Raw genomic sequence first — 113945 nt, 5'->3', positions numbered from 1 at the left:
TATACCTCTAACCTGCCTACAATAAACATAAAGAAACTTTCTCTTGAAAGAAGATGACTTCACGATGAAAACGATCCTTATTAAAATTTTCCGCTTTTATCAGCGTTTCATTTCCCCGTTGTCGCCACCCAGCTGCCGCTTCTATCCGACCTGCTCGCATTACGGAATCGAAGCTGTCGAAAAGCATGGAGCGATAAAAGGCGGCTATCTGGCTGTACGCCGTATCTTGAGCTGCCACCCTTTCAATAAAGGCGGAATCGATTTTGTTCCAGAAGAATGGCCACCAAAAAAATAATTTTGGTGGTTTTTCTTGTGTTTTGAAATTGCATCGTGTAATATTCTCTAAGTAAATAAAACGTAACCGTTACATTTTGGAGGAAATTTATGAAGAAACTTATTCCGTTACTGATCCTTATTCTACTACTCGCTGCTTGCGGCGACTCGACAACCGGTACAACATCTGAACCGGAAGACGACGCGAAGCTCCATGTCTATACGACCGTCTATCCGCTCACTTACTTTACAGAACGGATTGGCGGCGAAGCCGTTACTGTTGAGTCCATCTATCCGGCAGGATCCAATGAACATAGTTTTGAACCGACCCAGCAAGACATGATTGCACTTGCTGAAGCGGATTTGATGTTTTACGTCGGGCTTGGCCTTGAAGGATTTATCGACAGTGCACAAAAAACGCTGAAGAATGAAAACGTCGAGTTTGTTGCAACCGCTGATGCGATCACTGATGAGGAATTGGTGGCAGCGACTAGCCATGAAGAACATCATGAAGGCGATGCTCATGATGACGAGTCTCACGATGAAGAAGCGCATGATGAAGAAGCCCACGATGAAGAGTCTCACGAGGGCCATGACCATGGCTCAACTGATCCCCATGTCTGGATCTCCCCTGTGCTTAGCCAGAAATTAGCGGAATCCATCAAAGATTCCTTAGCAGAGGCGGATCCGGAAAACTCGGAAATCTTTGAAAGCAATTATGCTGAATTGTTAATCGAGCTGGAAGAATTGGACCGCTCATTTGCCGAACTGGCACAGCAAGCGGACAATAAAACCTTCTTCGTTTCCCATGCAGCATTCGGCTATATGGCTGAGCCTTACGGGTTGGAGCAAGTCGCTATCGCCGGTTTGAACAGCCAAGACGAACCATCCCAGAAAGAACTCACGGAAATTGTGGATTTAGCAAAAGAGAAAAACATCAAACACATCATTTTCGAGCAGAACGTTTCATCGAATCTAACCGAAGTGATTCAGAAAGAAGTCGGTGCAGAAGCGCTTGAAATGAACAATCTCGGCGTCCTCACCCAAGAAAACATTGACGACGAAGAAACTTATTTCACCTTGATGGAGAAGAATCTCGAAACATTAAAGACAGCCTTGCAATAAAAAAGAAGGATTCCAAATGGAGTCCTTCTTTTCCTATGTTTTAATGAGTTTTTGTGTAATGCCGAATGCGAGTGTCGCCGTCAATACCATTCCAGCGAATGAAACTAGCGGCGGCAATCCAAAAACTGCCGGCTCATTCCCTGTTTGAGCGGCACCTGCAATATCCGGAACATATAGTGAAGTAAGTATCAATCCTGAACCGATTTGCGCCACAGTAAGCAACAAAATAAAGGTGACGATAAAGACCAAATACTTTTTCATTTTTTTGATTTCCTCCTATCGATAAAATAAGATAAGCCAGCATACATGAAACTGCCCACAACCGTGCCAATCAAGGCACATATTCCGAGGATGCCATAGCCCATCCCTTCCCAGCCGCCAATAAATAGACTGATAATGACTACTGCAATACTTGCCAACAACAAAGAGGCAAAACTCATAGCAATCGTTTGAACCGCTTTTTCAGGCGGCAGGATTTTTTTCAAACCTATACCTGACAGAGCTAACACTATTGCTATAGCAAGAACAAGAAATAGGAGAAATCCATACCCTTCCATCTACGCACCTCCTAGTCCTCCATTATCTCTTTTAAAAACCGCTCCCGGTGGTCCAAGAATGATTTGGTAATTCGGTAATGATCCGTTTCTTCGTATTGTACTTCTCGTATCGAACCATGGTCGAAACTGAGAATCTGAGCTCCAGGGAACCCGAGCAAGATCGGCGAATGGGTAGCGATGATGAATTGGCATTCTTCATCTTGCGTCAATTCATGCAGAATCCTTAAAAACATCAACTGCCGCTGCGGTGAAAGCGCCGCCTCCGGCTCATCCAGCAGATAAATCGCTTCACCGCTGAAACGGTTTAAGAATAAAGATAGAAACGATTCTCCGTGGGACTGTTCGTGCAAAGATTTCCCGCCATATGCCCGGTAAGGAATCATTTCTTCTTTAGCCATTTCATCGATATGCGTTGCAAAATGATAAAAAGATTCAGCGCGCATAAAAAAGCCATTCCCTATCTTCGGCAGCCAAGATAAGCGGATATAATCCCCCAGCACCGACTGGGAAGCGTGGACATCATATGTATTATTGCGGCCTCCCCCTGCCGTATTGAAATCGCATTTATCAGCAATGGCTTCCAGCAATGTAGATTTGCCGGAACCGTTCTCTCCAACAAAAAAAGTGATTGGACTTGTTAGTTCCAATTGCTCGAGTTCTTTGATCGATGGAATCGTAAAAGGATACTGCGACGTATCTTCCACTTCTTCTTTCAGCAGCGTGATTCTTTTTAGGAACATTTTTTCCACTTCCTTATCGGTCTATGATTTATTTAATTTCGGCTCCGTTCCCTTTCGGCAGCTTCATATCTGGTGCGCATGCGTCTTTTCGGGGTAAAGTCCAACAAATAGTAGGTTCCGATAAACAGCACACCGAATAGGCCCAACTCGATAATAAACTTCAATAATGAGACGAAGGAATATTCACCGACAAATAAATTCAAGTCATATTCAAAAAAAGCCAGCCTCAAATAAGTAAGGTCCGCAACTAATCGGGTGATTAACATTGCGAAAAACATCTTCCAAAAACTCATCTCTCTGGCCCCTTTCTGTTATATGTATATACGCATCAAAAAGGGATTAGTTCCATTCTAAAAAGAAAAAGCTTGGATTGACTCATCAACCCAAACTTTCTTTTACAATTGTATATCATAGCCAATGCCATGCTTTTTGCTCAGTTCAATGTTCCCATCCGCGACTTTTATTTCAGGAACGATGATGTCCCGTTCCCAGAAATGCCCCGAATCCGAAAAATCGCCCGGCAAAGTGATACCAGGAAGAGATGCCAAGGCTAAGTTGTGAGCTTTCGATACACCGAACTCGATCATGCCGCCGACCCACATTCCAATCGAATGCTTCTGGCATATCTCCACGATGCGCAATGTTTCGCTCCAGCCGCCAAGTCTGCCCATTTTCAAGACGATAATATCTCCAGCCTGTTCAAAAATCATCCGTTCCACATCTTCAAAACTCTTGATGCTTTCGTCCAAACAGATGGCTGTCTTCATTTCTAGTTTAGCTCGTGCATGCAGCTGCCACTCTTGTTCCCCAAAAGGCTGTTCAATCAACGCAAGTCCGATCGAGTCGAACTGTTTAAGCTGATTGAAATTTGTTTCATCGAACGCGCCATTCGCATCTGCAAAAAACAGGGTGTCGGGATAGCTTGAAACGATGTTTTTCAGCAATTCCTTATTTGTTGCAGGATTAATTTTTATTTTGATGCGGCTATACCCTTTAGCAACTGCCGCTTCTACACGGCCAGCAATTTCAGCTTCATCTGCAGCCACAACGACACCTGCCTCGACTGCTTCTCCGCTGCCGCCGACCATTTGCCAAAGCGGCGACTCTTTCTTCTTCGCAAAAAGGTCCCACACCGCCATTTCAATTGCCGCTTTTGCCATGCGATTGCCTTTCACCTGGCTAAATCGCCCCGTGACTTCTTCGGGACCATCGAGCGTTTCACCGTTTAAGAGAGGGATAAGTACATTTTCCATTACAAATCGGCAACCGGTTATTGTTTCTTCCGTATACCAAGGCGTCGAGAAGGCCACGCATTCCCCGTAGCCTTTTAATGCTTCATTTGAAATGACTGTCACTAAAATCGCTTCCCGCTCTTTTACATGCTGCAGGGAGGTTTTGAAAGGCAGCTTCAGAGGCTGTTTGATCGGCGTCAAAAGGATTTCGGAAATAGTCACGTCCATGCTTTCAGCTCTCTTCTCAAGAGTTTATTCGAAGCGTTTCGCGGCAAGGCATCCACAAAGGTCAATTGCTTCGGCACTTTATAGGAAGCGATTTGCTGTTTGCAATACGTAAGCAATTCTTCGGCTTCAACCGGTTTATTCAAGACCACAAAAGCGACCGGCACTTCTCCCCATTTCTCATGTACCGCACCGCAGACACCGGCTTCCCGTACAGCCGGATGCGCAAGCAGCACTTTCTCGATTTCCGCAGGATAGACATTCTCACCGCCAGATACGATCAAGTCCGAACGGCGGTCTACGACAAATAGAAAACCTTCGTCATCCAAGTAGCCGATATCTCCCGTATGCAGCCAGCCGTCTGGCTGAACTTGCCGATCCGAGAATCGGCCGATATATCCTGGCGTCACTTGGGGCCCATGAATGAGAATCTCTCCTTTTTCACCGGCTTTATCGGTTCCTTCTATTTTCACTTGGTACAAAAACAAAGGCTTGCCGGAAGAACCGATTTTGCGTTCCGCATCTGCCGGCTGCAGCGTCGTCGTTTGTGACGAAGTCTCCGTCATCCCATATGTCTGGAGAACCGGAATCTCCAACTTGTCAGCCCGTTTCATGTAAGCAACAGGAACTGGCCCGCCGCCTGCAAGAATCGCTTTAAACCGCGGAGATGCTTTCATTCCAGCTTCTTCTATGTGGCTGAGTACACGTTCCAGCATCACACCCACAAGCGACACATGCGTGACTGAACCTTCGCAAATTTCCCGTGCACAATGCTCAGCATCGAACTTCTCATACAGCCGGACGCCCATGCCGTAAATCAGCGAACGCATCAAAATTGAAAATCCACTGATATGGAACAAGGGCACTGAACAAAGCCAGACATCTTCTGGTGCAACCCCGATGTTCAGCGCTGAAGAAACAGCGCTTGAAAAATGATTTTCAGCCGTCTGCCGGACGCCTTTCGGATGGCCGGTTGTTCCGGAAGTATACATAATGGAAATCGTGCGGCTTTGCTCCCACTCTGTCGCCGGCGTGATTTTTGAAGTTCGCTCATCTTTAATCCGGCTGAACAGGACGGGATTCCGTTCTTCTACTTTATCTTTCAGGAGATCATCTGCCAATACAAAATCCGCTGCTGAATCATCAATTTGATAAGCGAGTTCTGCCGGAGCCAATCGTTCATTCAGCATGACCATTTCACAGCCAAGGTGCAGGCAGCCATACATGATAAAAATGAAATCCGGATTTGACTTGGCAAGGATGGCGACGCGGGAATCTGGCTGGATGCCTAGACTAGCTAATTTCCCAGCATATTCCAGCGCTAAACTATTGATTTCGGTGAATGTCCATTGTTGATCTTGGAAAGACAGCGCCATTCGGCTGCCGCTTAAATGGCTGCGTTGAGTCAGCCAGTTTGGATAAGTCATGATAAAACCCTTCCTTTTCAGAAAAGCGCAAATGCACGTCTAGCTATCGAATACGCAATTCCAGTTTTTACAGCATTTTATTTTCTAAAAAAAGCTGTCCCCCTAAGAGGACAGCTTTCGATTATTCATTGATCAAGGGAAACGTGGGAATTGGCCGAAATCCGGTTTGCGTTTTTCTTTAAACGCATCGCGTCCTTCTTTCGCTTCGTCTGTTGTGTAGTAAAGCAATGTAGCGTCTCCCGCCATTTGCTGAAGTCCAGCAAGGCCATCTGTGTCTGCGTTCATTGCCGCTTTTACAAAACGAAGGGCTGTCGGGCTCATTTCGAGCATTTCCTCGCACCATTTAACCGTTTCATCTTCAAGCTGCTCATATGGCACTACCGTGTTGACTAAGCCCATATCAAGTGCTTCTTGCGCGTCGTATTGACGGCATAGGTACCAAATTTCACGCGCTTTCTTATGGCCGATGATACGTGCCAAATAGCCTGAACCGTATCCAGCATCAAAAGAACCGACGCGTGGTCCTGTCTGGCCGAAACGTGCATTGTCAGCTGCAATCGTCAAATCGCAGACTACGTGCAAGACATGTCCGCCGCCGATTGCATATCCTGCAACCATCGCTACTACCGGTTTTGGAATTACACGGATTAGACGTTGAAGGTCCAATACGTTCAAACGTGGAATTTCATCTTCTCCTACATAGCCCCCGTGCCCGCGGACGCTTTGGTCTCCGCCTGAGCAGAATGCTTTTTCGCCTTCACCTGTTAAGACGATTACGCCTACTTTTGAATCATCGCGTGCACGTGAAAATGCATCGATCATTTCATGGACTGTTTTCGGACGGAATGCATTGCGCACTTCCGGACGGTTGATGGTAATTTTGGCAATGCCGTTATACGTCTCATATTTGATGTCTTCATATGTACGTTCTGTTACCCATTCGCGTGTCATGATTTTCCTCCTTGGATGTTCAATCTCAAATACTCATCTACTATTGTAGCAAACTCAGCCGGTTTTTCCACATGAATTGCATGTCCTGCTTCGACTATTTGGTGCTGCACCTGTAAAAAAGCCGTTTTCATCTCACCGGCAATAGCCTCGAATTTCAAATCCATGCTGCCTGTTATCAGCAATACCGGAACATGGATGTCTTTTAAATGGTTCCAATAAGAAGGCTGCGAGCCTGTTCCCATGCCGATTAAGCTGTTTGCGAGCCCTTGCGGCTGCTGGCTTAGGCGCTCTTGCTTTATTTCATCTCTAATTTCAAACGGCAATTTTTTCTGGCTGTCAAAAAGCGGGATGTTTTCCCACTTATCAACAAAAGACTGGATTCCATTTGCTAAAATCGTTAAGGCAAGTTCACTGTCGCGTTGCTGGCGTTCTACCTGCTCAGCTGCGGTTTTAAGCCCCGGCGATGCACTTTCCAGGATAAGTGCCTGCAAGCGTTCCGGATGGGCAATAGCATAAGCTAGAGCAGTTCGGCCGCCCATTGAATAGCCCGCAAGGACAAATTCCGTAAAGCCGAGCTCAGAAAATAAATCATGCAAGTCACGCACTTGAAGTTCCATGACGTAGCGGGAGGCATCTTGCGGCACAGCCGTTTTGCCGTGGCCGAGGAGATCGACCAAGACCACTTTGTAGTCGGACAGCGAACCGGCTATTCTTTGCCATGTTTTAGTACTGCCAGTAAATCCATGTAAAAAAACGATCGTCGGAGATTTGTCATCATTCCAAATTTCTACATGGTAATCCAAGCCGTTAACTTTCACAGTCATTGCTTTGCCAGCTCCTCGTTGAATCGATCCCATAGTTTCCGGTGGCTGCGGACATTTTGCTGTCTATCGGTAAAGACTTCAATGATTCTGACTTGTTTTTCTTTCGGTAGACGCAAAGCCTCGATCAATTGCTCTTTCGTTTCAACGGCAGCATATTCCGCATCGTACATGCGCGCCGCATCTTCAAATTTCAAGCCGGTCGGTGTACCGAACAGCGCTTCAAAATGCCGCTCTTCTTCCGATTGCGGCAAATAAGAAAAAATTCCGCCGCCGTCATTATTCATCACAACCACTGTTAAATCCGTTTCCTGCATTTTAGAAGCGATCAATCCATTCATATCATGCAAGAACGACAAATCACCGATTAATAAATAAGCAGGGCGTTTGGAAGCCGCCTGTACGCCGAATGCAGTAGAAACGACACCGTCGATTCCATTCGCTCCCCGATTTGCATACAACATGGCTTGCCGTCCGTTCGTATGGAAGAACGTGTCCACATCCCGAATTGGCATACTGCTGCCGACGATCAAATCGCAAGCGTCCAATTCTTCGAACAGCACTTTAGCAAGAACGCCTTCATCCATTTCATCTTGGCAATGCTGCTCGACAATTTCCCAGTACAACGCAGAAGCTGTCTGCCATTTCTCAGTAAATGCATTATGCTGCTTTGGCTCCATTTCAAGCTTCCATAATTCTTTTGGAGGCGCTTGGATATGATGCGTCACCACAGACTGTGCATCACGCATCATCGGACTTTCATCGAAAACAGCATAAGTTTCCGGCTTAACGCTGGCCAAGAACAAAGTCAACGGCTTCGAAACCGGCTGAGGTCCAATCCGAATCACTGCATCAGGCGCCATCGCTTCCTTAAACTCCCCATTTTTCAATAGCGCATCATACGAATCAATGATTAAATACTGAAGCTCTTCTTTCACCCCTGAACGGAGATTGGATAAAGGATCCGCTAGAATCGGCCAATTTAATTTCCGGGCAAACTCCCAGAATTCTATGGGCATCCGCTCCGTCATTTCACCGACTACCAATAATCCCCGTTCTTTAGTCAATAAATCCTGCAGAAAAGATTTTGTTTCATTAGTTAACACAAAATCTCCTGTAAAATGCATCATTTCTCCAGAACTTTCGTAGCTTTGTTCAAAATCGATCCGCAGCGGCTCACGGAAAGGCACATTCAAATGCACAGGGCCCTTCGGCGCAGTTTTGGCAGTCGCAATCGACCGGTGCAAATGCCGGGATAAGAAACTCAATTGATTTTCCGGCTCCGGCATCGGCAAATCTGCCGACCATTTAACATGGGAACCAAAAAGGTTGATTTGATTGATCGCTTGAGGCGCACCCACTTCACGCAATTCATGTGGCCGGTCAGCTGTCACTACGAGTAAAGGAACACGCGCATAATACGCTTCTACAATCGCTGGGAAATAATTGGCTGCTGCCGTTCCAGATGTACAGAGCAGCATGACTGGATTGCCGGATGCTTTCGCCAGCCCTAAAGCAAAATAAGCAGCGGAACGTTCATCGATTTGGCGATAAACCGTCAATCCCTCTTGCTTCATGCAGGCATAGGCAAGCGGTGTGGAACGCGAACCTGGACTGATGACCACATTTTCCACTCCTAAATGTACGAGAGAGTGGGTAAAAGCTGATACATATTCTGTTAACGATTTGCGATTAGTCACTCATTTGACCTCCAAGGACACGGAGCATCGGTCTAAATTTAACCCATGTTTCGTCATATTCTGCTTCAGGGTGAGAATTTTCAACAATTCCCCCTCCTGCATATAAATAAGCTTCTTTTCCATCAAGCAAAGCGGAACGTATAGCGACAGCAAATTCACCATCGCCATTTGCATCAATCCAGCCGACAGGGGCAGCATAATAGCCGCGGCTCATCGTTTCATACTGGCGAATCAAACTCATCGCTTCCTGTTTCGGTTCGCCGCCAAGAGCAGGTGTCGGATGTAAATCCTGCACAAGATCCAACAAATTGGACCCTTCTTTCAACTCTCCTTCAACCGGCGTATAAAGGTGTTGGATATCCCGTATTTTCATCAATTTCGGCATTTTTGGCACAAACATCTTCGAACTATGTGCATTAAATACTTGGCTGATCATCTTCACGACAAATTGATGCTCCGAACGGTTTTTCTTATCATTCAATAATTCATTTCCAAGTGCTGTATCGATTTCCACAGTCTTGCCGCGTGGAGTCGACCCAGCTAAACAAGTAGACAGTGCTTGCCGATCTTGCACTTTAACCAATCGTTCCGGGGTCGCCCCAAAGAAAAACTGATTTTCTGCTTCCATTCCAAATAGAAAGCTTTCCGGCTGTTCTTCTGAAACTTGGTAAAGAGCCGCCGCCGGTTCCAAGGGCTGATCAAAATTCAGCTTTAAGGCTCGAGCAATTACTACTTTTTCCGCCTGTTGCGCTTTAATAACAGCGGTCACTTTTTTAATCGAATCCAGGTATTCTTTTTTCTTAAGTTCTGTCCGCTTAACGACTAGCGGTTTACGGTATTTTTTGAGTTCTGATACTTGAGCTGCATGAATTAACCGATCCCGCTCTTTGCGCAAAGCATCAAATGCAGCAAACGTTTCTTTTTCCTTTGTAATTAAATGAATGCTTACAAATGCTCTTTCGCCTTTAATAATCAATTGAAAAGTTGGTACTGCAAAATAAGCTTCTGGAAATTTTGTCCATACACTCTGTTTCTCATTTAACGGATCAAAAGAGAAACCACCGAATAGAATCGGCTGAACTTCCCGTTCTTCATTGACAATTTGCTTGCACAAAGTCTGCCATTCTTTTTTAACATGCTCAAAACGTCCATGAAGGCTATGTGCTGTGATCACATGTGCGTGGCCAAGACCAACCCAGGTGAACGTCTTTTCACGATTTTGCCAAAACATCCGGTTTCCTTTAAACTGCTGCTCGCCTGCTTCAAAAAAAGCCAAAGCCGACATTCTGGATACTTCAATCGTTTCCGTATAAAATCGATAGGCTAAGTAGCGCGTATCCGTAAAATTTTCCGGCGATGAATACTGCTGTGAATTCATCAAATTACCTCCGTTTTTCATTTAAGTACACTATATACGTGAAAGTTCACTTTTTAAATCTCTACCCTCTATCATACTCTTTTCTTCTAATTTCAGCACACCATATGCTGTATTTAGCCTGAATTTGAAGTACAATAAAGGGTGGAAAGAATTAAAGGAGAGGTACACAACATGACACATTCCATTCAGGCAGACAGCGGCTGGCGCGTATGGTGGCAATTAACCCGTCCCCATACTTTAACCGCATCGTTTGCTCCCGTTTTTTTAGGCACCATGATTGCCATCAACTATACGGATATCCATTGGGGATTATTTCTGGCTATGCTCATTGCGAGTTTATTGATCCAGGCAGCAACCAATATGTTCAATGAGTATTATGATTTTGCTCGAGGATTGGATAATGAAAAATCGGTCGGTATCGGCGGTGCCATTGTCCGAAACGGTGTTAAACCAAAAACTGTTTTATCACTTGCCTTGTTTCTCTATTTAATCGCTGCTGTCATCGGCATTTGGATTTGCTCTCAAACCAGCTGGTGGCTGCTTGTGGTAGGCGGTGCTGCAATGGCTATTGGCTATTTGTATACAGGCGGACCTTACCCAATCGCTTACACGCCATTTGGTGAATTATTCTCTGGAGTCGTTATGGGCTATTTGATTGTAATCATTGCGTTCTATATCCAAACGATGTCTGTAACAGTAGAAGCTTCATTGCTAGCTGTACCAAGCACCTTACTAGTTGCAGCTATCATGATGACCAATAATATCCGTGATATGGTCGGAGACGCTGCAAGCGGCCGTAAAACTCTAGTGATCCTGGCAGGCAGACCAGCCGGAGTCGCGATATTAGCATCGTTCTTTGCCATTTCTTATCTATGGATCTTAGCATTAGTGATTTTCAATGATTTAACGCCATGGACCCTTTTAGTATTCCTTAGCGCTCCTAAAGCGTTGAATGTAGTAAAAACTTTTAGACGCTACACAAAACCATTAGAAGTCATGCCTGCAATGAAAGCGACAGGCATTACAAATACCTTATTCGCCTTCTTGCTGGGCATTGGGCTTCTCATTCATCATCTTCTTTAAAACAGCACCGGATCTATTCATCGCTGCAGAGACAAAATCAATAATTAAGTTTTATTAGAAGCCATGGGCCTTTCCAACAAGTTTTTACTCAACTTATTGGAAAGGCCCTTTTTGTTACTTGACCTTGTTGACCGAAATTTTCAAAAACGATATATTAGAATAAATTTATATATAGCTAAAGTGAGGTGAACCAATGAGACCAATAATAATCGGAGTAATCGCTGCCTTCTTTTTCGCTTTCACATTCGTTTTCAATGCCAGTATGGAAGCAACAGGTGGAAGCTGGCTCTGGAGCGCATCTTTACGCTACATCTTTATGATCCCGTTTCTTTTAGTGATAGTACTGGCACGCAGAAACTTAATTCCTCTCTTTAAGCAAATGAGAAAGGCCCCCATGAGCTGGCTGCTATGGAGTTTTATCGGGTTCGTACTTTTCTATGCGCCATTATGCTTTGCCGCAGCCTATTCACCCGGCTGGCTTATTGCTGGAACTTGGCAGATAACGATCATTTCGGGCTCATTGCTTGCCCCTCTTTTTTTCTATACAATACAAACAGCAAAAGGCCAAATCCAATTGAGAGAAAAAATTCCTTATAAAGGATTAGCTTTTTCTTTTCTTATTTTGCTAGGAGTTATTATCATGCAACTAGAACATGCACAAGAAATCCCTCTTCAAACGTTTTTAATGGGATTTTTGCCCGTTTTAGTCGCCTCCTTCGCCTTCCCATTGGGCAACCGGAAAATGATGGCGCTTTGCAATGACCAGCTAGACGCTTACCAGCGCGTTCTTGGAATGACTTTAGCAAGTCTTCCTTTTTGGTTGGTGTTATCTTTCTTTGCACTAGCAACTGAAGGACTCCCAAGTATAAACCAAAGCTTGCAATCGCTAATAGTAGCAGTGAGTTCTGGTGTCATAGCTACAGTTCTGTTTTTTAAAGCTACCGATTTGGTTCGAAAAGATATGAAAAAACTAGCGGCAGTAGAAGCGACACAGTCACTAGAAGTGCTTTTTGCGTTATTTGGCGAAATTCTTATCTTATCGATCGCTTTGCCTACACCACTTTCCTGGGTTGGCATTGCCATCGTCATGGCTGGCATGATTATCCATAGCCAGCTCTCTGCAATCAAACTAACCCGGAACACAAACATAGAGACCTTAACTAAAAAGCAGCCGCTTTAAAATAAACAGCTGCTTTTTTTACGCAAAAAAAAATGCCATGCAAATGAATGCATGACACTTTTATATGACCCCTACGGGATTCGAACCCGTGTTACCGCCGTGAAAGGGCGGTGTCTTAACCGCTTGACCAAGGGGCCAATTACTGGCGGAGAAGGAGGGATTTGAACCCTCGCGCCGGTTTCCCGACCTACACCCTTAGCAGGGGCGCCTCTTCAGCCACTTGAGTACTTCCCCAGTATGGCTCCGAAGGTAGGACTCGAACCTACGACCATCGCATTAACAGTGCGGTGCTCTACCACTGAGCTACTTCGGAATGGTGGGCCTAAATGGACTCGAACCATCGACCTCACGCTTATCAGGCGTGCGCTCTAACCAGCTGAGCTATAGGCCCATATGTATAATGGAGCGGGTGAAGGGAATCGAACCCTCATCATCAGCTTGGAAGGCTGAGGTTTTACCACTAAACTACACCCGCATAAATGGTGGGTCAGGACGGAATCGAACCGCCGACACTTAGAGCTTCAATCTAATGCTCTACCAACTGAGCTACTGACCCACATTTGAAAGATAAAAAATGGCGGTCCCGACCGGGATCGAACCGGCGATCTCCTGCGTGACAGGCAGGCATGTTAACCGCTACACCACGGGACCATTTGGTTGCGGGGGCAGGATTTGAACCTGCGACCTCCGGGTTATGAGCCCGACGAGCTACCGAACTGCTCTACCCCGCGATAATAATATTGATATTAGTTTCTTCTATTATATAGAAGTTTTAAAAAGGATAGTCCACACATTTTTTATAAAGATGGAGGAGGAAGAGGGATTCGAACCCCCGCGGGATTTGACTCCCCTGTCGGTTTTCAAGACCGATCCCTTCAGCCAAACTTGGGTATTCCTCCGTGATAATAGGTAAATGGTGGACCTTGCAGGACTCGAACCTGCGACCGGACGGTTATGAGCCGTCTGCTCTAACCAACTGAGCTAAAGGTCCTAAAAAAGTGGCGGCAGAGGGGATCGAACCCCCGACCTTACGGGTATGAACCGTACGCTCTAGCCAGCTGAGCTACGCCGCCAGGATCTTTATAATATATAGTTGGTGGAGCCTAGCGGGATCGAACCGCTGACCTCCTGCGTGCAAGGCAGGCGCTCTCCCAGCTGAGCTAAGGCCCCATTGAATGGTCGGGAAGACAGGATTCGAACCTGCGACCCCTTGGTCCCAAACCAAGTGCTCTACCAAGCTGAGCTACTTCCCGAACTTAAATGCTGAGTGTAAAAATATGGCGCGCCCGAGAGGACTCGAACCTCTAACCGCTTGATTCGTAGTCAAGTACTCTATCCAATTGAGCTACGGGCGCTTATTCATGATGAAAACCTGACGGTTTTTTCTGCAAACAAAGATGGTGCCGAGGACCGGAATCGAACCGGTACGGTAGTCACCTACCGCAGGATTTTAAGTCCTGTGCGTCTGCCAGTTCCGCCACCCCGGCATGGGTCGGCTTTGAATTGCTGCAAAAAATTGGAGCGGAAGACGGGGGTCGAACCCGCGACCTCCACCTTGGCAAGGTGGCGTTCTACCACTGAACTACTTCCGCAAAAATGGTGCGGGTGAAGGGAGTCGAACCCCCACGCCCGAAGGCGCTAGATCCTAAGTCTAGTGCGTCTGCCAGTTCCGCCACACCCGCGTGGCAATAATGAAATTAAAATGGTGAGCCATGAAGGATTCGAACCTTCGACCCTCTGATTAAAAGTCAGATGCTCTACCAACTGAGCTAATGGCTCTCATGAAAAGTGGTGCCGGAGAAAGGACTTGAACCCTCAACCTACTGATTACAAGTCAGTTGCTCTACCAGTTGAGCTACTCCGGCGAAAGAGAAAAAATGGTGGAGGATGACGGGATCGAACCGCCGACCCTCTGCTTGTAAGGCAGATGCTCTCCCAGCTGAGCTAATCCTCCAGTATGTATGCCCAGCGACGTCCTACTCTCACAGGGGGAGACCCCCAACTACCATCGGCGCAAAAGAGCTTAACTTCCGTGTTCGGGATGGGAACGGGTGTGGCCTCTTTGCCATCATCACTGGACTATTTGATTTTTGAAAGACAAGTTTTATTATACCAATTCTGACTGGTATTTCAAGCTTTTTTTAAAAAAACTTTTGCCTTATTCTTTCAAAACTGGATATTCGACATGAAACCAACGCAACGCGCTCTTCAGAAAGCCATTTTGGTTAAGTCCTCGATCGATTAGTATTCGTCAGCTGCACGTGTCGCCACGCTTCCACCTCGAACCTATCTACCTCATCGTCTTTGAGGGATCTTACTTGCTTGCGCAATGGGAAATCTCATCTTGAGGGGGGCTTCGTGCTTAGATGCTTTCAGCACTTATCCCGGCCACACATAGCTACCCAGCGATGCCCTTGGCAGAACAACTGGTACACCAGCGGTGTGTCCATCCCGGTCCTCTCGTACTAAGGACAGCTCCTCTCAAATTTCCTGCGCCCGCGACGGATAGGGACCGAACTGTCTCACGACGTTCTGAACCCAGCTCGCGTACCGCTTTAATGGGCGAACAGCCCAACCCTTGGGACCGACTACAGCCCCAGGATGCGATGAGCCGACATCGAGGTGCCAAACCTCCCCGTCGATGTGGACTCTTGGGGGAGATAAGCCTGTTATCCCCGGGGTAGCTTTTATCCGTTGAGCGATGGCCCTTCCATGCGGAACCACCGGATCACTAAGCCCGTCTTTCGACCCTGCTCGACCTGTACGTCTCGCAGTCAAGCTCCCTTGTGCCTTTACACTCTGCGAATGATTTCCAACCATTCTGAGGGAACCTTTGGGCGCCTCCGTTACTCTTTAGGAGGCGACCGCCCCAGTCAAACTGCCCGCCTGACACTGTCTCCCACCCCGATCAGGGGTGTGGGTTAGAATTTCAATACAACCAGGGTAGTATCCCACCGACGCCTCCTCCGAAGCTGGCGCTCCGGGCTCAAAGGCTCCTACCTATCCTGTACAAGTTGCACCAAAATTCAATATCAGGCTACAGTAAAGCTCCACGGGGTCTTTCCGTCCTGTCGCGGGTAACCTGCATCTTCACAGGTACTATAATTTCACCGAGTCTCTCGTTGAGACAGTGCCCAGATCGTTACGCCTTTCGTGCGGGTCGGAACTTACCCGACAAGGAATTTCGCTACCTTAGGACCGTTATAGTTACGGCCGCCGTTTACTGGGGCTTCAGTTCGCACCTTCGCTTGCGCTAAGCACTCCCCTTAACCTTCCAGCACCGGGCAGGCGTCAGCCCCTATACGTCACCTTACGGTTTTGCAGAGACCTGTGTTTTTGCTAAACAGTCGCCTGGGCCTATTCACTGCGGCTCTCTCGGGCTGTAACACCCTACCAGAGCACCCCTTCTCCCGAAGTTACGGGGTCATTTTGCCGAGTTCCTTAACGAGAGTTCACTCGCTCACCTTAGAATTCTCTTCTCGCCTACCTGTGTCGGTTTGCGGTACGGGCACCTCCCGCCTCGCTAGAGGCTTTTCTTGGCAGTGTGAAATCAGGGACTCGAGGATGAATCCTCTTGCCGTCACAGCTTAACGTATCAGGAATGGGATTTGCCTCATTCCACGCCTCACTGCTTGGACGCGCACAACCAACGGCGCGCTCACCTTATCCTTCTGCGTCCCCCCATTGCTCAAACGGCGGGGAGGTGGTACAGGAATATCAACCTGTTGTCCATCGTCTACGCCTATCGGCCTCGACTTAGGTCCCGACTGACCCTGAGCGGACGAGCCTTCCTCAGGAAACCTTAGGCATTCGGTGGACGGGATTCTCACCCGTCTTTCGTTACTCATACCGGCATTCTCACTTCTAAGCGCTCCACCAGTCCTTCCGGTCTGACTTCAACGCCCTTAGAACGCTCTCCTACCACGGACCTCAGATGAGGTCCATCCACAGCTTCGGTAATCCGTTTAGCCCCGGTACATTTTCGGCGCAGTGTCACTCGACCAGTGAGCTATTACGCACTCTTTAAATGATGGCTGCTTCTAAGCCAACATCCTGGTTGTCTAAGCAACGCCACATCCTTTTCCACTTAACGGATATTTGGGGACCTTAGCTGGTGGTCTGGGCTGTTTCCCTCTTGACTACGGATCTTATCACTCGCAGTCTGACTCCCAATCATAAATCACTGGCATTCGGAGTTTGTCTGAATTCGGTAACCCGGGATGGGCCCCTAGTCCAAACAGTGCTCTACCTCCAGGATTCTAAACGATTGAGGCTAGCCCTAAAGCTATTTCGGAGAGAACCAGCTATCTCCAGGTTCGATTGGAATTTCTCCGCTACCCACACCTCATCCCCGCACTTTTCAACGTGCGTGGGTTCGGGCCTCCAGTAAGTGTTACCTTACCTTCACCCTGGACATGGGTAGATCACCTGGTTTCGGGTCTACAACTGCATACTCATTCGCCCTATTCAGACTCGCTTTCGCTGCGGCTCCGCCTTCTCAGCTTAACCTTGCATGCAATCGTAACTCGCCGGTTCATTCTACAAAAGGCACGCCATCACCCATTAACGGGCTTTGACTACTTGTAGGCACACGGTTTCAGGATCTGTTTCACTCCCCTTCCGGGGTGCTTTTCACCTTTCCCTCACGGTACTGGTTCACTATCGGTCACTAGGGAGTATTTAGCCTTGGGAGATGGTCCTCCCGGATTCCGACGGAATTTCACGTGTTCCGCCGTACTCAGGATCCACTCGGGAGATCCGAACCTTTCAGCTACAGGGCTGTTACCTTGTCTCGCGGACCGTTCCAGGTCGCTTCGCTTAAATTCGGATTTTGTAACTCCGCAATGAGTGTCCTACAACCCCAAGAGGCAAGCCTCTTGGTTTGGGCTGTTCCCGTTTCGCTCGCCGCTACTCAGGGAATCGCATTTGCTTTCTCTTCCTCCAGGTACTTAGATGTTTCAGTTCCCTGGGTCTGCCTTCTCATGTGCTATGTATTCACACATGGATACCGCCCCATTAAAGGCGGTGGGTTCCCCCATTCGGAAATCTCCGGATCACAGCTCACTTACAGCTCCCCGAAGCATATCGGTGTTAGTGCCGTCCTTCTTCGGCTCCTAGTGCCAAGGCATTCACCGTGCGCCCTTTCTAACTTAACCAAGTGGTTTGTTAAAAAGTGGATCCCAATTGGGATCGTGCTTGCATGAATTGCTTGTTTTCATTTGTTTCAATGTCGTTTTATCCAGTTTTCAAAGAACAAGTTTGAAGTCACAAAACAGGCTCACGCCTGAAGGGTGAACCTTCAAAACTGAACGCAAAACGTCAACACAAGATCCGGAGATCTTGTTTCCGAATAAATCCTTAGAAAGGAGGTGATCCAGCCGCACCTTCCGATACGGCTACCTTGTTACGACTTCACCCCAATCATCTGTCCCACCTTCGGCGGCTGGCTCCACTAGGGTTACCCCACCGACTTCGGGTGTTACAAACTCTCGTGGTGTGACGGGCGGTGTGTACAAGGCCCGGGAACGTATTCACCGTGGCATGCTGATCCACGATTACTAGCGATTCCGGCTTCATGCAGGCGAGTTGCAGCCTGCAATCCGAACTGAGAACGGTTTTCTGGGATTGGCTCCCCCTCGCGGGTTGGCTGCCCTTTGTACCGTCCATTGTAGCACGTGTGTAGCCCAGGTCATAAGGGGCATGATGATTTGACGTCATCCCCACCTTCCTCCGGTTTGTCACCGGCAGTCACCTTAGAGTGCCCAACTGAATGCTGGCAACTAAGATCAAGGGTTGCGCTCGTTGCGGGACTTAACCCAACATCTCACGACACGAGCTGACGACAACCATGCACCACCTGTCACCGCTGTCCCCGAAGGGAAAGCCTTGTCTCCAAGGCGGGCAGCGGGATGTCAAGACCTGGTAAGGTTCTTCGCGTTGCTTCGAATTAAACCACATGCTCCACCGCTTGTGCGGGCCCCCGTCAATTCCTTTGAGTTTCAGCCTTGCGGCCGTACTCCCCAGGCGGAGTGCTTAATGCGTTAGCTGCAGCACTAAGGGGCGGAAACCCCCTAACACTTAGCACTCATCGTTTACGGCGTGGACTACCAGGGTATCTAATCCTGTTTGCTCCCCACGCTTTCGCGCCTCAGCGTCAGTTACAGACCAGAAAGTCGCCTTCGCCACTGGTGTTCCTCCACATCTCTACGCATTTCACCGCTACACGTGGAATTCCACTTTCCTCTTCTGCACTCAAGTTCCCCAGTTTCCAATGACCCTCCACGGTTGAGCCGTGGGCTTTCACATCAGACTTAAGGAACCGCCTGCGCGCGCTTTACGCCCAATAATTCCGGACAACGCTTGCCACCTACGTATTACCGCGGCTGCTGGCACGTAGTTAGCCGTGGCTTTCTGGTGAGGTACCGTCAAGGTACCAATAGTTAGTTGGTACGTGTTCTTCCCTCACAACAGAGTTTTACGATCCGAAAACCTTCGTCACTCACGCGGCGTTGCTCCGTCAGACTTGCGTCCATTGCGGAAGATTCCCTACTGCTGCCTCCCGTAGGAGTCTGGGCCGTGTCTCAGTCCCAGTGTGGCCGGTCACCCTCTCAGGTCGGCTACGCATCGTGGCCTTGGTGGGCCGTTACCCCACCAACTAGCTAATGCGCCGCGGGCCCATCCTGCAGTGACAGCCGAAACCGTCTTTCCGTGAAGCCTCAGGAGAGGCCTCAAACTATTCGGTATTAGCACCGGTTTCCCGGAGTTATCCCGATCTGCAGGGCAGGTTGCCCACGTGTTACTCACCCGTCCGCCGCTAAACGCTTGGAGCAAGCTCCAAGTGTTTCGCTCGACTTGCATGTATTAGGCACGCCGCCAGCGTTCGTCCTGAGCCAGGATCAAACTCTCCATTATAGAGTAGTATTGATTGCTCAATGCTGGCGCATCGCCGTCTCCGAAAAGACGCGCGATTCGCTTTGATCTGGCTGAGCCTGATCAGTAAGTTGTGGCGCGGGACCCGAAGGTCCGTTGCCGTTATTGTTGACGTTTTGCTGTTCAGTTTTCAAGGTTCATGTTGCCGCACTCATTGGCGACTTTATTAATATACCTTAGGCACGACTTGCTGTCAATACTATTTTAAAATATTTTTTCGGTCGTCTTAAGGACATATATAAATATAAACCGCCGAGCGCAGAAAATCAACCCCTTTTTCTAAAAAAGAATGATTTTATTTTCCCATAGTCTGCAACGAATAGGATTATGCCGCATAACACAACTGTTCCGCCTATAATTTGAGAGGAACTTAACAGCTCTCCAAGTATGAAATAAGCTAATATAGCAGCTCCAACAGGCTCAAAAAGAATTGCGATTGAAATGACATTCGTACTTACCCATTTTAAAGACCAATTGAATAGTGTATGTCCAAGTAAGTTAGGAATGATCGCTAAAAGTAAAAACCACATCCATTCTGAAGCAGGATAAGGACCAAAAGATTCACCTTTTGCAATTATATAGAAGAACAATGTTATTGTACTAAAGCTATAAACAACAAAAGTATAAGTAATCAATGACAATCTTTGGCGTACATCTTGACCAAACAGCAGATAGCCTGTAATTAATGCACAGGCAATTAAAGCTAAGATATCTCCATATAAAGCAGAACCGCTAATTTTAAAATCACCATAGCCGATTAAAACACTTCCGAGTACGGCAATTAGTCCTGAAACAAGTGTTTTAATAGAAAGTTTCTCTTTAAAAAAGAAATAGGTTCCTGCAAATGCGAATAATGGCTGCAATGTTACAAGCACTGTTGAACTCGCGACAGATGTATAATTCAACGATTCAAACCATAAAATGAAATGAAAGGCTAAAAAAATACCTGCTATCGAAGTGAATACCCAATCTCTTTTGCTTAGCTTCTTGATTTCTTGGGTATATTTCATAAAGAACACTGGACTCATTATAAGAATTGAGAAAAGCATTCGATAAAAAGCAGTAACTCCAGAATCGGCAGAAGTCATTTTCACAAAAATTGCTGATAACGCGACAGAGAATACACCAATGATAATCGGGATAAAAGGATGAACAACTGGTTTTTCCATATAGACGCCTCTTCTCTAAGTTGCTTATGTAAGGTTTTCACACTTTAAATAGTGTGACATGTCCCCCTTTCTTTATCAACCATCATTTGAAAGGAGTGCTGTTATGGATTTTTTCACCTTCCTGCCTATCGCTTCCCTTGAAACTTTCATTAAACTTCTGGTAGCCGCACTCCTTAGTTTAGTGATAGGACTTGAGCGAGAGTTAAAAAGAAAGCCTGTTGGCTTAAAGACGAGTATCGTCATTGCTACATTTAGTTGTTTGCTGACGATCATTTCAATCGAGTCTGCGTACCTAGCAGAAGGAAGCGAGTATGCTAATGTAAATATTACGATGGATCCGCTTCGTCTGGCTGCCCAAATTGTTTCAGGAATCGGTTTTCTTGGAGCTGGTGTTATTTTAAAACGCGGCAATGATTCCATTTCCGGTTTAACAACTGCTGCGATGATCTGGGGTGCTGGTGGTATTGGCATAGCTGTAGCTGCGGGTTTTTACGTAGAAGCAGCCTTTTCGGTACTGATTATTCTAATCGGAATCGAGATAGTTCCTCCCCTTCTCTTTAGATTCGGGCCAAAGCGACTGCGATTGATTGAAGCGAATATCAAAATTTTCATTTCAGATTCGTCTCATATCGATGAGGCGGTCAAAGAAATAACATCAGAAGGTGTTATTATAGAAGCAATGTCTCTCTTCCAACATAGGGAAGCAGATTTCCCTTGCCATGAAGTGGCGATACGCGCTTCTTTTCTCCAAGAGACTGAGACAATCGCTTTATATGAAAGAATCTTGAAAATTAAACACGTTGACAAAGTAGAAATTGAATTGATTAGCTGAGGAGGAATTTGAATGGGTGAATTTTTTAAGTTATTAAAAGGAGGCAATAGGCCTTCCTTACTTGCTGCGGTGATGAATACATTAATCGCCATCATGAAAGGTGTCGCGTTTTTCTTCACTGGGAATGTTGCGATGTTTGCTGAAACAATGCATTCGATTGGAGACGCCGCTAACCAATATTTCGTTTTCATCGGCTCCGCTTTATCTAAAAAAGCGCCGACTAAAAGATTTCCTAATGGATTTGGCAGACTTTTAAACCTGGTACTGCTTGGAGCGGTGTTGATTGTTGGAATCATGGCTTATGAAACGATTGTGGAAGGTTGGCATCAATTGACCCATCCTGTTGAAGCGGAAGGGTTTATCATAAGTGTTGTGGTCTTATCAATAGCTGTTATTCTTGAATTTGCAGTTTTATATAAAGCAGGCAAAGAAGTTTTGCATGAATCTGGAGTTAAAGGCGGCATTATGGCGCCGATCACTACAAGCTTTGCTCATTTAAACCGAGCAAAACCTGCCACTAAACTTGTATTTATGGAAGATTTGGTTGCAACAGGCGGCGGCGTTCTCGCATTAATCGCAGTACTGATTGCACATTTTACCGGTTTCCTTGCAATTGAGGGTGCTGCATCCATCGCAATCGGGCTTATGATGTTTTATGTCGTAATGACGGTATTCCTTGAAAATGCCCGCGGTGCGATTGGGGAAACAGATGAGCAGATGGTCAATCATATTGCTCATGTGTTATCTGATCATTCAGGCGTTCGCGATATCAAAGAACTCGAAGTTGTAAAAGAAGGCGAATTTTTGCATGTTGAAACGAAAATCGAAATTGACCCTGAATTATCTGTTAAAGAAGCCGACGAATTGCAGGATTTATTAGCACAGCTCATATTGAGCCAACCAAGCGTTGATGATGTGCTCATAACATTCGATGCAGACGATGGAGAAACGCATTGGAAACACTTGAGCACACGCCCTGAATCATTGCCGCCGCTCAGAGAACCAAAAGCATAGAAAAAGACCAGGCGCTCATTGCCTGGTCTTTTTCTATGCTTATAGTGAAGCTTGAAGAATTTGTTTGACGTCTTCGCCGTTTAGTTTAGCGAAGTTGCCGAATTCACCATAGATCATTGCTTTTTCGGCCATTAAGTCGATTTTCGAATCGTCTATGCCGTAATAATCCAGTTTTGTCGGAGCTCCTAATGAAGTCCAGAATTCCTGGAGACGGTCGATTCCTTCGAAAGCGATCGCTTCTTCCGTCTTCCCTTCAGGATCTACCTCAAATACACGGACTGCCAATTGCGCAAATTTGCTTGGATTTCCTTTTGCATTATGGCGCATCCATTGTGGGAATAGGATTGCAAGCCCACCTGCATGCGGAATGTCATAAACTGCAGATACCGCATGTTCGATATTATGCGATCCCCAGTCTCCCCGGTAACCCATTTCAAGGAATTTGTTCAATGCGATCGTACCTGCGAACATAATTGTTTCACGGTGTTCATAGCTTTGAAGGTCTTCCATCAGTTTCGGTGCCGTTTCAACAACCGCCTTCAATACCCCTTCACACATACGGTCCTGAACTGGTATATTCGAGGCATTATTGAAATACTGCTCGAAAATATGCGACATCATGTCAACAATTCCGTAGACTGTGTGGTTTTCTGGAACCGATAATGTATAAGTTGGATCCAGTATTGAAAATTTCGGGAATGAAAACGGGCTTCCCCAGCCGTACTTTTCTTGTGTTTCTTCATTGGTAATAACAGATCCTGCGTTCATTTCGGAACCTGTTGCAGCAATCGTCAATACCGTTCCGAAAGGCAAAGCGCCTTCTGGCTGGGCTTTACGGGAAACAAAGTCCCATGCATCCCCATCGTATGTAGCTCCGCACGCAATCAACTTCGTGCAGTCAATAACTGAACCGCCTCCGACTGCCAACAGGACATCGATGTTCTCTTTTTTGCAGATTTCAATGCCTTTACGAGCCGTTGTAATACGCGGGTTTGGCTCTACCCCGCTTAATTCGAAGATTTCAAGACCTGCTTGGTTTAAGGTATCAATCACTTCATCATAAAGACCGTTCTTTTTGATGCTGCCACCACCGTAAACTATTAAAACTTTTTTACCATAATTTGGTAACTCTGTTTTAAGTGCTTCGAGTTGGCCTTTGCCAAATATTAGTTTTACTGGGTTATAGAAAGAAAATGAATTCATTTTTTAACCTCCTTTTCCATTACTATTATGTCGATAGGAAAAGGAAAACGCAAAAATTATGCACCAAAAAGCCGCTCCTGGAAATTCCAGGAGCGGCTTTTTTTCTCTTAAACCCAACCACGGAAGCGTGCAGCTTCTGCAGTTCTGCGGGCACCTACCATATAAGCGGCAAGTCGCATATCGATATTTCGCGTAGTTGCAACGTTATAGACGTTTTCAAATGCATCAACCAGCTTTTTGTTGAGCTTTTCATCCACTTCTTCTTGAGTCCAGTAATAACCTTGATTATTCTGTACCCATTCGAAGTAAGAAACCGTAACTCCACCAGCACTTGCTAATACATCCGGAACTAAAAGAATACCTTTATCCGTTAAAATCTTCGTAGCTTCTGCAGTTGTCGGACCATTAGCCGCTTCAACTACAATGGAAGCTTTGATGTTCGGTGCGTTTTCAGCTGTAATCTGATTAGAGATTGCAGCCGGAACGATGATATCGCAATCCAACTCAAACAATTCTTTGTTTGTAATGGTGTTGTCAAATAACGTAGTTACGGTACCGAAACTATCGCGGCGATCCAGCAGATAGTCGATATCCAGACCGTCTGGATCATGCAATGCGCCGTAGGCATCCGAAATGCCGACTACTTTCGCTCCTGCATCGTGCAAGAATTTTGCAAGGAAGCTTCCTGCGTTGCCAAAACCTTGGATAACGACACGAGCGCCTTTCATATTCAAACCGCGTTTTTTAGCAGCTTCATTAATAACAATGGTTACACCTTGAGCAGTCGCTTTATCCCGGCCTTGAGAACCACCTAGGACAATCGGTTTACCGGTAATGAAACCAGGTGAATTGAATTCATCGATTTTGCTGTACTCATCAAACATCCATGCCATGATTTGAGAATTTGTAAATACATCCGGCGCTGGAATATCTTTGTTCGGTCCAACAATCTGACTGATCGCTCTTACATAGCCGCGGCTCAATTTTTCGATTTCGTACATTGACATTTCACGCGGGTCACAGATGATGCCGCCTTTACCGCCGCCGTAAGGTAAATCTACAATGCCGCATTTAAGCGTCATCCACATAGACAATGCCATAACTTCTTCACGGTTCACTTCCGGGTGGAAACGCACTCCGCCTTTTGTCGGCCCTACTGCGTCATTATGCTGCGCACGGAATCCAGTGAACACTTTTACATTTCCGTCATCCATTCGAACCGGAATACGCACTTCCATAATTCGCATCGGTTCCTTAAGAAGTTCGTACATCGATTCTTCGTATCCGAGTTTATCCAATGCAGTTTTAATAACGTTCTGCGTTGACGTCAACAAGTTCAGGTTTTCAGCCATTGTTTTAATTCGCCTCTTTATATTTATAGTAATTACTCCGCCACTAGTGTAACATAATTGACTTTGCATTTGCTAGGTAGTTGTTATTTTGCAAATACTTTTTGAATACGTTCAATCGCCCAATCCAAATCCTCTTTTGAGATAACCAAAGGTGGCGCAAAACGGATAACCGTATCATGCGTTTCTTTGCATAATAAACCTAGCTCTTTCAGCTGCTCACAATAAGGGCGAGCTTCTTCTGTCAATTCCATGCCGATGAACAATCCGCGGCCGCGCACTTCTTTAATAGAAGGATGTTCGATTTCGCGAAGTCTTTCCATGAAATATTCTCCAAGTTCAAGAGAACGCTGTGCCAAATTTTCTTCTTGCAGTACTTCCATTGACGCAATCGATACGGCACAAGCAAGCGGGTTGCCGCCGAATGTAGAGCCATGCGAGCCCGGGTTGAATACACCTAGAATATCGCTGTCAGCGACTACACACGAGATCGGGAAGACACCGCCGCCAAGTGCTTTTCCAAGTATGTACATGTCCGGGTTTACGTCTTCCCATTCACACGCGAACATTTTGCCTGTACGTGCAAGGCCGCATTGAATTTCATCGGCAATGAATAGGACGTTATTCTCGCGGCAAAGTTCTCTTGCTGCCTTCAAAAAGCCTTCTTCCGGCATAATGATTCCTGCTTCGCCTTGAATCGGTTCGATCAAGAATGCAGCTGTATTTGGCGTAATAGCAGCTTTTAAGGATTCAAGATCTCCGAAAGGAATCAAATTGATGCCTGGCAGCATTGGCCCGAACCCTCTGCGGTATTCAGGATCAGAAGATAATGATACCGCTGTCATTGTACGGCCATGGAAATTTCCGTTGCACGCAATGATCTCTGCTTGTCCCTCTTCTACCCCTTTAACATCATAAGCCCAGCGACGAGCAGCTTTAAATGCTGTTTCGACCGCTTCTGCTCCTGTGTTCATCGGCAATGCCATTTCTTTTCCAGAAATCTTGCAGATCATTTCATACCAAGGAGCCAGCATGTCATTGTGGAAAGCACGTGAAGTCAACGTTACACGATCCGCTTGGTCTTTCAGTGCTTGAATGATTTTCGGATGGCGATGGCCTTGGTTTACTGCCGAGTATGCAGAAAGCATATCCATGAATTTATTGCCTTCTGGATCTTTTACCCATACACCTTCTGCTTCTGTGATGACGATTGGCAGTGGATGATAGTTGTTGGCACCGTATTTTTCAGTAGTTTCAATGATTGTTTGCGTCTTAGTCATGTCAATTCCTCCTTATTTTTAAAAAAGGCAGACGATCAGTCTGCCTTTTCAATGAATAATTATAACATTAACGGAATGATTATAACATTTCAGATGTAGTTTTTGCTTGCAAATGAAGTGTTAAATAATCCGGTCCGCCTGCTTTAGAGTCAGTCCCTGACATATTGAATCCACCGAATGGTTGGTATCCAACGATCGCGCCTGTACAGCCGCGGTTGAAGTAAAGGTTTCCGACATGGAATTCTTCACGCGCTTGCTCCAAGTGTTCGCGGTTATTCGTGATGACCGCTCCAGTCAAGCCGTATTCCGTGTTGTTGGCAATTTCAAGCGCATGATCAAAACCTTTCGCTTTTGAAATTCCGATGACTGGCCCGAAGATTTCTTCTTGCATAATGCGTGAATTCGGGTCTAAATCTGCAAAGACCGTCGGGTTCACGAAGTAACCTGTTGAATCATCGCCAGTTCCGCCGACCACTAAACGTCCTTCTTCTTTTCCGATTTCGATGTAATCCGTAATTTTTTTGAATGCCGCTGCGTCGATAACCGGTCCCATGAAGTTCGATTGTTCAACTGGATTACCAATCGTCAATTCTTTCGTCAATTCGATAACGCGCTCAAGCACTGTATCGTAAACGTCCTCGACGATCACTGCACGTGAAGCTGCTGAACATTTTTGTCCACTGAATCCGAAGGCTGATTTTACAATCGTTTGAGCAGCCAATTCAAGATCTGCTTCTTTATCAACAACCATTGTATCTTTACCGCCCATTTCAGCGATTAATCGCTTAATCCAGATTTGCCCTTCATTCACTTTAGCTGAACGTTCAGCGATGCGAAGACCGACTGCACGTGATCCTGTGAATGAGATAAAGCGAGTTTTTGGATGATCAACCAAGTAATCTCCAACTTCTCCGCCTGGTCCTGGGATGTAGTTGACTACGCCTGCAGGCATGCCTGCTTCTTCAAGGACTTCGATGAATTTATACGCAACGATCGGAGTTGTTGAAGCAGGTTTTAATAGAACTGTATTTCCTGTAACCATAGCTGCAACCGTTGTCCCTGCCATGATCGCAAATGCAAAGTTCCATGGTGAAATGACAACGCCGACTCCTAGTGGAATGTAGTCATAGCGGTTGTATTCACCTGGACGGCTTTCTACTGGCATGCCGTCTTTTAGGCGAAGCATTTGACGGCCGTAGTATTCCAAGAAGTCGATGGCTTCAGCTGTATCGGCATCTGCTTCGTTCCAAGGCTTTCCGGCTTCTTTTGTCAAAAGTGCAGAGAATTCATGCTTGCGGCGGCGAATGATCGCTGCTGCTTTGAATAGTACATCTGCACGCACTTCAGGCTTCACTTTTTTCCATGATTTAAAAGCTTCAAGCGCACTTTGCATCGCTTTTTCAGCTAACTCTTTATTTGATTTAGAAACACGGCCAATGATTTCTTCTTTGTCCGCAGGATTGAATGAAACGATTTTATCTTCAGTCGTAACACGTTCGCCGCCGATGATTAATGGATAGTCTTGCCCAAGATAAGCTTCAACTGTCTTTAACCCTTCTAGGTACGCGTTGCGGTTTTCTTCTTGTGAAAAATCAGTAAATGGTTCGTGTTTATAGGGAATCATGTGAATCCTCCTTGAAATTTGTTTAAGCGCAAAAAAAATTTGCACTTACAAACAGTTTATACTTATAATAATGCAAAAGATAATTGCATTTTTCAAGTATTTTAACGAATAAAGTCAAAATAATTTTGGAGTGAAGAACTTGAGTGCGTCTGAAAAGGATCTTTCCTTGTTTTATCAATTCGCAGTTGAACGTGTGGCCGTGGGCATTCATGCCATTGACACCAAAGGAAAAACCATCTTGTACAACGATAAAATGAAAGAAATTGAAGGGTTTGATTTTGAAGAGTTAGCGGATCGTTCGTTGCTTGAAATGTTCCGGTTTGATCAGCATGAGAGTACGCTGCTCCAAGTTCTGCAAAGCGGCTTGCCGGTTTTCAATCGAAAACAGACCTACTGGAATCGCAAAGGACAGGAAATCACGACCATCAATGATACATATCCGGTATTTGATCAAGATCAATTGGTCGGTGCGATTGAGATTTCCCAAGACGTAACAACACTGGAAAAAGCGGTTTATCAGCCATTGAAAAAATACGAAGAGCCGATTACCTTCAATAGCATCTCAGCCATATCCGACAGCATGCAGCAAGTGATTGGCACGGCCGAAAAAGCGGCCATGATCAAATTGCCGGTACTGTTAATCGGTGAAGCAGGAACCGGGAAAGAGTTGATTGCTGAAGCTATCCATTTCGCTTCATCTTCTGAAGGGCAGCTGCACACTCTGTATTGCCACGGCACGGACCAGGAAATGATTGACCGCCTTGGATCCGATTTAGCGGAACATTCCAGCGGCACAATTTACTGTGAACGGATCGACCTTCTTTCCCTCTCTCTCCAAGAGCATTTATTGAAAATGGCCAAGTCCCACTCTGCTAAGGACACTTATTTCATTGCCAGCGTCGGTGAAGATCCGGTAGAACTTATCAGTTCGGAAAAATTGCTGAAAGAGTTGTATTATTTCTTTTCCGCCATGACGATTCAATTGGAGCCCCTGCGCAATCGGAAAGAAGATATCGTGCCCTTCGTCGAAGACTATCTATCACGCCACCGGATGCATTTTGGGTCGATCGTGTCCGGTCTTGACGATGAAGTGGAAGAATTGTTTTTATCGTACGACTGGCCAGGCAATTTAAAAGAGCTCGAACTGATTTTGGATGAAGCGACTTCCCTGTTGACCACTCAAGAAAAAATAACGTACCAGCTGCTGCCGCAGCATTTTAAAGTGAAAGCCCAGCGAAGCGGCTCTGCCACTCCTGAGGATTTCATCCTCCATTCTGGAAAAGAGTTGCTGCCGCTGGATGATTATTTGCTGGAAGCGGAGATCTACTACCTTCAAAAAGCGATGGACTTGCACCAGGGCAATGTCACGAAAGCGGCGGCTGCACTCGGCATGAGCCGGCAAAACCTACAATATCGGCTGCGGAAAATCAAAAAAAACGAAGCGCAAGGATAACCTTGTGCTTCGTTTTTTTGTGTCGGCTTTACAGCCGGCTTCATTTTAATTATTGTCCAGAACGTTTGATCCACTCTTGCATTTTGTCTTTCAATGAGTTGAATCCTTCTGAATCATTTTCATTCACGTGCGACTGAAGAGATTGTTTTGGCTTTTCGCTGCGTTGAGCTGCTGGTGGCTGCTCTTGCAATGCGCGGATTGACAAGCTGATTTTTTTAGATTTTTCATCAACTTCCAAAACTTTTACGTCTACTTCTTGGCCAACTGAAAGATATTCGCTGACTTCTTTTACGTAGCCGTGAGTGATTTCTGAAATGTGAACCAAGCCTTGTGTTTGCTCGTCAAGCGCTACAAATGCACCGTATGGCTGGATTCCTGTTACTTTTCCTGAGACTGTGTCTCCTGTTTGATATGTTTTTGTCATGTTCTACCCGCTCCTAGTCTTATCTAAATTATCCTATACACCTATTGGCATCTGTATATTATAGCACAACATAGGCGGTAGAGTAAAATCAGTACATATCCATGTTGCCGATACGCCATCCTTTGTCTGTTTTGAACAAGGCGTGGCCATTGCCCATCATGTATTCTGCACCTGTTTCTTTCAATTCATATTGAATTCTGCCGGAAGGCCGCAAATTGAGGTCGTAATGCAAAGTTTCGCTTGAGAACAGCAATCGGCTAATCTCCGATAATTTCGGGACGGCTCTCGTTTTTAACTGTTCCATGAAATAATCACTGTCCATCGCTACCACATCTTCTTCCGATAGCTGTTGCATCGCTGCATAGTCTTCCACTTCTCTTGCGTAGAAGAACATTCCGGAAATCTCCCCTGCTGTCAGCGTCTCGAGCATATCCTGGTCAAAACCACTTGCGAATTTTTCATACAAAGCTTTTACTCTCGCTCGATATTCCGGCTCTTCTTCAAGTACATAGGATTCAATCATCTGGTTTTCAACCAGCCACGTATGTTTTTCTTCCATGATTAATTTGGGCGTAGGCTCACTGATCATGCCTTGCATGCCATAACTCATACTCGGATACAAAAATAGCGTACGTCCTTCTCGTCCTACACCGTCTTTCGCCGTTTCCACCCATCTAACATTTTCAAAAATATCGGGCTGCTTTCTCCATTGGGACAAGAATTGTTCTTTTCCGGGCTTCAGTCCATTCTCAGCGGTCAAATGCCACATTGTTTCTTTGTCTTCAAGTTTATTCGCATAATAATAGAGGAATAAAATATCGAGCGGCTCTACATTTTCCAATAAGGCCGCATCATGGTTTTTTGAAAATGCCTTATACCGTTTTTCGGTCTCGGAAAAATCAAAATTCGCTAGATCCACCATCCGATGATCTACTTTTACATCCCCGTTCGGCATTTTCTCAGCCAGTTTCTGTTCTTTCTCCAAGTAAAGTGCCTGAACGATATCGGTATAAGCCAAAGCGTCGTAACTTTCAGATTTGGTCCACCCGCTCGCTTCCATCTCTTCGACAATCGGCAAAAGCGTATAAATCAGCGGATTTCCGGACTGAATCATCATTTCTTTCCAAGCCGTCTGGTATTTTTCATGGACGACGCCTTTGCTGTCGAATATCGGATCTGCATCCGACCCTTTCACCATCAGCCAAAAACTGTGCTGGAAAATGTATTCAAACTCCAAATACAAGCGCGAATAATTTTCCGATTCAATTAAAGCTAATTCCATTGTATTCAATACATAAGGCATAAATTCGGCCTCGACCAACAAACCTTGTTCATCAAAATACGGTTCATTTTGCAATAAACGCGAATACTCATTCGTGTAGAAATCCATATTCAGCACTTCATTCGAGAAAAGGGTCTCCATATTGCGCCGTGAAATAAACTGCGCTTCATACGGATGTGCGGAAATCATCAAGCCTTGTTCATGCATCCCGCCTAGCAAACGCTGAAGTTCCTCCGGCATTTTTTTCTGGTTGGCCATCAATTTTTCGGGGGAAAGCTCACCGTCGAATTTCATTTCCTCCAACTCTTCCTGATGGACAAGAAGGGCCATATCAATGACGCCCATGATTTCTTTCGTTTTCAGCGCATACTCATGCAGGAATTCCTGGGATTCTTCCGACGGCAAAGCAATCCCGCTTAAACTGTCAACCATTCCCCGAGGAGTCTCGATGCTTATTAAAGCCTTTTTCATTTCCTTCTCCAATATTTCGGGGTCATTCTCCATCTTCTTGATGTTCTTATCACTTAAAATGCGCTTCAATTTTGCATCGGCCTCTTTGACATAGCTGAATTGGTCGAAGACTTTCTGCTGGATGCCCATTCGCTCAGGCGCCGTTTTCCGCACTTCTTTATACTTGGCACGCCAGTCCTCAATCAATTCTCTTGTGATTTTCTCACCTTCTTCATCTGCTGAAGCGGTGACTTTTGGATTTTCATCATTCAACATAAATGAGGCACCGATTACTCCCGTTAGAAACAAGCCCGCTGCAACGAGCAGCGCAGCTACTTTCTTGTTTGGGGCTGTGTTCCGGACACTTGTCTTTTTTGAAAGCTCGGGTTTTTCTTCCGGCTCGCCACTCAGTAAATCCTCCTCTTCTACAATGGTCTGGATGCGGCTATACGATTTTCCCACGAACTCAATTCTTTTCTCTGTTTGGCCGTTGCTTTCCAACTGTAAAGCAGTTGTCAAACTTTCTACCGCTATAGCCAGTTCATCCTCGATTTCCTCCGAGTCGCGGCCCGTCAATAACGCCAGTTCTTCTTTATTCTTTTGATGAAAATAAAATAAAGTGAAAATCACTCTTCTGTTTTTCGGCAATTGTTGGATCGCATGATGCGTTTCCAAATCTTCTTCAAAACGCAGCAGCTTTTCTGTTTCACCTGCCGGCTGCTCCTCTGAATATTCGTTTAAAAGAGCCATAGCCTGTTCATAAATGGCCATTTCGGCTTGTTCAATATCGATTTTGGAAAGTTGTTTTCCAAATGCTCGATAGGCCGCTTCCTGGTAGAGAGCCAGTCTATCTGACGGCACACCGTTTTGATAGCCGAATTGCCCAATAACGGATCCCTGATTCCTGCACCATTCCCCAAAAGACGTCCTATCGCCCGCCTGCGCTTCTCGAAATAATTCTTCCTCTCTCAAGTAATTCCGCCCCTTGCATTAAAGGAATATTCAATCTTTTCCTTTTTCTGTTTATTATACACGATAAATAACCTGTGATTTGAAATAGTTCTATTTTTTTCAATGGACCTCGTGTAGAATGAAAAAATCTATACATTATAGGAGTGAAGAAATGGAAAAACGCGAACAATGGACTTCAAAGCTCGGCTTTATTTTAGCTGCTGCCGGCAGTGCGATCGGTTTAGGAGCTATCTGGAAATTCCCTTATGAAACCGGATCAAACGGCGGCAGTGTCTTTATTTTAATGTTTATCGTCAGTACAATTGCCATCGGCCTCCCCATCCTGCTTGCAGAATTTGTGATTGGCCGACGCGGACAAGCGGATGCCGTGACGGGGCTTAAAAAACAGGCTCCCGGCAAAAAGTGGTTTTTGATCGGCTGGTCCGGCTTTTTCTTCTCTTTCATGATCTTGTCGTTCTACAGTGTGGTTGGCGGATGGATTCTGTCTTATCTCGGCCGCGCGCTATTATTGCAATTATCCAATCTTGGAGACAATGCATTTGCCGACTTGTTTAATGGGATTATCGGCAATCCGCTTGAAGTTCTCCTCGCACAAGCCGCGTTTATGTTATTGACGATCTGGATTGTCCAAGGCGGCATCCAAGCGGGAATTGAACGTGCCAGCAAAGTGATGATGCCGGCTCTATTGATTTTCTTCGTTGTATTGATGGTCCGCTCCCTGACGTTGGACGGAGCTATGGCCGGCGTCGAATTCATGTTTGTCCCGGACTGGTCCTTCTTTACTTTTGATACCGCTTTGACGGCTTTAGGCCAAGCTTTTTTCTCGCTTAGCGTCGGTGTGGCTGGTATGATCACGTATGCATCTTATTTATCGAAATCGGAAAATTTAACGCGTTCAGCGATGAGCGTGGTTTCGTTGAACATCATTATTTCCATCATGGCGGGATTGATCATTTTCCCGGCAGTCTTCGCATTAGGCTATTCTCCTGACCAAGGTCCAGGACTTGTGTTCATCATCTTGCCAGCGATTTTCGATCAGCTGTTCATGGGTGAATTCTTAATCATCATCTTCTTTATCTTGATGCTATTTGCTACTTTGACTTCTTCCATCTCGATGCTTGAGATTGTCGTATCGATCGGTGTGAAAAATAAATACGAACGCCGCCGGAAAATTGCTTGGCTTTACGGATTGATGATTTTCCTAGTCGGGATTCCAAGTGCCTTATCATTCGGGGTCATGTCCGATCCGTTTCTATTCGGCTATACTTTCTTTGACTTTGTCGATGTGCTGACAAGTAAAATCGGCTTGCCGCTCGGAGCCCTGTTCATTTCGTTATTCGCCGGCTATGTTCTGAAGAAAAACGATGTCCAAGCAGAACTCGGCGGAGCGTCAACATGGGTGAGTGTCTGGACGGTACTTGTCAGATACGTAGCCCCAATTGCCATCGTAATTGTCTTTATCCAAGGGATTATCGACGCTTTCTAAACGAAATGTCTGTAAAATGCCATAATATTCGCCTAGCGAAATAAAAAGAATATGGTATTATTTTCATATAGGAAAGTATCACCATGCAAAGGAGTGTTTCACTATGAAAAAAGATTTAGCTGCTCAATTAACATTTTTGCGTGAAGAGCGTAATTTAACACTTGATGAACTGGCTTTAAAAGCAAGAGTCGGCGTTGCTCGCCTCCAAGCTTATGAATCCGGGGAAGAAGTGCCTTCGCTCCAAACAATTTTGAAACTCTCAAACGCGCTTGAAGTTCCGTCTTCCAATTTGACAGACGGTTTAACAACAGCAAAATAAAAAAAGCTTTCGGCAAATTGTGCCGAAAGCTTTTTTCTTTAGATGATGCATTTCGCTTCGTATTTCAACGCCAAGAGCTTGTATGAAATCTCCACGCATTTTTCCAAAGGAATCCATTTCTCATAAGAGACTTCATAGATGCTTTGGATTTGCTTGGCTAAATCGGAAGGATGGTCCAATACTTGCAATTGGTCCACAACATTACCGATCTCTACTCCGTACCGCTCTTCCCCGATTGCAAAAGGATCCCATTCTTCCAAAACTCTCACAGCTTTTCGGTTCATTTCACTCATACCCATCTTTTTCACCTGACATTTCTATAGTATTACAAGCTATAATAGCACAATGCCCAAAAAAGAAAAGGAAGCTGGCCAATCCAGCTCCCTTTCCACTCACTGCTCTAGAACTTCGATAGACTCGATAATGACATCAACAACCGGTTTGTCTGCTTCTGCGGTTTCAACTGCCGCTATCGCATCCACGGTTTCCAATCCTTCAATCACTTGGCCAAAGACAGTATGCTTTCCGTCAAGCCAAGGTGTGCCACCCAATTCTTCGTACGCTTCCCTGATTTGATCCGTATGGATTTCGTTGAAGGCATTCGGGTCAGCAGCAGAGGCTTGAACAATGAAGAACTGGCTGCCATTTGTGCCAGGTCCAGCGTTTGCCATAGACAAAGCTCCTCTGAAATTATAAAGGTTTTTACTGAATTCATCTTCAAAGCTCTCTCCGTAAATGCTTTCACCCCCGCCGCCAGTGCCAGTCGGGTCACCGCCTTGGATCATGAATTCATTCATGACACGGTGGAACGTGATGCCTTCGTAGTAGCCTTCTTCAGCATGCGTCAAAAAGTTCTCGACCGCTTTTGGTGCATGTTCCGGGAAAAGTTTGATTCTCATTGTTCCCATCGATGTTTTCATTTCCACCAATGCTTCGCCTTCAGCCACTTCATTGGAAAGCTGCGGCAATTCCACTTCTTCTTGCGATTCAGAAGCGGTGTCAGAAGACGTCTCAGCTTCTTTTGGTTCTTCCTTTTGATTGGCCGTTTCTTCTCCGCTCGAACAAGCCGTTAATACGGCGGCCAATAAAATCAATAATGCGATTTTCATTTTCATCTCGATTCACCCCGCTCTAGTTTATCACAAGATTTTTCCGAATTCATCCACAGTTCACCTTACTTTTTTCGTAAGGCGAAATAATATATAATAGGAGGTAGATGAGTGGTTCAGAAAGAAGGGGTTCACTGAATGGATACACAAAAAAAGAACTTTTTCATTATTATGTTTTCCAATTTCCTTGTAGCGGGAAGCACCACTATGATTATGCCTTTCCTTTCCCTCTATATTGAATCGATGGGCAATTTCACCGAAGAGTATGTGCAGAGATGGGCTGGGCTAGTCTTCGGTGTGACGTTTGTCGCCGCTTTGATCATGTCGCCCATTTGGGGCCGGATTGCTGATAAATACGGCTACAAACCTATATTGATCATCAACGGGTTCGGTATTGCAATCAGCATTTTCCTCATGGGTACGGCTGATTCAGTGCCGCAATTGTTTTTTATCCGTCTATTTATGGGATTGGTTACCGGATTTATTCCGACTTCCCTCGCCTTTGTGAGTTCGCAGACAGCGAAGGAAACTGCCGGCAAAACGCTCGGCACTCTTCAGATGGGCAGTGTTTCCGGAACACTTTTCGGTCCGGTTATCGGCGGGCTGATGGCTGATACATTCGGCTTCATCTACACTTTCGTTATCACTTCCGGCGTAATTGGGCTTGCTGCATTGATTGTTGCCGTCGGGTTGAAGGAAGTTAAAAAAGTGAAGAAAAAGAATGCCCATGTCTATGCCAGAAAAACCATTGTTCAGGGGATTTTAAATCACCGGCTGCTTTTGAACGTAATGATCATCACTTCCCTTATCCAAATCGGAAACTTTAGTATTCAGCCTCTATTGTCTTTATACGTTTCCCATTTGACGGACAGTACGAATGTCGCTTTGCTTGCCGGGATCACCTTTAGTGCGACCGGCGTCGGGAATTTGCTTTTTGCGCGGCGCTGGGGGCGTCTCGGAGATCAGATCGGCTACGAACGCGTTTTGACTTTCTTGCTGATTCTTGCTTTTGTCTTTATCGTCCCGCAAGCATTCGTCACTGAGCTTTGGCAATTGATGATCTTGCGTCTGTTGTTCGGTATTGCTGTCGGCGGCATGATTCCGACAACCACGGCCTTGATGCGGCGTGAAGCGCCCATTGAGATTCAAGGGGAAGTCATGGGCTATAACACGAGCTTCCGATTCCTCGGCAATATCGTCGGTCCGATGTTCGGCGGCATTGTCAGCGGGTTCATCGGCATTCCGGCTGTCTTTGTGGTCACCGGCGTTTTGTTCCTCGTGTCGTTCTTCTTCTTGAAATATACGACTTCCAAACCGGAACAGGATTTCGAAGACGTTTTGCTTGAGCAAGAACTAAAATCCACATAAACAAATTCAGCAGAATGAAGCAGTGATTTCTCTCAAGAAATCACTGCTTTTTTTGTTTTCTATACGTTTTCACAAATTTTTCTTAATTGAGTTTCTTCCTATTTCTAAAGCTTTGGAATTTCTGCTTCTTTTACAGGCGCACAAATGTGCAACGGTGCAAAATCTGGCTATGTACGTTATAATTTCTCTAGAAACTCATCATGAATGCGCTTGAAAGGAGGATTCATTTGTCACTTGTGTTTTTGATTTTTTTACCATTGATTGCAGCATTGTTCATTCCGCTGTTATTTAAAAAACTCGGACGCATCCATACGGGTTGGTTTGTCTTGATTGTTCCAGTGGTTCTGTTCATCTACTATTTAACGCTGCTGCCGACGACGCTTGAAGGCGGTACGCTTGTTTCAGAGTTGAGTTGGATCCCTTCTATTGATCTTGCCATTGTGGCCTATATAGATGGGTTAAGCCTTCTGTTCTCGCTTTTGATCAGCGGAATAGGAGCTCTTGTCGTTTTGTATTCCATTTTCTATTTGGATAAGAAACGCGAACAGTTACATAATTTTTACGTCTATTTGCTGATGTTCATGACAGCAATGCTTGGCGTTGTCCAATCGGATCATCTGATTTCCCTTTATCTTTTCTGGGAACTTACTTCGATTTCCTCGTTCTTACTGATCGGCTACTGGTATACCCGGGACCGTTCGCGTTTTGGGGCGTTGAAGTCGATGATGATCACTGTATTTGGCGGCTTGATGATGCTCGGAGGATTTGTGCTGCTGAGTATTATGGGCAATACTTATTCGATACGGGAGCTGATTTCCCAAGCTCCGGAACTTGCAAATCATGAGTTCTTTGTTTGGGCTTTGGTCTTGATTTTACTTGGAGCCTTTACGAAATCCGCTCAATTCCCATTCTATATCTGGCTGCCGGATGCGATGGAAGCGCCGACGCCTGTCAGTGCCTATCTCCACTCAGCAACCATGGTTAAAGCCGGCCTTTATCTGGTCGCCCGCTTCACTCCGATTTTCGCTGTTTCCGGAACTTGGATTTGGCTGGTTACCGGCGTCGGATTGTTCACGCTGTTCTGGGGATCGTTCTTTGCACTGAAACAAAAAGACTTAAAAGGAATCTTAGCGTTCTCCACTGTTTCACAGCTCGGGTTAATCATGAGCCTTCTCGGTGCTTCCGCTATGGGCTTCCATGTGGATAATGCAGCTGAGACTGTCTTTAAATATGCCGGCTTTGCTGCCATTTTCCATTTGGTCAACCATGCTGTCTTTAAAGGAAGCCTCTTTATGATTGCTGGAATTGTCGACCATGAAACAGGCACACGCGATATACGTAAGCTCGGCGGGTTGATGAGTTTGATGCCGATCAGCTTTACGATCGCGATGATTGGTTCATTTTCGATGGCCGGAATTCCACTATTCGGCGGATTCCTCAGTAAGGAAATGTTCTTAACAGCGATGCTCGCCATTACTGAATTTGATTTATTCTCGATGGATGTTTGGGGATTGTTATTCCCAGTAGTGGCATGGATTGCGAGTGTATTTACGTTCATCTATAGTTTCTATTTTGTGTTCCATACGTTCGCGGGCAAATATAAGCCGGATGAATTGCCGAGACAGGCGCATGAAGCCCCGATCGGCATGCTGATTTCTCCTGCTATTTTAGCAGTATTGGTTATCGCTATTTTCTTCGTTCCAAACTTTGTCGGTAAATGGATAGTGAATCCAGCTGTTGCAACGATGCTGCCCTTTATGTACGATTCGCCTTCAGACGTCCATGTCCATGTGTCTGCATGGCACGGAAGCATTACACCGGAACTGGCGATGACGATTGGAATCTTCATCATCGGCGGATTGATGTTCTGGACGCTCCGCAAGTGGCAGCGCTCTTACGATGCCTTTCCGGATAATATATCGCTCAACCGTCTATATGATAATTTAATGTACTTAAGCGACGGTGGAGCCAACCGTTTTTCTGCCGTCTATATGACGGGGTTCATCCGCTCTTACCTTGTGTATATGTTTGGGTTCTTCATCTTGATCGTTCTTAGTACGCTGTTCTTGAATGAAGCGTTTGCATTCAATCTATCGGATTTAGCGCCAATTGGATTCTATGAAATCGTCATCGTGCTCGCTCTAATCGGCGGAACGATCACAATTCTTGCAGCAAAATCAAGATTGACGGCTATTATCGCCCTAGGTGCTGTAGGTTACTCGGTCGCTTTATTCTTTGTTATTTTCCGGGCACCGGATTTGGCGTTGACGCAATTAGTCATCGAAACGATTTCCGTCGCTTTGTTCCTCTTAGCGTTCTACCATTTACCGAAATCAAGCAAAAAAGAAGAGCGCATGCGCTTCAAACTTGGAAATGGATTAATCGCTTTGGGTGTAGGCGCTACAATGACATTGGTAGCATTGTCAGCCCATTCCCAGAAAATCCTGCCCTCCATTTCTCAATACTATAAAGAAACCGTGTATTCAGAAGCTGGGGGCGGCAATATCGTCAACGTCATTCTCGTCGATTACCGGGGATTTGATACATTATTCGAAATCACTGTTCTCGGCATCGCTGGCATTGCCATTATCACCATGATCAAACTCCGCTTAACGAAAAAGGAGGGCCAACATGAGAACAAATGATGTGATGCTGAAGACCGTAACAAAAGTCGTGACATTCATCATCCTGATGTTTGCGGTCCATATCTTTTTCGCCGGCCATTATACCCCGGGCGGCGGATTTGTCGGCGGCTTGCTGACGGCGAGCGCGATCGTCTTATTAATGCTTGCTTTTGATATTGAAACCGTGAAGAAAATCATACCGTTTAATTATGTAATGATGACTGCCATCGGTCTTTTGCTGGCGCTTGCGACTGCGAGTGCTTCCATATTCTTTAATGTCCCATTCTTTACGCATGCCTATGATTATTTTGATTTGCCGCTATTCGGCAAAACGTCTTTGCATTCTGCAGCGTTATTCGATTTAGGTGTCTATCTGGTTGTTGTTGGCGTTACGATGACCATTATTCAAACGATTGGAGAGGATGAATAATGGAAATTATTATGTCTTTTGTCATCGGCTTTCTTTTCATGGCCGCTGTCTATTTAATGCTTTCTAAAAGTTTGATCCGTATTATTATCGGAACCGGCCTTCTAAGCCATGGCGCCCATCTCTTAATTTTAACGATGGGCGGGCTTGGTGGAACTGCGCCGCCAGTCGTTGCTGATGGCGTCAGCGTGAGCGACTATGCAGATCCGTTGCCTCAAGCCTTGATCTTGACAGCCATTGTTATTTCTTTTGCTGTAACTTCATTTTTCCTGGTCCTTGCTTACCGTGCATACCAGGAACTCGGCACCGATAATATGAATTTGATGAGAGGAACTGAAGACAATGATTAATTTACTTCTGTTTCCGATTTTAACTCCCCTATTATTTGCTGCCATCTTGTTATTCTTTCCGAAAAATATTAGCCTGCAGCGCATTATTTCGGCTGCCGCTGCTGTCGCTACTTTAATTTCGGTGCTGTTCCTTCTCTTGAAAGTGAAAGCCGATGGTGTCCAAGCGGTCACCTTGGGAAGTTGGGATGCGCCGTTCGGCATAACGATGGTATCAGATATGCTGTCCGTCCTACTTGTACTAAGTGCGACCATCATCACTTTGTTCGTCATTTTCTACAGTATGCCGACAATTGGAATCGATCGGGAAAAATCTTTTTACTATCCAGCTGTGCTGTTTTTATTGGTTGGGGTCAACGGAGCATTTACCACAGGAGACATCTTTAACTTATTTGTTTTCTTCGAAGTACTGCTCATGGCTTCCTATATGCTGATTGTACACGGCGGCGAAAAGCCGCAACTGCGGGAATCCATCAAATACTTGTTGGTGAATGTCATTTCTTCTGCCTTATTTGTAGCGGCCGTCGCCTTTCTCTATTCAGTGACAGGAACGTTAAATATGGCGGATTTGGCCGTGAAAATTCCACAGATTGAAGAGACTGGCATATTGACCGTCATTGCCGTCATGTTCTTGGTCGTGTTTGGCTTCAAAGCAGCTATTTTTCCGCTTTATTTCTGGCTGCCTGGCGCTTACCATGCGCCCCCAATTCCCGTTTTAGCTTTATTTGGAGCTTTGCTGACAAAAGTCGGTGTCTACGCAATTATCCGTACATACACTTTGTTCTTCACCATGAACATAGCTTTTACGCACGAATTGCTCGGCATCATTGCTATCTTGACCATTCTTGCCGGATGCATCGGTGCCCTCGCCTATTTTGATGTCAAGAAAATCATTATTTATAACATCATTATTGCTGTCGGGGTCATCTTATTCGGGATTGCCCAGATGAACGAAGCAGGAATCGAGGGAGCACTCTTTTATCTGGTCCATGACATGTTGATCAAAGCCGCCTTATTCTTCCTCGTAGGGATTGTGGCAGTCATTTTCGGCACTTCCAATCTTCGGGAGATGGGCGGATTGATGAAGACTTATCCTGTGCTTGGCTGGGTTTATCTCATCGCCGCTTTCGGCTTAGCCGGCATTCCGCCGCTTAGTGGTTTCCCTGGTAAGCTATTAATTGTCCAAGGCGGATTTGAAGGCCCTCAGTTCTGGGGCAGCATTGTCGTGCTTGCGACAAGTTTGCTCGTACTGTTGAGTGCAATCCGCATTTTCATCTATGCGTTCTGGGGCGAGCCTGTGAAAACCGTTCCGCTCAAAAAACGCAGTTATTACCAAATGTTCGTCCCTGCTGTCATCCTGGTCGGAATCACCGTTATCCTCGGTGTGGGCGCAGAATTATTCATGCCCCTCATTAATGGAGCAGGAGAAGTTCTACTAAATCCATCCATCTATATAGATGCGGTATTAAAGGAGTAGATGACGATGGCTTTGCAAATTTTACTTAATTTCTTCTTGGCAGGCGTTTGGATGTTCATGACGAACTCCTTCTCGCCTACCGGATTCGCAATCGGCTTTTTGGTCGGGCTTCTTCTCGTGATTTTAATGCGAAGATTCTTCAGCCATCGCTTGTATCTTGTAAGAATCTGGGCAGTGATTTCCCTCTTCTTCCTCTTCTTGAAAGAGTTGGTGATGTCCAGCATTTCCGTATTCAGGTTAGTGATTCAGCCGCGATTGAATATCCGCCCTGCTGTTTTTGAACTTGAAACGGAGTTAAAGCAAGACTGGGAAGTCACGCTGCTATCAGCATTAATCACCCTTACGCCTGGCACTTTAGTTATCGGAATTTCCGATGATCAGAAAAAATTATATATCCATGCCATTGATTTTGCTGACATCGATGAGGCCGTTTATTCAATCAAAAATACATTTGAACGTGCCATTATGGAGGTGAGCCGTCCATGATGATGTTTTATTGGATAGCCTTAGTCGTTATCAGCTGTGCGTTCGTAGGACTCTTATATCGGCTCGTAAAAGGGCCTACAGTGGCTGACCGGGTAGTGGCACTCGATGCCTTAGGCGTCGCCTTAGTTTCCATCGTCGCCCTCTTGTCACTCATCATCGGCACAGAATTCTTTTTGGAAATTATTCTGCTGTTGAGCATCCTGTCGTTTATCGGCACGACAGCTTTCGCAAAATTCATTGAGAGAGGAGAGATTTTCGATCGAAACGACAATCGCTAATATCCTCATTATTATCTTAATCAGCACTGGGGTTCTTTTCAGCGCTGTTACGGCACTTGGCCTTGTGCGCCTGCCAGATGTGTATACACGCACTCACGCCGCTTCTAAAAGCTCTACACTCGGCGTCATGTGTATACTGGGAGGGACATTCATCTACTTTTGGCTGATTGAAGATCATTTCAACTCCCAATTGATCATCTCCATCATTTTTCTGTTTATTACGTCGCCGGTAGCCGGCCATTTAATTGGCCGTGCCTCTTATATGTCCGGCATTAAACTAGCGGAAGAAACGGTGCGGGACGATATGAAAGAAGCCGTAGCCAAGAAAAAACGCCAACAATAAAACAAGCGGGTATGCGATTGTCGCATAACCCGCTTGTTTTTTTATTCTTTTACGCTTCTTCCGCCATTTTCTCGACCATCATGGCAAGCGTCCGGACCATGGCACCTGTTCCGCCCTGCGGCCCAAGGTCATGGGCAGACGCTGCATGGGACGTACCTGCAATATCCAAATGGATCCAAGGCGTATTGTCTACAAATTCACCGACAAATCCGCCGCCGAAAATCATATGGCCATCGCGTCCCGGTGAGTTGTTCAAATCCGCTACATCGCTTTTACGGATCCGTTTTTTATCATTCTCCGTCAAAGGAAGTCTCCAAACGAATTCCCCGGTTTCCTCCGAAGCTTCAAGGAAAGTTTCAAAAAATGCTTCATCGTTCGTCAAAGCACCCGTTTTATCATTTCCTAATGCTACGATGACCCCGCCGGTTAACGTCGCCACATCTATGATATGTGTAGCGCCCATCTGCTTCGCATAAGTCACAGAATCTGCCAGCACCAAACGCCCTTCAGCATCAGTGTTCAGGATTTCGATTGTTTTGCCGCTTAAAGAGGTAATCACATCATCCGGCTTGAAAGCATTGCCTGACACCATATTATCTGTCGATGCGATGACCGCGATAACGTTTTTCTCCGGCTTCAACTCACCGATGACTTTCATCGTACCGAGAACTGCTGCCGCTCCGCCCATATCGCCTTTCATGCCGACGATGCCATCTTTCGGCTTCAAGGAGTAGCCGCCCGTATCAAACGTAATCCCTTTGCCGACCAGCGCAAGCGGCTCTTCAAAGTTCTCAGTTGCTTTGTACTTCAATACGATCAGGCGAGGTTCTTCGACAGATCCTTGGTTAACTGCTAAAATCGCACCCATTCCGAGCTCTTCCATTTCAGCTTTGCCGAGAATCTCTGTTTCAAATCCGTATGTTTCGCCTAATTCCTTTGCATAGTCTGCCATAGCTGTCGCCGTCAATAAATTCGCTGGCATATTGACCAGCGTACGGGCTTCATTGACTGATTGGCCAAATACATGTCCGATAAAAGCGGAAGCCTGCAATTCTTCTGCATCGTCTTCCGATAAAATCGCCAATGTTTCCAAGGCCACATCCGCTTCATTTGAAGAAGTTTTATAATCATCGAATTTATAAGTGCCCATTGTAATGCCCTCAACGGCTAAATAAGCTGCGTCTTCTGAAGAGATCTCATCATTGAGGAATGAATCCAAATAGACGGCTGCCTTTTTAATTTTTTTCTTAGCCAGCTCTTTTCCGACATGGCCGAAAGCTGTACGAATAGTGTCTTCGGTCAATTTTTTACGGTCATTCAGACCGATAAAAAGAACGCGCGGAATAGAACCGGATAGCGCCGGATATGTAATGATTGAATTCAAATCAAACGGCAAGTCGCCTTTGACCCATTCTTCCAGCATACCGTTAAAGCGCTCAGAAAACGCTTCCCACCCTTTGCTGTTTTCTGGGTGGCGGCTTAAACCTACGATTAAAATATCCGCTTCCGCTTGAGCTGCATCCGCTTGTACGACTAATTCCATATTATTTCCCCCTTAAATTGAATTCCACTTCTAGTTTAGCATTTATTCAGTATACGGGGTAGTTCGGAGTCCGAAATGATTTTTGATAAATCAATAAATCCCATATGTTATACTAAAGCAATATCTTCTATGGAAAGGTTGTTTACGGGATGGAACTATTTTCTAATTTGCCGCTGATGATTGCACTTTTTGCTATTCTCTTTGCCCAATTTGTTAAAATTCCTATTCAATATGCCGTTACCCGTGAACTGGATTGGAAATTATTTTCTTCAACCGGAGGAATGCCCAGTTCACATTCGGCTGCTGTGACTTCCTTAACTACGGCCGTAGCGTTTGAACACGGGGTCGATTCCACCATTTTTGCAGTGGCCGCGATGTTCGCTGTCATCACGATGTATGATGCCACTGGCGTCAGATTCCAAGCTGGGCAGCAAGCTTTGACCATCAACAAGATGCGCAACGATTTCTATCTTTTCATGGACGAAACCAGAAAATGGCCGCAGAAAAAAGAGGAAGAGAAAATAGCAGAACTCAAAACGCTTCTCGGCCATAAACCGAGCGAAGTGTTTATAGGCGCCCTTACCGGTATCGCCCTTGCTTTTGTTTTCTATGGGATCCTGCGTTAAAAATGGACTTTTCTTCTCAAAACCGAAAAATCCGCCAAGCCTTCGAATCGGCCTGGCGGATTTTCTATGTTGAAATTTAGAACATTTGATAACCGCTTTTACGCAAGATTTTCATGACGAATCCGGAAGTAATTGCTCCAGCCCAGCCTGCAAGCAATACGGCAATATCGCTTCCTGTAAGCGAAGTGATGGTATCGCCAAGCATCGAGAAGGACTCGCCTGGATCTGTGAAATAGCTGAAAAAGCCGACATCATCAATGACCAGCAAGATGACGATCGGATAGACGATTGCCATCAGCCATGTCATCCGAAGCAGCATATTCAATAAAAAACCGATGCCGAAAAACATTACGTAAAACAGTAAAACCGAAATGATCAATTGGACAATGCTAAATGAAGTATTCATGAATTCTAACCTCCGTTATTCCTTTCATCAGTTTACCCGAAAGTCCTGCCCCTTTCAATCACACAATCCCGAGTTCATTGCTTTGTCACATTAAAACCAATTCTATGCAATGAATTTGTATAAAGCGTTAAAATCGGGATGTTTCATTTCACCCAAGTGTTATATGGGCATTGAAAAAAGCGTTCATGGGAGTCTTCTCCCATGAACGCTTGCATTGGTGATGCCTTTACTTTTTGCCGGATCCAGAACAGCAGGAGCACGTTTCCGAACCGCCCAAACGCAATTGGAAATAGCCTTTTCCTCCACAATATGGGCATTGATTCGCAGACTTTGCTTTTTTGAAGATAGTCATTCGAAACACCTCCTCCTGTTATCGTTTTAATATTCTGATAATATAACATGGCCGCTATTTACTTGCAAGAAAATTCGATTAATTGTAAACGGATACATTAACCTTTATCTCGTTCATACGCTATTCTGCTCTTTTATCCTCTATTTTTTAAAGAATAGTTTATAGGAAGAATACCCGAATACATCCCCCGGATCTACGTCTTCAATGGCTTCAAACCCTTCATCAAGCAGAAAATCCGCCATTTCATGAAGCATGACCGAAGCATCCGGATCTGCCAATAGCTCTTCAGGAGATCGCCACGCCGCTTCGTACAGTTCATCCAGTTGCGCTTTGATTCTTTGTTGCTCATCTACAGGTTTCAAAAGGAAAATCCCCATATTATCGCTCACTTCTTTTCGTATGACTCCCGAACGAAAGCCAACCAGCCCAAACAGCGTGCAGTCGATTCCGGTTTCTTCTTTCACTTCTCGCATAGCGGCTTGATCGATTGTTTCATCAGCATTCACAAATCCTGCAGGCAATGACCACTTGCCATGCAGACCGCCGTACCTCTTCTTGACAACGAGCCATTCATTTTTCGAATTCACCACTAAACCGGCTGCGCCTAACCAGACATTGCCCCGTTTGCTCTTTTTCATCCCGTCAGCTCCTTTAACCAAAAAAACTCCCAGTTGAACTGCACTTCCGTTGTTAGATCGCTCTAACAATTTCGGTGCAGTTCAAGATGGGAGCTTTTGCTTCTCTTATAGAACGTTGAATTTACCTTTTTTCATAACTAATCCTGGTCCGCCAACCATTAGAAGTGCACGATTATCGATCATTTTTTTCATGAATGAAGCGCGTTTACCAGTAATTTTCTTGCCGAACACCACACCGATTGCGTCATTTTCACCTAATGAGCAAACTGTTCCTTTTAAGTCAGGAACGAATGGGTGAGTTTCTTCGCCTTTGATCAAAGCGTTGATATTGTTTGCCACTGCTTGCCCTTGCTGCATTGCAATTTGGGCTGTCGGTGGGTATGGACGGTTCGTTTCTTCGTTGATCATCAATGCACAGTCACCGATCACGAATACATCTGAATGTCCAGGAGCACGAAGGTCTGCATCCACTTTTACGCGAGCGCGCATGTTTTCGATGCCTGATTCTTCGATTAGTTTGCTTCCGCGAACTCCAGCAGCCCAAACAACTGTACCTGCTTTGATGAATTCAAACTCATCATCGCCTTTTTTGATGTTAACGCCTTCTGGAGTAGCTTCAACGACTGGAGTGCCAATTGAGAACTCGATGCCTTTAGATTCTAAATGGCCAACTGCATAGCTGACAAGTTCAGGATCAAATCCAGGCAATACCATTGGGGCCGCCTCTACACAAACTACGCGAACTTTTTCGCGAGGAACGTCAAACTCTTTGCATAATTCCGGTACACGGTTACCCAGTTCTCCTAAGAACTCGATTCCTGTAAATCCGGCTCCGCCTACAACGATTGTCAAACGGCTGTCGTCTTTTACATCTTCTGTAGACCACGTCGCAAATTGGAATTCAATATGCTCACGTATATAACGGGCAGCTTTGACGTTCGCAATTGAAAGTGCGTATTTGTCCAATCCAGGAATTCCGAAAGTTTCTCCTTCGAAGCCTAAACCGATAACTAGATAATCGTATGTAAACACACCATTGTCAGTTGTCACTTTTTTGCCTGCAACATCAATTGCTTCAACTGTCGCTTGGACGAATTTTGTTTTTACGCTGTCAATAACATCTTTGATATCATAGCGAACTTGCTCTGGCAATAATGTACCAGCTGCTGCTTCATGCAACCAAGTGCTTTCGTAATGGTATTCGTTTTTATTGATCAACGTAATATCTGCGGCATCAGTGCCAAGAACTTTTTGCAAGTTAACTACAGTCATCAATCCACCGTAACCTGCTCCTAATACTAATATTGACGGTCTTTTCAACACAATCGCAACCACCTTCAAGTCATTTTTTTAAACAGAAAAAGTTTAATTATAAATCATAGTAGTGCCAATAAACTCCTACCCTCTATATTAGCCCTTTTACCAGTTGATTTCAACTGGATTCTCCCGCTTTCCAATAGCGTGAATACTGGGCGGCAAATGCATTCACCAGTTAGCCATTATTAATGTTCGATTCCGCCCCTATCCTCCCTTTATAGGCAAAATAAAACACCTTCCATTTAAAAGGAAGGTGTTCTTAACGTATTAGCAGTTTTCCGGTGTCCCTGCTTTTTTAGCTGTCCGGAATGAAGTTCCGCATCCGCATGAAGCAATTGCATTCGGATTTTCAATGGTGAACCCGCCGCCCATTAACGATTGCTTATAATCAACGACAGTCCCATTTAAAATAGGGGCATCTTCTTTTGCCACGAGGATTTGAAGCCCGAACTGTTCCAGCACATCATCTTCTGGTCCATGTTCTTTCTCAAACCCCATGCCGTAAGTCAATCCGCTGCAGCCTCCGCCTTTTACAGCGACACGAAGATACGAGCCTTCTTCTTCGTTATGGCGCATCATTTCTTTTACTTGAAAAGAAGCTGCTTCTGTAATCTCAACTACTTGTGCCATGTTATCGCCTCCTTATACTCATCATAGCAATATTGCCCAAAGCCATTCAAGCAACCCGCTCTGCAAGTTTGAATATGTAACAAAAAAGGGACCTATGAAAGGTCCCTTGGCATTAAAATACTTGTTCTACTTCTACAACGCCAGGAACTTCTTCCATTAACGCACGTTCAATCCCTGCTTTTAAGGTAATGGTCGAACTTGGGCAGCTTCCGCATGCACCAAGAAGACGAAGTTTTACGATCCCATCTTCTACATCCACTAATTCACAGTCCCCGCCGTCACGCAAAAGGAATGGACGTAATTTATCTAAGACTTCCATTACTTGATCTTCCATCAAAGCTTCAGTCATTTATATCGACTCCTTTCATTATAATCATTATAATGTGATTGAGTAGAAAAAGCCACTATTGAATTTTCAGGAGGTCTAGAAAATGACAAAAGAAATTTCCATCGAAGTGTACGGAACCGAAGTAATCTGTGCAAGTTGCGTGAATGCCCCTTCTTCCATTGATACGTATGAATGGCTGCAAGCGGCAATTTCTAGAAAATACAAAGGCCAGCCATTTTCAATTACGTATATCGATATTGAGAAACCACAGACGGAAGCGCATCAGAAAGACTATGCCGAGCGCATCTTGGAAGATGAATTTTTCTACCCGCTTGTATTAGTGGAAGGCGAAGTGGTCGGCGAAGGCTATGTCCAATTGAAACCGGTCTACAAAGAACTCGAAAAGCACGGCTTTTCTCCTGCAGAATAAACGATTCCATACAAAAAGCGCGCTCATCCTAAAATGAGCGCGCTTTTGTATGAATCAGCCATTATGCCATTTGTACATCCAAAGCACGCCGGATTTCATCAGACGCGCAATGCGCCCTGTAACCGTCCGATCTGCGAGATAAGCAAACCCTTGTTTTTTCCCGAGGGAGCCAAGGAAGCCTTTTAATTTAATTTCAGGCATTGTTTCAGGAAGCGGCTTGTCTCTCCAAGTCAGCTTCAATACTTCAACGATCTGTTCCGCCTGCTCTTCAGCAAGCTGTGCCGATGGAGCCATTGGCAAAGCTGCACAGTCACCAACCACATAGACATGTTCGTCGTTCGGCAATTGATGGTATTGGTTGATGACGACGCGCCCGCTGCTGTCACTTTCAAGCGCAAGGTCGCGAACCGGTTTGACCGGCTGAATGCCGGCTGTCCATACAACGGCATCGACCGGAATCGTTTCTTCGTGGTTATAAAGAAGATTCGGTTCGACTTTTGTAATATTCGAATTGGAAACCACATCAACATTGTGATTATCAAACCATTTTTTTACGAAATTACTCAAACGCTCCGGAAAATCACGCAAAATACGCGGACTGCGGTCAAATAATTTGATGTTCAAATCGCGTCTGCTTTCGCGCAATTCACTTGCAAGTTCGATTCCGCTAAGACCCGCTCCGACAATTCCGACAACTGCGCCAGATGGCAGGCCTAAAAGTGTTTTGAAGGTTTCGCGTGACTTGCCGATTGTCTGGATGCTGTAAGTGAATTCATCCGCTCCCGGCACGCTATGGTATTTGTCTTCACAGCCTAATCCGATCACCAGGTCATCGTATTGAACGCGGTCTCCATTTTCCATTAGCACACATTTATCTTCCAAGTCGATTTCAAGAATTTCTCCATGGACGAGCGATAAGCGGTCGCTTTCCGGAAAAGCTACCCGCACCTCATGGTCGGATGCCGTTCCCGCTGCAAGTGCATAGAATTCTGTTTTCATACTGTGGAAAGGTGTACGGTCGATCAAGATGATTTCTGTATCCAGGGGTAAATTGTTTGGCAATAAACGAAGCAATATCCGCATATTGCCGTATCCTCCGCCAAGTAAGACTAGTTTTCGCATAAAAATCTCCTTTTATTTCATCTGTCTGCATAATTTCTCAAATATGAGTATAGCTGATTGTGATAACTTTCACAATACATTCCAAAGAAATCAAATAATTGACTATCGCTATAAAAAAAGGTAGGATTTCGTAGTAGCGAGGTGACCAAAATGAAACCGATTGTTGAATTTTGTATTAGCAACATGGCAAACGGATCACAGGAATCGTTTGAGAAATTGGAAAGCGATTCAAATTTGGATGTATTGGAATATGGCTGTTTAAGTTACTGCACCCAATGTGCAGAATCCTTATATGCGTTGGTTAACGGTGAAATCGTCGAAGCCGATACACCTGAAGAATTGACAAAGAAAGTCTATGAATTTATAGAAGAAAACCCTTTATTCTGAGCCGCTTCCTACGGCTCATTTTTTTACCCGAAATTCTCCACGCCTAAACTTCCCATAAAGCCAGACTCTCTAGTGCATGGGTAGGTTGAATGTCTTTCTTAAGCACGTCTTCCATCGGTGTGACCCCAGTATTGACATGAACCGTATCAATCCCAAAATGGATGCCGGCTAAAATATCCGTCTCGTAATTATCGCCGATCATCACCATTTCCTCTTTTTCGAATCCATGTTCATAAAGAATGGCATCCAGCATATGCCCTTCCGGTTTTCCGATATAGACCGGCTCCACTCCTGTCGAAGCGGCCACTAAAGTTGTAAATGCTCCGTTACCAGGCACAAGCCCCCGTTCGGATGGAAAAGCAAGATCACGGTTCGTCGATAAGAAAACGGCCCCTTTCCGAATTTCCAGGCAGGCAACGGCTAATTTTTCGTAATTGATGCCAGGGTCGATCCCCATCACCACGACGTCTGCATTTTCCTCCACTTGCACAATGCCTTCTTGCTGAAGCGCATCTTTCAAACCATCTGATCCGATCATATAAACGCTTTTGTTCGGATACCAGCGACTAATATATTTCGCTGCAGCAATCGCCGAGGACATGATTTGCTGATTTTCCGTCACTACGCCGAACTTCGCCAGTTTCGCATTTAACTGTGCTTGCGTCATTGATGCATTATTGGTCACAAAAAAAGGCTCGATGCCTTTTGCTTGGAGCCGAGCCACGAAATTTGGCGCTTCCGGTACGGCTTCTTTTCCCCGATAAACCGTTCCATCTAAATCAAGGCAATACGCTTTATAATTTTTCATTTTTATTCTCCGGCAAAAATGCTGAAACCGGCCCAAGCTCGTGCTCCAGGTAATACTCCACTTTAGGTCCGAAATTCTTAAGCTCTTCGAGATTTTGGTTTAACACTTCCTGCAATTCTTGATGATCGACAGCTGCAAATTCGCGCACCAGCATTTTCCGCAAACCGATGACTTGTTTTAACGGCTCATCCATTTCAGGCGTCACCACTTTTTCATCCGTCAAAATATCGATAATGTCCTCATAGCTTCCCGGATCGCGCATGATAAATCCATCAATCATCGAGTTGCCTACATCAATAATCGATTCAATGACATTGCTAGCCACCCGTTCCAGCGCAAGCTCATCTGTCAGAGAAGCCCAGTCTCCCTTCTCTTCGTACAATGCGATTAGTTTCCCCATATAAGTTACCGTTTCTGTAATTTTGTTTCGGTCAATAAAGTACATCTTATACCCTCCTGATGATCTGTTCTCTTCATGTATTTCCACCTTCTATCATATCACAGGCGCAAAGAAAAACCCTCGGCGGATCATGCATCCGCTTCGAGGGTTTCCGTGGCTGGTTCTGGAATTTCTTTCGTTTCCGGTGCTGGCTCAGGCGCTTTTCCGACTTTCTTTATGACAAAATAAGCGCAGCCAAAATTGCAGTATTCATACAGATAATCCTGCAGTGTGCTGATTTTCGTATCGTATGTGGCTTTATGGTTCGTGTCTTCAAAAAAGCCTTTCAGGCGCAATTGGCCATATCCCCAATCGCCCAGAATGTAATCGTATTTGGAAAGGATTTCGCTGTACCGATTATTCAAAGCTTCTTCCTGGAAGCCTTCCCGGTAATCGATGATCACTTCGTATTCCCATTTATCAATCGTAACCATGTTCGTCTTCACCTCTTAACTGTTAACTCCTGCAACTTGCTGATCTCCGAGACGTTGACGTTCTTTTGCAGCGGCATTGACTTGTTCATCCGCATGATAGCTGCTTCGCACCAATGGCCCTGCTTGGCAATGCGAGAAACCTTTTGTCATTGCAATTTCCCATAATTCCTTAAATTCTTTCGGCGAATAATATTTCTGCACTTTCAAATGTTTTTTGGAAGGCTGTAAATATTGGCCGATCGTCATGATGTCTACGTCATTCGCACGCAAATCATCCATCACTTCAATTATTTCCTCTTTCGTCTCCCCTAAACCGATCATCAAAGAAGATTTAGTCGGAATTTCCGGATACATTTCTTTAGAACGCCGAAGCAGTTCCAGTGAACGGTCATATTTGGCACGCGCTCTTACTCTTGGTGTCAAACGCCTCACGGTTTCGATATTATGGTTTAAAATATCCGGTTGTGCGTCCATCAAAGTCCTTAAGTTCTCTTCGCTTCCTCCCATATCCGAAGGAAGCACTTCCACTGTCGTAAACGGATTTTTCCGTTTAATCGCGCGCACCGTTTCTGCAAACACTTCAGAACCGCCGTCTCTGAGATCATCGCGAGCAACCGCTGTGATAACCGTATGCTTTAAATTCATCAGCTTAACGGAATCTGCGACCCGTTCCGGTTCTTGAAGGTCCAGCTCATTAGGAAGGCCTGTCTGAACTGCACAAAACCGGCAAGCGCGTGTACAGACCGCTCCTAAAATCATGAAAGTGGCTGTCCGTCGGCTCCCCCAGCATTCATGGATATTCGGACATTTTGCTTCTTCACAAACGGTATTCAAATTATTTTCACGCATCATTTTCTTTAAATCTGTGTAATTTTCATTTGTATTAAGCTTAATTTTCAACCAATCGGGTTTTCTAAGATGTTCTTGCTTTTCTGGCATCACTACATCATCCCTTCAGTGCTTGGTTTTATGTATTCGCTCATGGTCCCTTCCAAATGTACCATAATATATCACCGCCTACAATAAGATCTGCCATCTTCTGTAAAACGAAAAACCCGGAAGCGATTAGCTTCCGGGCCCATGATAGTAAACCAATAAAAGTTTGAAATTATGCGTTTCGGTTGGCTCTGCTTTTGCTGACGGCATTCCCGATACTTGCAGCAAGACCGCCCCAGATGATAACCATTCCGATGATCATTACGACTATTGCACTAGTTGACATATGGTGAACCTCCCTTATTTGTTTTCGTCATACTGCGCATGGTCTTTATGCCATTTGCCAATTGAGAAGAGGATTCCAAGAACAAGTGCGCCTGCCGCTACTGCGACGCCTCCAGTCAGTGTAAACATATTGGAGTAGCCTTCATAGTTCCCAGTCTCATTATCAAACTCCTGAAGAATATTCAGCTTCAAAAGACCGAACATCATGTAACCCAAGACGATTGGGGTAATGATGCCTAAACTGAATTTCCACCAGCCACCAAGTCGAATATCCGAAATGGCATTGGCATGTTCTTGAAGCGCTCCTGCTTTGCGGAACACCCAAACCACTAGGACAACTTCGACAAGTCCGATAAATGCAACACCGAATTGGTTGATGTAGTAATCGGCAAGGTCCAAGAAGAACAATCCGCCCTGAGTTGCAAATAGGATAGAAATCAAAGCAGCAAGACCGCCGCCAAATAGAACCGCTTTCTTACGCGAGATGCCGAATTTCTCAGAAAAACCAGCTACATAAGTTTCAGTGATGGAAATCAAGGAAGTCAATCCAGCAAGCGTCAATGATAGGAAGAACAATGCACCGAATAGGCCATTGAATCCCGGGAATTCATTGATGATTTGCGGGAATACAACAAATGCCAATCCGACGCCAGCTGATGCGACGTCCGCCACGGCAACCCCTTGTTGGCTAGCCATGAATCCAAGTGCTGCGAAAACGCCAATCCCTGCCAATAATTCGAATGCCGAGTTGGCAAATCCAGTGATAAAAGCGTTATTGGTAATATCCGATTTTTTCGGAAGATAACTTGCATAAGTGATCATAATTGCAAATGCTACCGATAAACTGAAGAAAATATGGCCATAAGCTGCTACCCAGACCGAAGGATCCATAATGGCATCAAAATTCGGTTTGAAGAATGCATCTAATCCCATAGCCGCTCCGTCCAACGTGACAGCGCGAATAACAACAATCAAGAAAATCACGACTAAAGTTGGAATGAAAATGCGGTTAGCCATTTCAATTCCTTTTTTAACTCCGGCAAGCAAAATGCCAAGTGTAATGATCCAGACAAGTGCGAGCGGAATAAATACACCCCATACTATTCCACCAGTTTCGCCTGGCTGTACAGTCAATTGTAAGAAATCATTGAATAGGAATCCTTCTGTATCGTCTCCCCAAGCTTGATTGAAGGAGAAAATCGTGTATCGCATTGCCCATGCGATGATGACCGCATAATAGACGGATATGACGAACGACACGAAGACGGCCCACCAGCCCATCCATTCCAATTTCTTGCCACTCATTCTAAAGAATGATAACGGCGCCGATCCGCGGTACTTGTGTCCAATGGTGAATTCCAAAATAAGAATTGGTATCCCTGCGGTTAACAGAGCGAATAAGTACGGTATAAAGAATGCTCCTCCACCATTTTCATAGGCAACATATGGAAAACGCCAAATGTTCCCTAAACCTACCGCTGAGCCGACAGCCGCCATAATAAATCCGGCTCGCGTACCCCATTGCGAACGTTCCATCTCTCTTCCCCCTTAGTGTTCTTCCATTTTTCTTACAGAAAAATAGGAAGTTTGTTTATTTTCAGATTATTGCTAATCTAAAAATAGTATAACGAGGGAGTTTGGCAAAGTAAAGATAATTTCTCGTTTTTTTTAATTAAAACTATTTGCGAAATAATAAAAAAGCAGAGAAGTAACTTCTCTGCTTTCAAATTTATACTAGTTTATTGTGTTTTTCAGCAATAGTCGTGCGTCTTGACCAGACGATGAATAATATCGCCAAAATAACAATCACTACGCCTAAAGACAGTAAAAGTGAATTTGTGAACCCTATGACAATATACCCTACCGCAGCAATTAACGCGGCTGTAATAGCATAAGGCAACTGGGTAATCACATGGTCCATATGATTGCTTCCTGCTCCTGTAGAGGAAAGGATCGTCGTATCTGAAATCGGCGAACAATGATCGCCGAATACTGCACCTGCTAAAACCGCTGAAAGCGTCGGCAATAATAATTCCGGTTCAGCTTGAGACATAATCTGCCCAGCAATTGGCAGCAAGATCCCGAATGAACCCCAAGATGTTCCTGTAGAAAATGCCATGATGCCTGCTAGCAGAAACAGCAAAACTGGAAGAATTGAAGTTGGCATATTAGCTTCTGTAACGACATCCGCTAAATATTTTCCGGTTTCAAGACTATCGATCAGATAAGTCAATGACCAAGCGAAGATAAGAATCATCACTGCTCCCAACATCGATCTCACCCCAGCCAAAATGCCTTTCGCCACCCAACCGGCATTGGCTGTTTCGTTTTTGCGCATTTGCAGCAAGTAAAGAATGACGGAAGTTAATGCCCCCAATACGCCGCCCACTAGAAGAGAAGCAGGTACATCCGTATTTTCGAAAATCAGCCAAATATCAAAAACTTGTTCCGCATTTTGATAGCCGGTCCACATCATTGCACTGACAGTTCCTACGACCAATACGAAGATCGGCAATAATAAATCCAGAACCCGGCCATGTGAATGGCTTGGAAATTCTTCTTTCATTTCACCTGGAATCGTTTTATCCGGATCGAATAATTGGCCTTTTGTAAGAGCTAGGGTTTCATGCTTTTTCATCTCGCCAAAATCCACGTCTCGAATTGCGACAAAAAAGACGATTGCAAGAGAAGCAACCACATAAAAGTTCATCGGTGCCATCCAAATGAACGCTTCCAAAGCTGACGACTCGACATAAGTCTGCCCTGCCAAAATGGTGGCTACAATTCCGATAATGGCTGCGCCCCAGCTTGATACCGGCGAAATAACGCAGACAGGCGCGGCTGTAGAATCGATAAAGTAAGCCAGTTTCGCACGAGAGACTTTATAACGGTCTGTAATCGGGCGTGCGACTTGCCCGACAGCAAGTGCATTAAAGTAATCGTCAATGAAAATGACAATACCTAATGCGACTGTAACAACTTTTGCCCCTCTTCTCGACTTGATCCGAGTCGATGCCCACTCAGCAAAAGCATGGCTTCCTCCTGATAAGCTGACGAAAGCGGTAATGATTCCTAAAAGCAGTAGGAAAAGAATAATGAAAACATTATAAGCATTAAAGCCTTCATCCCAAAAAATAACTGCAAAAGACGTATAAAGCTCTTTTAAAGCGGCTACCGGAGCAAATGAGGTATAGATAAATGCTGCAGCGACAATCCCGGCTCCAAGGGACAGCAACACGCGCCGCGTTAATAGCACCATCGCAATGGCGATGATTGGCGGCAAGATTGAAAAAATCGTGTTCTCCATGAAAAATCCTCCTTTTTTGTAGGATGGAAGAGAAAAAAGGCTGATTGTCACCGTTAGGGTACAATCAGCCTTCTACAATTCGTCTGTGTGATAATACATCAAACATCCCTGTAGCTCTTCATTTGTGCAAAGCACAAATGACAGTGCCATTCTTCTTCAGAATGACCCCAGCACTTTTTCCATTGACTCTGAAAAAAGAACTTCGGCAAAATTTCCTTTCGAATGCGTTCAACGTTGTCAAACTCGCGCATTGTACTGATAAATTCCGCAGCCTCTACCCATCGATATAATTCATTTCTTAGTTAGCATAGCCGATATTTTTTTGAAAATCAAATAAGTTTATACTTTGAATATTCACTCATTTAAGCGCTTTGCTTCTAAAATACTGGCTAAAGACGTCCCGCAGGAATTCAGGCATGAAGTATTTCTTAGGCGCCCTTTTTAACGAAGGGAAGAAATAACCAAAAGTGAACATATCCAAAGTAATCAATTTATAAGTTTCTTCCGGATTTGCCGGAATGCCGCCAATGAATAATTGGTGATTCTCCATCGATAAGTTGATGCGGATCATTTTGCCGAACACCGCCCCACGGAAACCCATCCCTTTCAATTCAATAGTCGGCCATTCGGCGTTCAAGGATTGGAGAAAGATTTCTTTCAGTTCGGCGCCTGTCAATTCGATCAGGCAAGGATTGATCGGATGCGGAAGCATCTTATGGAAATCATAGCGCGTCGCTGTTCCAAGCGGCATATTTTCCATAAATAACCCGGCATTGAAAATGGCGCAGTCCGCTCCTGAAAAATCAAGCATCGCTTCCCCGAACAATTCTGCGAGTTTCGAGTCTTTGAACCATTCCGCATCAAGTACTTGCTCATTATAGAAAATCGGATCATTTAATTGTTCTTTTCCTTGTGCGATCAGCAACTCATCAAAATCTTCTTCGACACTTTGAAGCATAGCGGTTTCAATCAATTCCGCTTGTTTCTTGCCGCTTTGAAGATCAACCGTAATGTGTCCGATATAGATGCCGAATTTACCGGCTGCTCCAAGCATCGTATTTCCGATCATTTTGCCATCATGGAAAATATGATGCGTATGGGCTCCGAGCAATACATCGATCTCCGGACACAAGTCCACCAATTGCTCATCTTCTTTAATGCCGAGATGCGACAGACAGATAATGAGATCGGCTTGATCTTTTATGGCCTCAACCGCTTGGACTATGGAATCTTTTGCGTCGGTAACGGACCAGCCCAGTCGCCGGTAAAACGGCGTAAACTCTGCAGTAGCCCCAACCAACGCAATTTTCAAGCCGCTCTTCGCTTCCATTAGTTGAAAGGGTTTTGCCCAATTCGGCCGGCTGCCGTCCAATTCGAACAAATTGGAGACGATGACGTCAAAATCGGCTTGCAGATAAAGCGTGTCAAGCTCTTCCTTAGCCAAGGTGATGCCTTCATTATTGCCGATGGTCACCGCATCGTAGCCTGCATCGTTCAATAATTCGATATTTCCTTTCCCTGAAGTTCCTTCAGTGAAAGGATGCGAGCGGTCAACATGGTCACCAATATCGAGAATGAGGCACATATCCCCCGCTTCTTCGTGCCAACGCTTTCGCTCTTTTAGCAGCGCCCGGATGCGCGGCCAATTTGAAAAATGGCTATGCACATCGTTTGTATGATAAATGTGAAGGGTTTCACCCATGACTTACACCTCTTTAAGAACTAAATATTCCTTCGTAAATAGACCGCAGTCCGAGAACCAATAAAGCAATCCGCAAAATAACGACGAGTGTATCGGAATTCAATTTTTTATTAAATGCGGCCCCTATTTTTGCACCGATATAGGCACTGGGAACAACTGCTAATGTGTAAAGCCAAGGCACATTGCCGAGTGAAATATGGGTGATGGAATTTACAATAGCCGATAAAAACACCATGAACATCGAAGTCCCGACCGCTACATGTGGAGGAAATAGAAAAAGAAGAATCATTGCCGGCACCATGATTGATCCTCCACCGATGCCGAATAAGCCGGATGCAAATCCGACGGAAAATGTCAGAAGAAGCGCAAACCATACCGGATAGCCGTATACGTACTCCTTATTCATCGAATCCCGGAACGTGAAATTGCGGCCATTTTGTACAAACCACCGCACTGCTTTTAAGCGGTCTTTGACCAATAATAACAAAGCCAGAAAAACTAATAAAAACCCAAAATACAATTGAAACGAAGGAAGATCCAGGCCTTTATTGACAAAAGCACCAATGATGGTTCCCGGTACGCTGCCAGCGAAGAAAATCAGCCCGCTCCGGTAATCCACCGTTTTGACTTTCATATAGGAAAGCGTAGAAGACAATCCTGTAAAAATCATCATGATGACAGAAAGCCCGACGATTTGTTGAGGCGGAAGTTCAGGAAAAAAGACGAAAGAAGTGCCAAGAATAAGCATAGCTGGCACTAAGATCACACCGCCGCCGAGTCCGATTAATGCGCCAACGATGCCTGAAAGCAAACCGACAAGCGCAATCAGCAAGAAGACCATTAAAACCCTCCGTCAAATAAATCGAGCTGCTTCGGTGATAAGCCGTTGAATTCCAAGCCGTTCATTTGCTGGAATTGCTTTGCATCACCAGCGGCATGGCCTCCTGAATTGTTGTTGAAAACAACATACACCCGATCTGTTGATTTCTCCAGAAGTTTGGCTGCTTCGCTGATTTCATTTAATTCTTTTTCATTGTAATCGTAAAGATAGCGAACTTCCCGCCATTTTTGGCCATGGCCAGGATTCAGCCAGCCGTGGACGTTGCGCCCATGGAGCCTGATCAGCACTTTATCTTCGCGGGTAGATACAGGTACCAATGGAATTGACCCCTCGCCTGCTTGTGGTTCATCGCAGACTGAATGGATCAGGTTGTTTTCCCTAAAAAATTCAAGCGTCTTCTCGCGAAGCTCAGGTGCATACCAAGATTGATGGCGGAATTCCACCGCCAAGTCAAACTCTTTCAGCCTTCCGGTGATTTCCCGGATCTGCTCGACATTTTCTTTTTGGCAATCGAACCATGGCGGGAATTGCAATAAGACCATGGCCAGTTTCCCAGCCTCTTTTAATGGGCGAATGGATAAGATAAAAGCTTCAAACATTTGGTCGCGGCTTTCAAAAGGGTTCTCTCCCCGCTGATGTCCGGTCATCCCTTGATAGGCTTTGACGACAAATTGGAACCCTTCGGGCGTTTCATCGATCCATTTCCGGATATTCCGTTCAGGTTGGACCGCATAGAAAGAAGAATCCAATTCCACGATTGGAAAATGTGCGCTATAGTCAATCAGCTTTTCTGTTTTTTTAGAACCTGGGCTATAGACATCCGGATGGTCGCCCCATCCAGTCAATCCTACATATATCATGAGTCCGCCTCCAATATTCGTTGTTATTTTATGATAGCATAGAAAAAATAAGACGTCTTTTAAGAGTGCCTTTAGAGGGAAAGCTGCCCTCTTAGTTGAAAGCTTGCCTTATCTCTTTTTTCCCAGTTCCCTAAAAAAATACACCTCCATGGAGAAGAGGAGCCAATCCCTTTGAAAAAACAATGGAACCGCGAAACACTCATTGAGAAATTCGAAGCCAACCGCAATGAACAATTAGCTGTACCGATGGCCGCTTACATGCGGAACCAATTCCCTTTTCTCGGCATCAAAACACCCCTAAGAAACGCGTTATTAAAGCAGCATTTTTTAGAATGCGAATTGCCGCATCCACCACAGCTTTTCAAAGAGGTATGGAAACTCTACAACTTGCCGGAGAGGGAATACCAATATGCCGCTATCGCCTTGCTCGAAAAAACGAAACATCATTTGACGCTTCAAGACCTGCCCAATTTGAGGCAGCTCATTGAAAGCAAGTCCTGGTGGGATAGTGTCGATTCAATCGCTCCGAGGATAGTTGGCCATGTCATTAGTGAGGAACGCCTTAACGGGGCACCTATCATGCTTGAATGGTCCTATGCCGATAATCTATGGACAAATCGCTCTGCCATTTTGCATCAATTAAAATACAAACGGGAAACCGATACCGAATTGTTAACTTCAATTATTCGGCAACATGCAGCTTCTAAAGAGTTTTTCATCCAAAAAGCAATTGGTTGGGCATTGCGGGAATATGCCAAAACGGATGCGGAATGGGTACGGTCTTTTACTGCACATCACTCGCTCATGCCGCTCAGTAGGCGGGAAGCCTTGAAGAATATCGAAAAAAATAATAGAGGCGCTTCTTAATTTCGGTTCTCCGTCAAATGTTGGGGTGAGGTGAAATCTTCCTCACTCTAACCAACGTGAACTCCCATATTCTTATACTTGTGTGTCAGTAGTATTTTGGCGCGGGCGCGTTCGAAATTCTGAAAGCCGAACGCGTTCCGCTTAATCACTTTTGTCAGGTTATTGATGCCTTCCAAGAAACCATTGGAATACTTGAACGAGAAGCTGTTCAAGATTTCCGTCTGCCAGTTTCGGAAGGTGCCCATGGCTTTCTGGAACTCGGGAATGCCCGCTTGTTCCACCAGCCGATAAAATTCCAGCAACGCTTCTTTGGTCTTGAGGATTTCCTCGGGATCTCTTTTTTTGCTTGCCTGAAACCACGTGCAATACGCTTCCTTCAGTTCGTATGCTCGTTTGAGCTCCTCATCCATTTCAAGATACCGCTTCAAGTACCAACGGTCCTTTTCGGTTAACTTCTCACTGTTTTTGTAAAAGACGTAGCGCATCCGTTTGCCTTTTTTGCGGTCATAGTCGTTCCAACTTTTCTGCACGCGTCTGCGGACCGCGTCCAGCGCCCAGTAAATGTACCGGCAGAAGTGGAAGCGATCGGCGATGATCACCGGTTTGCCGAGTGCTTTTTTGACCGCGGCTTTAAAGGAATGGCTCATGTCCATGACGACGATTTCCACCGCAGCTCCGTGCTGTTGGAGATACTGTTTGATCGTCTCTTTTTTCCGGTTGGGCAGGATATCGATCGGTTCTCTCGTTTCGCCATCGGCGATAATCAGTTGGTACTTTCCTTCACGGGTGTCGCCTTTGTATTCGTCGATGGCGATCACACGCGGTAATTTTGCGGTTTCAGTAACTTCCTGGAGCGCCACCAGATCGAAACGCCGAACGATGGTCGAAGCGGAAGCGCCGTATTGTCCGGCCACTTCCTTGAACGTTTTCGCCTTGACGCTGCGCACATGAACCGCTTGGTTCCACTCTTTTGAGAACCGTTGATAGCGATCGATGAATGAATTCTTCTCGGCAAATTTCTTGCCACACGCCCCGCAAGCATAACGTCTTTTCTTGTAAAACAGGTAGGTCAGCCGTTCAAACCATTTCAGGTGCTTAATCTTTTGGATGCGGTAATCGTGGACACGCCGGGTCTTTTCCTGGCAGCGCGGACAGCTTTGGGCCCCCACCTCCAACTCCACATGTAGCGCCACACGGTCCTCCACTTGTTCCATTTTCGTTATTTTCACATCTTCTAATCCGGGAAATTTCATGGTAAAATTCAAGTGCACGCATCTCCTCTTCTTTACTTGTTATTCGACATTTCAAGTATAAAAGAATTTGGAGATTGCGTGTCTTTTTTTGGGCCGAATTGTTTCAACACCCCAACAATTAGTGTAGAACCTTAATTTCCAATAAATATAAAAAGCCCGATGCCATATTGGCACCGGGCTTTTCGTATTGAAAAATTAACCGATCGAGCCTTCCATTTCGAACTTGATTAAACGGTTCATTTCTACCGCATATTCCATCGGAAGTTCTTTCGTGAATGGTTCGATGAAGCCCATAACGATCATTTCTGTCGCTTCTTGCTCAGAAACGCCGCGGCTCATCAAGTAGAACAATTGCTCTTCAGATACTTTCGAAACTTTCGCTTCGTGCTCTAATGAAACATTGTCGTTCAAGATTTCATTGTAAGGAATCGTATCAGAAGTTGACTGGTTATCCATGATCAACGTATCACATTCAATGTTTGAACGTGCGCCATCCGCCTTACGTCCGAAACGGACAATTCCTCGGTACGATACTTTACCGCCTTGTTTCGAAATGGATTTCGAAACAATCGATGATGAAGTATTCGGAGCCAAGTGAATCATTTTAGCTCCAGCATCCTGGTGCTGACCTTTCCCTGCAATTGCAATCGAAAGCGTCATTCCGCGAGCGCCTTCGCCGCGCAGGTAAACTGCTGGGTATTTCATTGTCAATTTAGAACCGATGTTGCCATCAATCCATTCCATTGTTCCGTTCGCATCAACGAATGCGCGTTTCGTTACAAGGTTATAGACGTTGTTTGCCCAGTTCTGGATCGTTGTATAACGGCAATATGCATCTTTTTTCACGATAATCTCAACTACTGCTGAGTGAAGTGAGTTGGTTGTATAAACCGGTGCTGTACAGCCCTCTACATAGTGAACGCTTGCGCCTTCATCAACAATGATCAGCGTACGTTCAAATTGCCCCATGTTTTCCGAGTTGATGCGGAAATAAGCTTGTAGCGGAGATTCCACTTTGATGCCTTTTGGTACATAGATGAAAGATCCACCAGACCATACAGCTGTGTTCAACGCAGCAAATTTATTGTCAGCAGCCGGAATAACCGTCTGCCAGTATTCTCTGAACAAGTCTTCGTTTTCACGAAGCGCAGCATCTGTGTCTTTAAAGACGATGCCCATGTCCTCAAGTTCCACTTTCATGTTGTGGTAAACAACTTCTGATTCGTACTGTGCAGAAACACCCGCAAGGTATTTTTGTTCTGCTTCAGGAATCCCAAGTTTGTCGAATGTCGCTTTGATTTCTTCTGGAACTTCGTCCCAAGAAGTTTGGCTCGCTTCAGATGGTTTTACGTAATACGTAATTTCATCGAAGTTCAACGAACCTAAATCTCCGCCCCATTGCGGCATCGGCATTGAATAGAATAATTTCAATGCTTTTAAGCGTGATTCCAGCATCCATTCAGGTTCACTTTTGATATTCGAAATTTCACGAACGATATCTTCAGTCAATCCACGTTTAGAGCGGAAAACTGACACGTCTTTATCGTGGAACCCATATTTATAATCACCGATTTCCGGCATTTTTTTAGCCATCATCGTTCCTCCGTTCTTTGTTACGATTTGTCTTCGTTTTGCACGCCTTTTTCCATAGCTTTCCAAGCGAGTGTTGCACATTTGATCCGCGCTGGGAATTGTGAAACGCCTTGCAAGGCTTCTATATCACCAAGGTCAATAGAATCATCATAATCTTTTCCGAGCATCATGTCTGAAAAGATGCTTGAAAGTTTCATCGCCGTATCGACATCTTTCCCTTTGACAGCTTGCGTCATCATTGAAGCTGATGCCATTGAAATCGAGCATCCTTCTCCATCGAATTTCGCATCTTTAACGATGCCATCTTCAACTTGCAAAGTCAAATGAATACGGTCGCCGCAAGTCGGGTTATTCATGTCGATTTTCACGTTTTCATTTTCAAGCGTGCCTTTATTGCGCGGCGTTTTATAATGGTCCATGATTACGCGTCGGTATAATTGATCTAAATTATTAGTAGACATCGTTGAAATACTCCTTTGCCGAACGCAATCCTTCTACTAAACGGTCGACATCCGACTCGCTATTATATAGGTAGAAGCTTGCGCGTGCTGTAGCTGATACCTCCAGCCATTTCATAAGAGGCTGAGCACAATGGTGTCCGGCACGAACAGCAATGCCGTTCATATCAAGGACGGTTGCCACATCATGAGGATGAACATCATCCAAGTTGAACGTCACAATGCCCGCACGTTTCGCAGGGTCCTTCGGTCCGTAAATTGAAAGGCCTTCGATCCCGCTCATTTTGTCCATTGCATAGGCAGCCATTTGATGTTCATGTTTTTCAATTTCGTTCAATCCGATTTCGTTCAGGAAGTCGATAGCTGCACCGAGTGCAACCGCTCCAGCGATAATCGGAGTTCCGCCTTCAAATTTCCAAGGCAGTTCTTTCCATGTGGAGTCGTATAATCCAACGAAATCAATCATTTCTCCGCCAAATTCGACAGGTTCCATGTCATTCAATAAAGCTTTTTTGCCATATAAAACGCCGATGCCTGTCGGACCACACATCTTATGTCCGGAAAAAGCGAAGAAATCACAATCCAGCTGCTGTACATCAATTTTCAGATGGGGTGCAGCTTGTGCTCCGTCCACTACCATAATTGCTCCATTTTCATGGGCAATCTCAGCAACTTCCTTCACAGGATTCATCGTTCCAAGAACATTGGATACATAAACCATTGAAACGATTTTCGTACGTTCAGTTACTGCGGCACGAACTTGCTCCAATGAAATGGTTCCATCTTCTTCAAGCTCGACGTATTTCAAGATGGCTCCGCGTTCTTTTGCCAATTGCTGCCATGGAATGATATTGGAATGGTGTTCCATGTAAGTAATGACGATTTCATCGCCTTCTTCAACGTTGGCTCTGCCGTAGCTTTGGGCTACTAAATTAATTGCCGTTGTCGTTCCGCGAAGGAAAACAATTTCTTCTGTTGAACCCGCATTGATGAAATTCCGGACTTTTTCACGAGCGCCTTCATACTTTTCCGTAGCCCGGTTCCCGAGGGTATGTACCCCTCGGTGGACATTGGAGTTATCGAATTCATAATAAGACTTTAATGCTTCGATCACTTGAACCGGTTTTTGGGAAGTAGCAGCGCTATCCAGATAAACAAGCGGATGGCCATTTATTTCCTGATTTAATATTGGGAAATAGCTTTTTATCTCTTGGTTAATCATTAGCGGACTTTCCTTTCGATAACCTCCGTCAATTGCTTTTTAACGCCTTCGATTGGCAGCACATTTACGACTGGTGCCAAGAAACCGTGAATAACAAGACGTTCAGCTTCTTGTTTTGTAATCCCGCGGCTCATTAAGTAATACAATTGAAGAGGATCAACGCGGCCGACAGATGCTGCGTGGCCTGCTGTTACATCGTCTTCATCGATCAGAAGAATTGGGTTCGCATCTCCACGGGCTTGAGGGCTTAGCATCAAGACGCGCGATTCTTGCTCCGCATTGGCTTTTGTTGCACCATGCTCGATTTTACCGATGCCATTAAAGATAGATGAAGCAGAATCTTTCATGACGCCATGCTTCAAGATTTGTCCATCCGAGTTTTTGCCCCAATGAATCACTTGAGTTGTAAAGTTCTGTTTTTGCGTTCCGCGTCCGACAACCACCATTTTTGTATCGCCGATCGAATTATCGCCGATCAAGTGGGTTGTGTTTTCAGAAATCGTGTCGCTATCGTTCATCATGCCGATCGCCCACTCAATGCGTGCATCGCGTTTTGCGATCCCGCGGCGGTTCACGTAAGTTGTGAAGCCTTCTGCCAAAACGTCTACAGCCCCGTAAGTGATGCTTGCGTTGTCTTCAGCGATAACTTCAGAAACAATATTCGCCAATCCATTCGAATGCGGAATCGTCGAGAAATAGTTTTCGACATAAGTTACTTTACTGCTTGTATCAGCTACGACCAATACGTGATTGAAAAGAGATGCCTGCTCGTCATCGTGGATGAAAACCACTTGTACCGGCTCTTCAATTTCAACATTTTTCGGAACGTATAGGAATACGCCGCCATTTAAAAGAGCTGCATGCAGAGAAGTCAATTTATGCTCTTCAGCACGAACCGCTTCTTTCATGAAGTATTTCCCGACAAGATCGCTATGTTCGCGGATTGCCGTAAAAATATCCGTCAAAATAACGCCTTTTGCTTTCAAGTCTTCTGAAAGAGCCGAATAAGCCGGAGTGTTATTGTGCTGGATATAAATATTTTTTTGTTTTAAGTCTACAACGGATTTCACTTCTTCCGGCAATTCTTCTAAAGAGCTGTAAGTTGAGCTCTCAACAGCGTGAACCGGGAATTCAGTGAAATTCCATTTATCGATTTTGGTTTTATCCGGTTTTGGCAGCGGCAACGCTTCTGCGGCTGCTAGCGCCTGGATGCGCAAGTTTGTAAACTCTTCTGGTTCTCTTTTAGAAGCCGAGAAGGAGCGCACGTCCTGCTCGGTCATTTTGATATTCGTTTCAACCGTCACGTTAGTCTCCCCTTCCAATTATGCTTCCTGTCCTACAGTCTCGTCTTCGATTCCAAGTTCAGCTTTAATCCAGTCGTAGCCTTCTGCTTCCAATTTTTGAGAAAGTTCTTCTCCGCCTGATTTCACGACACGTCCCTGCATCATCACATGGACATGGTCCGGAGTGATGTAGTTCAGCAAACGCTGATAGTGAGTGATAATCAAGCAGCCGAAGTCTTCGCCTCTCATTTGGTTAACCCCTTCAGACACGACTTTCAATGCATCGATATCCAAACCGGAGTCGATTTCATCAAGAACAGCGATTTTCGGTTTGATCATCATCATTTGAAGAATCTCGTTGCGTTTCTTTTCACCGCCGGAGAAACCTTCGTTCAAGTAGCGTTGAGCCATATCCTGGTCCATATCAAGAACTTCCATTTTTTTATCCAATTCACGGATGAATTTCATCAAAGAAATTTCATCCCCTTCTTCGCGGCGGGCATTCATAGATGAACGCATAAAATCTGCATTCGTAACGCCTGAAATTTCACTTGGGTACTGCATTCCAAGGAAAAGGCCAGCGCGAGCGCGTTCATCGACTTCCATCTCAAGAACGTCTTCGCCGTCTAGCGTAATGCTTCCCTGCGTTACTTCATATTTTGGATGGCCCATAATTGCTGAAGCCAATGTAGATTTTCCAGTTCCGTTAGGTCCCATGATTGCGTGGATCTCACCTGTATTAATTGTTAAGTTCACACCTTTTAAAATCTCTTTGTCTTCGATTTTAACGTGTAAATCTGTAATGACCAAAGTTGACATGTAAATACCTCCATAAAGTGAATTTTGAATGGAAACCATTCTTAATTAGTATCATTCTAATCTTAACCGAAATTCACTTGAGTAGCAAATCTTTAAACCGAAACCGAAATTGCATAAAAAACAATTTACAACACTGATTTTATAAAGGTTTTTAACGAATACTCCTGTACGAGCTCCATTGGTTTTATTTTCAATACCGCATAACTAAATGAGAATACATATCAATAAAAAAACCAGCGCTCAATCGCGCTGGCTCTGGTTTTCTATTAGTCACGGTGTACTAGACGCTCTAAACGAGCAGCCACTTGCTGGCCTTGCTGATAATCTCGTTCTCTCCGTTGTTCCACTTTTACAATCTTGTCAGTGTCGTTTTGATATTCGTCGATACCAAATCCGTGTACATCTCTAAACGCCTGTTCCATCTTTTCGGTATGTTCAATTCCGTGTGAATCGATAATGAACCATTCCTCTCTGATTTTGTTTCACTCTTATTATACCCATTGCTTTCCAGTAAAAACCCATTTAAACGAAGTTTCCTGAAATTAGCCCCATTGTCGGATAAAAAATACGTAAAACAAAAGACCCAGCCAAAGCTGGGTCTTCAAAGTTATTATTGAGATACTTCATTAAGAAGGCTTGAAGGAATTAGCCCTTGCTCTTCTAATAAAGCGTTAAGTTTTTCATCAGCTTCCATGAATTTTGCGTTAGCCGCTTCAAAAGAAGGCGCTTCTTTAGTCAATTCTTCCGCTTTCATATCATATGCTTCTTTAATTGATGCAAATGATGTTTCAATGTCTGCTTGCTGCTCTTCTAGTTCAGCTGGAATTTCGATTCCTTCCACAGCTTTCGCCGCTTCTTCTGCTGAAGTTTTCGCTGCATCTTTCATTGTTTGAAGATCTGCACCTTCTGGAAGTGTTTCTTCCGCTTGAGCTGTTTCGTAAGCATTCAAGTCCGCATCAACAGCGTTGATCGTTTTTGAAATGGAAAGATAGAATTTCATCATATCCTGTTTTACATCTGTATTTTGTTGAGCTGTTTCTTCTGTTTCTTTATCAGTTGAAGCTTTTTCATCTGATGCTGTATCATCGCTGCACGCCCCTAAAAATAAAGCAGCTGAGAATCCGATTGCAAGTAATTTCTTCATGTTGTTTCCCCCTTAGTATAATAATCCTTCCATATAATAGCATACGCGATATGAAGGAGTATATAGTTGGGGGAATAGCCGGAATAGATCGAATTACGCATGTATTCTAAACTTTTTTGCCATTGTCAAAACGGTCTACGATAATCGCTAAAGCGCCGTCGCCCGTTACATTCGTTGCAGTTCCAAAACTATCCTGCGCCATATACAGCGCAATCATCAATGCAATCATTGTTGGATCGAAACCAAGCATCACTTCAAGCAAACCGAGCGCGGCCATAACAGCTCCCCCAGGTACGCCGGGAGCAGCAATCATGGTAACGCCAAGCATAAAGATGAATGGCAAGAAATCAGAGAACGAGGGATCTTGCCCCGTGATAAATAGAACGCCGATTGCACAAGAAACAAGCGTGATCGTGCTCCCAGACAAATGGATTGTTGCAAATAAGGGCACAGCGAAATCAACTACCCGTTCATTTGCACCAGTCTTTCGTGCTTGCTTCACTGTAACCGGAATCGTTGCTGCAGAAGACTGTGTGCCAAGTGCCGTAAAATAGGCAGGAAGCATAGTTTTCAATAGGAACAAAGGGTTTTTCTTAGTTAATGCACCAGCTGCTGAATACTGAACTGACAGCATCACCCAGTGCAGAATGACAATCATAACGAATACGACAGCAAAGAGCGAAAGAATCTTCGCTACCGCTCCCCCGTATGCCATATTCGCAAAGATGCCGAAGATGTGGAATGGCAGCAATGGAATAATGACATAAGAAATGACTTTTTCAATAATCGATTGAAATTCTTCAAAAAACGAAAGCATCGTTTTGCTGCCCGTCGAAGCCATTCCGATTCCAAGCAAGAATGCCAAAATCAAAGCAGTCATGACGCCGAATACCGGTTCCATTGGCATATCAATGAAAGAAGTGGCCAAGGATTTTGCAGGATCGTCAATGCCATTCATCGAACCTTTATCCATAAAGTTCGGCAAAATGGCAGTTGCCGCAAAGAAGGCCAAAATTCCTGCCACAATAGTCGAAGCATAGGCAAAACCCGTCGCAAGGCCCAGCAGTTTCCCAGATCCTTTCCCGAGCTTAGCAATTCCAGGTGCGATAAAACCAAGAATAATTAACGGCACGACAAAGTTAAGAAAATTTCCGAACACCGTAGTGAATGTCGCAAAAATGCGCGCCATCCATTCAGGCGCAAAAGAGCCGATTAGAACGCCTAATGCAATTGCCAGAATAATCCGGGGCAATAAGCCGAATTTGAACTTCATGCGATTGTCCTCCCTAGATGAACAAATGTATATTTTATTATTTAAAAATAGCACAGGAAGCAAATAATTGTAACCCATTAGTGTATTCTCGTAATATTTTCATTATTCCACAAACAAGTTTCAATTGATTTAACATCTAAATTTTATGCAATAAAAAAAGAAGGTCCAATTTTACTTGGACCTTCTCTTTATCGTTGATCAGTCGACCGGTACGACTGCCCCGCCCCACTCTTCAAGGATGAAATCTTGGATTTCTTCTGATTTCAATGCTTCAACAAGCGCTTGGACGTTTTCACTGTCTTCATCGCCAGCTCTTACGGCAATTACGTTTACGTAAGGCGACTCAGAGCTTTCAAGTGCAATGGAATCTTCTAACGGATTCAAGCCTGCATCGATTGCATAGTTTGAGTTGATCAATAAAGCGTCGCCTTCCCCTGATTCATATAGCTGAACCATCAAAGCAGCTTCATAGTTTGCATCAAATTCAAGATTTTTCGGGTTTTCCACAACATCGCTCACTTCGGCAACCGTCTTGTCAATGCCTTCCGCTAAAGTGATTAAACCTTCCGCTTCAAGAAGTGAAAGAATTCGTCCGTGGTCAGCAACCGAGTTGCTCATTAAAATCGTCGCGCCGTCCGGCAATTCATCTAATGAAGCATATTTTTGAGAATAAACGCCGATCGGCTCGATGTGGATGCCGCCTGCATTTTCAAAATCATAACCGAATTCTTCGATTTGAGATTCCAGGTACGGAATATGCTGGAAATAGTTCGCATCGATTTCTTCTGAATCCAAATCCTGGTTCGGCAAGATATAATCTTGATAAGTTTCAATTTCCAATTCAATGCCTTGCTCTTCAAGAAGCGGTTTGGCTTTTTCTAAAATCTCCGCGTGCGGCACGTTAGACGCTCCGACTTTTAATGTGCTTGACTCTTCTTCGCTTGACCCGCCGTTGTCGCTCCCGCACCCAGCCAGTGCCAATACGGATAATAATGTTCCTGCTACAAGTTTCTTCATGTGTGTGATCTCCCTTTTTTCTATAATGTTTTTCTATTAACGCTTATCTGAGCGAGTGGTCATCCAGTCGCCGATAAATTGAATCGCAAATACAATGACCAATATTAAAATCGTCGCCATTAACGTGACGTCTTCGCGGCTTCGCTGGAATCCATCAAGAAAAGCCAAAGTTCCCAGTCCGCCTGCACCAATAATTCCAGCCATTGCCGTATACCCGACAAGGGCAATGGCTGTTACCGTAATTCCTGATAGCAACGCCGGCTTAGACTCCGGCAAAAGCACTTTGCGGATAATCGTCCAAGTGGTCGCTCCCATTGAACGTGCAGCTTCGATAACGCCTTTATCAATTTCTTTTAACGCGATCAACACCATCCGCGCATAAAACGGCGCTGCCCCGATGATCAAGGCAGGCAGAGCTGCGTTCGGCCCACGGATTGTACCGATCAGGAATTTCGTGAACGGGATCAATAAGATGATTAAGATGATAAAAGGAATAGAGCGGAAAATATTGACGAAAGCTCCAGTCAACCAATTGACGATGCTATTTGCCCATAATTGTTTAGGCGCTGTCAAAAATAATACAATTCCGAGAACCAGCCCAATGACAAAAGTGAAAAACGTAGACATCGCTGTCATGTAGAGCGTTTCAAGTGTCGCTTCCCACATGTTCTCCCAATCAACGTTCGGGAATAAGGACTCAATCATTTGACATCACCTCCGTTTGAACGCTTTCTGCATTCAAATAAGTGAGCGCCTCACTGATTTCCTGGGCAGAACCTTTCATCTGTAAGATTAAGGTTCCATAGGCTCCGCGTTGCGTATGCGCGATATTCCCTTGCACAATATTGACATCCACTGGATACTTGCGGATCAGCTGTGTCAAAATCGGCTGTTCGGTTTGGTCGCCTACAAAGACCAATTTCACCAATTCCCCAGTCGGATATAGCTTCCGCAAATTCTTGATCGTTTCCTGGGAATCTTCCGTGTCGGTTACTTGAGCTACAAAACGCTTCGTGATTTCTTCTTTCGGAGATTGGAAGACGTTCAGCACATCGCCAAGCTCTACTACGCGTCCGCCTTCCATGACGGCAACCCGGTGGCAGATTTTCCGGATGACGTGCATCTCATGGGTAATCAACACAATCGTTAGCCCGAGCCGTTTATTGATATCGACCAGCAATTCAAGAATCGAGTCTGTCGTCTGCGGATCAAGTGCCGATGTCGCTTCATCGCAAAGCAGCACTTCCGGTTCGTTTGCCAATGCCCGTGCGATGCCAACCCGCTGTTTCTGGCCGCCTGATAGCTGTGAAGGATATGCATTTTCTCTTCCTTTTAAGCCAACCAATTCGACCAGTTCCAATACGCGCGCATCTCGCTTGCTTTTAGGCACACCGGCAATTTCAAGCGGAAATTCGATATTCTCCTTGACGGTACGCGACCATAGCAAGTTAAAATGCTGGAAAATCATACTGACTTTCTGCCGTGCTTTGCGAAGATCATTGCCTTTTATTGCCGTAATGTTTTGGCCATTGATGACAACCGATCCATCGGACGGTTTTTCCAAACCGTTCAATAACCGGATCAAGGTACTTTTTCCGGCGCCGCTATAGCCGATAATGCCGAAAATTTCACCGGCTCCAATGGACAAGTCCACATGATCAACGGCGGTAAGAGAACCTTTTCCTGTATCGAAGACCTTCGATAATTTTTTCAATACAATCATTATTTACAACTCCTACCCCAAAATAAAAAACCCTTCTGCGCAGAATTGAGCAGAAGGGTGAACGTGTAATGACACGATAACCGTTCTCTCATCTTCCAAAGTCAGACTTTGTGTGATTTGGCACCATTTCATTTTCATGACGGTTGCCGGGCTTCATAGGGCACTTCCCTCCACCACTCTTAATAAGAGTTACGATATTTAATTAGTATTCAGAAATTCAATTTACCATGCAGGGATTTATTCGTCAACAGTTTTTAACTTTTCATACAAAAAAGGCACTGAATGAAAAGCATAGATCTTTTCTTTCAACTGGCCGTTCTCTGTAATCAGCAGGCATGGCACGCTTTCGACTTGATACAAAGAAGCAATTTCCTGTACATAATTTAAATTCGCTTTGCCCAAGCGGACATTCGGGACCAGTTCTTTGACGACATCCATCATCTTAGAAGCAACCTGGCAGGTGCCGCACATGGGCGTATATAAATAATAAGCGGCTGATTCATGCGTATTTTTTTCTTTCAGCCACTCTTTATGTGTCCATTCATTCATCTTGTTCATCCCTCAGTTACTAGCTTATTGACTTGAACATTCGCTGAGATCAGCACATCAAGCAAAATCCGGATCGGCGTCGCTGCCACTTCCTTATAGCTTCGATTGATATAGAAATGCCGCGCTTCAGGGAATTCCCTTTTGACCAATTTCCGCAGCTGCTCACCGGATTTATCCGCATCCACCAAAATGATGATATCCAGATCCTCATAAGGCAGCAGCAACTCTTCAAGCCTTGACGCACTTACTGTACCATTTGTGCAAAGAATCGTCACGGGTTCTGCAATGAGCGGTGCAATTCTGGTTTTATCACTGCGCCCTTCTACCACGATCACCTTTTCCATAAGACTACACCTCACTGGAAATAGATAGCTGCCTCAACTAGTTAAAGCCTTATAAGCAAGAGTTAATACTCTTATTATAAAACGATTGCTCGATTTGTTCTAGAATCCTGCTTATAGTGGAAAATCTGGAGATGAAAAAAGCGCCCAAAAAGGCGCTTTGATTTTACTCGTTTGTCATTTCTTTGTATTGGTCTGCAGTCATCAATTCGCCAATTTCAGCTTCGTTCGGGGATTCGATTACCACCATCCATGCTTGTTCGTATGGAGACTCGTTCACATGTTCAGGGTTGTCCTCGAGTTCAGCATTCACTTCGATTACACGGCCGCTGATTGGTGCATATAGCTCTGATACCGTCTTAACTGATTCAACGCTGCCAAATGGCTCGTCTTTTTTAATTTCGTCGCCGACTTGCGGAAGCTCAACAAAAACGATATCGCCAAGTTCAGCTTGTGCAAAATGCGTAATGCCAATGCGGGCAGTGCCGCCTTCTACTTTTACCCATTCATGTTCTTTTGAATAACGAAGTTCTTGTGGTGTACTCATCGAAATCCCTCCAGATATGTAATTAACTCAATTTCAGTTTGACATAAACCCCATTGAAATACAAGATTTCAAATGCTTTATAGCCAAGCATTTTGATAATCCGCTTCTTTGAATCCGAGCGTTGTTTTCTGCCCGTCAAAAGCGAGCGGACGTTTGATCAACATGCCGTCAGATGCAAGCAGTTCCAGCTGTTCATCTTCGGACATTGAAGACAGTTTATCTTTCAATCCAAGCGAACGGTAGATCATGCCGCTTGTATTGAAGAATTTCTTCAATTCCATGCCGCTGCTTTCATAAATCTTTCTTAGTTCTTCTTTTGATGGCGGATTTTCAGCGATGTGGATCTCGTTGAATTCCACTTCATTCTGCTCCAGCCATTTCTTGGCTTTGCGGCACGTCGTACATTTCGGATAAGCGTAATAAGTAATCATGCAGAAACCTCCTTTTCCACAAGCTTACCAAAATAAAGGCTGCTGGTCGACGTAAAAAAAGCGCGGCTCGGAAGCCGCGCTTTTCAAAATCACACTACGTATTTTTCAACTTCGATCAATTTAACCGCTGCTTGGCGTTTTTTCTCGATTACATTGTAAGGAGTTGAACGCGTCAGTTTGCGGAGCGCTGACAGCATCATGCGCTGGTTGTCTCCGTCAATCGCAGCCAATAATGTTTCTTTTGCGTCTTTTTCAATTTTATCAAATGCTTCTTGGCAATAGATTTGTGTGTAAAGCAATTTTTGCTGGGCTTTTTCTTCGCCTGAAGCAGCAATCGCTTTTTCTGTACGAAGCACTACAGATTCCATCGCGAAGACATTGCTCACGATGTCAGCGATATTGACAAGCACTTCCTGCTCGCTTTCAAGTTTCGTGCCGTAAGTTTGTGCTGCAAGACCCGCTGCAAGCAAAGCGATTTTCTTCGCATTTTTCACCAAGTATTTTTCTTGAGCCAAAGCTTCAGTGCCGATTTCTTCCGGCATCATCATCAATAGTTCTTCCTGTAATTGCTGTGCATGCTGAAGCAATGGAAGTTCGCCTTTGACCGCTTTACGGATCAATGTTCCCGGTACAAGCAAGCGGTTGATTTCGTTTGTTCCTTCGAAAATACGGTTGATGCGTGAATCGCGGTAGATGCGCTCAATTTCGTATTCCTGCATGAAGCCGTATCCGCCATGCAATTGCACGCCTTCATCGACGATGTAATCCAATGTCTCTGTACCGAAGAATTTATTCATCGAGCATTCTACTGCAAATTCGGCAATTGCATTTGCAACCAATTTCCCGTCCGCATGCTCTTCATCCGTGAATCCGCTCATGCGGTCTTCGAACAATCCAACTGTGCGGTAAACGGAACTTTCCACCGCATACAGATGAGAAGCCATTGTTGCCAATTTTTCACGCGTTAAGTTGAATGAAGAAATCGGCGTTTTGAATTGTTGGCGCTGGTTTGTGTAAGGAATCGTTAATTCCATTGCACGTTTTGAAGCTCCGATCGTGCCGACTCCCAATTTGTAGCGGCCGATGTTCAAGATGTTGAAAGCGATGATGTGTCCGCGTCCTGCCTCGCCCAGCAAGTTTTCAACCGGCACTTCTGCGTCTTCTAAGATCAATGTACGAGTGGAAGAAGATTTAATCCCCATTTTCTTTTCTTCCGGTCCAACCGATACGCCTTGGAATTCGCGCTCTACGATGAATGCAGAGAATTTATCTCCGTCAATTTTCGCATAAACCACGAATACATCGGCAAACCCTGCGTTTGTGATCCATTGCTTCTCGCCGTTCAAGACGAAATGCGTGCCTGCTTCGTTAAGTTTTGCTACCGTTTTTGCACCTAAAGCGTCGGATCCTGAGCTCGGCTCAGTCAAGGCATAAGCTGCGATCATTTCACCCGTCGCAAGGCGCGGCAAGTATTTCTGTTTTTGTTCTTCGTTGCCGAAAAGAACGATCGGCAATGAGCCGATCCCTACGTGGGCACCGTGAGTGATCGAGAATCCGCCGGCTTTCGACATTTTCTCTGCGATCAATGCAGATGCGATTTTATCGAGGCCCAGTCCACCGTATTGTTCCGGAACATCGGCTCCAAGCAACCCAAGGTCGCCTGCTGATTTCAATAAACGCACCGAATGCTCAAATTCGTGGTTTTCCAATTTTTCGACCACTGGCATGACTTCGTTGCTCACATAATCCTCAGTCGTTTTCGCGATCATTTTATGCTCTTCTGTAAAATCTTCCGGTGTGAATACCCGTGATAAATCTGCATCTTCGATTAAAAAACTGCCGCCTTTAATTAAAGTTTTTGACTCTGCCATTTTTTATTCCTCCTAAGTTTTAGTTATCTATATTGAACGGAAAATTTTTATAGCATTTCAAAGACGCCTGCTGCGCCCATTCCGCCGCCGATGCACATGGTGACAACGCCGAACTGTTTTCCTTGGCGCTTGAGTTCACTCATCATGCGCAAAGTCAAAATGGAACCTGTAGCGCCGAGCGGATGGCCAAGTGCAATCGCACCGCCGTTAAAGTTTACTTTGTCGATATCAAGCCCAAGCTCGCGGATTACACCAAGCGATTGGGAAGCGAATGCTTCGTTCAATTCCCATACATCGATATCTTCGATGGATAGTCCAGCCAGTTTCAATGCTTTTGGAATCGCGACAACTGGGCCGATCCCCATGACTTCCGGCGGTACGCCGCCTGTTGCAAAGGAACGGAATTTCGCAATCGGCTTCAATCCTAAAGATTCCGCTTTTTCGCGGTCCATTACCAGAAGTGCGCCTGCGCCGTCTGATGTTTGGGAAGAGTTCCCAGCCGTTACGGTGCCGCGTGCAGAAAAGGCTGCGCGCAATTTATCGAGTGTCTGCACAGTCGTGCCGTGGCGAACACCTTCATCCATTTCGAACATAAAGGATTTTTCCTGGTATTTATTGTTTTCATCCACGAATCGCTTTGTCACTTCGACCGGCACGATTTCTTCTACGAAATGGCCTTTTTCAATAGCAGCTGCAGCTTTTTCGTGGGAACGGACCGCAAAAGCATCCTGATCAGCTCGGCTCACGCCGTATTGTGTTGCTACTTGCTCAGCTGTATGCCCCATGCTCATATAGTATTGAGGAGCGGTTTCAGCAAGCTTCGCATTCGGACGCAAGACATTGCCCATCATCGGCACCATGCTCATTGACTCGACGCCGCCTGCAATAATCGCTTCAGCAGATCCAACCATAATCCGTTCTGCCGCATAGGCGATAGACTGAAGGCCTGAAGAACAGAAGCGGTTGATCGTTACCGCAGGAGTCGTATCCGGAAGGCCGGCCAGTGCTCCGATATTGCGGGCAATGTTCATGCCTTGCTCTGCTTCCGGCATGGCGCAGCCCATGATTAAATCATCGATCGGGCCATCGTATCCAGCCCGGTTCATTGCTTCTCTGACAACGAGTGCCCCGAAATCATCCGGGCGCACTGTTGCGAGAGAGCCTTTTTTCGCTTTTCCGACCGGGGTACGCGCCCCGGCCACGATTACTGCTTCGCGCATAAGTTGTTTCCTCCTTTAATATCGAGCTCTCAGTTGCGGAGCGGTTTGCCTTTAACCAGCATATGCTGCATCCGCTGCTGCGTTTTCGGTTCTGCTACGAGACTTAAGAACGCTTCCCGCTCTAAGTCCAATAAATATTGTTCATCCACTTTTGTGCCATAAGGAAGTTTGCCGCCTGACAAGACGAAAGCGAGCTTTTTCGCTAATTTCAAATCGTATTCACTGATGTAGCCTGAACTGAACATGCCTTCCGCACCCAACAGGAGCGTAGCGTAGCCCGGTTCGCCAGTTACTGGAATCTTTTCGCGAAGCGGTGCTTGATAGCCATTTTCGTACAAGGCTAAAGCGGCTTGTTTTGCATCATAAATCAAATGATCGCTATTCACAGATATTCCATCTACAAAGTTCAAGAAGTTATTTTCACGCGCTTCTTCTGCCGAAGTTGAAACTTTCGCCATCGCGATCGACTCAAAAACATTGCTTGCGATATTCTGCAGATCCACGTTGATGCCGTTTGGCAAGCCTTTCAAATGCTTGATGTAAAGCTCTTTGTTTCCGCCGCCGCCTGGAATCAGGCCAACTCCTGCTTCGACAAGCCCCATATATGTTTCCATCGAAGCTTGAATGTGTGCTGCGGGCAATGCCACTTCAGCTCCGCCGCCGAGCGACATGCCGAATGGTGCTGCTACAACCGGTTTCGAACTGTATTTAATCTTCATCATGGCATTTTGGAAAGTTTTAATCGTGAAATCTAGTTCGAAGATGTTGTCATCTTGAGCTTCCATCAAAATCATGCCTAAGTTGGCACCTACGCAGAAGTTCTTTCCTTGGTTCCCGATGACAAGCCCTTTAAAGTTCTTTTCAACTTCATCTACCGCAAAATTGATCATCTGCATAATATCCAAACCGATTGCGTTCGAGCGGGAATGGAATTCCAGTAATGCGATACCGTCTCCAAGATCGATCAGGCTTGCGCCTGAGTTCGATTTGATCACGCCATGTTTTTTCTTATATCGTTTAAGATCGATGACTTTTTCATTGACCGGCACCGGCTTGTAATCCGTTCCGTCGAAGAAGTATAAATCTCCGTTTTCTTCTTTATAGAAGCTTTCGTTGCCTGAATCCAATAAACGCTGCACAAATGCCGGCGTGTCATGGCCTTCTTGCTTCATTTTCTCGACTGACTTTTGAACGCCGATGGCATCCCATGTTTCAAATGGGCCTTGCTGCCAGCCGAAGCCCCATTTCATCGCGTTATCAATTGCGACAATGTCATCCGCGATTTCGCCGTTCAACTCAGCCGAGTAGCGAAGTGTTGGCGAAAGAATGCTCCAAAGCAATTCACCTGTACGGTCTTCTGCATAGACAAGCGTCTTCATTTTCGAAGATAGGCCTTTTTGCTGCTTCGCCATTTCTTGTGAAGGCGTTTTCAATTTTCCAGCTGGACGGTATTCCAAGGTTTCCGGATCAAGTTCCTGGATTTCCTTGTCTTTTTTCAAAAAGAACCCTTGGCCGGATTTTGCTCCAAGCCAGCCGTTTTCAACCATTTTCTTCATAAACTCCGGAGCTTCGAACACTTTCTGTTCGTCTCCTGAGGTTTGGTCATAGACGTTTTTGGCAACGTGCATGAACGTGTCAAGTCCGACTACATCCAATGTACGGAAAGTCGCAGATTTCGGTCGACCGATCAACGGACCTGTTACTGAATCCACCTCACCGATTGAATAGCCGCGGCTCTGCATTTCACGAAGCGTCACCAATAAGCCGTATGTACCGATGCGGTTTGCAATAAAGTTCGGTGTGTCTTTTGCAATAACGACGCCTTTTCCTAAACGGTCTTCACCGAATTTCGTCATGAACTCGACCACTTCCGGCGCTGTCGTATTTGCCGGGATCACTTCCAGCAATTTCAGGTAGCGCGGCGGGTTGAAGAAATGCGTTCCAAGGAAATGCTTGCCGAAATCTTCTGAGCGGCCTTCAGCCATTGCGTTGATGCTGATGCCTGAAGTATTGGAGGTAATAATCGTCCCTGGTTTTCTAACCGCGTCAATTTTTCCATATAAAGATTTTTTCACATCCAAGTTTTCAACAATCACTTCGATGATCCAATCTACGTCTTTAAGTTTCTCTAAATCGTCTTCTAAGTTTCCTGGAGTAATCAATTGAAGATTTTTCTTTGCAGTAAGTGGAGCCGGTTTTTGTTTCAATAGCTTCTGGATAGAAGTTGATGCAATTCGGTTACGCACTGCTTTGTCTTCAAGAGACAAACCTTTTCCCTGCTCCGCTTCTGTCAATTCACGCGGTACGATGTCCAGCAATAATACGGGAATCCCTATGTTTGCAAGGTGTGCTGCAATTCCTGAACCCATAACGCCTGAACCGAGCACCGCCGCTTTTTTGATTTGGTATGCCACGAGCAAACCCTCCTTGAGTTTTTGAATGAATCCTCATTCATTTTTATTGTAAAAAAAATAGAACGTTCTCTATGTCCTTAGTGTAAGTTATTTTTCCTTTTTTCGCAATATTTAATCCTTAAAAATATCCATTACTTTCAAGTTTGTTTTCTTTTCGAAAAACGGATGACAAGGTACACTGAAGAAGAACCAGTTAAGGAGGAGAAATTATGAAGCCAATTACATCTACTGAACAATTCAATACAGTAATAGAAGGAACGGATCCTGTCATCGTGAAATTCCAAGCAGGATGGTGCCCGGATTGCACGCGCATGGATATGTTCATCGACCCGATTATCGAAGAGTATAACCAATACACATGGTATGACGTAAATCGCGATGAACTGCCTGAACTAGCGGAAAAATATGAAGTGATGGGCATCCCGAGCCTATTGATTTTCAAAAACGGTGAAAAAACAGCTCACTTGCATAGCGCAAACGCAAAATCGCCTGAATCAGTGACTGACTTTTTAGCTTCTCAAGAGAAATAGACATTCGTCTATTTCTTTTTTTACGCTATAATAGATGTCATTGTAAAGATTCTCCATTCCCTAAAAATTTTTAACTTCCTTATAATCAGGAGTCTGGTAAAATTGCTAGGGAAACAAATTAAATTGAGGTGTACTTATGGATTCAACCAATGAAATTCAGGAATTAAAAGAATTGATCAAGCATTACGAAAAAGTGATCCGCAATATGTCAGCTCCAATCATCCCTTCTATCGTTCCCAATACGATTCTAGTGCCGATTGCCGGATATATTTTCAGTGAACGGTTTGAAACAATCCGTACAAAAGTGCTTCAGCACGCGGCCGATAACCGTGAAATCCATTGTGTCGTCTTCGATTTTACCGGCGTCCGCATGGAAGATGTGGAGTCTTTTGACTATAACGAATTGGCCAATGAGCTTTCACAATTGAACAGCGCTTTGAAATTGATGGGCCTTCGCCCAATCTACGTAGGATTCAACCCTCGTTTCGTACGCGAAATCGTCCACGCTGGAATTCAAGTGGAGCTCGAAGTATTTAACACATTCCGTGCTGCATTGAAGAGTTTGCTGAACGAACGAGATGAGTCGCTTTACTCCATCTGATCTTAATCTTTGAATCTCCAGGAGGTGTCCCTGATGAAAGTGCTTATTCCATTTCAAGGCATGTCCCAATACGACCAGTCGATTGCGGCCGAGCTGCAAGGTTCCGCTTGCGGGCCGACAACTGCCGCTGCGATTTTAAAGCATCATGAAAAGCAGGATTATGATGTCAATGAACTTTACCGGGCACTCGGTACGACGCGCATCGGGCTGTTTACCTGGAGATTCAAAAGAAAACTGAACCGCTTTGGCCAAAAAAGATACCGAGTGATAAAAACCCGCTCCATTGATCAAGTAAAAGAAGAATTGATGCAAGGCCGGCCGATGGCGATGAAGTTCGACCGTTATTTTTCATTTCGCTGGCGCTTTCCTTCTTCCTACAAATATCACTGGGTTCCGCTGATCGGTTTTGAAGAACGGCCAGATGATTTGATCCTTTACATCCATGACAACGGAAAAAGAAACCGCCCAAGTAAAATCCAGGCGGTTTCTTATCAACAGAACCGAAAAGTTCTGACGTTCCTAAAAATCATTCCTACTCAAACGGATTGACCGGAGCCAAACTTTTCTCCAATTGCCGAGCCAGCAATTTCAATTCCTGGTCATCGAATAATTGGACCATATCGTTTGTGTAATTCGGCACCAAAATTTCATCCAGCGAAACTTGGAGCGGAATGTCGCATTTTATGACCGCAAGTTCTTTAGATAGAAGCAGCATATCTTTATGCTCTTCTATCTTTTTCTTTTGCGCCGGCTTCAACTCATCGATCGCTTCCAACACACCGTCAGTTGAACCGTAATTCTGAATGAGCTGCAGCGCCGTCTTCGGCCCGATTCCTTTAACGCCCGGATATCCATCACTCGGGTCGCCCATAAACGCTTTAACATCTGCAAATTGAACAGGCATTATGCCGTACTCTTCCTTAAAGCGGTCTTCATCGTATACATCGTAAACATGAAATCCTTTTTTCATAAAAGCAATCTTTACCGAAGGATTCAATAATTGGAGCATGTCTTTATCCCCTGTGATAATCGTGAAATTCGCTTCGCCTTCCCATTGCTTAGTGAAAGAGCCGATAAAATCATCCGCTTCGATTCCAACTTCACCGTAGTTTTTCCAGCCCAATTGCTCCGATACCTTTTTCGCCAGATCGAATTGGTGCAGCATATCTTCCGGCGGCGCTGGGCGGTTCGCCTTATAGCCATCGAACATTTCCGTACGGAATGTCGTCGCGCCCATATCCCAGCAAACAGCGATGTGTGTGGGTTTCATCATGACTTTCGCAGCCAGTACATGGCGCGCAAATCCTTGGACTCCATTTGTCGCAAGCCCTTCCGTTGTCCGGAAATACTGGCCGACCGCAGAAGTCGCAAAGAACGAACGGAACAATAACGCCATCCCGTCTACTAATAAAACATGTGGTTTTTCATTCATTTTAATTCCTCACCTTCATCAAACACTCATTCCATTATACCGCTTGTTGCACAAAAAAACCGCCGAAGCGGCGGTTTTATCGTTTGCGTTTAATGGCTTTGTATTCCAGATTAATTGCCTTGTAGAAGGAGCCCATCATCATCAGCATTATGAATGAGAATGGGAATGCTGAAATGATCAGCGCCGTTTGAAGCGCATCCAGCCCCCCTGCCGATAACAGGATAACCGCAATCAATGATTGCGCAACTCCCCACGTCAGTTTAACTGCATTTGCCGGATGCAATGACCCATTTGTCGACTGCATGCCGAGAACGAAAGTTGCTGAATCGGCGGATGTGATAAAGAATGTAGTGACCAAAAGAATGGCGATGATCGATAGAACCACACCTAATGGCACTTCATTGAATACCCCGAACAGCGTTTCCGATGTCAACAATCCGGTTAAATCGACGCCGCTGTTTTGAACATCAATCGCCGTCGAACCGAAAGCAGCAAACCAGATGAAACTTAAGAAAGTTGGAATCATCAAGACCCCAAATAGGAATTGGCGGATCGTCCGCCCTTTTGAAACACGGGCGATAAAGATGCCGACAAATGGCGCCCACGAAATCCACCAAGCCCAATAGAAAATCGTCCAGCCGTCAATCCAAGCCCGGTTCTCTCCGTTGACTGGAGCCGAACGGAAACTCATTTGGATCAAGTTTTGGAAATAACCCCCAACACTTTCTGTGAACATATTGAGGATCAATAATGTCGGCCCAAGTATAAGGACCAAGACCAATAATGCGATTGCCAATACCATATTGGTATTCGACAAATACTTGATCCCTTTGCTTAATCCGCTCCAAGCTGAAATCATGAATAAGACCGTTACTACTGCAATGATGACCAATTGAACCGTGAAATTGTCTCCCGGAATGCCATCAAACAAAAAAGCCAATCCTTCATTGATTTGAATGGTTCCGAAACCGAGAGTGGTTGCTACACCTACAGCTGTAGCAAATACCGCGACGACATCAACCAAAATCCCCCATGGTCCATTCATCTTATCGCCAAAAATCGGCTTTAACGTAGCTGAAATCAGGCCTGGCTCTCCTTTACGGAATTGGAAATAAGCGAGCGGCAATGCCACTACTGCATAAATCGCCCAAGCATGAATTCCCCAATGGAAAAACGTGAAGCGCATCGATTCCTTGAACGCTTCTGCTGTTCCTGGCTCAGCGGTGGCCGGGTCGATTGCAAAGTGGGACAGCGGCTCAGCCGCTCCCCAGAATACAAGCCCAATGCCCATCCCAGCTGAGAATAACATCGCAATCCATGTGCCGAAAGAAAATTCCGGCTTGTCATTGTCTTTCCCCAATCGAATTTGCCCCATCGGACTGATGAGGAAAAATAGGCAGAACAGAACCATGACCGATACGATCAATAAATAATACCACCCGAACGAAGTTGTCAGGAATCCTTCTATATTGCCTGTAACTTCTGCAAAATTATCTGGTGCAAAAGCGCCATATCCGACTGCCAATAACACAAGGACAATCGAAATCCAGAAAACATTGGTTACTTTCTTCATATAGTACCTCCCTGTTTTTTTATCACAATTGTTCATGTTACGGAAGTTCAAAGGCTATGTCAAACGGTGTGCTATGTATTAAGAAATCCGCCCATGAAGAACTATGTAATCCATACCCTGTTTTAAATTAAAATAAGCTAGCGGAAAATGGAAATAGAAAAACACCGTTTTTCTTGAGAAAGACGGTGTTTTAGCAATTAGTTGTTCCAGGAGAGAACAACTGTCAGACTTTGATATTCATAGCATGATTTCTTCCAATTGCCGGAAGAAGCCCTTTGATTTCCTGAAGGTCTTCAATGATAAAATCCGCTTCTCTCAGTTCCGATTCCTGCGCAAAATCAAAACGGCAGCCGATAGCTGTCAGCCCATTGGCTTTTGCGGCTTGGATGTCAGAAAGCCGGTCGCCGATAACTGTACCTTCCAAAAGAGAATATTTTTCAACAATCGATTTTACGAGATCCCTTTTATCCAAGGTCGGGATTTGTTCAATGCTGAAGGTTTCAGTCACCCATTGATCCAATCCATAAAAATCCACGATCGCTTTGAGATATTCGGTCTGCCCGTTGCTTGCGATGAAAATTGGATAGCCCAGGTTCTTTAAGTGGCTGAATAACTTCTCGACGTTCGGATAGAGAGCTCCATTGCCCTTTTGGATATTCCCTATCAAGCATTCGTGGAAATAGCCATTCGTTTCATCCCGTACATCTTGGGAATGATCAGGCAATAGGACCGCCCAAACTTTGGGCAGCGGTACCCCCATGATGTCGCGGTACTGTCCGATCGGCGTTGCCGCATCCCATAACCCTTTGCTTCTCAAATGCGAAAACGCATCTTCGAGCCCCGCTTCTAAAATTCGATTTGTTTGAAAAAGAGTTCCGTCCATATCAAAAATACATGCGTGTTTCATCCAATTCTCCTTTAGTCCCCGTTTAATTAGAAAGACGCGCTTTCGCCTCTAAAGGTTCTTCGATCTGCTGTTTTAAAACACAGTGGCTAAGCTATTCTTCACTCCAGTTCCATAATTCCACTTCGCCTAATTGTTCACCCCGAACCCATTCCTCATCCTGCAGCTTCAATAATTCTTTCACAGGCCCAGTCACAACAGCACCGTAAACGGTAAATCCGTTTTCTTTTAGATAATCATAGCGAGTTTTAAAATGGCTAAGTCCAAGATAAAACTCAAGATAATCAGTGGATTTGTCCGAAATCAGCTTTTCCATATTATCGAGCATCGCAACTTTGCTTTCTTCGACCGATGATGCGTCCAGTTCAAAAGCCATCGTGCTCGACAAATAATCTTCGGCCGTCGTCCGTGCAGGCGGAAGCCCGATACCATCATATACAGTTACTTCTGTCGCACTGCCACCGGAGCTTCCCGGACTGAACTCCGTGTATTCCCCCGTATGCAGCTGCATCCAGAGAATATCCACATCGTAAGGTTCCAGGCTTTCAATCAATTCTTCCGGCTCCATGAAGCGGTCCGTCGAGAATGCCAATTCTCCGACGATCCCTTCATGCAGCATGTCTAAAGTCTTCCACACGTCCGGTTCAGGATTCGCATCTAGTTTATCCCCAGTTCTTGGGTCTTCCGGATAAAAGAAAGGGAAAAAGTTAAGCTGATCCTTTCCAGGTGTTTGGTATTCAATATACGAGTTGGTGTCGCTTAAACGCTTGACGGCTTTTGCTTCACCGATGACCAGGTCTTCTTTCCCCACCTTTTTGACAATCGGATATGTGACTTCTGTTGTTCCGAAAAAAGAAATTCCAGCTGCTGTGTAGTCAAATGTTCCTCTAACATTCGGTGTCTTCCATTCCAAAGCGAGCTTCGTATTAAAATCATTTTCTTCAGCGAATTGAAAACGATCCGAAACCACACTCAACAAAATACTATAAATCCCATATACCAGTATTCCCAAGACAAAAACCCGCAGAATCCGCATCGTCAAGGTAAAGCGCGATTTTTTCAATATTTTCTTTTCCAATTCTTTATTCCATTCGCCCATCATGCCACCCTCTCTTTTTCCCGATAGCCTCCAGCTTTTTCCGTGCCCGGTACAAATTGACCTTTACTTGGTCTTCCGACAGCTCCATCGCTTCCTGAATCTCGGCGTATGTAAATTGTTCAACTTCCCGCAAATACAGGATCGTCCGGTAATGCTCCGGCAAAAAGCTTAACAATTCGTTTAAATCCCCTGCTGCCTCTTGAGACAACATGGATTCTTCAGGCAATCCGTAAGGGCTGATCATTTCTTCGTTTGAATAAAACAAGTTCAGGAACGGAATCGCTTGTCTGCGTTTCCGTTTCCGCCATTCGTCAATGTAAATATTCCTCGCCACTTTGAACAGCCAGGCGCGTGCTTCTTCCCCTTCATAAGTATGGAGGGAAATCGTCGCGCGAACGAAGGTTTCCTGTGTCAGGTCCTCAGCTAAATGAGACGAACCGGACATTTTCCATAAAAAATAATAAAGGGGTTTTGAATAGTTTTCATAAAGAGTTTCCAGCTGCTGCTTTTTCATTCGCTCCCCCTTTATCTTTTCTCTATGTAACACGTCTTGCTTTCTATATTGTTACAGTTTTACTAAAAGAAATGTAAAAAAAGAAGAGAAACTTAATTTCCGTTTCTCTTCTGTCTGTCTTGTATGATGTCTGCAACTTTTCTCGGTCTTACGTCTAAATGGTCCAGTTCATTCAACTCGATCCATAAAGGCACGTATGCGCCTCTTTGAAGGTCATTGAATTCTTCGCCGATGCCCGTACCAAATTCGCCTTCCCCTATGGTTGCCTGAAAAAAAATACTGCTTGCCGTTAAACTCAACTGTTGCCAGGCATTCCTGGATTTCGACTTTTACTCCAAGTTCTTCCCACGCTTCCCGTTCTGCTGCCGCTTCCGGGGTTTCCCCGGCCTCGATCCCGCCGCCAGGAAAGACGTAGTAGATTGAATCGGTCCGCACGCGTTTGATTAATGCGACCCGATTGTTTTGAATGATGACCACTGCACCGCGGTCTCTCATTTAAACTTCTTCCCCTATCGATTTTTGAACAAGTGACACAAGCATCTCCACGTCTTCTGGATAATTATGGACCAACCCGCTGATTTCTTCGGCAGTTTTCCACCCGATTTCTTCCACTTCTGCGTCAGGGTCCTGATACGAAATAAAACCCGCTATTTTTTCACAAAGAAAATAATGGGTCGTGACATCGTAATCTCCAATCTGCGTTCTTTTAACCGGCAACTCCTCATGAATAGCAACTTTAAATCCTGTTTCTTCCCAAACTTCACGGATGCAAGCCTGTTCTGGTGTTTCGCCTTCTTCTGAACCGCCTGATGGAATGCTCCACGCATTCGTTTCTGTAGATTTGATCATCAGCAATCGCCCATTTTCCATCACTACTGCAGCGGCACCTTTCCAAACAGCCAATGGCATGATCGTCCCCCTTATAAAGAAAACTTCCTCTTGATTAAAGCCGCTGTTTCTTGTGCACTCAAAGCGGTATTATTGATCCGCAGATAATTCGCTTCCGTGATTTCCCCTTCGACAGAATTCACCCGGTTATGCTGCATCGTATGGAGCAGATGCTGTTCGGACTGTTCAATATTGCGTTTGGTCGGCTTGTGTTCTAGCCGGTGCGCAGTTTTATTGCGGATGAGGCGCTCCTCCGTATCTGCTTCCAACTCCACGAAATAAAGCTCGACGCCTTGCGTTTTGAAAAGCGTGCACATCCATTCCACTTCGTCCCAGTCCTCTTGCTTGTCGAAATACCAGAGCTTCGTGAAAATCATTCCATACGCTTCGCTTCCCGCAAAGCTTTCGAAAATCTGCCGGCGAAACAGGGTGTTGAGACGCCACATTTCCTCTGTAAATCCGTACAAAGGCTCCAACAAATCAATCGTCATATGGTTATGGAATAACCTTAAATTTGTCAGTGCCGCGAGCTCTTGTCCAACTGTCATTTTTCCGACAGCTTGCGGACCAAATAAAAAAACGAACTTCTCCATTGTTTTGCCCCCACCTGGTTTTTCAATTTACCGACGTGCAGAATCTTTTAGAAGGAGCGCACATTCTTCTGCCGCTTTGTCCGCTGCTTCTTCTATGTATGACAGAACCTCTTCCCAGGAGTATACTTCCAGTTCCCTTACAAGCTCGTCTTTCGAATAAATAAAGTCACCAAGCGTTTCTTCTTTGAATAGCCGCAAGTCGTCCTTTCGGATTTCCTCAACAGGATTTTTGGAGAGTTCTGCTCCCGCCAAAATCTCCTGTAAATCGTTTGCGCTGTATTGTTCAAGCAAGCGGCTATTCATCTTCCGGAAATCGCTGTGCCATCGCTCCAATAAAGTCGGGTCTCTATCCACACGCCGCTTCAAATCATTCTTGAAATAGATGCGTTTGAGCCAGACATCATCCGCAATCAAATGAATGAAATAGCCAAGCCCGAATGCATCTTCCACAGCTTGCGGGTATTTTTCTTTAAAAGCGTGATAGTCCACAAATCGTGTGCCGTCATCTAAATCCCCTCCAAAGAAATGCGACGCGTCTTTTCGCGCACGTCCAAAAGCAGCGTCTGGTGCAATGCCGCCTAATAAGACTTCCCGGGTATCGCTCATATCTAAACCTTTTGAAACTTTATCTGCAATAATCAAATGCATGATTCTTGAACCCATAAGGTTCCCCCTTCAAACTATAGATTCATTATTAATATTGATAGCCGCCAGTCGTTCGAGCTCCGTTAAGAATAGCGGCAACCGGGCAGCTATTTCTTTCTTCGTGCCAAAACGGATTTCAGTTTCTTTTCTCAGCTCCCCTTCCAGTAATTGGAGGTGACTAAAGGCCGATTCGAGCACTTGCAGCAGCTGTTCCCCTCTGACTTCACGGACGATTTCTGTATTGCCTTCGCTATAGCCAGCTAAAAAACCTTCAGCGATCGCTTTCATCTTCGCTTCGTGTACGTCAAATCGATGTTTTCTGTATCGTTCGGTAGCAGAGAGGGAAACAAAATAGTTTTCGTATAAGTTCATGAAATTGCCAGCCATTCCTCTTGGATAATAGACGATCGGATAAGGATCAATCAGGCAAACTTGAGTGCCGTTCATCAATATATTTTCAGGTGAAGCATCCTGGTTGGTTAGGAGAGGCATTGTAAATCTTCGCTGCCTGAGCACTGCTGCCCAATGGATTGCCTTCTCGACCACTTCACTCTTTAATTCCGGGTGACTCTGGCACAAAGTTTCATAATCCGCCAATTGCTCTTCACTTTCTTCTTTCAACCCTTGATGCGCATCTCCCGCGATGCTGCCCCGAAGCCCCTCTTCTGTAGACCACGCAAGAAAACCGTAGCCGGATAATCCATGAGGAATTTTTTCCGTTTCCCGGTAGATTTCTCCAATGTCTTGGCCTAATTGAAAAGCAGCTTCCCTATTTATTTCCGCAAGCTCGATGGCGGTTCCGGCAAAAGATTCCAGCGTGTATGTCAGCTCTTCCGTCACGAAAAAGGAATAATGCATAGGCGCTGCACCCTTTACCGCTTGATTGACGGCCGCATAATAGAGTTCGGTTCCCCCGTATTCTGCTTTTAAAGCGGCCTCATCATACAGAACCGGTTGGCCATACGCTACTTCTTTCGGAATCCGCAGCACCCAATCGCTTCCATTTTTACATACTTTCCAGGCATGATGCCAAGCCCCTTCTCCGAGAAATACGGGAGTATCCACTTCCGCGTGTCTGGTTGCTGCTTGTAATTTTAATGGATTGATCATGTTTTACCTTCCCATTCTTTTTATTGTTCGGCTACTCCGAAGAACACGGTCAATGGCATTTTCCGTCCATCGTCATGCCAACGTTTGTATTGTTCAAATACCGCCTGGATATCATTATCAAATTGGTCCTCTACAAGTTCTTTTACTACTAAAAAACTCCGCCAATAATCGAACATGATGCTCGACAAACTTCCAAGATAAGAAGCGCTTCCAAATTCATCGAGAGAACGCATGCCATAGTCTTCTGTAAAAACCTTCACCAATTCACTTTCAATAGCTGTAATTTCATTAAACTCTGACGGGCTCAATAGGAGCTTTCTCGGCAAATACTCGCACATGCCTTCTTCAAACCAAATGCTGTCATCCCGCTCAACGTCAAATTCATCCACAAATAAATCGGAATGATGCGTCAGCTCATGTGCTGCGATGGTGAACAGCTGATTTTCCGAGTAGTTCGCATAGAACTGCTCGATATGGGGCAAGTCTTTGCCGTCTAATTGCTTCAGAAAAAGCTGCCGCCATTCTGCAAGATCCGGTGACATATAAATAACATCCTTATTTGTAAACGCGGGAATCGGCACTTCTGAAAAAACCGTCGTCGCCAGTTCTGCTGAAGTCCAAACAAAGGCTTTTGGAAGTTCGGTCAAAGCAAAGTCTTTTTCCATTACTTTCTGGTAATCTAGTAAGCGCTTATTAAAGCTTTCTGTTATACCTTGATACTTTTCATAGGCTTTCACAGACTTAAAACTATAGATTGTTTTCATGTTTATATCCTCTCTACAGGCAAATAGTAAAAATAGATTTCCTTTAAAGCAAATGCTGATTGCCGTGAAAAATGCTCAAAATGAAATCTCTTTCAGGGACTTTCAACTTTTCATAGCCTGCTAGAAATTCTTTATTGCCATAGGCTGCTTCTTTCAATTCCACTTCGACTGTCCCGTTAAAGGACACGATGGCATACCGGGCATATGGCCAATTGCTGCAGCCAAGAGAGCCTGGATTCAAATAGGTTCTCGAGTTAGTCGAGAAATAATGGACAGGATGATGATGGCCGAAACATACGAGATCCACAGCGGAATCCTTATAAAGAATTTCGAATTTTTCCCATGTCGGATCTGCATCGATTGGCAAGTATTTTTTCGCTGGATCCAAATGATAATGGGTCAACAGGAGGTTTTTGCCGCCATGGCGGACCGTCAGCTCTTTTGGAAGAGCCTTGAGTTCCGGAATGAACTTTTTATCCATCCGGTCGAGCAGCCACTCATGATGTACTCTTTCGCCGCCCTGGCTTTCGCTTTCTTCACCGTTTAAAAGGGCCAGCATTTCCTCTTCATGATTCCCCAGAATCATCGTCACATCATCCCGTGAACAAAGAGCTTCCAATACTTCGTCGGTTTCATAGCCGATGCCGACCATATCACCTACGCAATAAATCCGGACAATATCCGGATCCTGGTCAATTTCTTTCAGCACTGCCTGAAGCGCTGAGTAATTGCCATGAATATCTGCCAGTACTGCAATCTTTTCTACCATTTTGTCACTTCTTTCTGTAGCGTCTTTTTAATAAGTTCAGAAATAATTAGTCTTGGTTTAAATGCCATAATTTTTTTAATGGAATGTCATCATAAACTATATTGTATTTTTCTTTTAACAATTGCTTTATACTTTCATCCGTATTCCCAGTGAAAAACTTTATAACAATATCGCAGTGGGCCAAAGCCACATGATCTGTTAATTGTTTAGCAAACTCATCCAACTTTTCAATATGCTCTTCCTTTACAGTTTCTTCAGAGTAGATTTTCACATTGATTATATTCCGTCTTAACTCTTCGCTTATAGCTGAAAATGGAATATCCAGGTCCATCAAAGTTGGTGCACGTTTTTCATCTATAATGGCTATTCGATAGATCCGTTCATCCAAGACAATATCCCAAATCTCCAAATCTTTGAATCTTAACTTTCTTTCAAAGTAGTGCATCACTTTTCACTCCCTAAACCCTTTTATTTAAAGCTAGTTTGTCCATTCTCATATTTCACAAACCTAGTTATGCAGTAGTGCGTGATATATTTCCGATGGCTCAATTCTTCAATCCAGGTTTTAGAGTTAAATTGGTAACTTCCACTAGCGTCTTTATAGATAAAACTTCCAGAATTTACTTCAATAAAATTAGAATTCTCTTTCGCTTCTTCAATATATTTTTTGAATGTATGTTGATTTGGGAGATAATATAGTTCATACACATCTCCTTCTTCCATGTACTTTTCAAGGTACAACAAAAACAATCGATTGCCTGCTCCTTCAACCTCATAAAGATAGGGCATAGAAAATAGATCAAAGATTTGTTTTCTCCAAAATGGATTAACCTCTTCTAAAGAAAAAGTCATGTAGTCTTTTTCAACCTCAAATTTGGTCTGTGCATTATACTCTTCAATTTCTTTTGACAAAATAAAAGGTCTTGAAGAAGCAAGAAAAGTAATACTTGTCATTTTTCCACCCCTCACTTTGAACAGAAAGAAGATTTATCGCTACTCCTCGTCTCGTGTCTTTTGAATCACCCGATTAATCTGCTTCACGAGCTACGCTAACTCATCCTCTTTCATAAAGAAGCTGGTTCCTTCCGGCGTCGTCCTGCCTCCGTGTCTAAACGTTTCAAACGCTTCCTCTTCGCTCATCTCAATTGCTCTGAACCGGTCGCTATTGAACAGCACTTCAGCATTGACGGCTTTTTTTGAAGTGATTTCATAAACGAAGACGATCCGGTGATCGCCTAGAAAATAAATGAAGGGGTAGTCCACTTTGATATCGATACAAATCGCCGCCTTTTCTTTATTGTTCTGCATCCTGGTATCCGCTATTCTTTAAAAACGCCTCTGTCTCCAGTGCGGTCCATTCTGGAATGGACATTTCTGGATGCTCGCTCAAATAAGTCTGGACCATGTCGTTTCCAATTTTGTAGTGAGCCCATTGCGGTATTTGCTTTGCGGGATTGCCGTTATGGAACTCCATAATTATTTCCGGATCTGCCGATTGGTTAAATGCTTTGAAATTTTCAACTGCATGTGCTTTTTCAGATTCTGATGAAAAGTTCGCCCATTTCGGACTGGCTTCCGGGTATATCATTTTCGCAAATACATCTGCTTTCCCTTCCATCACCGTTCTTTCAGCTACTGTGAATAAAAGGTTTTTTTGCATTTCTTCGTAAACCATATGGTGGTATTCATGGGCTACCGTCTGCCTCAGCGAATCTTCATCAAAACGCGGGTCAAGTAAAAGGACCATGTCGCCTTTTTCCCAGACAAAACCGGTTACGTAATCCACCTCTTCCATCGATCTCGCAAACTCAGGCAATGAAGGAAAAACATGTATCGTTTTATTTTCACCTGGCAGAAGCTCAGCCGATGACACGAGCGCTTCTTTTATAGCTGCTTCATACTGTTCTTTTGGCTCCGCTAATTCCGCTACAGCCGCTTCCAATTTGGCTAAATCAAACGGCACGGCGAATATCCATTCCTCTAAAATACTATAGCCCAATCCATGATCACGAAGGCTGCCATGAACGATCTTTTTGTAGAGTTCGTCTTTATTATCCGGATCCGCCTCTGCCGCTTTGATAAACTCCTCCATAGCCGGCAAATAATTCACGACTGTAAACTCCTGCTCTTTCTGTTCGAACGAAAAGCTCGGTTCCACTTCTTGCTTCTCAATTTCCTCGTTCTTTTCCGAACAGCCCGTTAAAGAAATTAAAATCAAAAAGACAAGGGCTGCAACTTTAAAATTAGCCATAGCGGACGCTCCTTTTGCTTTAGAAAGGTGAATTCAATCAATAAAATATGGATAAAACTTCACTATTGTAATTACGAAACTCATTAGGTTAAACAGCAACAATCCGTAAACCAAAGGCGAGATCTTAAAATAGAACGGTATGGCTTGCGGCGTTTCCTGCCTGTTATCAATCCTTGAAAATGCGTTGTATTGGTTAGTGGTTTGATTGGAGTAAAGCTGCAGGAGCCAAATAGCTCCAAAGATCAATAAGCCGCCAAGCAACATGATATCGATGAAGTTCCAGTCAAAAAATAAGGATATAGACCAAAGCACCGCTGTTTCAACCGCGGCAGTCGCGATGATGATGAATATGTTTTTCATAATTGCACCTCTACCTTAAAAGTAAATGGGAGAACAGCTCCCAAAGTTTCAAAAAGATGTTAAAAATTTCATTTCTCTAATTTTATCAATAATTCTTTTAATTCAACAGCTAAAGTTGGAAAAAATGTGAAATTGCTAAAAAGCTATTTAACCAACATAAAAAGGCATCGATTCTTTACTCTTTTCGAGAGCAACATCGATGCCTTTTCGTGTTCTTTTATTTCTGCTTAATTTACTTGTTCTTTATTCATCGCCTGAAAATTAAGCTGCTCTAAAACGATTTCTTTCTCGGTGTAAGGCAGATACCTGTCGCCCACGAGCAAAGTCGTTTCATGCCCTTTATCCGTTAACAGCACAATATCTTCTTTCTCCGCAATATCAATGGCATGCCGGACCGCTTCCGCTCTTTCTGCTATTAACTTATATCGGCTATGAAGCATGCCTTTTTCATAGGCTTGAAGAATTTCACGGCTCGGCTCTTGCCCCGGATTGTTAGTTGTGATGATGACGTAATCCGCAATCGATGCTTTTTCTGCCATGATCGGCCGTTTGAGCTAATCGCGGTAATTCCCCCCGGCAATAAGGATAATCAGACGGCCTTTTTTAAAAGGCAACAGACTGTCGATCGCTTTTTCAATGGCATCCGGTGTATGCGCATAATCGATATAGACCGTCGGCCCGTCTGAAGATGCCAATTTCTCCATCCGCCCTTCCACCGGATAGATTTCCGGCAAATGTTCAAGCATCGTTTCGATTTCCATGCCATATGCATACAATGCAGCAAGGGCTGCGAGCACATTGTACACATTGAATTTTCCGATGAAAGCGGTTTTCACAGCTAATATCCCTTCAGGAGACTCGAGCATAAATTCCGTCCCTTGTTCATCATAGCTAATTTGGCTTGCCTGAAAATCAGTGCCCGCCGATAACCCGTAGTTGATCGTTTCAAAAGGCGTCATCCGTGAGAATGAAGCAGACCATGAATCATCCTGGTTCAAAACGGCGAATTTGGTTTTCCGAACGTCTTGTCCAAGCGTGCCGGCAACAGCTGATTTTTGGCCGGCTTTCCCCATCAATTCATGGATCATATGCGAAACCGTCGTTTTGCCGTTTGTTCCAGTAACCCCTATAGTTGAGAGTTTGGCTGCAGGATACCCGTAAAGATGGCTGGCAAGGCGAGCAAGCACTTTAGCTGAATCTTTTACCCGTACAATACTAAGGCCATCCGGTACATGGCTGATTTCTTTTTCCGCAACAATCATTGATGCGCCTCGGCGCACCGCATCTTCGACAAATTCGTGGCCATCTACGGTATAGCCGGTAATGCAGACAAAAATATCTCCCGGTCCGACATTTCGGGAATCCATTTGAATTCCTTCTATAAAATCAGGCACTATGCCTTGGATCGTTTTTATTTTAATTAGATTCAATAATTCTTCTGTTTTCAAAAGCCTCTTCCTCTCGCCGCGTAATCATGATTCCCAGCGGATTTCCAGAAATCCCCTTCCTTGTTTTATTAGTCTACTGAATCACAAAAATTCTGGCTATTCAGAAGAAAGGTTTTACAGAAAAAAACACCGCCTCAAAAACCGGATTTCGGTCTTAAGGCAGTGCCAATTTTTATTCGTCGATTCCCATCGATTTGCGGTAACCATTCAAGTACGTGATTTCTGAAGGGCTGCCCATTTCGGGTGCGCTCATCGCACGGTGCCAAAGCGGATAAATCGGCACAGGACGTGCAACGGCTTCGATTTTGTCCTGCTCTTCTTTCGTCAATTGAATGTCAAAAGAAGCGATGTTTTCTTTCAATTGTTCTTCGTTTCGCGCAGCAATGACAATCGGCCCGACATTCGGACGATCACGGACCCATGCGTAGGCGATTTGTGGAACCGAGGCGTTGTGGTTCGCCGCCACTTCCTCTAAAGCGTCGATGACTTGGTACAGGCGTTCCTGATCCTGAACCCAAGGCTCCGGCCATCCGGCACCTTGCCGTGTGTTTTCAGGCGCAGTTTTGTTGCGCCCGATTTTCCCGTTCAACAAGCCTTCACCAAGCGGGCTCCAGATCATTGAACTGACCCCAAGCTCTTTCGCTGCCGGCAACAGTTCATACTCCGCTTCCCGCGCTTCCGGCGTGTAGTAAATCTGCTGGGTGATTGGCGGAATAAAACCATTTTGCTCCGCAATCGTAACGGTTCTTGCGAGCGCCCAGCCGCTGTAATTCGAAACGCCCCAATGGCGGATCTTGCCGGACTTCACCAATTGCGTCATCGTTTCCACCGTCTCCTCGACAGGCGTCTGGCCGTCCCATAGATGCACAAAATACAAGTCCAGGTAATCTGTTCCAAGGCGCTCCAAAGTTTGATCGATCGACGACAGGATATTATTGCGGGAAGCCCCGCGCACATTCGGATCGTCGCTCAACGGAAACCCAGTTTTTGAAGTGAGCAATACTTGGTCGCGGCGTCCTTTGATTGCCGCACCCAGCACACGCTCTGCATCACCTTTTGAATATAAATTTGCGGTATCGAACATATTGATGCCTGCTTCCAGCGACATGTCGACCATGCGCCGAGCCACATCTTCCTTGACGTTTCCAGCCGCTTCAAATCCGTTTGTCCCGCTGAACGGGACCGTCCCCAATATGTATTTCGGAACGCGGAAGCCTGATTTTCCTAAATAGATATGTTCCATAAGCTCCTCCTAGTGGATGAATTTTGGTTATTCTATTAGACCTTAGTAGAATACCCTGCCGCCTCTCCACTAAAACAGTTGCCGTCCAATCCAACTAAAAACCGTTTTCTCGAGTGAAAAAACTCAAGAAAACGGCTTGTTCTTTTATTCGATTAAGGCGTTTCATCCAACATCGAACTTGGGAATTCAAAAAGTTTCGCAGCATCTCCGCCATCATCCCATACATTCGCATTCGTCCATTTCAAGCTTTGCGGCGGCTGATGTAGGGCATTCGGTCCCGAAGTGATATTAACGCTCTGGCCCGAGCGGAGAATAAAGCCATCCGGGAATTTGAAGGTTTCGTTGCCTTTCACACTGATTAAAGTAAATCCTGTCATGTCGGCATTTACCCGGTCGTAGTTCGTCAGCGTGACCACTTCCGCTTTCAGATCTTTTTTCACAATGCGGATATCCGGAATCAACTGGCCGTATCCGAATAAATGATAGTCCACATTCATTTGTGTAAATTCATCCGCAATGACATAAATGACATTGCCTTGGATATGCGTATCATAAATATCCGATCCGCTTGCCCGAAGGTCATTCACGACGCTTTCATCCGGTTCACCGGAATAGGACAGGATCGCCATGCGCGCTTTCACTTCATCAATAAAGGGATAGGTATAATATTCTTCCTCTCCGTGATGCGGCACTTTCAATACTTCCGCTTTTAAGTCATATTTGTCCACCAATTGCTGCTGGACTTCCGATGTAGCATCTCCGGCAAGCAGGAAATCTGCAGTGCCGCGAGTCACTTTCAAGACCATTCCACCTTCATCTGCATTTTCCGCTTTTGGATCTGCATGTAAGACTTGGATCGCGACTGAAGCATCCGGTGACAGGTTATCGCCGGTTTTCACCGTCTTCACTGTGACTTCATTCGCTTCGACTGCTTTGAAATAATCGCTGTGAATGGCTGGGTCGGTTGGCAGCCCGCTTTCATAAATCGTTTCCACCCCATTGTTTTCAATCACCCACGCGGCTCCGCCCATATGTTCAGGGTCTGGATGCGTCAAGATTAAGGAAGTGATCGGACGGGCGCCAATTTCCTTTAATGCACGGCTGATTTGTTCCGCATTCGGTCCGGCATCGATCAGTACGGCTCGCCCGTCTGTATATTCCACATATGTGGCATCGCCCCGTCCGACATCCAGGAACGCAATTTCCACTGCATCCGGTTTTACCGAGAATTCATTCAAATTCATTGCCCGTGCAGTGAACGCCGCGAATTGTTCCCGCGTCAGTGTTTCCGCTGGCCGAAAGTTACTCCGTTCATAGCCCGCTGCAACGCCCCAAGCGGATAACTTCTGGATCGCATCATAAGCTTTCATCCCTTTTTGGACATCAATGAAATATTCCGGCTCGCCTTCATAGCCCCAATCAAACGCACGGGAAATGAAAATGGCCATTTCTGCACGCGTCACTGTTTTAGCCGGTTTGAACGTGCCGTCCGGGTAGCCGCTGATGATGCCTTCTTTTACAAGTTTGGCAATATAGCCGCTCGAAACGATTGAAGCGTCCACGTCTTTAAACTGCGTATTTTGCTCCTCAGCGGAATAACCGAGCGCTTTGCCGATCATAATCGCCGCCTGTCCGCGGGTCACACCCGCTTTCGGCTGAAACTTTCCATCCGTAAAGCCGGTGATGACTCCTTCATCCGAGAGATACTGGATTTCTTTATGGAAGCGATTGGCATCGCTCACATCAGGAAATCCGGCTGCTGAAGACGGTGCAGCAGAAAAACTGGAAACAAATAACATCGCCGCGAATCCTAGTGCTAATTTTTTCAATGGACAGCCCCCTTTTATAGCTAAGAATAACATATTATTCCATGAGCGAATCCTATTTTTTAATCTTCGAGGAGTTTTAAAATCAGAATCTACTTCCCTTGATTTAGCAGAAGTTCCTTATAAAGAAATTCACCATTTTTGATTTTGTCTAAGATAAGGTTGAATTCTTTATAGGCCAGTTCATACTTATCTTCCGAGATGACTCCATGGTCTAAAGCTTCTTCAATTTCATCTTTATCCTTCTCGATAACCAGACCCGAAGGAAACAAAATGACATCAAGAAATAAATCATCCAAAAACGGAATATTGTTTTCTAATCCGTTCTTCAAACAGATATCCACATACCATTGAACAATCTGACCATTTCGATCGAACACTGTGGTGACGGAATGATGCTGATCTTCCGGGAAATGCTGCAGCCAGGAATATCCATCATCCAGTACACAAACTTCCTGCATTCCATCCGAAGTCCAAAGCGGACTGGCTGCCTTTTCGATCGTCAGCAAAGACACGTAGCCGCGATAATCCGCTGTTTGGATATAGGACTGGCTGTATTTTCTTTCCTTCACTCTTCGCCAATTGGCTCTGTCTCCGAATTTCCTTTTAATCTTCACTTTCTGGCCACCTTTGGACTATTTTTAACTGCTTTAAACTGATTGCTTTGCCTAAAGTTTTCAGTTTAGAGTCGAATGAGCATCGTCTTTCTTTTCATAGTCAATCGGCAATGCGGCTGATGTAAGGAGGAGGATATAAAATGGGTATATGAACAGTCCCGCTATTATCATTAGACCCGAAGCAGGATTTGGCATATCGCCTCCATAGCTTATAGGGAAAAGCGTCGCAAACACATAAATATAAAGTATAAAATAAGGCAGCCACAAAATAACGGTCCAGTAGTTTGAGTTCTTCTGTCCAAGCCACTTCTGGATAAGCTTATAGAACAATAGCGTACCAAGCGTTATTTCGAGAAGCAGAACGATCCCCGTCAAGCTATTTACCGTCCCGATTTCCAAGTCCGCGATCCGGCTGATTCTGTAAACATTCAACATCAATTCCACGGGGATAGCGACCATAAGCGCATATAGCATGCTTATTGCATTCAGCTTCCAAAATTGCTTCATCCAATCCCCTCATTTCCCCGTCATTCGCTAAAGTCTAAATTGACCGGCTGCGCTGGCAACAGTGCTTCCGAAAGCATATTGGTCGTCGGTACGTTCTGCCCCACTTCTTCAAAGCGGAAGCCGTCCGCCCACACTTTGCCGCCGCCAATCAGCAAAACGCCAAAATGGATAGAAGTGCTGTTTTCCGGAACGTCGAGCACGATCGAGTAATGATTCCAATCAGTCGTACCTTGAATCGACCGATTGTCCATATTATCGAACTGTACCGTATCCCCCGAAGCGTTATCGATTCGAAGCCAAGCCCCACATTTATCTGCCTGTTCCGTTTTCAAAAAACAGGAAAGCTTAATCCGTTTACCAATAAATTCGCGCGCCTGAAACCCTTGCATCATTGTCGCAAATTGCTGCTCATTTACCTCTGCTTTGGCATACAACAATCCAGATTTCGTTCCCGTATGGCACACCGCTGAATCCGTCATCAATTCATACAACTCTGGATTCGATCCGCTCAAACTCCACCCTTTTACTTGTTCACTTGTCGTCATCATTTCTTCCTCCTCCATCATTCTGACAGCTCGCATCAGTTTTCGGTATTTCCCAGGCGGCACAGCATACACTTCTTTGAATGCCCGCGTAAAGGCTTCCTGTGATTGAAAATGAAATTGAAAAGCAATCGCGATAATCGATTCATCACTGTACAAGAGAAGCATCGAAGCCATCGCTAACCGGCGCATCCGGATGTATTCGCCAATCGTCCTGCCCGTTTCTTCTTTAAACAACCGCAGCAAATGGTATTTTGAATACCCGACGGCTCGCGGAAACAAATCGAGCGGAAGCTCTTCCTGCAGCTGGCTTTCAATATACGAAATCGTCCTTTGCGTCACTTCACTGTACTGCATCCTGTTCACCTCAAAATGATCATACCGAAAATGGAGAAGGTTTTTTTGATGGAAATTGCTAAAGTGCGTTTTGTAATTTAAGAATCTCTTTGATTATTAGACTGAAAGAATTGAAATAGGTTCCTGTAAAAGGAGGAACTGCAAAAGCACTAGAGAATTTAAAAGGAATGAGGCATTTCTGCTTTGCCTTAACTTTAATCATTTCTATATAAGAACAGTATCGTTTAAGTTCATTAGAATGATTATTTTCTTTAGATGGGGATTTCTAGAATCGGAGGACACATATGAGTGAAGTTATGCAGAATTTTCAAATCGAAACTGCGAATGGAACAGTGAATTACTACGAGTTCGGCAATCCAAAGAACCCCACAATCATTTGCTTGCACGGCCTTGCCGGAAATGGTTTCTATAGCTTTGCTGAGTTAATGCCGTTTCTGCAACACCGTTTCCACCTGATCGTGTTAGACAGTCCGGGTCACGGCGGGACATTCTCCTTTTCTAATGAGGAAGAATATTCCTTTGCTAATTTGGCTGCCTGGCTTAATGATCTAATCCCACAACTCACTGATTCTCCTTTTTATGTATTGGGGCATTCTTGGGGAGCTGATGTCGCGCTTCACTTTACCCGCTATTACTCGGCAAACGTATTAGGACTCATGATGCTGGATGGCGGATTTACATTTCCACAGAATCAGCCTGAAATGACGTTCGATTATGCCTATATAGGTTGGCAGCAATACATGGATGAATCGACATTTCAAACTGAAAAAGAAATTTTTGAGGAATACCGATCTTACACAAACAATTGGAATTCACAAAAAGAACGATATGCCCTATCTCTTTTTGAGAAGCAGCTAAACGGAGAATTCCGCCTAAAAGCTTCAACACATACCGTTCTCTCAATCATCAAGGCTTTCTTCAAAGAGTCCTTTACAGAAGCTTATCCGTTTATCCAAATCCCCGTACTCCTAATTCATGCGGAGCATCCAAAAGAAATGGACACAGCAAGAATGAAAGGCATTTGCCAGCTTAAAGAACAAATCAAAGATGTAACAGTCCATATCATGAACGATACTTCCCACATGATCCAGTGGGACCAACCAGAAGAAACGGCGAATGTGATTGCTGGCTGGATTAATAGAAAATCGGATTAACAGATAGTTATAAAACTATCTATTTTGAAATCCTCTTCGAATTTTTTGGCTTTATACTTTTATCCGTTCTCCTACACTAACTGTTCTTTTCAATCATTTAATAGTTTTAACAAAGGCGCTGTATAGCTGTCGAATTTCTCTGCATCATCAATGGCGATCCATGCAATCTCAATAATATCGCCATTCGCTTCGTTTTCAGAATCCAAGTAAAGCTCACCGCCAACAACTTCAGCGACATAAGTATATTTGTGGGATTTTACGTATAATAATCTCTTTATAAGTACATCATACCCTGTCTCTTCTTTTACTTCTCTGATACATGCCTGTTCAGGAGTTTCATCTTTTTCAATGCCACCGCCTGGAAAATTCCAAACTATGTCTCCCCTTTGGACATGTTGGCGGACCATTAAAACTTTATCATTCCGTGTAATAAGAGCTTGTGAAATCATTATTTCATCTCCATTTTATTTTTATTCTAACTATACACTTGATATATTAATCAAATTAGAAAATTTAGTTATTTGAAAATGGAATAGATTAAATTTCTATGCAACTACACACTAATAAGAGCATTCGTTCCCATCATGGATACAAATAATGTTGAGGAGGATTTTTAATGAAAGTAGAAAGTTATTCTGAGAAGTGGAAGTTAGATACACTTTTCAAAGGTGGTGGTGATTCGATGGAACTCGTTGAATTGATCACACGGATAGAAACAGAATTAAAAGAGCTTGCCGAAAGTACATCAGCTCTATCTATCACTAACGAAGCTCTCAATGAAATAGTCATCAGAAATATTTTAGCGACAATTTCAGACATTCATAAGTCTATAGCTCATGTGGCATCTTTTGCCACTTGCCTGCTTGCGGAAGATCCTAAAAATCAATCAGCCGCCGCCCTTCAAGGGAAAGTTGCGTCGCTCAAAGCAGAATCCACTTCTGTCCTTTTGGATTTCCAACGCATCCTTTCGATAGTTGATCAAGAAATATGGGACACTCTGCTAGAAAATGAAAGCCTAAGTGATCAAGTATTTATTTTAACGGAGTGGCGTGAAAACGCATCTTCATCCCTATCAGCTGAAGAAGAAACCCTCCTTGCTGCTTTATCAGTAGATGGCTACCATTCCTGGGGCGGTTTATATCGTTCGATTGTGAATAACTTACAAATACCCATCACCATTAATGGAAGCGAAAAAGAATATTCAATTGGACAAGCTACTAATTTACGTTCACATAGCGATGAAAAAGTTCGTCTTGAAGCATTTATCGCCTTAGAAAATACGTGGACGGCGCTAGAAGATATTATGGCACGCATCTTAAACCACATAACAGGTTTTCGGATCCAAGCAGATAAAAAACAAGGGATAATGAATGGATTGGAGAAGCCGTTAAAAGACAACCGGATAAAAGCAGAAACCTTGCAAGCTATGTGGCAGGTCATAAACCGGAACAAAAAGCCTTTTGCCAATTACTTGGATCATAAAGCAAAATTAGCCCAGAACACTCAAATGCCCTCTTATGATTTTTGGGCTCCCTTCAATGAAAGCAGCACATCAATAAATTATGAGGAGGCTGTTTCATTTATACTCCAGCATTTCCGTCAATTTGGACCTGAATTGGAAAGCTTTGCCCAGACTGCTTTTAAAGAAGGATGGGTGGAAGCAGAAAACCGGAAAGGAAAATCAGCCATTGCATTTTGTGCCGGATTTCCCCTTACTGGGGAATCGAGGATTTTTCTTACTTATGATGGGAGCATGACGAGTTTATTGACATTGGCTCATGAACTGGGGCATGCCTTCCATAATCACGCGATGAAATCGGTCGATGGACTAAACCAAACTTATAGCATGTCCACGGCTGAAACAGCTTCAACTTTCACCGAAATGATTGTCTTAGATGCCGCCATCAAAACGTCAGAAAGTACGGAACAGAAATTGTTTCTTTTAGACGAAAAAATAAAACGAAGTGTCATGAATTTCATGAATATCCATTCCCGTTTTCTGTTTGAAGAGAGGCTCTATGAAGCACGCAAAGCAGGCATGGTGTCCGCAGAACAATTAAATGAAATGATGCAGAATGCCCTAACAGAAGGTTATGACGGTTCCATGAGCCACCTGCCGATTCATTCCTGGATCGCTGTGCCCCACTTCTATATCCCATCTACACCTTTCTATAACTTCCCTTATACTTTTGGCTACTTGTTCTCGATCAGTATTTATGCCAAAGCACGGGAAGAAGGAAAAGAATTTGAACAACGTTACTTAGCGTTGCTGCGGGACACCGGACGCATGACCGTCGAAGAATTGGCACAGAAGCATCTCGGAGAAGATATTACCGAAGAAAGCTTTTGGGAAAAAGGAATGGCGCTTTGTGTGAAAGATGCAGAAGAGTTTATTAGACTTTCTTCAGGAATTCACTCTTCTTGAAAAAGATAACTAGAATGAGTTTAACGCAATAAAAACCTGCATAAGAAAAACGCCAAAACCTTCGAAAAGGTTTTGGCGTTTTTCATTGTTTATCTCACTATGGAGACGGCGGGAGTCGAACACGTATTCAGAAATTACTAAAACTCATGTCTCTTTTGGCCTGAAGACTTATCAAGCTTTTAAGTATAAATTAAAATGGAAAAATATTATTGGTCTCTGTTTACTTCATTACCATACAAGTATAGATAACCTAATATAAGAAAAACAATTCTTCATATGGATTTAAAGTGGGATGTACAATTTTTTCATTATAATCACACTTACAAAAATCTTCTGATTTTTCAAGATCCTTACGATATCGGTAATATAGTAATTCGAGCGAAGGAAAGTTTAAACTTTTTAATATGTGTTTAGGCAACCTTTTTCCTGTTTCCTTATAATAACGAAAGTTAATTTCTCTAAAAACCCAATAATCTATTTTTTTTAATTGTTCCACATCTGTAATGACTAAAAAGAATTTCATCCAATTTCTTGATACATCAAATTTATTACAAATTATACATTTAAATTGCTTGACTTCACTTCCATAATATTTAAAGCCTAACCTATAGTTAAGAAGACGCAATGCTTTATTTTTGTTAAAATCAGTTTCATTCAATATTTCAACTATACGTCTCTTAAATTTGTTTACATTTTGTTCCTTAATGCCAATATACTTCTTAGATATTTTAAAGCCCACAAAATCTAAACTTTGATTTCGAACTATAGCTATAATTTTTGTCTTTTTAGGATCCGGATGAAGTTCTAAATCTATATCACTTAAAAAATCTTTACATTCTTTTTGAATACAAAGTATCTCATCTGCATTTTTTGAAAGAATAACAAAATCATCCGCATATCTTGTATATCTTAAATCATACTTATTATTAAGTGTTTCCATAATCCATGTATCAAATTGATGTAAATATATATTAGCCAACATCCCGGATATAATACCACCCTGAGGGATACCTTTTTCACGTTTTTTTCTAATAATCTTTGTTTTATTCCTTCTTTTTATAGTCCATCCTTTATCCACATGAATAAATCTGTAAATCAATTGCTGTACTTCAGGCATATTTCTAATAATTTTTTTTACTTCAGCAAATAATAGTTCATGTGAAATCATATCAAAAAAACCTTTCAAATCTGCATCAAGCGCGTAAACATAGCCTTCATTAATATCACTGAAAACCTTTTGAGCTGCTTTTTGAGCGTTCAAACCTTTTCTGTATGCAAAACTAACTTTCGGTAACTTTTCAAACTCTTTTTCAACTATATTATTCAAATAATTGTATAAAATTTTTTGTACAATTACATCTCTAATTGAAGCTACAGACAATACACGTACTTTATCTATTTCTATAGCTTCTCTAATTGAAAGACCTGTTTCTTTTGGGATTTTCACTTCTCTCAATGGATAAAAATGATAGCTACCTCGTTGAATTCTTTTATATATAAAATCCGCTTGGTGATTTATAGTTTTTTCAAATTGGGCTACATTAATTCCATCTACACCTTCCGGAACCTTAACAATAGCTTCTCCAGTAAGGTTGTCTGTCTTTTTAGCAACATACATTTCAAAGATTTCTTTTATAGACTCTCTAGTAACGGTTTCTTTAAATAATTGGTCTGAAAACATTTGCCGATCCTCCTAAAAATTGTGGCGGTGGACAAACGAGGAATCCGGCTCAACCGCCTCCCTAGCGACTTACTAGGTTAAGTTTTAGCAGCCTTACCTAAGATAAGACTGTTAGTAATACTGTCAATAGTTTCATCAGTATCACCATCCATTCAATTTCAATGCTTATAGTAATTGTATCATTTAGTATCGAAACGAATGCCCTTTTACTGATATCGGGACGTGTGCGAATAGCTGCACGCACACATATAAGTATAAAACTTACTGTTTAATTGTAACTTATATCCAATATAAAGAAAATAATAAATACCTAATACGTACATTATTTGAGACAGCGTAAAATATCTTGTGTAGATGAATAAATAGAAAAAGGAAGACCTTTTCTTTTAGAGTTAAGTCACCACAACTAATAGCATGTAAGTTTTAGTAAAAGAAGACATTAACGAATTTTTTTAATTTCATTTGGTTTCGGTGGATAATATGCTCTTTCAGATGAGACTCGCAGTTTTCTTAAATTACGAGAAACATGATGTACCGGCTCCGAATTCTAAAAATTCGAAGAATTATAAAATTGTCTAACAAACGGTAGGTCCTTCAAAACGCTTGAATAATAGGTTGGAATCGCTTGTTAACCGCATGTTCTAAAAAGGCGTATGCATGTTTGAAATCTTGAATCTTATGCAGAAGATGTACAGCCATCACCACACTCTGCAAATCCATTCCAATATAACTAAAGCGATTAGTAAAAAGTGGAAATCTCTTCCGCCAATAAATAGCCGCTGCGTCTAAATTTATTTTAAAGAGAGTCTGGTTGCATTTTACTTTCAAGCAATATTTCGTATAAAAATTAGTTTGATGTTAAAGATTTTTTTTGAAACTCATTTTCTTTTCCCAAATTTTATCAAACTCTGCAGAGATTTTACTATGATCTCCCCATGGATCATCATCTTTGTTCATTTCAATTAAAAATCCTAAAACATTAACTTGAAAATCTAATGTTTCAAAGTAGTTCTCTTTTAGACTATCTAACACTTTATATTTAATTTCTTCAGCTCCACTTTCCAATTGATCTATAATATCATCAAATTCTTTATTTAAATCATTATAGCTTTTCTTATTGGCCATAAATCCTTTATCACTATAAAAATCTTGAACATAGCTTTTGGCACTATGGCTATAAAACAATTGATCAAAATATTTATTTGATTTTTTTAGATTTTCTTTTATATTTCGAATGAGATTTTGAATAATTTTATTTGTATTATTTTTCATTCTATCCGACTCTTCTAAAAATACTTTTAATAAATCAATTGAGAAGTTTAAATCTAGAGCCGTATTACTTTGTAAAGATTTATTTAACTGCTCTAATAGAATATTTCCTTTGTTCAACTGATTAGCTATATAGATAGTTATATTCTGCATAAATTCTTTAGGCAAGGCTTTTGAATGTCTATTGATACAGTTCTTCTTAGGTATTTTAAGTATTACAGAATCTTGAGATTGAATCTGTTCCATTCTATCTTCTAAAACTATTAGTGGATTACACCAATAACAGTTTCCAGTAGCATTATCCACTAAAAATAGAAACGTAGTGTCATTCTGCTGATTCCAATAATTAATTGTTGTAATCTTAATTTGTATTGAAAAAAATTGTTCATCTTCTTTTGTATCTAACTCATCAGTTCCTTTTGACTGGATGTTGAAAAAATACTGAGTTGGATTTCTTTTTTCAATAATTTGCGCTCTCATATCAATACCTAAATCAATTGACTCATCATGTGTATTTACAATTGCGAATTTTTGTAAAACAGATTTTAAAATGTCTGCAGCAATATTCCCTGTTCTTTTATTATCTGCATATATCGGCAATTTAATATCCATAATATTCCTCCAATGAAATTAATTTCATAACTATAACTTTATATCTTTTATTTTAAAAAGGAACTTCTAATTAGAAATATTTATAATGTTCTTTATACACCCTTTTCTAATTGCGTGTAATTAAATATTCCTTCGCTAACAAATCCCCGTTATTCTTCTATCCTAATTTGCTAAAATATTATTTCCAGTATATTAGGCAATAATCAAAATATTGGGCTTCACTACCTTCTATTTAGAAGGGCAATATAAATGCGCCACTACTTACCGCAAATATACCGTTCTTTCTAATCCCTCCATTCATCGTTTGAATTAGAAGTATATAAAATAAAATATATAGGGAGGAAAATAGGGATATCGCACAAGAGTTCAACTCTCATACAATATCCCTAACTCATTAAAACCTTGATACCACTGCATTTAGCAGCAATCTCACTATGGAGACGGCGATAGTCGAACCCGCGTCCAGAAACTCCGCTACTTGAGCGTCTACGCATGTAGCTTATCCATTTGGCTTTCGCGCAGCACTATGCCGATAAGCAGGCGCAGCAGTTTAAGGTAGTTCCATATTTATTTTTCACAGTTTTACTAATTAGGGAGTATTACATATTAAGGAACTTGGTTCAAAGAGCCTCTGGTTATTAGTAAATATTAATTGATTACAAAACAAAAAGAGTTTTCGTAGCTCCCATTAATTTTTCTTTCAATCTTAATAATATTCTAACTTAATTGACAGAAGAAACTCCTTCAAGCTCTTAAAGAGCGAGGTTAATTAATTAAATATAACTTTCAAAAATTATAATCTGAATACTTAGATATTATAGTATCGATAATCTTATCTGTACCATTAGCATTTCTATCAGCCAGTTTATATAAAGTCCAAAGCCTATGAGGGCTATCTATGTCCTTTTCCTCTATTATTAAAATAGGTTTAGATACTCCTATACGGCCATCGAATATTAAAAAATCAACTTTTTCTTCTAAAGTGCCATATTTAACTAAAACAAGTGTCGTTTCTTTATCTTCATAATGAATTAACAAGTCTTTAGAAGTGTAAGTTTCTTCAATATAATTATTTGACTTCCAATTTTCCCATACCCATTTCACTTTCTTCTTCTCAGTGGCATTAATGAGCGCTTCAATCAACTTATCATCTTTATTCATAAAAACCCTCCTATTATATAGCATTATATGTTACATCTATATTTAGCTCTAAAAAACCAATAAGATGGTTAATACAGATTAGTAACTCTTCTACATTTCTTTTTTTAGGACTGTGAATCATCTTCTTTATTTTATTTAAGTTCTTTAAATCATTTTTCTTCATGAAGCTAGTGTATTCATCTAATGTTCGGATAATCCTCGATAAATCTTGTACACCGTCCGATAAATCGATTAATAATAGATCTTTACAACTCTTCAATTCGTTCGTTAACGTCTTTTTATCTTTTTTAAAAGTTTTCAAATTCGAAATAATTTTTACTTTATTTTTAATATTCTGAGTAGTAATTGCTAAATAAACAGTAATCCCCACACCTAATATACTGACAATAAGCCCAAGTATTGAAATCCAATCTAATAAGTCTAATGTAGAGATAACAGCTATATTTAAAAGCAAAAGGACAATCCCTCCAAATTCAAAAATAAACATCGAAAAATAATGTAATAACTTTTTAAATATTTTTAGAACCACATGAACTTTGGTTTTTCGTCCTATTAATAGAATTTAAATAAATACTAGTTACAAAGAATTTTTAAAAAGCAATTTAATTTTCTTATTAATTGAGTCATATATTTTTTTATATTATATATTTCCATCTCATAACCCCTAATTTCATCTAGCCTTTATAAAAACTATTAATCGGTAATAGCAATTCTGGCTATGTCTCCAATTTTTAATACTTTTTCTCCTGTCTTCCTACCCGACACCTCACTTTCTTCTATAGTAAGTTTTTCTTCTAGAATCTTTGTTTCAGTAGTTCCTGCAAAACCACTTAAACTAGATAACACATTCTGACTTAATGCTTGTTGGAAAGCAGAAGGATGATGAATTTTTTTTATTGTAATTTTTTTACAAACTGAAAACTTTGAGTATACTTCTGTTACTTCTAAAGTATCTTTAATAAAGTCAAGGGTTCCAAGAACTTCATTATTATTAAATGGGTCAGTTATTTCATCTCCTTCTAAATAGATTTCTATTTTATCTCCTATTGAAACGTCATCGTTTAAGCCACCATTAATTACAATGCTATACTGGTCAATAATTTTAATCACTTTGAATGTTGTATAACTGTTCATCGAAATCCCTCTTTTCTCTTTTAATTACATCATTTGTTCTATCTTTTACAGTAGAAGCTAATATCCTTACTTCTTGGTATTTCTGTCCTCTTAAAGTATTTATTATATTACCTTCATATTCCGTAATTAATTGCCCTATTTCAGGCAAATCATGTTGAATAAACAGGCGTCTTTTATGAACAAATTCATTATACTTTTCAATCTTTTCATCTAATACTATCTTTTCATCCTTTAATTGATCAAAATCAGATTCTTTAAATGTTGATGCAACTTTAAGTTTATTCAGCTTAAAATGAAGATATACAGCTAATCCCAGAAAATAAAGAGAAGATAATGACAGCGCCAAAATAAATTTAAAGGTATTGCTCCATGTATTATTGAAAAAACTAAGAATTCCAATAAATCCTGGAAGTATACTTACAATAAAATTTAAAATTTGTCTCAACAAATTCACCTCACTTTACTTAGAATAACTTGATAATATCAATAATATTATACACTTTTTCCATAGGATTCTATTATTTAATTCTTACTAGCCAAATTATTGTAATCAATAATCCTTTTGACTTCTTTAACTCTATTAAAAAATATAAATTACCATCTATAAAACTAAGATAAAGTCAACAAAAAATTTACTATAATTTTTATAAACGAAAATATACCGTGTTTTCTACCCAAAGAAAAAAACCTTCTAATTAAAATAATTAGAAGGTCATTCGAAGCAAATCTGCTAGAAAGTCTTTTAGAGATTTTAAGCCCTAGTTTAACTCCCATATAACATCAATAACTTCGCAAAACGTTGATACCACTGCATTTAGCAGTTATCTCACTATGGAGACGGCGGGAGTCGAACCCGCGTCCAGAAACTCCGCTACTTGAGCGTCTACGCGTGTAGCTTATCCATTTAAGTTTCGCGCAGCACTATGCCGATAAGCAGGCGTCGTGTGCGCTAACTTGAAAATCTCTTGCCGGCAGCTCAAGTTGCACTGCCGACCGTATCCCACTAAAGTTGAGCTCTACACAGCCACATGGGTGATGGATGCTAAGAGCAGATCCGAGCTTACGCTGCGAATGCTAGGTTTTGGTTTGTTTTGCCAGTTACTATAGTTACGTTGGTGACGGAGCCGATCCTCCGACGCGCGACCCAAGCCCAGATCATCCCTGTCGAATCCGTAACGTCCCCTCAATTAAAAGGGAACACAGAAGATGTTAGCTTCGGTGTTATAAATTAATTATAGGGCAATAGAGACTAAATATCAAGAAAAGCGATCAGTAGCGGCCGCGGTCCTTGATGGCCCGGTCGATTTCACGCTTCGCATCTTTTTGTTTCAAGTCCTGGCGCTTGTCGTAATTCTTCTTTCCTTTACCGATGCCGAGAAGCACTTTGGCATAGCCGTCTTTCAAATACATCTTCAATGGAATGATAGCCGATCCTTGCACTTTCGATACGCCGATCAGTTCATTGATCTGCTTTTTGTGCAGCAGCAATTTCCGGACACGGGTCGGATCGTGATTGAAGATATTGCCTTGCTCGTACGGGGCAATATGCATATTCGAGATCCAAGCTTCTCCGTTGCGGATCCGGACGAACGCATCGACCAATTGGACTTTGCCGTTTCGCGCAGATTTAATTTCTGTTCCTTGCAATACGATGCCCGCTTCAATCGTTTCTTCGATGAAATAATCGAAGCCGGCTTTTTTGTTCTGGGCAATTACTTTGCCTTCACCTTTTGCCATGCTGTTCACCTCAACTAGATTAAGAAAGCGCAAGCGCCCATCTAGCCTCGACAGGCTTAAGGCAGAACACGAAGGAAATCCTGATTTCCGTAGTGGGCTGACTTAAGTTCCCGAGAGGCTGGGCGCTGGAGTCTAGACACCAAATGCGCAACTCTCATTTCTTTAAAAGCGGCAGTTAAGCCGCTCCTTTATTTTTTCTTCTTGTTTTTCTGGTTTCGTGCCACGCCTTCATAGAACTTTTTCTTTTTGTTTTTCGGTTTGCGTGTCGGTCCGCCGCCTTCGCCCGGTTTTCCGTCGCGGCCCGGCTTGCCTCCGCGTCCTGGTTTCCCAGCGCCTTCTTTTTTCGTCGCACGGATGACTTTCGGTGCGTCTTTCCGTGTGCGGCGCTTCACTTCCGGCATGCCGACGATTTCAAAGTCGATCGCGGATTCTTCCGGTTTCACGCCGATGACTTTGATGCGGATCTCATCGCCGATGCGGAATTGGCGGTTGCTGCGTTCGCCGATCATCATCATTTGGCGATCGTCAAAACGATAAAAATCATCGGTCATATTGGAAACATGGACCAATCCTTCGATCGTATTCGGCAATTCGATGAAAAGACCGAAATTCGTAACGGAACTGATGATGCCATCAAATTCCTCGCCGATCTTGTCTGCCATGTACTGCGATTTCTTCAAAGCATCGGTATCGCGTTCCGCTTCTACTGCCCGGCGCTCACGCTCGGACGTATGTTCAGCGATTTCGTCCATATTCGCTTCCCAGTGCATGATTGTCGCTTTTGACAAGTCTTTATTGATCAAATACGTACGGATCAATCGGTGTACGATCAAATCGGGATAACGGCGGATCGGCGACGTGAAATGCGTATAGAACTCTGTCGAAAGGCCGAAATGCCCAAGGCTTTCAGAAGAGTATTTCGCCTGCTGCATCGAACGCAGCATCATCGTCGAAATCACCGGTTCTTCCGGTGTGCCTTCGATGGACTCAATGATTTCCTGCAAAGCTTTCGGATGGATCTGGTTTCCGGTACCTTTGACGACAATCCCGAAATTCGTCACGAATTCAAAGAAGCGCTGCAATTTCTCAGGCTTTGGATCTTCATGGATCCGGTAGATGGCTGGAACTTCCATGCGGTGAAAATGCTCCGCGACTGTTTCGTTCGCTGCCAACATGAATTCTTCGATTAATCGTTCAGAAACTGTGCGTTCACGGACAACCACATCAATAGGATAGCCATCTTCATCTACTAACACTTTCGATTCCTTGAAATCGAAATCGATAGCTCCACGGCGCATCCGGCGGTCGCGTAAAACAGCTGCCAATTCCTTCATTAATTCGAACATCGGCACTAGATCTGCGTATTTTTCTTTTAGTTCCTGATTATCCTGTTCCAAAATTTCATATACATCCGTATACGTCATGCGGGCAGAAGTGTTGATGACACTTTGGAAAATGTCATGCGATAAGACTTCCCCTTTATCATTGAAAATCATTTCACAGGATAAAGTCAGGCGGTCCACTTGCGGATTCAACGAGCAGATTCCGTTTGATAAACGGTGGGGAATCATCGGAATAACGCGGTCCGTCAAATAAATGCTTGTTGCGCGGTCATACGCTTCCCGGTCAATCGGTGAATCTTCCGTTACGTAGTGGCTGACGTCGGCAATATGGACGCCCAGTTTATACGTACCGTCTTCCAATTTTACTACTTGAACCGCATCATCCAAGTCTTTCGCATCCGCTCCATCAATCGTCACAATCTGCTCATTGCGCAAATCGCGGCGATCGGTCAAATCAGATGGATCGATTTCTTCCGGCACATTATTCGCCATTTCCAAGACA

Annotated in this window: 113 protein-coding genes, 20 tRNA genes, 3 rRNA genes, 1 other RNA gene, 1 pseudogene and 2 riboswitches (1 of these 140 cut by a window edge); of the genes and pseudogenes, 26 read left to right on the top strand and 112 right to left on the bottom strand. The window is 43.9% G+C overall.

Going from position 1 to position 113945, the window contains the following annotated elements; translation table 11 throughout:
• The first annotated feature begins 64 nt into the window (after positions 1-64).
• The gene (yidD, locus tag AC2EXB_RS06660) at positions 65-295 is read left to right on the top strand and encodes a membrane protein insertion efficiency factor YidD (protein WP_235198819.1); all 231 of its coding nucleotides are present in this window, start codon (positions 65-67) and stop codon (positions 293-295) included.
• A gap of 89 nt (positions 296-384) precedes the next feature.
• Positions 385-1398: a metal ABC transporter solute-binding protein, Zn/Mn family gene (locus AC2EXB_RS06655; protein ID WP_483604163.1), complete on the top strand. Its 1014-nt coding sequence runs from the start codon at positions 385-387 to the stop codon at positions 1396-1398.
• A gap of 33 nt (positions 1399-1431) precedes the next feature.
• On the opposite strand, the gene AC2EXB_RS06650 is transcribed toward AC2EXB_RS06655, so the two are convergent.
• The 10 genes from AC2EXB_RS06650 to AC2EXB_RS06605 form a co-directional block, all read right to left on the bottom strand.
• Complete coding sequence (locus AC2EXB_RS06650) at positions 1432-1659, bottom strand: hypothetical protein (protein ID WP_483604162.1); 228 nt, start codon at positions 1657-1659, stop codon at positions 1432-1434.
• Positions 1656-1955 carry a YesK-like family protein gene (locus AC2EXB_RS06645; RefSeq protein ID WP_235198816.1) on the bottom strand — a complete coding sequence of 100 codons (300 nt, stop codon included), beginning with the start codon at positions 1953-1955 and terminating at the stop codon, positions 1656-1658. Before AC2EXB_RS06645 ends, AC2EXB_RS06650 begins: the two co-directional genes overlap by 4 nt.
• Before the next feature lie 11 nt (positions 1956-1966).
• Positions 1967-2695 carry an AAA family ATPase gene (locus tag AC2EXB_RS06640; RefSeq protein ID WP_251478305.1) on the bottom strand — a complete coding sequence of 243 codons (729 nt, stop codon included), beginning with the start codon at positions 2693-2695 and terminating at the stop codon, positions 1967-1969.
• A gap of 32 nt (positions 2696-2727) precedes the next feature.
• Positions 2728-2988: a hypothetical protein gene (locus tag AC2EXB_RS06635; RefSeq protein ID WP_483604161.1), complete on the bottom strand. Its 261-nt coding sequence runs from the start codon at positions 2986-2988 to the stop codon at positions 2728-2730.
• A 102-nt stretch (positions 2989-3090) separates the two neighbouring features.
• Entirely contained in the window at positions 3091-4155 is a 1065-nt protein-coding gene (gene menC, locus AC2EXB_RS06630) for an o-succinylbenzoate synthase (protein WP_483604160.1), read from the bottom strand.
• The gene (locus AC2EXB_RS06625; protein WP_483604159.1) at positions 4146-5579 is read right to left on the bottom strand and encodes an o-succinylbenzoate--CoA ligase; all 1434 of its coding nucleotides are present in this window, start codon (positions 5577-5579) and stop codon (positions 4146-4148) included. The genes menC and AC2EXB_RS06625 overlap by 10 nt, the downstream gene beginning before the upstream one ends.
• Before the next feature lie 132 nt (positions 5580-5711).
• Entirely contained in the window at positions 5712-6530 is an 819-nt protein-coding gene (gene menB / locus AC2EXB_RS06620) for a 1,4-dihydroxy-2-naphthoyl-CoA synthase (RefSeq protein WP_224077328.1), read from the bottom strand.
• The gene (menH, locus tag AC2EXB_RS06615) at positions 6527-7354 is read right to left on the bottom strand and encodes a 2-succinyl-6-hydroxy-2,4-cyclohexadiene-1-carboxylate synthase (RefSeq protein WP_483604158.1); all 828 of its coding nucleotides are present in this window, start codon (positions 7352-7354) and stop codon (positions 6527-6529) included. The genes menB and menH overlap by 4 nt, the downstream gene beginning before the upstream one ends.
• On the bottom strand, positions 7351-9051 hold the full coding sequence (menD, locus tag AC2EXB_RS06610) for a 2-succinyl-5-enolpyruvyl-6-hydroxy-3-cyclohexene-1-carboxylic-acid synthase (protein WP_483604157.1): 1701 nt from the start codon (positions 9049-9051) through the stop codon (positions 7351-7353). Before menD ends, menH begins: the two co-directional genes overlap by 4 nt.
• A complete protein-coding gene (locus AC2EXB_RS06605) occupies positions 9044-10429 on the bottom strand; it encodes an isochorismate synthase (RefSeq protein WP_483604156.1) in 1386 nt (461 codons plus the stop codon). Before AC2EXB_RS06605 ends, menD begins: the two co-directional genes overlap by 8 nt.
• 171 nt (positions 10430-10600) lie before the next feature.
• On the opposite strand from AC2EXB_RS06605, the gene AC2EXB_RS06600 reads away from it, so the two are divergent.
• Positions 10601-11512, top strand: a complete 912-nt coding sequence (locus tag AC2EXB_RS06600) for a 1,4-dihydroxy-2-naphthoate polyprenyltransferase (protein ID WP_483604155.1) — start codon at positions 10601-10603, stop codon at positions 11510-11512.
• Between the two features lie 193 nt (positions 11513-11705).
• Positions 11706-12692, top strand: coding sequence for a DMT family transporter (locus tag AC2EXB_RS06595; RefSeq protein WP_483604154.1), 987 nt, complete (start codon positions 11706-11708; stop codon positions 12690-12692).
• Positions 12693-12757: 65 nt separating this feature from the next.
• On the opposite strand, the gene AC2EXB_RS06590 is transcribed toward AC2EXB_RS06595, so the two are convergent.
• The 24 genes from AC2EXB_RS06590 to AC2EXB_RS06475 form a co-directional block, all read right to left on the bottom strand.
• A tRNA-Glu gene (locus AC2EXB_RS06590) sits at positions 12758-12829 on the bottom strand.
• Between the two features lie 6 nt (positions 12830-12835).
• Positions 12836-12926, bottom strand: a tRNA-Ser gene (locus AC2EXB_RS06585).
• Between the two features lie 4 nt (positions 12927-12930).
• Positions 12931-13005, bottom strand: a tRNA-Asn gene (locus AC2EXB_RS06580).
• Between the two features lies 1 nt (position 13006).
• A tRNA-Ile gene (locus tag AC2EXB_RS06575) sits at positions 13007-13083 on the bottom strand.
• Between the two features lie 10 nt (positions 13084-13093).
• Positions 13094-13167 (bottom strand) — tRNA-Gly (locus tag AC2EXB_RS06570).
• 5 nt (positions 13168-13172) lie between these two features.
• Positions 13173-13248, bottom strand: a tRNA-Phe gene (locus tag AC2EXB_RS06565).
• Positions 13249-13267: 19 nt separating this feature from the next.
• Positions 13268-13343: transfer RNA gene (locus AC2EXB_RS06560), tRNA-Asp, on the bottom strand.
• 3 nt (positions 13344-13346) lie between these two features.
• Positions 13347-13423 (bottom strand) — tRNA-Met (locus AC2EXB_RS06555).
• Positions 13424-13498: 75 nt separating this feature from the next.
• A tRNA-Ser gene (locus AC2EXB_RS06550) sits at positions 13499-13591 on the bottom strand.
• Positions 13592-13606: 15 nt separating this feature from the next.
• A tRNA-Ile gene (locus tag AC2EXB_RS06545) sits at positions 13607-13683 on the bottom strand.
• 8 nt (positions 13684-13691) lie between these two features.
• Positions 13692-13765 (bottom strand) — tRNA-Met (locus AC2EXB_RS06540).
• 21 nt (positions 13766-13786) lie between these two features.
• A tRNA-Ala gene (locus AC2EXB_RS06535) sits at positions 13787-13862 on the bottom strand.
• Between the two features lie 6 nt (positions 13863-13868).
• A tRNA-Pro gene (locus AC2EXB_RS06530) sits at positions 13869-13945 on the bottom strand.
• 25 nt (positions 13946-13970) lie between these two features.
• Positions 13971-14047, bottom strand: a tRNA-Arg gene (locus AC2EXB_RS06525).
• Positions 14048-14090: 43 nt separating this feature from the next.
• Positions 14091-14179 (bottom strand) — tRNA-Leu (locus tag AC2EXB_RS06520).
• 30 nt (positions 14180-14209) lie between these two features.
• Positions 14210-14284, bottom strand: a tRNA-Gly gene (locus AC2EXB_RS06515).
• 5 nt (positions 14285-14289) lie between these two features.
• Positions 14290-14374: transfer RNA gene (locus tag AC2EXB_RS06510), tRNA-Leu, on the bottom strand.
• Between the two features lie 21 nt (positions 14375-14395).
• Positions 14396-14471, bottom strand: a tRNA-Lys gene (locus tag AC2EXB_RS06505).
• A 10-nt stretch (positions 14472-14481) separates the two neighbouring features.
• Positions 14482-14557 (bottom strand) — tRNA-Thr (locus AC2EXB_RS06500).
• A 13-nt stretch (positions 14558-14570) separates the two neighbouring features.
• Positions 14571-14646 (bottom strand) — tRNA-Val (locus AC2EXB_RS06495).
• 9 nt (positions 14647-14655) lie between these two features.
• Positions 14656-14771, bottom strand: a 5S ribosomal RNA gene (rrf, locus tag AC2EXB_RS06490).
• A 142-nt stretch (positions 14772-14913) separates the two neighbouring features.
• Positions 14914-17848, bottom strand: a 23S ribosomal RNA gene (locus tag AC2EXB_RS06485).
• 206 nt (positions 17849-18054) lie between these two features.
• A 16S ribosomal RNA gene (locus tag AC2EXB_RS06480) occupies positions 18055-19604 on the bottom strand.
• The 16S, 23S and 5S rRNA genes sit together here with 20 tRNA genes alongside, the layout of an rRNA operon.
• Positions 19605-19888: 284 nt before the next feature.
• Positions 19889-20791, bottom strand: coding sequence for a DMT family transporter (locus tag AC2EXB_RS06475; RefSeq protein WP_483604153.1), 903 nt, complete (start codon positions 20789-20791; stop codon positions 19889-19891).
• Between the two features lie 103 nt (positions 20792-20894).
• Here AC2EXB_RS06475 and AC2EXB_RS06470 point away from each other — a divergent pair, with 103 nt between their 5' ends.
• Both AC2EXB_RS06470 and AC2EXB_RS06465 read left to right on the top strand, forming a co-directional pair.
• On the top strand, positions 20895-21623 hold the full coding sequence (locus tag AC2EXB_RS06470) for an MgtC/SapB family protein (RefSeq protein WP_483604152.1): 729 nt from the start codon (positions 20895-20897) through the stop codon (positions 21621-21623).
• A 12-nt stretch (positions 21624-21635) separates the two neighbouring features.
• On the top strand, positions 21636-22637 hold the full coding sequence (locus tag AC2EXB_RS06465) for a cation diffusion facilitator family transporter (RefSeq protein WP_483604151.1): 1002 nt from the start codon (positions 21636-21638) through the stop codon (positions 22635-22637).
• Between the two features lie 39 nt (positions 22638-22676).
• On the opposite strand, the gene AC2EXB_RS06460 is transcribed toward AC2EXB_RS06465, so the two are convergent.
• From AC2EXB_RS06460 to pruA, 4 genes are all read right to left on the bottom strand, one after another.
• Positions 22677-23840 (bottom strand): iron-containing alcohol dehydrogenase, encoded by a 1164-nt coding sequence (locus AC2EXB_RS06460; protein ID WP_483604150.1) that lies wholly within the window; start codon positions 23838-23840, stop codon positions 22677-22679.
• Positions 23841-23947: 107 nt separating this feature from the next.
• Entirely contained in the window at positions 23948-25192 is a 1245-nt protein-coding gene (locus AC2EXB_RS06455) for a Glu/Leu/Phe/Val family dehydrogenase (protein ID WP_235198805.1), read from the bottom strand.
• A gap of 83 nt (positions 25193-25275) precedes the next feature.
• Positions 25276-26469, bottom strand: coding sequence for an ornithine--oxo-acid transaminase (locus AC2EXB_RS06450; RefSeq protein ID WP_483604149.1), 1194 nt, complete (start codon positions 26467-26469; stop codon positions 25276-25278).
• 79 nt (positions 26470-26548) lie between these two features.
• Positions 26549-28093 carry an L-glutamate gamma-semialdehyde dehydrogenase gene (gene pruA, locus AC2EXB_RS06445; RefSeq protein ID WP_483604148.1) on the bottom strand — a complete coding sequence of 515 codons (1545 nt, stop codon included), beginning with the start codon at positions 28091-28093 and terminating at the stop codon, positions 26549-26551.
• 139 nt (positions 28094-28232) lie between these two features.
• Between pruA and AC2EXB_RS06440 the strand changes: the two genes are divergently transcribed.
• Positions 28233-29546: an AAA-type ATPase lid domain-containing protein gene (locus AC2EXB_RS06440; protein ID WP_483604147.1), complete on the top strand. Its 1314-nt coding sequence runs from the start codon at positions 28233-28235 to the stop codon at positions 29544-29546.
• A gap of 49 nt (positions 29547-29595) precedes the next feature.
• On the opposite strand, the gene yugI is transcribed toward AC2EXB_RS06440, so the two are convergent.
• Together yugI and AC2EXB_RS06430 are read right to left on the bottom strand one after the other, a co-directional pair.
• Entirely contained in the window at positions 29596-29970 is a 375-nt protein-coding gene (yugI, locus tag AC2EXB_RS06435) for a S1 domain-containing post-transcriptional regulator GSP13 (RefSeq protein ID WP_235198801.1), read from the bottom strand.
• Between the two features lie 88 nt (positions 29971-30058).
• On the bottom strand, positions 30059-32674 hold the full coding sequence (locus AC2EXB_RS06430; protein WP_483604146.1) for an RNA polymerase sigma factor: 2616 nt from the start codon (positions 32672-32674) through the stop codon (positions 30059-30061).
• 151 nt (positions 32675-32825) lie between these two features.
• Between AC2EXB_RS06430 and AC2EXB_RS06425 the strand changes: the two genes are divergently transcribed.
• Positions 32826-34160: a sodium-dependent transporter gene (locus AC2EXB_RS06425; protein ID WP_235198799.1), complete on the top strand. Its 1335-nt coding sequence runs from the start codon at positions 32826-32828 to the stop codon at positions 34158-34160.
• Positions 34161-34263: 103 nt separating this feature from the next.
• Positions 34264-34479: a helix-turn-helix domain-containing protein gene (locus tag AC2EXB_RS06420; protein ID WP_235198798.1), complete on the top strand. Its 216-nt coding sequence runs from the start codon at positions 34264-34266 to the stop codon at positions 34477-34479.
• A 38-nt stretch (positions 34480-34517) separates the two neighbouring features.
• Here the strand turns inward: AC2EXB_RS06420 and AC2EXB_RS06415 are convergent, their stop codons facing one another.
• Together AC2EXB_RS06415 and AC2EXB_RS06410 are read right to left on the bottom strand one after the other, a co-directional pair.
• Complete coding sequence (locus AC2EXB_RS06415; RefSeq protein WP_397443521.1) at positions 34518-34763, bottom strand: DUF1871 family protein; 246 nt, start codon at positions 34761-34763, stop codon at positions 34518-34520.
• Between the two features lie 108 nt (positions 34764-34871).
• Positions 34872-35594, bottom strand: coding sequence for a peptidylprolyl isomerase (locus AC2EXB_RS06410; protein ID WP_483604145.1), 723 nt, complete (start codon positions 35592-35594; stop codon positions 34872-34874).
• 132 nt (positions 35595-35726) lie between these two features.
• Between AC2EXB_RS06410 and AC2EXB_RS06405 the strand changes: the two genes are divergently transcribed.
• From AC2EXB_RS06405 to mnhG, 8 genes are all read left to right on the top strand, one after another.
• On the top strand, positions 35727-36956 hold the full coding sequence (locus AC2EXB_RS06405; protein ID WP_483604144.1) for an MFS transporter: 1230 nt from the start codon (positions 35727-35729) through the stop codon (positions 36954-36956).
• A gap of 227 nt (positions 36957-37183) precedes the next feature.
• Positions 37184-39601 (top strand): Na+/H+ antiporter subunit A, encoded by a 2418-nt coding sequence (locus tag AC2EXB_RS06400; protein WP_483604143.1) that lies wholly within the window; start codon positions 37184-37186, stop codon positions 39599-39601.
• Positions 39588-40010: a Na(+)/H(+) antiporter subunit B gene (locus tag AC2EXB_RS06395; protein ID WP_483604142.1), complete on the top strand. Its 423-nt coding sequence runs from the start codon at positions 39588-39590 to the stop codon at positions 40008-40010. Before AC2EXB_RS06400 ends, AC2EXB_RS06395 begins: the two co-directional genes overlap by 14 nt.
• Positions 40010-40357: a Na(+)/H(+) antiporter subunit C gene (locus AC2EXB_RS06390; protein ID WP_052652138.1), complete on the top strand. Its 348-nt coding sequence runs from the start codon at positions 40010-40012 to the stop codon at positions 40355-40357. The genes AC2EXB_RS06395 and AC2EXB_RS06390 overlap by 1 nt, the downstream gene beginning before the upstream one ends.
• Entirely contained in the window at positions 40350-41831 is a 1482-nt protein-coding gene (locus AC2EXB_RS06385; RefSeq protein ID WP_483604141.1) for a Na+/H+ antiporter subunit D, read from the top strand. Before AC2EXB_RS06390 ends, AC2EXB_RS06385 begins: the two co-directional genes overlap by 8 nt.
• A 6-nt stretch (positions 41832-41837) precedes the next feature.
• Positions 41838-42317, top strand: coding sequence for a Na+/H+ antiporter subunit E (locus AC2EXB_RS06380; RefSeq protein WP_483604140.1), 480 nt, complete (start codon positions 41838-41840; stop codon positions 42315-42317).
• Entirely contained in the window at positions 42314-42595 is a 282-nt protein-coding gene (locus AC2EXB_RS06375) for a Na(+)/H(+) antiporter subunit F1 (RefSeq protein ID WP_052652143.1), read from the top strand. Before AC2EXB_RS06380 ends, AC2EXB_RS06375 begins: the two co-directional genes overlap by 4 nt.
• Positions 42555-42938 (top strand): monovalent cation/H(+) antiporter subunit G, encoded by a 384-nt coding sequence (gene mnhG / locus AC2EXB_RS06370; protein ID WP_279577074.1) that lies wholly within the window; start codon positions 42555-42557, stop codon positions 42936-42938. The genes AC2EXB_RS06375 and mnhG overlap by 41 nt, the downstream gene beginning before the upstream one ends.
• A gap of 49 nt (positions 42939-42987) precedes the next feature.
• On the opposite strand, the gene AC2EXB_RS06365 is transcribed toward mnhG, so the two are convergent.
• Entirely contained in the window at positions 42988-44481 is a 1494-nt protein-coding gene (locus tag AC2EXB_RS06365) for a leucyl aminopeptidase (protein WP_483604139.1), read from the bottom strand.
• Positions 44482-44630: 149 nt separating this feature from the next.
• Here AC2EXB_RS06365 and AC2EXB_RS06360 point away from each other — a divergent pair, with 149 nt between their 5' ends.
• The gene (locus tag AC2EXB_RS06360) at positions 44631-45107 is read left to right on the top strand and encodes a divergent PAP2 family protein (protein ID WP_483604138.1); all 477 of its coding nucleotides are present in this window, start codon (positions 44631-44633) and stop codon (positions 45105-45107) included.
• 76 nt (positions 45108-45183) lie between these two features.
• Here AC2EXB_RS06360 and AC2EXB_RS06355 read toward each other — a convergent pair whose 3' ends face one another.
• From AC2EXB_RS06355 to AC2EXB_RS06330, 6 genes are all read right to left on the bottom strand, one after another.
• Entirely contained in the window at positions 45184-45513 is a 330-nt protein-coding gene (locus AC2EXB_RS06355; RefSeq protein WP_235198788.1) for a YuiB family protein, read from the bottom strand.
• A gap of 226 nt (positions 45514-45739) precedes the next feature.
• The gene (locus AC2EXB_RS06350; RefSeq protein WP_199876618.1) at positions 45740-45865 is read right to left on the bottom strand and encodes a YuiA family protein; all 126 of its coding nucleotides are present in this window, start codon (positions 45863-45865) and stop codon (positions 45740-45742) included.
• Between the two features lie 140 nt (positions 45866-46005).
• Complete coding sequence (locus AC2EXB_RS06345) at positions 46006-46503, bottom strand: NUDIX domain-containing protein (RefSeq protein WP_483604137.1); 498 nt, start codon at positions 46501-46503, stop codon at positions 46006-46008.
• A gap of 105 nt (positions 46504-46608) precedes the next feature.
• Positions 46609-47823 carry an NAD(P)/FAD-dependent oxidoreductase gene (locus AC2EXB_RS06340; protein ID WP_483604725.1) on the bottom strand — a complete coding sequence of 405 codons (1215 nt, stop codon included), beginning with the start codon at positions 47821-47823 and terminating at the stop codon, positions 46609-46611.
• A 264-nt stretch (positions 47824-48087) separates the two neighbouring features.
• Complete coding sequence (locus AC2EXB_RS06335) at positions 48088-48450, bottom strand: HesB/IscA family protein (protein ID WP_235198785.1); 363 nt, start codon at positions 48448-48450, stop codon at positions 48088-48090.
• Between the two features lie 112 nt (positions 48451-48562).
• Positions 48563-48799, bottom strand: a complete 237-nt coding sequence (locus tag AC2EXB_RS06330; protein ID WP_052652153.1) for a NifU family protein — start codon at positions 48797-48799, stop codon at positions 48563-48565.
• Between the two features lie 82 nt (positions 48800-48881).
• On the opposite strand from AC2EXB_RS06330, the gene AC2EXB_RS06325 reads away from it, so the two are divergent.
• Positions 48882-49208, top strand: coding sequence for a YuzD family protein (locus AC2EXB_RS06325; protein ID WP_235198784.1), 327 nt, complete (start codon positions 48882-48884; stop codon positions 49206-49208).
• Positions 49209-49262: 54 nt separating this feature from the next.
• Here AC2EXB_RS06325 and AC2EXB_RS06320 read toward each other — a convergent pair whose 3' ends face one another.
• Positions 49263-50330 (bottom strand): NAD(P)/FAD-dependent oxidoreductase, encoded by a 1068-nt coding sequence (locus AC2EXB_RS06320; RefSeq protein WP_483604136.1) that lies wholly within the window; start codon positions 50328-50330, stop codon positions 49263-49265.
• 150 nt (positions 50331-50480) lie between these two features.
• Between AC2EXB_RS06320 and AC2EXB_RS06315 the strand changes: the two genes are divergently transcribed.
• A complete protein-coding gene (locus AC2EXB_RS06315) occupies positions 50481-50717 on the top strand; it encodes a YuzB family protein (RefSeq protein WP_235198782.1) in 237 nt (78 codons plus the stop codon).
• 43 nt (positions 50718-50760) lie between these two features.
• Here AC2EXB_RS06315 and AC2EXB_RS06310 read toward each other — a convergent pair whose 3' ends face one another.
• From AC2EXB_RS06310 to AC2EXB_RS06265, 10 genes are all read right to left on the bottom strand, one after another.
• On the bottom strand, positions 50761-51525 hold the full coding sequence (locus tag AC2EXB_RS06310; RefSeq protein ID WP_483604135.1) for a TIGR01457 family HAD-type hydrolase: 765 nt from the start codon (positions 51523-51525) through the stop codon (positions 50761-50763).
• Positions 51512-51970 (bottom strand): DUF86 domain-containing protein, encoded by a 459-nt coding sequence (locus tag AC2EXB_RS06305; RefSeq protein WP_235198780.1) that lies wholly within the window; start codon positions 51968-51970, stop codon positions 51512-51514. Before AC2EXB_RS06305 ends, AC2EXB_RS06310 begins: the two co-directional genes overlap by 14 nt.
• An 83-nt stretch (positions 51971-52053) precedes the next feature.
• Complete coding sequence (locus tag AC2EXB_RS06300) at positions 52054-52398, bottom strand: YutD family protein (RefSeq protein WP_235198779.1); 345 nt, start codon at positions 52396-52398, stop codon at positions 52054-52056.
• 15 nt (positions 52399-52413) lie between these two features.
• Complete coding sequence (gene lipA, locus AC2EXB_RS06295) at positions 52414-53337, bottom strand: lipoyl synthase (protein WP_235198778.1); 924 nt, start codon at positions 53335-53337, stop codon at positions 52414-52416.
• A 169-nt stretch (positions 53338-53506) separates the two neighbouring features.
• On the bottom strand, positions 53507-53620 hold the full coding sequence (locus tag AC2EXB_RS06290; RefSeq protein ID WP_235198777.1) for a methionine/alanine import family NSS transporter small subunit: 114 nt from the start codon (positions 53618-53620) through the stop codon (positions 53507-53509).
• A 14-nt stretch (positions 53621-53634) separates the two neighbouring features.
• Positions 53635-55155 (bottom strand): sodium-dependent transporter, encoded by a 1521-nt coding sequence (locus tag AC2EXB_RS06285; protein WP_483604134.1) that lies wholly within the window; start codon positions 55153-55155, stop codon positions 53635-53637.
• A gap of 193 nt (positions 55156-55348) precedes the next feature.
• On the bottom strand, positions 55349-56926 hold the full coding sequence (locus tag AC2EXB_RS06280; RefSeq protein ID WP_483604133.1) for a Na+/H+ antiporter NhaC family protein: 1578 nt from the start codon (positions 56924-56926) through the stop codon (positions 55349-55351).
• A 103-nt stretch (positions 56927-57029) separates the two neighbouring features.
• A riboswitch (Lysine riboswitch) is annotated at positions 57030-57211 on the bottom strand.
• A 73-nt stretch (positions 57212-57284) separates the two neighbouring features.
• Positions 57285-58628 (bottom strand): bifunctional metallophosphatase/5'-nucleotidase, encoded by a 1344-nt coding sequence (locus tag AC2EXB_RS06275; RefSeq protein ID WP_483604132.1) that lies wholly within the window; start codon positions 58626-58628, stop codon positions 57285-57287.
• Positions 58629-58641: 13 nt separating this feature from the next.
• The gene (locus AC2EXB_RS06270) at positions 58642-59469 is read right to left on the bottom strand and encodes a sulfite exporter TauE/SafE family protein (protein ID WP_483604131.1); all 828 of its coding nucleotides are present in this window, start codon (positions 59467-59469) and stop codon (positions 58642-58644) included.
• The gene (locus AC2EXB_RS06265) at positions 59469-60329 is read right to left on the bottom strand and encodes a DUF72 domain-containing protein (protein WP_483604130.1); all 861 of its coding nucleotides are present in this window, start codon (positions 60327-60329) and stop codon (positions 59469-59471) included. The genes AC2EXB_RS06270 and AC2EXB_RS06265 overlap by 1 nt, the downstream gene beginning before the upstream one ends.
• A gap of 171 nt (positions 60330-60500) precedes the next feature.
• Here AC2EXB_RS06265 and AC2EXB_RS06260 point away from each other — a divergent pair, with 171 nt between their 5' ends.
• Positions 60501-61196, top strand: a complete 696-nt coding sequence (locus tag AC2EXB_RS06260; RefSeq protein ID WP_483604129.1) for a DNA alkylation repair protein — start codon at positions 60501-60503, stop codon at positions 61194-61196.
• Positions 61197-61243: 47 nt separating this feature from the next.
• Here the strand turns inward: AC2EXB_RS06260 and AC2EXB_RS06255 are convergent, their stop codons facing one another.
• The 19 genes from AC2EXB_RS06255 to AC2EXB_RS06165 all read right to left on the bottom strand — a co-directional run bounded on the left by AC2EXB_RS06255 (position 61244) and on the right by AC2EXB_RS06165 (position 80354).
• Complete coding sequence (locus tag AC2EXB_RS06255; RefSeq protein WP_483601885.1) at positions 61244-62467, bottom strand: ISL3 family transposase; 1224 nt, start codon at positions 62465-62467, stop codon at positions 61244-61246.
• 177 nt (positions 62468-62644) lie between these two features.
• Entirely contained in the window at positions 62645-64042 is a 1398-nt protein-coding gene (gene sufB / locus AC2EXB_RS06250; RefSeq protein WP_483604128.1) for a Fe-S cluster assembly protein SufB, read from the bottom strand.
• Between the two features lie 20 nt (positions 64043-64062).
• Positions 64063-64503 carry a Fe-S cluster assembly sulfur transfer protein SufU gene (sufU, locus tag AC2EXB_RS06245; protein WP_052652178.1) on the bottom strand — a complete coding sequence of 147 codons (441 nt, stop codon included), beginning with the start codon at positions 64501-64503 and terminating at the stop codon, positions 64063-64065.
• Positions 64493-65722, bottom strand: coding sequence for a cysteine desulfurase (locus AC2EXB_RS06240; protein WP_483604127.1), 1230 nt, complete (start codon positions 65720-65722; stop codon positions 64493-64495). Before AC2EXB_RS06240 ends, sufU begins: the two co-directional genes overlap by 11 nt.
• Positions 65722-67026, bottom strand: a complete 1305-nt coding sequence (gene sufD / locus AC2EXB_RS06235; RefSeq protein ID WP_235198773.1) for a Fe-S cluster assembly protein SufD — start codon at positions 67024-67026, stop codon at positions 65722-65724. The genes AC2EXB_RS06240 and sufD overlap by 1 nt, the downstream gene beginning before the upstream one ends.
• Positions 67027-67044: 18 nt before the next feature.
• Positions 67045-67824 (bottom strand): Fe-S cluster assembly ATPase SufC, encoded by a 780-nt coding sequence (gene sufC / locus AC2EXB_RS06230; RefSeq protein ID WP_235198772.1) that lies wholly within the window; start codon positions 67822-67824, stop codon positions 67045-67047.
• 266 nt (positions 67825-68090) lie between these two features.
• Entirely contained in the window at positions 68091-68246 is a 156-nt protein-coding gene (locus AC2EXB_RS06225) for a YuzK family famiily protein (protein WP_483604126.1), read from the bottom strand.
• Between the two features lie 188 nt (positions 68247-68434).
• The gene (locus tag AC2EXB_RS06220; RefSeq protein ID WP_235198771.1) at positions 68435-68968 is read right to left on the bottom strand and encodes a hypothetical protein; all 534 of its coding nucleotides are present in this window, start codon (positions 68966-68968) and stop codon (positions 68435-68437) included.
• A gap of 106 nt (positions 68969-69074) precedes the next feature.
• Positions 69075-70241 (bottom strand): dicarboxylate/amino acid:cation symporter, encoded by a 1167-nt coding sequence (locus AC2EXB_RS06215; protein WP_483604125.1) that lies wholly within the window; start codon positions 70239-70241, stop codon positions 69075-69077.
• 198 nt (positions 70242-70439) lie between these two features.
• Positions 70440-71258, bottom strand: coding sequence for a MetQ/NlpA family ABC transporter substrate-binding protein (locus tag AC2EXB_RS06210; protein WP_483604124.1), 819 nt, complete (start codon positions 71256-71258; stop codon positions 70440-70442).
• 36 nt (positions 71259-71294) lie between these two features.
• Positions 71295-71963 (bottom strand): methionine ABC transporter permease, encoded by a 669-nt coding sequence (locus tag AC2EXB_RS06205; protein ID WP_235198768.1) that lies wholly within the window; start codon positions 71961-71963, stop codon positions 71295-71297.
• The gene (locus tag AC2EXB_RS06200) at positions 71956-72981 is read right to left on the bottom strand and encodes a methionine ABC transporter ATP-binding protein (RefSeq protein ID WP_483604123.1); all 1026 of its coding nucleotides are present in this window, start codon (positions 72979-72981) and stop codon (positions 71956-71958) included. Before AC2EXB_RS06200 ends, AC2EXB_RS06205 begins: the two co-directional genes overlap by 8 nt.
• A gap of 85 nt (positions 72982-73066) precedes the next feature.
• Positions 73067-73170, bottom strand: a riboswitch (SAM riboswitch).
• Positions 73171-73218: 48 nt separating this feature from the next.
• Positions 73219-73530 (bottom strand): thioredoxin family protein, encoded by a 312-nt coding sequence (locus tag AC2EXB_RS06195; protein ID WP_251479731.1) that lies wholly within the window; start codon positions 73528-73530, stop codon positions 73219-73221.
• 5 nt (positions 73531-73535) lie between these two features.
• Positions 73536-73874 (bottom strand): ribonuclease M5, encoded by a 339-nt coding sequence (locus tag AC2EXB_RS06190; protein WP_052652187.1) that lies wholly within the window; start codon positions 73872-73874, stop codon positions 73536-73538.
• A gap of 163 nt (positions 73875-74037) precedes the next feature.
• Positions 74038-74418 carry a glycine cleavage system protein GcvH gene (gcvH, locus tag AC2EXB_RS06185; protein WP_235198765.1) on the bottom strand — a complete coding sequence of 127 codons (381 nt, stop codon included), beginning with the start codon at positions 74416-74418 and terminating at the stop codon, positions 74038-74040.
• 77 nt (positions 74419-74495) lie between these two features.
• The gene (locus AC2EXB_RS06180; protein WP_251479734.1) at positions 74496-74849 is read right to left on the bottom strand and encodes an arsenate reductase family protein; all 354 of its coding nucleotides are present in this window, start codon (positions 74847-74849) and stop codon (positions 74496-74498) included.
• A gap of 89 nt (positions 74850-74938) precedes the next feature.
• Positions 74939-76720 (bottom strand): acyl-CoA dehydrogenase family protein, encoded by a 1782-nt coding sequence (locus AC2EXB_RS06175; RefSeq protein ID WP_483604122.1) that lies wholly within the window; start codon positions 76718-76720, stop codon positions 74939-74941.
• Between the two features lie 47 nt (positions 76721-76767).
• On the bottom strand, positions 76768-77940 hold the full coding sequence (locus AC2EXB_RS06170) for an acetyl-CoA C-acetyltransferase (RefSeq protein ID WP_251479740.1): 1173 nt from the start codon (positions 77938-77940) through the stop codon (positions 76768-76770).
• Positions 77941-77969: 29 nt separating this feature from the next.
• On the bottom strand, positions 77970-80354 hold the full coding sequence (locus AC2EXB_RS06165; RefSeq protein ID WP_483604121.1) for a 3-hydroxyacyl-CoA dehydrogenase/enoyl-CoA hydratase family protein: 2385 nt from the start codon (positions 80352-80354) through the stop codon (positions 77970-77972).
• A gap of 209 nt (positions 80355-80563) precedes the next feature.
• Between AC2EXB_RS06165 and AC2EXB_RS06160 the strand changes: the two genes are divergently transcribed.
• The 3 genes from AC2EXB_RS06160 (at position 80564) to AC2EXB_RS06150 (ending at position 82034) form a co-directional block, all read left to right on the top strand.
• The gene (locus AC2EXB_RS06160; RefSeq protein WP_235198761.1) at positions 80564-80884 is read left to right on the top strand and encodes a thioredoxin family protein; all 321 of its coding nucleotides are present in this window, start codon (positions 80564-80566) and stop codon (positions 80882-80884) included.
• Between the two features lie 136 nt (positions 80885-81020).
• The gene (locus AC2EXB_RS06155) at positions 81021-81485 is read left to right on the top strand and encodes an STAS domain-containing protein (protein ID WP_251479748.1); all 465 of its coding nucleotides are present in this window, start codon (positions 81021-81023) and stop codon (positions 81483-81485) included.
• A 33-nt stretch (positions 81486-81518) separates the two neighbouring features.
• On the top strand, positions 81519-82034 hold the full coding sequence (locus tag AC2EXB_RS06150; RefSeq protein ID WP_483604120.1) for a C39 family peptidase: 516 nt from the start codon (positions 81519-81521) through the stop codon (positions 82032-82034).
• On the opposite strand, the gene AC2EXB_RS06145 is transcribed toward AC2EXB_RS06150, so the two are convergent.
• From AC2EXB_RS06145 to AC2EXB_RS06035, 23 genes and pseudogenes are all read right to left on the bottom strand, one after another.
• Positions 82018-82917, bottom strand: a complete 900-nt coding sequence (locus AC2EXB_RS06145; protein ID WP_251479760.1) for a 5'-3' exonuclease — start codon at positions 82915-82917, stop codon at positions 82018-82020. The two genes, AC2EXB_RS06150 and AC2EXB_RS06145, sit on opposite strands and share 17 nt — an antisense overlap.
• A gap of 76 nt (positions 82918-82993) precedes the next feature.
• Complete coding sequence (locus AC2EXB_RS06140; RefSeq protein ID WP_251479764.1) at positions 82994-84490, bottom strand: glycine betaine uptake BCCT transporter; 1497 nt, start codon at positions 84488-84490, stop codon at positions 82994-82996.
• A gap of 223 nt (positions 84491-84713) precedes the next feature.
• Positions 84714-85397 (bottom strand): HAD family hydrolase, encoded by a 684-nt coding sequence (locus tag AC2EXB_RS06135; RefSeq protein ID WP_483604119.1) that lies wholly within the window; start codon positions 85395-85397, stop codon positions 84714-84716.
• Positions 85398-85488: 91 nt separating this feature from the next.
• Positions 85489-86493: an anti-sigma factor gene (locus AC2EXB_RS06130; protein ID WP_483604118.1), complete on the bottom strand. Its 1005-nt coding sequence runs from the start codon at positions 86491-86493 to the stop codon at positions 85489-85491.
• Complete coding sequence (locus AC2EXB_RS06125) at positions 86477-87007, bottom strand: sigma-70 family RNA polymerase sigma factor (protein ID WP_235198757.1); 531 nt, start codon at positions 87005-87007, stop codon at positions 86477-86479. Before AC2EXB_RS06125 ends, AC2EXB_RS06130 begins: the two co-directional genes overlap by 17 nt.
• A gap of 213 nt (positions 87008-87220) precedes the next feature.
• Positions 87221-87502 (bottom strand): NUDIX domain-containing protein, encoded by a 282-nt coding sequence (locus tag AC2EXB_RS06120; protein ID WP_483604117.1) that lies wholly within the window; start codon positions 87500-87502, stop codon positions 87221-87223.
• A complete protein-coding gene (locus AC2EXB_RS06115; protein WP_483604116.1) occupies positions 87503-87916 on the bottom strand; it encodes an NUDIX hydrolase in 414 nt (137 codons plus the stop codon).
• 11 nt (positions 87917-87927) lie between these two features.
• Complete coding sequence (locus AC2EXB_RS06110) at positions 87928-88488, bottom strand: AAA family ATPase (RefSeq protein ID WP_483604115.1); 561 nt, start codon at positions 88486-88488, stop codon at positions 87928-87930.
• Between the two features lie 27 nt (positions 88489-88515).
• On the bottom strand, positions 88516-89151 hold the full coding sequence (locus AC2EXB_RS06105; protein ID WP_483604114.1) for a hydrolase: 636 nt from the start codon (positions 89149-89151) through the stop codon (positions 88516-88518).
• A gap of 12 nt (positions 89152-89163) precedes the next feature.
• Positions 89164-90243: a hypothetical protein gene (locus AC2EXB_RS06100; RefSeq protein ID WP_483604113.1), complete on the bottom strand. Its 1080-nt coding sequence runs from the start codon at positions 90241-90243 to the stop codon at positions 89164-89166.
• Positions 90244-90263: 20 nt separating this feature from the next.
• Positions 90264-91007, bottom strand: a complete 744-nt coding sequence (locus AC2EXB_RS06095) for a hypothetical protein (protein WP_483604112.1) — start codon at positions 91005-91007, stop codon at positions 90264-90266.
• Positions 91008-91050: 43 nt separating this feature from the next.
• Complete coding sequence (locus AC2EXB_RS06090; protein WP_483604111.1) at positions 91051-91776, bottom strand: metallophosphoesterase family protein; 726 nt, start codon at positions 91774-91776, stop codon at positions 91051-91053.
• Between the two features lie 46 nt (positions 91777-91822).
• Positions 91823-92221 (bottom strand): hypothetical protein, encoded by a 399-nt coding sequence (locus AC2EXB_RS06085; protein ID WP_483604110.1) that lies wholly within the window; start codon positions 92219-92221, stop codon positions 91823-91825.
• 23 nt (positions 92222-92244) lie between these two features.
• Positions 92245-92730: a hypothetical protein gene (locus tag AC2EXB_RS06080; RefSeq protein ID WP_483604109.1), complete on the bottom strand. Its 486-nt coding sequence runs from the start codon at positions 92728-92730 to the stop codon at positions 92245-92247.
• A 90-nt stretch (positions 92731-92820) separates the two neighbouring features.
• Positions 92821-93084 (bottom strand): hypothetical protein, encoded by a 264-nt coding sequence (locus tag AC2EXB_RS06075; RefSeq protein WP_483604108.1) that lies wholly within the window; start codon positions 93082-93084, stop codon positions 92821-92823.
• On the bottom strand, positions 93071-94027 hold the full coding sequence (locus AC2EXB_RS06070) for a DUF2268 domain-containing putative Zn-dependent protease (protein WP_483604107.1): 957 nt from the start codon (positions 94025-94027) through the stop codon (positions 93071-93073). Before AC2EXB_RS06070 ends, AC2EXB_RS06075 begins: the two co-directional genes overlap by 14 nt.
• Before the next feature lie 33 nt (positions 94028-94060).
• Positions 94061-94387: a hypothetical protein gene (locus AC2EXB_RS06065; protein ID WP_483604106.1), complete on the bottom strand. Its 327-nt coding sequence runs from the start codon at positions 94385-94387 to the stop codon at positions 94061-94063.
• A gap of 227 nt (positions 94388-94614) precedes the next feature.
• Positions 94615-95781, bottom strand: a pseudogene (locus tag AC2EXB_RS06060) (Mur ligase family protein).
• A gap of 226 nt (positions 95782-96007) precedes the next feature.
• Positions 96008-97078, bottom strand: a complete 1071-nt coding sequence (locus AC2EXB_RS06055; RefSeq protein WP_483604105.1) for an aldo/keto reductase — start codon at positions 97076-97078, stop codon at positions 96008-96010.
• 152 nt (positions 97079-97230) lie between these two features.
• A complete protein-coding gene (locus AC2EXB_RS06050) occupies positions 97231-98907 on the bottom strand; it encodes an S-layer homology domain-containing protein (RefSeq protein WP_483604104.1) in 1677 nt (558 codons plus the stop codon).
• Between the two features lie 89 nt (positions 98908-98996).
• Positions 98997-99521: a ribonuclease FAU-1 family protein gene (locus tag AC2EXB_RS06045; RefSeq protein WP_483604103.1), complete on the bottom strand. Its 525-nt coding sequence runs from the start codon at positions 99519-99521 to the stop codon at positions 98997-98999.
• A gap of 60 nt (positions 99522-99581) precedes the next feature.
• A complete protein-coding gene (locus AC2EXB_RS06040; protein ID WP_483604102.1) occupies positions 99582-100028 on the bottom strand; it encodes a hypothetical protein in 447 nt (148 codons plus the stop codon).
• Between the two features lie 20 nt (positions 100029-100048).
• Positions 100049-100927, bottom strand: coding sequence for a helix-turn-helix transcriptional regulator (locus tag AC2EXB_RS06035; RefSeq protein ID WP_483604101.1), 879 nt, complete (start codon positions 100925-100927; stop codon positions 100049-100051).
• A 284-nt stretch (positions 100928-101211) separates the two neighbouring features.
• Between AC2EXB_RS06035 and AC2EXB_RS06030 the strand changes: the two genes are divergently transcribed.
• Complete coding sequence (locus AC2EXB_RS06030; RefSeq protein WP_483604100.1) at positions 101212-102081, top strand: alpha/beta fold hydrolase; 870 nt, start codon at positions 101212-101214, stop codon at positions 102079-102081.
• Between the two features lie 89 nt (positions 102082-102170).
• Here the strand turns inward: AC2EXB_RS06030 and AC2EXB_RS06025 are convergent, their stop codons facing one another.
• Positions 102171-102530 (bottom strand): NUDIX hydrolase, encoded by a 360-nt coding sequence (locus AC2EXB_RS06025; RefSeq protein ID WP_483604099.1) that lies wholly within the window; start codon positions 102528-102530, stop codon positions 102171-102173.
• A gap of 167 nt (positions 102531-102697) precedes the next feature.
• On the opposite strand from AC2EXB_RS06025, the gene AC2EXB_RS06020 reads away from it, so the two are divergent.
• Positions 102698-104506 carry a M3 family oligoendopeptidase gene (locus AC2EXB_RS06020; RefSeq protein WP_483604098.1) on the top strand — a complete coding sequence of 603 codons (1809 nt, stop codon included), beginning with the start codon at positions 102698-102700 and terminating at the stop codon, positions 104504-104506.
• A gap of 250 nt (positions 104507-104756) precedes the next feature.
• Here AC2EXB_RS06020 and AC2EXB_RS06015 read toward each other — a convergent pair whose 3' ends face one another.
• The 9 genes from AC2EXB_RS06015 to rnr form a co-directional block, all read right to left on the bottom strand.
• Positions 104757-106187 (bottom strand): reverse transcriptase domain-containing protein, encoded by a 1431-nt coding sequence (locus tag AC2EXB_RS06015; RefSeq protein WP_483604097.1) that lies wholly within the window; start codon positions 106185-106187, stop codon positions 104757-104759.
• An 858-nt stretch (positions 106188-107045) separates the two neighbouring features.
• Complete coding sequence (locus AC2EXB_RS06010) at positions 107046-108068, bottom strand: DUF4365 domain-containing protein (protein ID WP_483604096.1); 1023 nt, start codon at positions 108066-108068, stop codon at positions 107046-107048.
• A gap of 786 nt (positions 108069-108854) precedes the next feature.
• On the bottom strand, positions 108855-109229 hold the full coding sequence (locus AC2EXB_RS06005; protein WP_483604095.1) for a hypothetical protein: 375 nt from the start codon (positions 109227-109229) through the stop codon (positions 108855-108857).
• A gap of 13 nt (positions 109230-109242) precedes the next feature.
• On the bottom strand, positions 109243-109683 hold the full coding sequence (locus AC2EXB_RS06000) for a hypothetical protein (RefSeq protein WP_483604094.1): 441 nt from the start codon (positions 109681-109683) through the stop codon (positions 109243-109245).
• A gap of 239 nt (positions 109684-109922) precedes the next feature.
• Entirely contained in the window at positions 109923-110363 is a 441-nt protein-coding gene (locus tag AC2EXB_RS05995) for a hypothetical protein (RefSeq protein ID WP_483604093.1), read from the bottom strand.
• A complete protein-coding gene (locus tag AC2EXB_RS05990) occupies positions 110332-110808 on the bottom strand; it encodes a hypothetical protein (RefSeq protein WP_483604092.1) in 477 nt (158 codons plus the stop codon). The genes AC2EXB_RS05995 and AC2EXB_RS05990 overlap by 32 nt, the downstream gene beginning before the upstream one ends.
• Positions 110809-111192: 384 nt before the next feature.
• Positions 111193-111546: a transfer-messenger RNA gene (gene ssrA, locus AC2EXB_RS05985) on the bottom strand.
• Positions 111547-111632: 86 nt separating this feature from the next.
• Complete coding sequence (gene smpB, locus AC2EXB_RS05980) at positions 111633-112100, bottom strand: SsrA-binding protein SmpB (protein ID WP_483604091.1); 468 nt, start codon at positions 112098-112100, stop codon at positions 111633-111635.
• Between the two features lie 188 nt (positions 112101-112288).
• Positions 112289-113945, bottom strand: the 3' portion of a protein-coding gene (gene rnr / locus AC2EXB_RS05975; RefSeq protein ID WP_483604090.1) for a ribonuclease R. Its footprint extends 689 nt past the window's final position; the window shows 1657 of its 2346 coding nt (coding positions 690-2346); its start codon lies beyond the right edge, outside the window; it ends in the stop codon at positions 112289-112291.

This window comes from Planococcus alkaliphilus, from assembly GCF_057031095.1.
The sequence above is the reverse complement of the archived record's forward strand: the minus strand, read 5'-3'. Positions and strand labels throughout refer to the sequence as shown.

Excerpts from the sequence above, each read along its gene's own strand:
- yidD (WP_235198819.1), top strand. The coding sequence starts at position 65 with ATGAAAACGATCCTTATTAAAATTTTCCGCTTTTATCAGCGTTTCATT.
- AC2EXB_RS06655 (WP_483604163.1), top strand. The coding sequence starts at position 385 with ATGAAGAAACTTATTCCGTTACTGATCCTTATTCTACTACTCGCTGCT.
- AC2EXB_RS06650 (WP_483604162.1), bottom strand. The coding sequence starts at position 1,659 with ATGAAAAAGTATTTGGTCTTTATCGTCACCTTTATTTTGTTGCTTACT.
- AC2EXB_RS06645 (WP_235198816.1), bottom strand. The coding sequence starts at position 1,955 with ATGGAAGGGTATGGATTTCTCCTATTTCTTGTTCTTGCTATAGCAATA.
- AC2EXB_RS06640 (WP_251478305.1), bottom strand. The coding sequence starts at position 2,695 with ATGTTCCTAAAAAGAATCACGCTGCTGAAAGAAGAAGTGGAAGATACG.
- AC2EXB_RS06635 (WP_483604161.1), bottom strand. The coding sequence starts at position 2,988 with ATGAGTTTTTGGAAGATGTTTTTCGCAATGTTAATCACCCGATTAGTT.
- menC (WP_483604160.1), bottom strand. The coding sequence starts at position 4,155 with ATGGACGTGACTATTTCCGAAATCCTTTTGACGCCGATCAAACAGCCT.
- AC2EXB_RS06625 (WP_483604159.1), bottom strand. The coding sequence starts at position 5,579 with ATGACTTATCCAAACTGGCTGACTCAACGCAGCCATTTAAGCGGCAGC.
- menB (WP_224077328.1), bottom strand. The coding sequence starts at position 6,530 with ATGACACGCGAATGGGTAACAGAACGTACATATGAAGACATCAAATAT.
- menH (WP_483604158.1), bottom strand. The coding sequence starts at position 7,354 with ATGACTGTGAAAGTTAACGGCTTGGATTACCATGTAGAAATTTGGAAT.
- AC2EXB_RS06605 (WP_483604156.1), bottom strand. The coding sequence starts at position 10,429 with ATGAATTCACAGCAGTATTCATCGCCGGAAAATTTTACGGATACGCGC.
- AC2EXB_RS06600 (WP_483604155.1), top strand. The coding sequence starts at position 10,601 with ATGACACATTCCATTCAGGCAGACAGCGGCTGGCGCGTATGGTGGCAA.
- AC2EXB_RS06595 (WP_483604154.1), top strand. The coding sequence starts at position 11,706 with ATGAGACCAATAATAATCGGAGTAATCGCTGCCTTCTTTTTCGCTTTC.
- AC2EXB_RS06475 (WP_483604153.1), bottom strand. The coding sequence starts at position 20,791 with ATGGAAAAACCAGTTGTTCATCCTTTTATCCCGATTATCATTGGTGTA.
- AC2EXB_RS06470 (WP_483604152.1), top strand. The coding sequence starts at position 20,895 with ATGGATTTTTTCACCTTCCTGCCTATCGCTTCCCTTGAAACTTTCATT.
- AC2EXB_RS06465 (WP_483604151.1), top strand. The coding sequence starts at position 21,636 with ATGGGTGAATTTTTTAAGTTATTAAAAGGAGGCAATAGGCCTTCCTTA.
- AC2EXB_RS06460 (WP_483604150.1), bottom strand. The coding sequence starts at position 23,840 with ATGAATTCATTTTCTTTCTATAACCCAGTAAAACTAATATTTGGCAAA.
- AC2EXB_RS06455 (WP_235198805.1), bottom strand. The coding sequence starts at position 25,192 with ATGGCTGAAAACCTGAACTTGTTGACGTCAACGCAGAACGTTATTAAA.
- AC2EXB_RS06450 (WP_483604149.1), bottom strand. The coding sequence starts at position 26,469 with ATGACTAAGACGCAAACAATCATTGAAACTACTGAAAAATACGGTGCC.
- pruA (WP_483604148.1), bottom strand. The coding sequence starts at position 28,093 with ATGATTCCCTATAAACACGAACCATTTACTGATTTTTCACAAGAAGAA.
- yugI (WP_235198801.1), bottom strand. The coding sequence starts at position 29,970 with ATGACAAAAACATATCAAACAGGAGACACAGTCTCAGGAAAAGTAACA.
- AC2EXB_RS06425 (WP_235198799.1), top strand. The coding sequence starts at position 32,826 with ATGGAAAAACGCGAACAATGGACTTCAAAGCTCGGCTTTATTTTAGCT.
- AC2EXB_RS06420 (WP_235198798.1), top strand. The coding sequence starts at position 34,264 with ATGAAAAAAGATTTAGCTGCTCAATTAACATTTTTGCGTGAAGAGCGT.
- AC2EXB_RS06415 (WP_397443521.1), bottom strand. The coding sequence starts at position 34,763 with ATGAACCGAAAAGCTGTGAGAGTTTTGGAAGAATGGGATCCTTTTGCA.
- AC2EXB_RS06410 (WP_483604145.1), bottom strand. The coding sequence starts at position 35,594 with ATGAAAATGAAAATCGCATTATTGATTTTATTGGCCGCCGTATTAACG.
- AC2EXB_RS06405 (WP_483604144.1), top strand. The coding sequence starts at position 35,727 with ATGGATACACAAAAAAAGAACTTTTTCATTATTATGTTTTCCAATTTC.
- AC2EXB_RS06395 (WP_483604142.1), top strand. The coding sequence starts at position 39,588 with ATGAGAACAAATGATGTGATGCTGAAGACCGTAACAAAAGTCGTGACA.
- AC2EXB_RS06390 (WP_052652138.1), top strand. The coding sequence starts at position 40,010 with ATGGAAATTATTATGTCTTTTGTCATCGGCTTTCTTTTCATGGCCGCT.
- AC2EXB_RS06385 (WP_483604141.1), top strand. The coding sequence starts at position 40,350 with ATGATTAATTTACTTCTGTTTCCGATTTTAACTCCCCTATTATTTGCT.
- AC2EXB_RS06380 (WP_483604140.1), top strand. The coding sequence starts at position 41,838 with ATGGCTTTGCAAATTTTACTTAATTTCTTCTTGGCAGGCGTTTGGATG.
- AC2EXB_RS06375 (WP_052652143.1), top strand. The coding sequence starts at position 42,314 with ATGATGATGTTTTATTGGATAGCCTTAGTCGTTATCAGCTGTGCGTTC.
- AC2EXB_RS06365 (WP_483604139.1), bottom strand. The coding sequence starts at position 44,481 with ATGGAATTAGTCGTACAAGCGGATGCAGCTCAAGCGGAAGCGGATATT.
- AC2EXB_RS06360 (WP_483604138.1), top strand. The coding sequence starts at position 44,631 with ATGGAACTATTTTCTAATTTGCCGCTGATGATTGCACTTTTTGCTATT.
- AC2EXB_RS06355 (WP_235198788.1), bottom strand. The coding sequence starts at position 45,513 with ATGAATACTTCATTTAGCATTGTCCAATTGATCATTTCGGTTTTACTG.
- AC2EXB_RS06350 (WP_199876618.1), bottom strand. The coding sequence starts at position 45,865 with ATGACTATCTTCAAAAAAGCAAAGTCTGCGAATCAATGCCCATATTGT.
- AC2EXB_RS06345 (WP_483604137.1), bottom strand. The coding sequence starts at position 46,503 with ATGAAAAAGAGCAAACGGGGCAATGTCTGGTTAGGCGCAGCCGGTTTA.
- AC2EXB_RS06335 (WP_235198785.1), bottom strand. The coding sequence starts at position 48,450 with ATGGCACAAGTAGTTGAGATTACAGAAGCAGCTTCTTTTCAAGTAAAA.
- AC2EXB_RS06330 (WP_052652153.1), bottom strand. The coding sequence starts at position 48,799 with ATGACTGAAGCTTTGATGGAAGATCAAGTAATGGAAGTCTTAGATAAA.
- AC2EXB_RS06325 (WP_235198784.1), top strand. The coding sequence starts at position 48,882 with ATGACAAAAGAAATTTCCATCGAAGTGTACGGAACCGAAGTAATCTGT.
- AC2EXB_RS06320 (WP_483604136.1), bottom strand. The coding sequence starts at position 50,330 with ATGCGAAAACTAGTCTTACTTGGCGGAGGATACGGCAATATGCGGATA.
- AC2EXB_RS06315 (WP_235198782.1), top strand. The coding sequence starts at position 50,481 with ATGAAACCGATTGTTGAATTTTGTATTAGCAACATGGCAAACGGATCA.
- AC2EXB_RS06310 (WP_483604135.1), bottom strand. The coding sequence starts at position 51,525 with ATGAAAAATTATAAAGCGTATTGCCTTGATTTAGATGGAACGGTTTAT.
- AC2EXB_RS06305 (WP_235198780.1), bottom strand. The coding sequence starts at position 51,970 with ATGTACTTTATTGACCGAAACAAAATTACAGAAACGGTAACTTATATG.
- AC2EXB_RS06300 (WP_235198779.1), bottom strand. The coding sequence starts at position 52,398 with ATGGTTACGATTGATAAATGGGAATACGAAGTGATCATCGATTACCGG.
- lipA (WP_235198778.1), bottom strand. The coding sequence starts at position 53,337 with ATGCCAGAAAAGCAAGAACATCTTAGAAAACCCGATTGGTTGAAAATT.
- AC2EXB_RS06290 (WP_235198777.1), bottom strand. The coding sequence starts at position 53,620 with ATGTCAACTAGTGCAATAGTCGTAATGATCATCGGAATGGTTATCATC.
- AC2EXB_RS06285 (WP_483604134.1), bottom strand. The coding sequence starts at position 55,155 with ATGGAACGTTCGCAATGGGGTACGCGAGCCGGATTTATTATGGCGGCT.
- AC2EXB_RS06280 (WP_483604133.1), bottom strand. The coding sequence starts at position 56,926 with ATGGAGAACACGATTTTTTCAATCTTGCCGCCAATCATCGCCATTGCG.
- AC2EXB_RS06275 (WP_483604132.1), bottom strand. The coding sequence starts at position 58,628 with ATGGGTGAAACCCTTCACATTTATCATACAAACGATGTGCATAGCCAT.
- AC2EXB_RS06270 (WP_483604131.1), bottom strand. The coding sequence starts at position 59,469 with ATGGTCTTCTTGCTGATTGCGCTTGTCGGTTTGCTTTCAGGCATCGTT.
- AC2EXB_RS06265 (WP_483604130.1), bottom strand. The coding sequence starts at position 60,329 with ATGATATATGTAGGATTGACTGGATGGGGCGACCATCCGGATGTCTAT.
- sufB (WP_483604128.1), bottom strand. The coding sequence starts at position 64,042 with ATGGCTAAAAAAATGCCGGAAATCGGTGATTATAAATATGGGTTCCAC.
- sufU (WP_052652178.1), bottom strand. The coding sequence starts at position 64,503 with ATGTCTACTAATAATTTAGATCAATTATACCGACGCGTAATCATGGAC.
- AC2EXB_RS06240 (WP_483604127.1), bottom strand. The coding sequence starts at position 65,722 with ATGATTAACCAAGAGATAAAAAGCTATTTCCCAATATTAAATCAGGAA.
- sufC (WP_235198772.1), bottom strand. The coding sequence starts at position 67,824 with ATGTCAACTTTGGTCATTACAGATTTACACGTTAAAATCGAAGACAAA.
- AC2EXB_RS06225 (WP_483604126.1), bottom strand. The coding sequence starts at position 68,246 with ATGGAACAGGCGTTTAGAGATGTACACGGATTTGGTATCGACGAATAT.
- AC2EXB_RS06220 (WP_235198771.1), bottom strand. The coding sequence starts at position 68,968 with ATGAAGAAATTACTTGCAATCGGATTCTCAGCTGCTTTATTTTTAGGG.
- AC2EXB_RS06215 (WP_483604125.1), bottom strand. The coding sequence starts at position 70,241 with ATGAAGTTCAAATTCGGCTTATTGCCCCGGATTATTCTGGCAATTGCA.
- AC2EXB_RS06210 (WP_483604124.1), bottom strand. The coding sequence starts at position 71,258 with ATGAAGAAACTTGTAGCAGGAACATTATTATCCGTATTGGCACTGGCT.
- AC2EXB_RS06205 (WP_235198768.1), bottom strand. The coding sequence starts at position 71,963 with ATGATTGAGTCCTTATTCCCGAACGTTGATTGGGAGAACATGTGGGAA.
- AC2EXB_RS06200 (WP_483604123.1), bottom strand. The coding sequence starts at position 72,981 with ATGATTGTATTGAAAAAATTATCGAAGGTCTTCGATACAGGAAAAGGT.
- AC2EXB_RS06195 (WP_251479731.1), bottom strand. The coding sequence starts at position 73,530 with ATGAATGAATGGACACATAAAGAGTGGCTGAAAGAAAAAAATACGCAT.
- AC2EXB_RS06190 (WP_052652187.1), bottom strand. The coding sequence starts at position 73,874 with ATGGAAAAGGTGATCGTGGTAGAAGGGCGCAGTGATAAAACCAGAATT.
- gcvH (WP_235198765.1), bottom strand. The coding sequence starts at position 74,418 with ATGAGTACACCACAAGAACTTCGTTATTCAAAAGAACATGAATGGGTA.
- AC2EXB_RS06180 (WP_251479734.1), bottom strand. The coding sequence starts at position 74,849 with ATGATTACTTATTACGCTTATCCGAAATGTACGACGTGCCGCAAAGCC.
- AC2EXB_RS06175 (WP_483604122.1), bottom strand. The coding sequence starts at position 76,720 with ATGGCAGAGTCAAAAACTTTAATTAAAGGCGGCAGTTTTTTAATCGAA.
- AC2EXB_RS06170 (WP_251479740.1), bottom strand. The coding sequence starts at position 77,940 with ATGCGCGAAGCAGTAATCGTGGCCGGGGCGCGTACCCCGGTCGGAAAA.
- AC2EXB_RS06160 (WP_235198761.1), top strand. The coding sequence starts at position 80,564 with ATGAAGCCAATTACATCTACTGAACAATTCAATACAGTAATAGAAGGA.
- AC2EXB_RS06155 (WP_251479748.1), top strand. The coding sequence starts at position 81,021 with ATGGATTCAACCAATGAAATTCAGGAATTAAAAGAATTGATCAAGCAT.
- AC2EXB_RS06150 (WP_483604120.1), top strand. The coding sequence starts at position 81,519 with ATGAAAGTGCTTATTCCATTTCAAGGCATGTCCCAATACGACCAGTCG.
- AC2EXB_RS06145 (WP_251479760.1), bottom strand. The coding sequence starts at position 82,917 with ATGAATGAAAAACCACATGTTTTATTAGTAGACGGGATGGCGTTATTG.
- AC2EXB_RS06140 (WP_251479764.1), bottom strand. The coding sequence starts at position 84,490 with ATGAAGAAAGTAACCAATGTTTTCTGGATTTCGATTGTCCTTGTGTTA.
- AC2EXB_RS06135 (WP_483604119.1), bottom strand. The coding sequence starts at position 85,397 with ATGAAACACGCATGTATTTTTGATATGGACGGAACTCTTTTTCAAACA.
- AC2EXB_RS06130 (WP_483604118.1), bottom strand. The coding sequence starts at position 86,493 with ATGGGCGAATGGAATAAAGAATTGGAAAAGAAAATATTGAAAAAATCG.
- AC2EXB_RS06125 (WP_235198757.1), bottom strand. The coding sequence starts at position 87,007 with ATGAAAAAGCAGCAGCTGGAAACTCTTTATGAAAACTATTCAAAACCC.
- AC2EXB_RS06120 (WP_483604117.1), bottom strand. The coding sequence starts at position 87,502 with ATGAGAGACCGCGGTGCAGTGGTCATCATTCAAAACAATCGGGTCGCA.
- AC2EXB_RS06115 (WP_483604116.1), bottom strand. The coding sequence starts at position 87,916 with ATGCCATTGGCTGTTTGGAAAGGTGCCGCTGCAGTAGTGATGGAAAAT.
- AC2EXB_RS06110 (WP_483604115.1), bottom strand. The coding sequence starts at position 88,488 with ATGGAGAAGTTCGTTTTTTTATTTGGTCCGCAAGCTGTCGGAAAAATG.
- AC2EXB_RS06105 (WP_483604114.1), bottom strand. The coding sequence starts at position 89,151 with ATGGGTTCAAGAATCATGCATTTGATTATTGCAGATAAAGTTTCAAAA.
- AC2EXB_RS06100 (WP_483604113.1), bottom strand. The coding sequence starts at position 90,243 with ATGATCAATCCATTAAAATTACAAGCAGCAACCAGACACGCGGAAGTG.
- AC2EXB_RS06095 (WP_483604112.1), bottom strand. The coding sequence starts at position 91,007 with ATGAAAACAATCTATAGTTTTAAGTCTGTGAAAGCCTATGAAAAGTAT.
- AC2EXB_RS06090 (WP_483604111.1), bottom strand. The coding sequence starts at position 91,776 with ATGGTAGAAAAGATTGCAGTACTGGCAGATATTCATGGCAATTACTCA.
- AC2EXB_RS06085 (WP_483604110.1), bottom strand. The coding sequence starts at position 92,221 with ATGCACTACTTTGAAAGAAAGTTAAGATTCAAAGATTTGGAGATTTGG.
- AC2EXB_RS06080 (WP_483604109.1), bottom strand. The coding sequence starts at position 92,730 with ATGACAAGTATTACTTTTCTTGCTTCTTCAAGACCTTTTATTTTGTCA.
- AC2EXB_RS06075 (WP_483604108.1), bottom strand. The coding sequence starts at position 93,084 with ATGCAGAACAATAAAGAAAAGGCGGCGATTTGTATCGATATCAAAGTG.
- AC2EXB_RS06070 (WP_483604107.1), bottom strand. The coding sequence starts at position 94,027 with ATGGCTAATTTTAAAGTTGCAGCCCTTGTCTTTTTGATTTTAATTTCT.
- AC2EXB_RS06065 (WP_483604106.1), bottom strand. The coding sequence starts at position 94,387 with ATGAAAAACATATTCATCATCATCGCGACTGCCGCGGTTGAAACAGCG.
- AC2EXB_RS06055 (WP_483604105.1), bottom strand. The coding sequence starts at position 97,078 with ATGGAACATATCTATTTAGGAAAATCAGGCTTCCGCGTTCCGAAATAC.
- AC2EXB_RS06040 (WP_483604102.1), bottom strand. The coding sequence starts at position 100,028 with ATGAAGCAATTTTGGAAGCTGAATGCAATAAGCATGCTATATGCGCTT.
- AC2EXB_RS06035 (WP_483604101.1), bottom strand. The coding sequence starts at position 100,927 with ATGCAGTACAGTGAAGTGACGCAAAGGACGATTTCGTATATTGAAAGC.
- AC2EXB_RS06030 (WP_483604100.1), top strand. The coding sequence starts at position 101,212 with ATGAGTGAAGTTATGCAGAATTTTCAAATCGAAACTGCGAATGGAACA.
- AC2EXB_RS06025 (WP_483604099.1), bottom strand. The coding sequence starts at position 102,530 with ATGATTTCACAAGCTCTTATTACACGGAATGATAAAGTTTTAATGGTC.
- AC2EXB_RS06020 (WP_483604098.1), top strand. The coding sequence starts at position 102,698 with ATGAAAGTAGAAAGTTATTCTGAGAAGTGGAAGTTAGATACACTTTTC.
- AC2EXB_RS06015 (WP_483604097.1), bottom strand. The coding sequence starts at position 106,187 with ATGTTTTCAGACCAATTATTTAAAGAAACCGTTACTAGAGAGTCTATA.
- AC2EXB_RS06010 (WP_483604096.1), bottom strand. The coding sequence starts at position 108,068 with ATGGATATTAAATTGCCGATATATGCAGATAATAAAAGAACAGGGAAT.
- AC2EXB_RS06005 (WP_483604095.1), bottom strand. The coding sequence starts at position 109,229 with ATGAATAAAGATGATAAGTTGATTGAAGCGCTCATTAATGCCACTGAG.
- AC2EXB_RS05995 (WP_483604093.1), bottom strand. The coding sequence starts at position 110,363 with ATGAACAGTTATACAACATTCAAAGTGATTAAAATTATTGACCAGTAT.
- smpB (WP_483604091.1), bottom strand. The coding sequence starts at position 112,100 with ATGGCAAAAGGTGAAGGCAAAGTAATTGCCCAGAACAAAAAAGCCGGC.